This window comes from Faecalicatena orotica (assembly GCF_003149245.1).
GTDB lineage: Bacteria > Bacillota > Clostridia > Lachnospirales > Lachnospiraceae > Faecalicatena_A > Faecalicatena_A orotica.
In genome coordinates this window covers 213,089-328,431 of the sequence record NZ_QGDL01000001.1, presented here as the reverse complement: position 1 = coordinate 328,431, position 115,343 = coordinate 213,089, and the positions used below count along the sequence as shown (strand labels likewise).

Annotated in this window: 99 protein-coding genes (1 of these 99 cut by a window edge); 86 read left to right on the top strand and 13 right to left on the bottom strand. The window is 43.8% G+C overall.

The window, feature by feature from the left end:
• From secD to A8806_RS01320, 28 genes are all read left to right on the top strand, one after another.
• On the top strand, positions 1 to 183 hold the final stretch of the coding sequence (secD, locus tag A8806_RS01455) for a protein translocase subunit SecD (RefSeq protein WP_109729377.1). The gene continues 1,974 nt to the left of window position 1, outside the view; the window shows 183 of its 2,157 coding nt (coding positions 1,975-2,157); its start codon lies off the left edge, out of view; the stop codon is at positions 181 to 183.
• 215 nt (positions 184 to 398) lie between these two features.
• Complete coding sequence (locus A8806_RS01450) at positions 399 to 2,231, top strand: LCP family glycopolymer transferase (protein WP_242995917.1); 1,833 nt, start codon at positions 399 to 401, stop codon at positions 2,229 to 2,231.
• 45 nt (positions 2,232 to 2,276) lie between these two features.
• Positions 2,277 to 4,274 (top strand): polysaccharide biosynthesis protein, encoded by a 1,998-nt coding sequence (locus A8806_RS01445; RefSeq protein WP_347559296.1) that lies wholly within the window; start codon positions 2,277 to 2,279, stop codon positions 4,272 to 4,274.
• A gap of 17 nt (positions 4,275 to 4,291) precedes the next feature.
• Positions 4,292 to 5,500 (top strand): DegT/DnrJ/EryC1/StrS family aminotransferase, encoded by a 1,209-nt coding sequence (locus A8806_RS01440; RefSeq protein ID WP_109729375.1) that lies wholly within the window; start codon positions 4,292 to 4,294, stop codon positions 5,498 to 5,500.
• A gap of 68 nt (positions 5,501 to 5,568) precedes the next feature.
• Positions 5,569 to 6,267, top strand: a complete 699-nt coding sequence (locus tag A8806_RS01435; RefSeq protein ID WP_330405221.1) for a sugar transferase — start codon at positions 5,569 to 5,571, stop codon at positions 6,265 to 6,267.
• A gap of 17 nt (positions 6,268 to 6,284) precedes the next feature.
• Positions 6,285 to 7,505 (top strand): glycosyltransferase family 4 protein, encoded by a 1,221-nt coding sequence (locus tag A8806_RS01430; protein WP_109729374.1) that lies wholly within the window; start codon positions 6,285 to 6,287, stop codon positions 7,503 to 7,505.
• Positions 7,506 to 7,524: 19 nt separating this feature from the next.
• The gene (locus tag A8806_RS01425) at positions 7,525 to 8,610 is read left to right on the top strand and encodes a glycosyltransferase family 2 protein (RefSeq protein ID WP_109729373.1); all 1,086 of its coding nucleotides are present in this window, start codon (positions 7,525 to 7,527) and stop codon (positions 8,608 to 8,610) included.
• A 25-nt stretch (positions 8,611 to 8,635) separates the two neighbouring features.
• Positions 8,636 to 10,498 carry a hypothetical protein gene (locus A8806_RS01420; RefSeq protein WP_109729372.1) on the top strand — a complete coding sequence of 621 codons (1,863 nt, stop codon included), beginning with the start codon at positions 8,636 to 8,638 and terminating at the stop codon, positions 10,496 to 10,498.
• A gap of 87 nt (positions 10,499 to 10,585) precedes the next feature.
• Positions 10,586 to 11,902: a UDP-glucose dehydrogenase family protein gene (locus A8806_RS01415; RefSeq protein ID WP_109729832.1), complete on the top strand. Its 1,317-nt coding sequence runs from the start codon at positions 10,586 to 10,588 to the stop codon at positions 11,900 to 11,902.
• 21 nt (positions 11,903 to 11,923) lie between these two features.
• On the top strand, positions 11,924 to 12,919 hold the full coding sequence (locus A8806_RS01410; protein ID WP_109729371.1) for a glycosyltransferase family 2 protein: 996 nt from the start codon (positions 11,924 to 11,926) through the stop codon (positions 12,917 to 12,919).
• Positions 12,912 to 13,934, top strand: a complete 1,023-nt coding sequence (locus A8806_RS01405; RefSeq protein ID WP_181368542.1) for a glycosyltransferase family 2 protein — start codon at positions 12,912 to 12,914, stop codon at positions 13,932 to 13,934. The genes A8806_RS01410 and A8806_RS01405 overlap by 8 nt, the downstream gene beginning before the upstream one ends.
• Before the next feature lie 22 nt (positions 13,935 to 13,956).
• Positions 13,957 to 14,937 (top strand): glycosyltransferase family 2 protein, encoded by a 981-nt coding sequence (locus A8806_RS01400; protein WP_181368541.1) that lies wholly within the window; start codon positions 13,957 to 13,959, stop codon positions 14,935 to 14,937.
• A gap of 20 nt (positions 14,938 to 14,957) precedes the next feature.
• Positions 14,958 to 16,067 carry a glycosyltransferase family 2 protein gene (locus A8806_RS01395; protein WP_109729368.1) on the top strand — a complete coding sequence of 370 codons (1,110 nt, stop codon included), beginning with the start codon at positions 14,958 to 14,960 and terminating at the stop codon, positions 16,065 to 16,067.
• A gap of 40 nt (positions 16,068 to 16,107) precedes the next feature.
• Positions 16,108 to 17,040, top strand: a complete 933-nt coding sequence (locus A8806_RS01390; protein WP_109729367.1) for a glycosyltransferase family 2 protein — start codon at positions 16,108 to 16,110, stop codon at positions 17,038 to 17,040.
• Positions 17,041 to 17,083: 43 nt separating this feature from the next.
• Entirely contained in the window at positions 17,084 to 17,518 is a 435-nt protein-coding gene (locus A8806_RS01385; RefSeq protein WP_109729366.1) for a sugar 3,4-ketoisomerase, read from the top strand.
• Positions 17,496 to 20,654: a hypothetical protein gene (locus tag A8806_RS01380; protein WP_109729365.1), complete on the top strand. Its 3,159-nt coding sequence runs from the start codon at positions 17,496 to 17,498 to the stop codon at positions 20,652 to 20,654. The genes A8806_RS01385 and A8806_RS01380 overlap by 23 nt, the downstream gene beginning before the upstream one ends.
• A 32-nt stretch (positions 20,655 to 20,686) precedes the next feature.
• Complete coding sequence (locus tag A8806_RS01375; RefSeq protein ID WP_109729364.1) at positions 20,687 to 21,784, top strand: acyltransferase; 1,098 nt, start codon at positions 20,687 to 20,689, stop codon at positions 21,782 to 21,784.
• A 65-nt stretch (positions 21,785 to 21,849) separates the two neighbouring features.
• The gene (locus A8806_RS01370) at positions 21,850 to 22,947 is read left to right on the top strand and encodes a DegT/DnrJ/EryC1/StrS family aminotransferase (protein WP_109729363.1); all 1,098 of its coding nucleotides are present in this window, start codon (positions 21,850 to 21,852) and stop codon (positions 22,945 to 22,947) included.
• A gap of 11 nt (positions 22,948 to 22,958) precedes the next feature.
• Entirely contained in the window at positions 22,959 to 23,501 is a 543-nt protein-coding gene (locus A8806_RS01365; RefSeq protein ID WP_109729362.1) for a GNAT family N-acetyltransferase, read from the top strand.
• Entirely contained in the window at positions 23,494 to 24,918 is a 1,425-nt protein-coding gene (locus tag A8806_RS01360) for a lipopolysaccharide biosynthesis protein (RefSeq protein ID WP_181368540.1), read from the top strand. Before A8806_RS01365 ends, A8806_RS01360 begins: the two co-directional genes overlap by 8 nt.
• A 419-nt stretch (positions 24,919 to 25,337) precedes the next feature.
• On the top strand, positions 25,338 to 26,774 hold the full coding sequence (locus A8806_RS01355; RefSeq protein ID WP_109729361.1) for an O-antigen ligase family protein: 1,437 nt from the start codon (positions 25,338 to 25,340) through the stop codon (positions 26,772 to 26,774).
• Positions 26,774 to 27,880, top strand: coding sequence for a glycosyltransferase (locus tag A8806_RS01350; RefSeq protein ID WP_109729360.1), 1,107 nt, complete (start codon positions 26,774 to 26,776; stop codon positions 27,878 to 27,880). The genes A8806_RS01355 and A8806_RS01350 overlap by 1 nt, the downstream gene beginning before the upstream one ends.
• A gap of 10 nt (positions 27,881 to 27,890) precedes the next feature.
• Positions 27,891 to 28,895: a glycosyltransferase family 2 protein gene (locus A8806_RS01345; protein ID WP_109729359.1), complete on the top strand. Its 1,005-nt coding sequence runs from the start codon at positions 27,891 to 27,893 to the stop codon at positions 28,893 to 28,895.
• Between the two features lie 50 nt (positions 28,896 to 28,945).
• On the top strand, positions 28,946 to 29,953 hold the full coding sequence (locus tag A8806_RS01340) for a glycosyltransferase family 2 protein (RefSeq protein WP_109729358.1): 1,008 nt from the start codon (positions 28,946 to 28,948) through the stop codon (positions 29,951 to 29,953).
• Positions 29,954 to 29,955: 2 nt separating this feature from the next.
• Entirely contained in the window at positions 29,956 to 31,410 is a 1,455-nt protein-coding gene (locus A8806_RS01335) for a flippase (RefSeq protein WP_109729357.1), read from the top strand.
• Positions 31,411 to 31,464: 54 nt separating this feature from the next.
• A complete protein-coding gene (locus A8806_RS01330) occupies positions 31,465 to 32,418 on the top strand; it encodes a glycosyltransferase family 2 protein (protein WP_109729356.1) in 954 nt (317 codons plus the stop codon).
• A gap of 90 nt (positions 32,419 to 32,508) precedes the next feature.
• Complete coding sequence (locus A8806_RS01325) at positions 32,509 to 33,615, top strand: DUF3048 domain-containing protein (protein WP_109729355.1); 1,107 nt, start codon at positions 32,509 to 32,511, stop codon at positions 33,613 to 33,615.
• A gap of 105 nt (positions 33,616 to 33,720) precedes the next feature.
• Entirely contained in the window at positions 33,721 to 36,252 is a 2,532-nt protein-coding gene (locus tag A8806_RS01320; RefSeq protein ID WP_109729354.1) for a YfhO family protein, read from the top strand.
• Positions 36,253 to 36,370: 118 nt separating this feature from the next.
• Here the strand turns inward: A8806_RS01320 and A8806_RS01315 are convergent, their stop codons facing one another.
• A complete protein-coding gene (locus tag A8806_RS01315) occupies positions 36,371 to 37,573 on the bottom strand; it encodes an FprA family A-type flavoprotein (RefSeq protein WP_109729353.1) in 1,203 nt (400 codons plus the stop codon).
• Between the two features lie 349 nt (positions 37,574 to 37,922).
• On the opposite strand from A8806_RS01315, the gene A8806_RS01310 reads away from it, so the two are divergent.
• Both A8806_RS01310 and A8806_RS01305 read left to right on the top strand, forming a co-directional pair.
• Positions 37,923 to 39,422 carry a phage tail sheath family protein gene (locus A8806_RS01310; RefSeq protein ID WP_109729352.1) on the top strand — a complete coding sequence of 500 codons (1,500 nt, stop codon included), beginning with the start codon at positions 37,923 to 37,925 and terminating at the stop codon, positions 39,420 to 39,422.
• Positions 39,423 to 39,462: 40 nt separating this feature from the next.
• Positions 39,463 to 39,825 carry a hypothetical protein gene (locus A8806_RS01305; RefSeq protein WP_109729351.1) on the top strand — a complete coding sequence of 121 codons (363 nt, stop codon included), beginning with the start codon at positions 39,463 to 39,465 and terminating at the stop codon, positions 39,823 to 39,825.
• A gap of 189 nt (positions 39,826 to 40,014) precedes the next feature.
• Here the strand turns inward: A8806_RS01305 and A8806_RS26045 are convergent, their stop codons facing one another.
• Positions 40,015 to 40,200, bottom strand: coding sequence for a hypothetical protein (locus A8806_RS26045; RefSeq protein WP_181368539.1), 186 nt, complete (start codon positions 40,198 to 40,200; stop codon positions 40,015 to 40,017).
• A 73-nt stretch (positions 40,201 to 40,273) separates the two neighbouring features.
• Here A8806_RS26045 and A8806_RS01300 point away from each other — a divergent pair, with 73 nt between their 5' ends.
• Genes A8806_RS01300 through A8806_RS01275 form a run of 6 tightly spaced genes read left to right on the top strand, consistent with a single transcriptional unit; the run spans position 40,274 to position 44,964 of the window.
• Positions 40,274 to 40,981 carry a lantibiotic protection ABC transporter ATP-binding protein gene (locus tag A8806_RS01300; protein WP_109729350.1) on the top strand — a complete coding sequence of 236 codons (708 nt, stop codon included), beginning with the start codon at positions 40,274 to 40,276 and terminating at the stop codon, positions 40,979 to 40,981.
• Positions 40,978 to 41,754 (top strand): lantibiotic immunity ABC transporter MutE/EpiE family permease subunit, encoded by a 777-nt coding sequence (locus tag A8806_RS01295; RefSeq protein ID WP_109729349.1) that lies wholly within the window; start codon positions 40,978 to 40,980, stop codon positions 41,752 to 41,754. The genes A8806_RS01300 and A8806_RS01295 overlap by 4 nt, the downstream gene beginning before the upstream one ends.
• The gene (locus tag A8806_RS01290) at positions 41,742 to 42,530 is read left to right on the top strand and encodes a lantibiotic immunity ABC transporter MutG family permease subunit (protein WP_181368538.1); all 789 of its coding nucleotides are present in this window, start codon (positions 41,742 to 41,744) and stop codon (positions 42,528 to 42,530) included. Before A8806_RS01295 ends, A8806_RS01290 begins: the two co-directional genes overlap by 13 nt.
• A 27-nt stretch (positions 42,531 to 42,557) precedes the next feature.
• Positions 42,558 to 43,217, top strand: coding sequence for a response regulator transcription factor (locus tag A8806_RS01285; RefSeq protein ID WP_109729347.1), 660 nt, complete (start codon positions 42,558 to 42,560; stop codon positions 43,215 to 43,217).
• On the top strand, positions 43,208 to 44,581 hold the full coding sequence (locus A8806_RS01280; protein WP_109729346.1) for a sensor histidine kinase: 1,374 nt from the start codon (positions 43,208 to 43,210) through the stop codon (positions 44,579 to 44,581). Before A8806_RS01285 ends, A8806_RS01280 begins: the two co-directional genes overlap by 10 nt.
• A gap of 35 nt (positions 44,582 to 44,616) precedes the next feature.
• Positions 44,617 to 44,964 carry an arsenate reductase family protein gene (locus A8806_RS01275; protein ID WP_109729345.1) on the top strand — a complete coding sequence of 116 codons (348 nt, stop codon included), beginning with the start codon at positions 44,617 to 44,619 and terminating at the stop codon, positions 44,962 to 44,964.
• 71 nt (positions 44,965 to 45,035) lie between these two features.
• Here the strand turns inward: A8806_RS01275 and A8806_RS01270 are convergent, their stop codons facing one another.
• From A8806_RS01270 to A8806_RS01260, 3 genes are read right to left on the bottom strand one after another with little or no spacing between them, the layout of a single operon-like run.
• Positions 45,036 to 45,992, bottom strand: a complete 957-nt coding sequence (locus tag A8806_RS01270) for a DUF4097 family beta strand repeat-containing protein (protein ID WP_109729344.1) — start codon at positions 45,990 to 45,992, stop codon at positions 45,036 to 45,038.
• Entirely contained in the window at positions 45,976 to 46,572 is a 597-nt protein-coding gene (locus A8806_RS01265) for a DUF1700 domain-containing protein (protein WP_109729343.1), read from the bottom strand. Before A8806_RS01265 ends, A8806_RS01270 begins: the two co-directional genes overlap by 17 nt.
• On the bottom strand, positions 46,572 to 46,886 hold the full coding sequence (locus A8806_RS01260; protein ID WP_109729342.1) for a PadR family transcriptional regulator: 315 nt from the start codon (positions 46,884 to 46,886) through the stop codon (positions 46,572 to 46,574). The genes A8806_RS01265 and A8806_RS01260 overlap by 1 nt, the downstream gene beginning before the upstream one ends.
• Before the next feature lie 245 nt (positions 46,887 to 47,131).
• Between A8806_RS01260 and A8806_RS01255 the strand changes: the two genes are divergently transcribed.
• Together A8806_RS01255 and A8806_RS01250 are read left to right on the top strand one after the other, a co-directional pair.
• Positions 47,132 to 47,803 (top strand): response regulator transcription factor, encoded by a 672-nt coding sequence (locus A8806_RS01255; RefSeq protein WP_109729830.1) that lies wholly within the window; start codon positions 47,132 to 47,134, stop codon positions 47,801 to 47,803.
• Positions 47,800 to 48,819: a sensor histidine kinase gene (locus tag A8806_RS01250; protein WP_109729341.1), complete on the top strand. Its 1,020-nt coding sequence runs from the start codon at positions 47,800 to 47,802 to the stop codon at positions 48,817 to 48,819. Before A8806_RS01255 ends, A8806_RS01250 begins: the two co-directional genes overlap by 4 nt.
• Positions 48,820 to 48,953: 134 nt before the next feature.
• Here the strand turns inward: A8806_RS01250 and A8806_RS01245 are convergent, their stop codons facing one another.
• The 3 genes from A8806_RS01245 to A8806_RS01235 form a co-directional block, all read right to left on the bottom strand.
• A complete protein-coding gene (locus tag A8806_RS01245) occupies positions 48,954 to 49,493 on the bottom strand; it encodes a BMC domain-containing protein (protein WP_109729340.1) in 540 nt (179 codons plus the stop codon).
• 14 nt (positions 49,494 to 49,507) lie between these two features.
• Positions 49,508 to 50,857, bottom strand: coding sequence for a 4Fe-4S dicluster domain-containing protein (locus A8806_RS01240; protein ID WP_109729339.1), 1,350 nt, complete (start codon positions 50,855 to 50,857; stop codon positions 49,508 to 49,510).
• Between the two features lie 182 nt (positions 50,858 to 51,039).
• Positions 51,040 to 52,308 (bottom strand): dihydroorotase, encoded by a 1,269-nt coding sequence (locus A8806_RS01235; protein ID WP_109729338.1) that lies wholly within the window; start codon positions 52,306 to 52,308, stop codon positions 51,040 to 51,042.
• A 364-nt stretch (positions 52,309 to 52,672) separates the two neighbouring features.
• Here A8806_RS01235 and A8806_RS01230 point away from each other — a divergent pair, with 364 nt between their 5' ends.
• The 24 genes from A8806_RS01230 (at position 52,673) to A8806_RS26470 (ending at position 83,991) form a co-directional block, all read left to right on the top strand.
• On the top strand, positions 52,673 to 53,305 hold the full coding sequence (locus A8806_RS01230) for a GntR family transcriptional regulator (protein ID WP_181368537.1): 633 nt from the start codon (positions 52,673 to 52,675) through the stop codon (positions 53,303 to 53,305).
• Between the two features lie 118 nt (positions 53,306 to 53,423).
• Positions 53,424 to 54,332 (top strand): beta/alpha barrel domain-containing protein, encoded by a 909-nt coding sequence (locus A8806_RS01225; RefSeq protein ID WP_181368536.1) that lies wholly within the window; start codon positions 53,424 to 53,426, stop codon positions 54,330 to 54,332.
• A gap of 130 nt (positions 54,333 to 54,462) precedes the next feature.
• On the top strand, positions 54,463 to 55,425 hold the full coding sequence (iolN, locus tag A8806_RS01220) for a 3-dehydro-scyllo-inosose hydrolase (protein WP_109729335.1): 963 nt from the start codon (positions 54,463 to 54,465) through the stop codon (positions 55,423 to 55,425).
• 139 nt (positions 55,426 to 55,564) lie between these two features.
• A complete protein-coding gene (locus tag A8806_RS01215; protein WP_109729334.1) occupies positions 55,565 to 56,608 on the top strand; it encodes a zinc-dependent alcohol dehydrogenase in 1,044 nt (347 codons plus the stop codon).
• Positions 56,609 to 56,644: 36 nt separating this feature from the next.
• A complete protein-coding gene (locus A8806_RS01210; protein ID WP_181368535.1) occupies positions 56,645 to 57,691 on the top strand; it encodes a zinc-dependent alcohol dehydrogenase in 1,047 nt (348 codons plus the stop codon).
• Positions 57,692 to 57,701: 10 nt separating this feature from the next.
• Positions 57,702 to 58,526: a sugar phosphate isomerase/epimerase family protein gene (locus tag A8806_RS01205; protein ID WP_181368534.1), complete on the top strand. Its 825-nt coding sequence runs from the start codon at positions 57,702 to 57,704 to the stop codon at positions 58,524 to 58,526.
• A 14-nt stretch (positions 58,527 to 58,540) separates the two neighbouring features.
• Positions 58,541 to 60,556 (top strand): NAD(P)/FAD-dependent oxidoreductase, encoded by a 2,016-nt coding sequence (locus tag A8806_RS01200; RefSeq protein WP_109729331.1) that lies wholly within the window; start codon positions 58,541 to 58,543, stop codon positions 60,554 to 60,556.
• Positions 60,557 to 60,623: 67 nt separating this feature from the next.
• A complete protein-coding gene (aroD, locus tag A8806_RS01195; protein WP_109729330.1) occupies positions 60,624 to 61,388 on the top strand; it encodes a type I 3-dehydroquinate dehydratase in 765 nt (254 codons plus the stop codon).
• A 122-nt stretch (positions 61,389 to 61,510) separates the two neighbouring features.
• Entirely contained in the window at positions 61,511 to 62,758 is a 1,248-nt protein-coding gene (locus A8806_RS01190) for an MFS transporter (protein ID WP_109729329.1), read from the top strand.
• Positions 62,759 to 62,791: 33 nt separating this feature from the next.
• Entirely contained in the window at positions 62,792 to 63,292 is a 501-nt protein-coding gene (locus A8806_RS01185) for a TRAP transporter small permease (RefSeq protein WP_109729328.1), read from the top strand.
• Positions 63,280 to 64,566, top strand: coding sequence for a TRAP transporter large permease (locus A8806_RS01180; RefSeq protein ID WP_109729327.1), 1,287 nt, complete (start codon positions 63,280 to 63,282; stop codon positions 64,564 to 64,566). Before A8806_RS01185 ends, A8806_RS01180 begins: the two co-directional genes overlap by 13 nt.
• Before the next feature lie 6 nt (positions 64,567 to 64,572).
• Positions 64,573 to 65,598 (top strand): TRAP transporter substrate-binding protein, encoded by a 1,026-nt coding sequence (locus A8806_RS01175; RefSeq protein WP_416388167.1) that lies wholly within the window; start codon positions 64,573 to 64,575, stop codon positions 65,596 to 65,598.
• Between the two features lie 193 nt (positions 65,599 to 65,791).
• Positions 65,792 to 66,553 (top strand): ABC transporter ATP-binding protein, encoded by a 762-nt coding sequence (locus tag A8806_RS01165; RefSeq protein ID WP_109729325.1) that lies wholly within the window; start codon positions 65,792 to 65,794, stop codon positions 66,551 to 66,553.
• Complete coding sequence (locus A8806_RS01160; protein ID WP_109729324.1) at positions 66,553 to 68,526, top strand: FtsX-like permease family protein; 1,974 nt, start codon at positions 66,553 to 66,555, stop codon at positions 68,524 to 68,526. The genes A8806_RS01165 and A8806_RS01160 overlap by 1 nt, the downstream gene beginning before the upstream one ends.
• Before the next feature lie 208 nt (positions 68,527 to 68,734).
• On the top strand, positions 68,735 to 70,354 hold the full coding sequence (locus tag A8806_RS01155; protein WP_109729323.1) for a response regulator: 1,620 nt from the start codon (positions 68,735 to 68,737) through the stop codon (positions 70,352 to 70,354).
• On the top strand, positions 70,351 to 72,090 hold the full coding sequence (locus tag A8806_RS01150; protein ID WP_109729322.1) for a cache domain-containing sensor histidine kinase: 1,740 nt from the start codon (positions 70,351 to 70,353) through the stop codon (positions 72,088 to 72,090). Before A8806_RS01155 ends, A8806_RS01150 begins: the two co-directional genes overlap by 4 nt.
• 183 nt (positions 72,091 to 72,273) lie before the next feature.
• Positions 72,274 to 73,632 carry an ABC transporter substrate-binding protein gene (locus A8806_RS01145; protein ID WP_109729321.1) on the top strand — a complete coding sequence of 453 codons (1,359 nt, stop codon included), beginning with the start codon at positions 72,274 to 72,276 and terminating at the stop codon, positions 73,630 to 73,632.
• A 12-nt stretch (positions 73,633 to 73,644) separates the two neighbouring features.
• On the top strand, positions 73,645 to 74,613 hold the full coding sequence (locus A8806_RS01140; protein ID WP_207657838.1) for a carbohydrate ABC transporter permease: 969 nt from the start codon (positions 73,645 to 73,647) through the stop codon (positions 74,611 to 74,613).
• Positions 74,603 to 75,442 (top strand): carbohydrate ABC transporter permease, encoded by an 840-nt coding sequence (locus A8806_RS01135; RefSeq protein WP_109729320.1) that lies wholly within the window; start codon positions 74,603 to 74,605, stop codon positions 75,440 to 75,442. Before A8806_RS01140 ends, A8806_RS01135 begins: the two co-directional genes overlap by 11 nt.
• A gap of 83 nt (positions 75,443 to 75,525) precedes the next feature.
• Positions 75,526 to 77,568, top strand: coding sequence for an alpha-amylase family protein (locus A8806_RS01130; protein WP_109729319.1), 2,043 nt, complete (start codon positions 75,526 to 75,528; stop codon positions 77,566 to 77,568).
• Positions 77,569 to 77,584: 16 nt separating this feature from the next.
• On the top strand, positions 77,585 to 80,725 hold the full coding sequence (locus A8806_RS01125) for an alpha-mannosidase (protein ID WP_109729318.1): 3,141 nt from the start codon (positions 77,585 to 77,587) through the stop codon (positions 80,723 to 80,725).
• Positions 80,706 to 81,392, top strand: coding sequence for a D-lyxose/D-mannose family sugar isomerase (locus A8806_RS01120; protein WP_109729317.1), 687 nt, complete (start codon positions 80,706 to 80,708; stop codon positions 81,390 to 81,392). The genes A8806_RS01125 and A8806_RS01120 overlap by 20 nt, the downstream gene beginning before the upstream one ends.
• Positions 81,393 to 81,505: 113 nt before the next feature.
• Positions 81,506 to 81,895 (top strand): hypothetical protein, encoded by a 390-nt coding sequence (locus A8806_RS01115; protein WP_109729316.1) that lies wholly within the window; start codon positions 81,506 to 81,508, stop codon positions 81,893 to 81,895.
• Between the two features lie 14 nt (positions 81,896 to 81,909).
• Entirely contained in the window at positions 81,910 to 83,991 is a 2,082-nt protein-coding gene (locus tag A8806_RS26470) for a transglutaminase domain-containing protein (RefSeq protein WP_242995916.1), read from the top strand.
• A gap of 12 nt (positions 83,992 to 84,003) precedes the next feature.
• On the opposite strand, the gene A8806_RS01105 is transcribed toward A8806_RS26470, so the two are convergent.
• Both A8806_RS01105 and A8806_RS01100 read right to left on the bottom strand, forming a co-directional pair.
• Positions 84,004 to 85,617 (bottom strand): ABC1 kinase family protein, encoded by a 1,614-nt coding sequence (locus tag A8806_RS01105; protein ID WP_109729826.1) that lies wholly within the window; start codon positions 85,615 to 85,617, stop codon positions 84,004 to 84,006.
• Positions 85,618 to 85,631: 14 nt separating this feature from the next.
• Positions 85,632 to 86,063 (bottom strand): phasin family protein, encoded by a 432-nt coding sequence (locus A8806_RS01100; protein WP_109729315.1) that lies wholly within the window; start codon positions 86,061 to 86,063, stop codon positions 85,632 to 85,634.
• A 218-nt stretch (positions 86,064 to 86,281) separates the two neighbouring features.
• On the opposite strand from A8806_RS01100, the gene A8806_RS01095 reads away from it, so the two are divergent.
• Together A8806_RS01095 and A8806_RS01090 are read left to right on the top strand one after the other, a co-directional pair.
• Positions 86,282 to 86,728 carry a GNAT family N-acetyltransferase gene (locus A8806_RS01095; RefSeq protein WP_109729314.1) on the top strand — a complete coding sequence of 149 codons (447 nt, stop codon included), beginning with the start codon at positions 86,282 to 86,284 and terminating at the stop codon, positions 86,726 to 86,728.
• Between the two features lie 13 nt (positions 86,729 to 86,741).
• A complete protein-coding gene (locus A8806_RS01090) occupies positions 86,742 to 87,086 on the top strand; it encodes a cupin domain-containing protein (protein ID WP_109729313.1) in 345 nt (114 codons plus the stop codon).
• Between the two features lie 73 nt (positions 87,087 to 87,159).
• Here A8806_RS01090 and A8806_RS01085 read toward each other — a convergent pair whose 3' ends face one another.
• Complete coding sequence (locus A8806_RS01085) at positions 87,160 to 88,254, bottom strand: pyridoxal phosphate-dependent aminotransferase (protein WP_109729312.1); 1,095 nt, start codon at positions 88,252 to 88,254, stop codon at positions 87,160 to 87,162.
• 137 nt (positions 88,255 to 88,391) lie between these two features.
• Between A8806_RS01085 and A8806_RS01080 the strand changes: the two genes are divergently transcribed.
• From A8806_RS01080 to A8806_RS00995, 18 genes are all read left to right on the top strand, one after another.
• Positions 88,392 to 91,682: a DUF5717 family protein gene (locus tag A8806_RS01080; RefSeq protein WP_109729311.1), complete on the top strand. Its 3,291-nt coding sequence runs from the start codon at positions 88,392 to 88,394 to the stop codon at positions 91,680 to 91,682.
• A gap of 22 nt (positions 91,683 to 91,704) precedes the next feature.
• Positions 91,705 to 92,988, top strand: coding sequence for a DUF5716 family protein (locus tag A8806_RS01075; protein ID WP_109729310.1), 1,284 nt, complete (start codon positions 91,705 to 91,707; stop codon positions 92,986 to 92,988).
• On the top strand, positions 92,963 to 93,730 hold the full coding sequence (locus A8806_RS01070) for a hypothetical protein (RefSeq protein WP_109729309.1): 768 nt from the start codon (positions 92,963 to 92,965) through the stop codon (positions 93,728 to 93,730). The genes A8806_RS01075 and A8806_RS01070 overlap by 26 nt, the downstream gene beginning before the upstream one ends.
• Positions 93,731 to 93,902: 172 nt before the next feature.
• Positions 93,903 to 94,760: an amino acid ABC transporter substrate-binding protein gene (locus tag A8806_RS01065; RefSeq protein WP_109729308.1), complete on the top strand. Its 858-nt coding sequence runs from the start codon at positions 93,903 to 93,905 to the stop codon at positions 94,758 to 94,760.
• Between the two features lie 75 nt (positions 94,761 to 94,835).
• On the top strand, positions 94,836 to 95,492 hold the full coding sequence (locus A8806_RS01060; protein WP_109729307.1) for an amino acid ABC transporter permease: 657 nt from the start codon (positions 94,836 to 94,838) through the stop codon (positions 95,490 to 95,492).
• 11 nt (positions 95,493 to 95,503) lie between these two features.
• Positions 95,504 to 96,193, top strand: coding sequence for an amino acid ABC transporter ATP-binding protein (locus A8806_RS01055; RefSeq protein WP_109729306.1), 690 nt, complete (start codon positions 95,504 to 95,506; stop codon positions 96,191 to 96,193).
• A 200-nt stretch (positions 96,194 to 96,393) separates the two neighbouring features.
• Complete coding sequence (gene purC / locus A8806_RS01050) at positions 96,394 to 97,101, top strand: phosphoribosylaminoimidazolesuccinocarboxamide synthase (RefSeq protein ID WP_109729305.1); 708 nt, start codon at positions 96,394 to 96,396, stop codon at positions 97,099 to 97,101.
• 35 nt (positions 97,102 to 97,136) lie between these two features.
• Positions 97,137 to 98,570: an adenylosuccinate lyase gene (gene purB / locus A8806_RS01045; RefSeq protein ID WP_109729304.1), complete on the top strand. Its 1,434-nt coding sequence runs from the start codon at positions 97,137 to 97,139 to the stop codon at positions 98,568 to 98,570.
• Positions 98,571 to 98,748: 178 nt separating this feature from the next.
• Positions 98,749 to 98,994 (top strand): helix-turn-helix transcriptional regulator, encoded by a 246-nt coding sequence (locus A8806_RS01040; RefSeq protein WP_109729303.1) that lies wholly within the window; start codon positions 98,749 to 98,751, stop codon positions 98,992 to 98,994.
• Entirely contained in the window at positions 98,984 to 99,463 is a 480-nt protein-coding gene (gene def, locus A8806_RS01035; RefSeq protein WP_109729302.1) for a peptide deformylase, read from the top strand. The genes A8806_RS01040 and def overlap by 11 nt, the downstream gene beginning before the upstream one ends.
• Before the next feature lie 136 nt (positions 99,464 to 99,599).
• Complete coding sequence (locus A8806_RS01030) at positions 99,600 to 100,151, top strand: LemA family protein (RefSeq protein WP_181368533.1); 552 nt, start codon at positions 99,600 to 99,602, stop codon at positions 100,149 to 100,151.
• Between the two features lie 24 nt (positions 100,152 to 100,175).
• Positions 100,176 to 102,158, top strand: a complete 1,983-nt coding sequence (locus A8806_RS01025; protein ID WP_242995915.1) for a DUF2207 family protein — start codon at positions 100,176 to 100,178, stop codon at positions 102,156 to 102,158.
• Between the two features lie 241 nt (positions 102,159 to 102,399).
• On the top strand, positions 102,400 to 103,641 hold the full coding sequence (locus tag A8806_RS01020; RefSeq protein ID WP_109729300.1) for a leucine-rich repeat protein: 1,242 nt from the start codon (positions 102,400 to 102,402) through the stop codon (positions 103,639 to 103,641).
• Between the two features lie 166 nt (positions 103,642 to 103,807).
• Positions 103,808 to 104,581: a threonine/serine exporter family protein gene (locus A8806_RS01015; RefSeq protein WP_109729299.1), complete on the top strand. Its 774-nt coding sequence runs from the start codon at positions 103,808 to 103,810 to the stop codon at positions 104,579 to 104,581.
• Positions 104,578 to 105,024 carry a threonine/serine exporter family protein gene (locus A8806_RS01010; RefSeq protein ID WP_109729298.1) on the top strand — a complete coding sequence of 149 codons (447 nt, stop codon included), beginning with the start codon at positions 104,578 to 104,580 and terminating at the stop codon, positions 105,022 to 105,024. Before A8806_RS01015 ends, A8806_RS01010 begins: the two co-directional genes overlap by 4 nt.
• Positions 105,025 to 105,126: 102 nt before the next feature.
• Positions 105,127 to 105,876: an SIR2 family NAD-dependent protein deacylase gene (locus A8806_RS01005; protein WP_181368532.1), complete on the top strand. Its 750-nt coding sequence runs from the start codon at positions 105,127 to 105,129 to the stop codon at positions 105,874 to 105,876.
• A 24-nt stretch (positions 105,877 to 105,900) separates the two neighbouring features.
• Entirely contained in the window at positions 105,901 to 107,355 is a 1,455-nt protein-coding gene (gene gltX, locus A8806_RS01000) for a glutamate--tRNA ligase (RefSeq protein WP_109729297.1), read from the top strand.
• A 25-nt stretch (positions 107,356 to 107,380) separates the two neighbouring features.
• Positions 107,381 to 109,213 (top strand): ATP-dependent helicase, encoded by a 1,833-nt coding sequence (locus A8806_RS00995; RefSeq protein ID WP_109729296.1) that lies wholly within the window; start codon positions 107,381 to 107,383, stop codon positions 109,211 to 109,213.
• Here A8806_RS00995 and A8806_RS00990 read toward each other — a convergent pair.
• Positions 109,199 to 109,513 carry a DUF1292 domain-containing protein gene (locus A8806_RS00990; RefSeq protein ID WP_109729295.1) on the bottom strand — a complete coding sequence of 105 codons (315 nt, stop codon included), beginning with the start codon at positions 109,511 to 109,513 and terminating at the stop codon, positions 109,199 to 109,201. The two genes, A8806_RS00995 and A8806_RS00990, sit on opposite strands and share 15 nt — an antisense overlap.
• Positions 109,514 to 109,895: 382 nt before the next feature.
• Between A8806_RS00990 and A8806_RS00985 the strand changes: the two genes are divergently transcribed.
• Together A8806_RS00985 and A8806_RS00980 are read left to right on the top strand one after the other, a co-directional pair.
• Positions 109,896 to 110,903, top strand: coding sequence for a sugar ABC transporter substrate-binding protein (locus A8806_RS00985; RefSeq protein ID WP_109729294.1), 1,008 nt, complete (start codon positions 109,896 to 109,898; stop codon positions 110,901 to 110,903).
• 23 nt (positions 110,904 to 110,926) lie between these two features.
• Positions 110,927 to 112,627, top strand: a complete 1,701-nt coding sequence (locus A8806_RS00980) for a glycogen debranching protein (RefSeq protein ID WP_109729293.1) — start codon at positions 110,927 to 110,929, stop codon at positions 112,625 to 112,627.
• A 65-nt stretch (positions 112,628 to 112,692) separates the two neighbouring features.
• On the opposite strand, the gene A8806_RS00975 is transcribed toward A8806_RS00980, so the two are convergent.
• The gene (locus A8806_RS00975; protein WP_109729292.1) at positions 112,693 to 113,172 is read right to left on the bottom strand and encodes an S-ribosylhomocysteine lyase; all 480 of its coding nucleotides are present in this window, start codon (positions 113,170 to 113,172) and stop codon (positions 112,693 to 112,695) included.
• Between the two features lie 189 nt (positions 113,173 to 113,361).
• Here A8806_RS00975 and A8806_RS00970 point away from each other — a divergent pair, with 189 nt between their 5' ends.
• Together A8806_RS00970 and A8806_RS00965 are read left to right on the top strand one after the other, a co-directional pair.
• Entirely contained in the window at positions 113,362 to 113,976 is a 615-nt protein-coding gene (locus A8806_RS00970) for a histidine phosphatase family protein (RefSeq protein WP_109729291.1), read from the top strand.
• 367 nt (positions 113,977 to 114,343) lie between these two features.
• On the top strand, positions 114,344 to 114,943 hold the full coding sequence (locus A8806_RS00965) for a recombinase family protein (protein WP_109729290.1): 600 nt from the start codon (positions 114,344 to 114,346) through the stop codon (positions 114,941 to 114,943).
• Positions 114,944 to 115,343: the final 400 nt, after the last annotated feature.

Here is a 115,343-nt window from a genome sequence, read left to right as displayed (position 1 = left end):
AACACAGCATTCACGACAGTGCTCTGTGTGGCAATTGTGCTGGTATTTGCGGTCATCTATAATATAGAATCAATCAAAGTATTTGCACTGCCTATGCTGGTCGGGATGATCAGCGGATGCTATTCATCCATATGCATTGCAAGTGCAGTGTGGGTGACGTGGAAAAACAGGAAGAATCCTTAACTTTTTTTGAAGAAACATTCATAATGTTGCGAAAATTGCAGAAAAATGCTATTATGTCTGGGTACTCTTGTCGATTAAGGGTACGCAGACATTTTTAAACAGATTTCATTTAAAAAGTCTGCCTGTATTTTACACAGTCATATAGAAAGAAGCAGCCGGAAAAAGCGAACTATCGACTTTTCCGGAAACATAAAGACAGGGAAGGGGCGGAACCAATGGGCCAGAATAAAATGAGTGAGAGCGAACGGGAAGCATACAGGCGGGAGCAGGCAAGAAAGCGCCGCAGGATGGAAGAAAAGCAGAGTGCGGGCGGTGCCGACGGCACCCCAAAGAGAAATCCGAACCGGAGCGCCGGAGAAGGTGCAAAGAGAAATCCAAACAGGAGTACGGGCGAAGGCGCTAGGAAAAATCCGAACCGCAGCACCGCGGAAGGGGCAAAAAGGAAACCGAACCGCAGCAGTGCCGGAAGCGGAACAGGCAGGAGTGCGAACAGTGCGAAGAGCGGTCCGGGCAGAGGCGGGAATCCGGCTAAGGGTACACCGGCGGGAAGAAGCCGGAGTAATTCAGGAGGAAAGAAGAGAGCATCTAATAAGGTAAGTAAAGAAGTCGGGATCATTCTCTGTGGAATCCAGTTTGCGGTAACGCTTGTGTTCATCGCGGCCCTGTTTGTGCTGAATATGCTGCCGATGAAGTATCTGGGAATTATCATCGGTGTACTTGTATTTCTCTGGGTCATTCCGCTTGCAAGCCAGTTGATCTCGAAGAAGAAGGCAATTGCGGGTAAGGTTCTCAGTGTGCTGATGTCCATTGTCCTTGTAATGGGTTCCTACTATATATTTAAGACAAACGGAACCGTGAAAGCGATCAGCGGCGGTGACAAAAAGGTAGATAAGATGGTAGTAGCCGTGTTATCAACGGATGCAGCCGAGACAATCGAGGATGCCGCAGGCTATGACTTTGGTGTCCAGTATGCCATGAAGGGCGACGATGTAAAAGCCACGGTAGAAAGTATCGATAAGGAAGTCGGCAGCGACATTTCCACGACTGAGTACAAGAGTCTGAATGAGCAGGCGACTGCCCTGCATGACGGAAATGTGCAGGCAATTATCTATAATGATGCCTATACCGCGATTCTGGAAGAGGCGTTCGAAGGATACAGTGACAATGTGAAAATCATTTATTCACATGAGATTACGAGTAAGCTGGAGAATGCAGCGGCAAAAGTTGAAGTGGATAGTGACTGCTTTACCGTTTATATCAGCGGTATTGACGTGTATGGAGCGATTGAGACGAACAGCCGCAGCGACGTGAATATCATCGCAACTGTGAATCCGACAACGCACCAGATCCTTCTGGTTACGACGCCTCGTGACTATTATGTGGAGATTCCGGGAATATCGGGCGGACAGAAGGATAAACTAACTCATGCGGGGATTTATGGAGTGGATGCTTCTATGGCAACTCTGGCACAGCTTTATGACACAAAGATTGATTTTTATGCAAGGGTGAACTTCACATCTCTTGTCCAGATGGTCGATGCACTGGGTGGTGTCGATGTTGTGTCTGAACAGGGATTCACGACAAGTGAGGATTCAGGACTTGTCATGAATGTGGTACAGGGGGAGAATCACTTTAACGGGCAGCAGGCGCTTGCATTCTCAAGAGAAAGAATGAATGTGGACGGCGGTGACTTCCAGAGGGGAAGAAACCAGCAGGCTGTCATTACTGCAATGATTAAAAAGGCAATCTCACCGGCGATCCTTACCGGTGCAAACGGAATTTTAAGCAGTGTGAGCGGTAATGTGGATACGAATATGTCACAGGCACAGATACAGGAACTGATCAAAAGCCAGCTCTCTGACGGAGCGGCATGGAACATCAAGTCACTGGCCGCAGAGGGAACAGGGGACGATCAGGAATGTTATTCTTCACCGGGAAGTATCCTTTATGTCACACAGCCAAATCTCGATTCTATCAATACGATAAAACAGGCGATTGACGCTGTAGAGAAGGGAGAAATTCTTCCGGATTCAGAGGTTGCCCAGTAAACGGGCGGCCTTTGGAATCTGAAAGATACGGAATAATAAGATATGATGAAACTTTTAAGAAAGTGGGACCTGTCTGTTATATACAAAGTTTTTTTAGTGCTTCTGGATATTTTATTTATCAACGTAAGTTCTTTTCTTGCGTTATGGGTCCGCTTTAACATGCACATCACGGAGATACCGGGTGAATATTATACCTCTGTCTTAGAAGTGGCCGTCGTCAATACTATCGTCACGGTTATTATTTTTGCAATGTTCCGGCTTTATACCAGCCTCTGGAGATTTGCAAGCATCAAGGAACTGGTATATATCATCGAGGCGTGCATGGTGTCGGTACTTTTCAATCTTCTGGCTTATTTCCTGACATACCGGATGATTTACAGAAGTTATTTTCTGCTTTATGGTACGGCGCTGTTCCTGCTTACCTGTGTAAGCCGTTTTTCCTACAGGCTCATGCGCCTTTTGTACCGTGGGAATATCCACGGCAGACATGTGCGCAACACGATGATTATCGGTGCGGGAGAAGCCTGTAATGTAGTGATGAAGGAACTGGAACTGAGCACGGAACTGGATGCCAAGATCTGCTGCGTGATTGATGATAACCCGAGAAAGCAAGGAACATTTATCCACGGAGTAAAAGTAGTCGGCGGCAGAGATGTCATACTGAAGTATGCAGACAAATATGATATTAATGAGATCATCATTGCCATTCCGAGTGCGGACAAACGGGAACGCCAGAAGATTCTGGATATCTGCCAGAAGATACCGGCCTGTGACCTGAAGATCCTGCCCGGTGTTTACCAGCTTGTCAACGGCGAGGTGACGGTCTCAAAGCTTCGTAATGTAGAGATTGAGGACCTGCTCGGAAGAGACCCGATTCAGATAACGACAGAGAAGATTGGCCGTTACGTCTCCGACAAAGTAGTCCTGGTCACAGGCGGAGGCGGAAGCATCGGCAGCGAGCTCTGCCGCCAGATTGCGGCAAACGGGGTAAAACAGCTGATTATATTTGACATCTATGAGAATAATGCCTACGATATCCAGCAGGAACTGAAGTCAAAATATCCGAATCTGGACCTTGTCGTGCTGATCGGCTCTGTCAGAAACGGACGTAAGGTAAACAGCGTCTTTGAAAAATACCGCCCGGATATCGTCTACCATGCTGCGGCGCACAAACATGTGCCTCTGATGGAGGACAGCCCGAATGAAGCGATTAAGAATAATGTATTCGGCACCTATAAAGTAGCACTGGCATCCGACAGGTACGGAGTTGAGAAGTTCGTCCTGATCTCTACAGACAAAGCGGTCAATCCGACAAACATCATGGGAGCGTCCAAGAGAATGTGCGAGATGATCATACAGGTGTTTAACTCCCGTTCGAAAACAGAGTTCGTTGCAGTACGGTTTGGAAATGTTCTGGGAAGCAACGGCAGCGTGATTCCTCTGTTCAAGAAGCAGATTGAGGCGGGCGGCCCGGTCACAGTCACACATCCGGACATTATCCGGTACTTTATGACGATTCCGGAAGCCGTATCTCTGGTCCTGCAGGCAGGCGCGAGTGCAAAGGGTGGAGAAATCTTTGTGCTGGATATGGGGCAGCCAGTCAAGATCGTTGATCTGGCGAAAAACCTGATCCGTCTTTCGGGATACACTTTGGGGACGGATATTGAGATTAAATATACGGGTCTTCGTCCCGGCGAGAAACTTTATGAAGAACTGCTGATGGCAGAGGAAGGTCTGGAAAGCACAGAGAACGAGAAGATCCATATCGGGAAACCGATTGATTTTGACGAAGAGGAATTTCTCAGGGATCTTGAAGATCTTTACAGAGAAGCCTATGCGGAAACCGATCAGATGAAACGGATCGTGCATAAAATCGTTCCGACTTATCATTTACGGGAAGCAGATATCATCCGGGACCAACAGATACAGGCAGGCTGGAAAAAGGAATTTACAGATACGAGGTCAAAGCTTCCAAGTGCGTTTTTAAGCCGCAGCGCAGCTGACTCAGATGTGCAGCCGGAAGAAACGGAAACAGGGAATTAAGAAAGAAGGAAAAAACGATGAGGGTACCATTTTCACCACCGGATATTACAGAAGAGGAAATCGCAGAAGTGGCAGATACACTGAGGAGCGGCTGGATTACGACCGGCCCGAGGACAAAAGAGTTTGAACGGAAGATCGCGTCTTACTGCCGGACTCAGAGGGCAGTCTGCCTGAATTCTGCCACTGCGTGTCTGGAGATGACTCTCAGAGTGATGGGGATCGGACCCGGAGATGAGGTGATCACGACTGCATATACGTATTCAGCTACATGCAGCAGCATCTGCCACGCGGGGGCGACCCCCGTTCTGGTAGATACACTGCCGGGCAGATATGAGATGGACCCGCAGAAGGTGCGGGAGGCCGTAACAGAGCGCACAAAGGCAATCATCTGTGTCGATCTGGCAGGGATCATATATGACAGTTATGATGAAATCTTTCAGATTGTTGAAGAGAAAAAGGCATTGTTCCATCCTTCCTGCGAAAGACAGGAGGCGCTTGGCCGAATCCTTGTCATGTCAGATGCGGCCCACGCTTTCGGTGCGGAGGCGGACGGAAGAATGTGCGGCCAGATTGCAGATTTCACCTGCTTTTCTTTCCATGCAGTGAAGAACCTGACAACCGCGGAAGGCGGGGCAGTGACGTGGTCTGAGACAGTGACAGCTGCAGGAATAGACAGTGAGGAACTGTATCAGGAATATATGCTCTTATCCCTGCACGGCCAGTCGAAAGACGCACTTGCCAAGACACAGGCGGGGGCATGGGAGTACGATATTGTCGCTCCATACTTTAAATGCAATATGACGGATATCATGGCTGCCATAGGGCTTGTCCAGATTAAACGGTATCCGAATATACTGAAGCGAAGAAGAGAGCTGATCAGGCAGTATGACGAAGCTCTGAAAGGCTGCCCGGTCAGTCTCCTGAACCACTATGGGGAGTCCCATAAGTCCAGCGGACACCTATATCTGGTACGTGTGCTTGACAAATCACGTAAAGAATGTAACAATATGATTACAAAAATGGCTGAGGCGGAGATTGCGACGAATGTCCATTATAAGCCATTGCCATTACTGACGGCATATAAGAATATGGGATTTGATATCAAAGACTTCCCGAATGCATATGCCCAGTTTGAAAATGAAATCACACTGCCACTGCATACATGCCTCACAGATGAGCAGCTGCAGTTTACAGCGGAGACATTCCTCAGCCTTTTAAGGGAATAAAAGGTAATAAGGCGTAACTGGTTCGTACCATGAACAGTTACAATCAAGAATAACAGGAGTTAATTATTATGATGCCACAATGGAACCAGTTGCCGGAGTCCATGCGCAATGGACATGTGAGACCATATTATGAAAGATTAGTGAGAAAGAAGTCCAGCCTGCGTCTGAAACGCATGGTGGATTTCTTTCTTGCACTTGTTTTAACAGTTGTCTTGTCACCGGTCATGGCAGGACTTGCGGTATGGATAAAATTAGACAGCAGGGGACCTGTTTTTTACAGACAGGAAAGGATAACACGATATGGGAAACCATATCGTATTTTCAAGTTCAGGACTATGGTTACAGATGCCGATAAAAAGGGGCCATTAGTTACAAAAAAGCAGGATGACCGGATCACAAGGGCGGGAAAGATGCTGCGAAAGTGCCGGCTGGATGAGCTTCCTCAGCTTTTTAACGTGCTGGCCGGGGATATGTCATTTGTCGGGACCAGGCCGGAAGTGAAAAAGTATGTGGACCGGTACTCAGAGGAAATGATGGCGACACTGCTGCTTCCCGCCGGTATTACTTCAAGAACAAGCATTCTGTTCAAGGATGAAGATGAGAAGATGGAAAAATACCAGCTGGAGACCGGAAAAACAGTTGACGATGTTTATGTAGAACATATCCTGCCGGTGAAGATGAAGTATAATCTACAGTACCTGAAGAAATTCAGCGTCTGGGGAGATTTTAAGATTATGATAGATACGGTTCTGGCTGTGATTAGATAGAGAGGGGCAGATAAAGGATGAAAAAAATAGCAGTGATTACGATGGGGGTCAGACTAAACGGGGAAAAAGGGTATACACGATTCCGTTATCTCTGTGATTTCCTGACAGATGCAGGCTACCAGGTTGATTTGATAACGACGACTTTTCAGCACTGGGAGAAGGCACAGCGTGATATAGAGAAGATTAAGAATGAAGACTATAAATTCGGAATCAAGTTCATCTACGAACCCGGATATAAGAAAAATGTGGACTTAAAGCGGATACAAAGCCATAAGACTGCGGCAAAGAATCTGACGGAACTGCTCGAGAAGGAGGGCGGCTATGACCTGCTGTATGCAGAGATACCACCAAATGACGTGGCGCTTGCAGCGGCAGAATATGCAAAGAGAAAAGGGATTCCTTTTGTGGCTGACGTTAACGACCTGTGGCCGGAGGCGATGCGCATGGTGCTGGATATCCCGGTGATCAGCCCGATTCTGTTCTATCCACTCCAGAGAGATGCGGAAAAGGTGTATTCACTGGTATCCGGTGTGATTGGGACTTCAGACGAGTACAGAGACCGGCCGTTCCAGAATCAGAGCAGGTCCGTACCAAAGGCGACAGTATATGTAGGAAATGAAATTGCCGTATTTGACAAAGGTGCGCAGGACAATGATGAAGTCGTGGTAAAGCTGGATGGTGAGTTCTGGGTAACTTATGCGGGAACAATCGGGACAAGCTATGACATTCGAACGATGGTACTGGCTGGCGAAGAACTGGCGAAGAGAGGCCATAAAGATATCCACATTAAGATTCTGGGCGGCGGTCCCATGAAAGAGGAGCTGGAAATGCTGGCGAATGACAGGCAGATATATAACGTGGAATTTGTAGGGTACGCCCCATATGATAAGATGGCGGCATACCTTAAGAAGTCCGATATTCTGGTGAACTCATTTGTGCGCAAAGCACCCCAGAGTATTGTTACAAAAATAGGAGACTATCTGGCTGCGGGCAAAGCTATGATCAATACATGCATGAGTCCGGAATTCCGCAATAAGGTAGAAAAGGACGGATTTGGTATAAACATAGAGCCAGAGGATGTCAACATTCTGGCGGATGCCATTGAACAATTATATGAAAACGAAGACCAGCGCCTTGAGATGGGCAAAAAAGCCAGACAGATTGCGGAAGAGCAGTTTGACAGGCCTAAGGCATACCGGAAGATTGAAGAACTGATCAGGGGACTGGTTAAAAAATAGGATACAAAGAGGTACATCTATGGATAAAACAGAGGTAAAAAGCCCTTTTTTTACAATCGTCATGCCTGCTTATGGTGTGGAGAAATATATTGACCGTGCAATCACCAGTATACAGGAGCAGACATTCGGTGACTGGGAGATTCTGGTCGTGGATGACTGTACGAAGGATAAGAGTGGAGAGATCGCAGAAAGGTATGCATCTGAAGATTCGCGCATCCGGGTGATCCACCATGAAGTGAACCAGGGGTTAAGCCCGGCGCGGAATACAGGGACACAGGCCGCTTCCGGAAAATATATCTGGTATATGGACCCGGATGACTATGCAGACGCAGACCTGCTGGAACAGGTATATGCATCAATTGAGCGGAATCCCGCCCAGGCGGTGCTGTTTGGACATGTAGAAGAGTATTACGACAAAAAAGGTGTTCTGCAGTATACCCATTCTATCTGTCCGTCAGAGCATTACTATAAGACGGCCGCGGAGTTCAGGCCCCGTGTGATAGAACTGGAACAGCAGACTCTGTATGGGTATGCATGGAACAAATTTTATCTGCTTGATTATATCCGTGAGATGAAGCTGGAATTTGAAAATATAAAATTAATCGAGGATATCACGTTTAACGTCAAATATTTTATGGATGTGGAGACTGTAAACATACTGCCGGTGACACCATACCATTACGGAAAACGAATGGAAGCAAATCTGACGAATAAGTTTGTGCCGGATTACTTTAAACTGCACAGACAGCGGATCGAGATGTTGTTTGACCAGTTTTCCTACTGGGAGATCTGTACAGAGGAAATTCGTAGTATCCTTGGAAGCCTGTATGCAAGATATATCCTATCCGCCTTGGAAAGAAATTGCGATAAAAGGTCCGGCATGAATCACGCCCTGCGGTACAAGTGGTGCAGGGCCGTGTTTGCCCAGGGACTGTTTAATGAACTTATACCCGTGGCAAGGGCAAAAAAAAGCCTGGCACTTCGGATCGCTCTGGTATTATTCAGGTATAGAAGGGCAATGCTCTGTTTAATGATGGGACGGGGGATATATATTGTGCGGAAGTTTTTGCCTATGGTTTATTCGAGGGTGAAATCGGGGCGGTAAAATAAAACTATACAGGAGATAGAAAATGGAACAACGTAACAAAGGATGGTTTAAAGGAGCCATACAGTCGATATGTAGAAACAAATATATATGGCTTGCATTTGCTATAGCATTTTTGCCGAGACTTTTTTTTGCGCTTCAGTCTGACCCTGTATCAATTGGCGGGGATGAGATTTTTGCGATGGGACCTGCAGCGAAGCTGATGGGGTATGACTGGAGTGGAGTTATGCAGAACTACCGGTACTATGGGTATGGGTACACTATGCTGTTGATTCCTTTTTTTCAGTTGTTCCATAATCCGGTATTATTATATCGTATGATAGTCTTACTAATGGCTGTGGCACAGAGTGCTAGTGCGCCTATTGCATATCATTTGATGAAAAAATATCTGAATGTGGAGAATGAGAAGATATTGTGTGTTTCTTCTATATGTTGTTCTTATCTGGTAGCAGTAAGAGCGGTTTATACATACCCGGAATTTATATATGTTCTGGTTATGTGGCTGTTGGCTTGGGTATTGTTGCGATTGAATACCTGTGCAGATGACAGAAAGAAAAAGATTGCATACACGGTTCTCCTTGTTTTGGTACTGTTCTATGCATCAACGGTACATTCTCGTGCAACGGCTGTATGGATTGCAGTGGTATTTGGAATTGTTTATTATGGATGGGTGTATCGGAAATCTTTAGTATCGATTCCAGTTTGCCTTATTATGGGGGCTGTGGGATTTGTGGTAAGTCAAAAGGGAATAGAGGCAGTATTAGCATATTTTGTGAACGCATCCAGTTCCGATGTGTCTAACACAGGAGTTTCATTCTCAATGGGATATTTGTTGGAGGATGTAAAATCATGGCCTGCCTGGGTGAATATTATTATAGGGCAATTGAACGAAGCTATTATTGTAACCGGAGGATTGGCAGTGTTTGCAGTTGTTGCTATTCTGATTCTTTTATGGAAAGGTCTAAGAAGAGCAAATAATGAAATGGCAGTGGTTCAGAAAATGAGCCCATATGTTTTGATTGGAAGCGTATTCTTAGCTGCTGTACTTGTTACAATTGGCGGACAGTCGATCAGCTGGCTTGGCGGAGTGACAAATGCAATGTTTTATGGGGGCGATCCAGATGCATATCGGGCAGTGGCTTATTTTCGCTATTATGCCGCATATGTTGGTCCTTTGTTAATGATTGGAATATCCTTTTTTTATCATAAAAGAGAAACAATTGGTAAATTATATCCGGTTGTCTGCGTGATTACAGGCTTGCTTCAGGGATATTGGGTTCTGTGTATCTTACCTTATATTAGTGATTTTAATGGGAGCTGCTGGGATTTTGCACCATTTTCATTAACCAGAGGGTTTGTAGATGAGATTAGGCTTCGTACCTATCTGCCGGCTACATATTTAGTATTTCTGGTACTAATCATCAGTTATATACTATACAGAAAAAACAAAACACAGCTAATACTCGGAGTACTATGTGTTATATTGATCTATTCTTATTGCTATAACGCGGTGTATCATGAGGGATACCGCGGACAAAAAAATTATTCTTATGTAGACGACAGTGTGCAGCTTCTTAAAAACTTAGAAAAAGAAGGAATATTACCTGATAAAATATATGTTGAGGATGCGAGTGTGGATGGGACAGGACAGCAGACTAAATACCTTTACCAGTTTTGTATGCTGGAAAAACCAGTCGTTTCTGAAGCGCCGCCGGAAAAGAAAACGGAAGCTGTCTTTTTGTGCCAGAATCCAGAAGTGTGGTCAGAACTTATAGATGACGGATATGTATATGGTAAAATAGCAGAACATGAATACATTTATGTGATTGGAGAGCAGCTAAAGGAAAAGATAGAAGAAACTGGTATAACATTATCAGCTGTTTATTAAGGGTGGAAATTCATACGGAAGTATGTTATATTATTTAAGAGCATGTCGAATTTTGCAAAAAAACAAATGAAGAACGGAGAATTTGAAATGAAGATAGCAGTTGCTGGTACCGGGTATGTGGGTCTTGTTACAGGGGTATGTCTGGCTAGTAAAGGCCATGATGTTACATGTGTAGACATTGATAAAGATAAGGTAGAGATTATGCAAAAGGGAGTCTCTCCTATTTATGAACCCGGACTGTCAGAATTAATGACGGAGAGTTTAGCACATCTTACGTTTACGACAGATTATCAAGGGGCATATCGTGATGCCGAAGTGATTTTTATAGGAGTAGGTACTCCGGAAAAGCAGGACGGCTCAGCAAATCTCTCCTATGTATATAAAGTAGCTAAGCAGATCGCAGAAAGTGTGGAGCGGGACTGCGTAGTCGTTGTCAAGTCAACAGTGCCTATCGGTACGAATGATAAGATTGAGGCTTATATTCATGACAAGCAGAAAAATGATGTGAAGATTTATGTGGCATCTAATCCAGAATTCCTTTCTCAGGGAACTGCCGTTAAAGATACCCTGCACGCTTCCAGAATTGTGATTGGTGTAGAGGATAAAGTGCCCGGGGAAATTCTAAAAAATGTATACGATGGATTCGAGGCACCAAAGCTTGTTGTAAAGAGACGTAGTGCAGAGATGATAAAATATGCATCTAATGATTTTCTTGCGTTAAAGATATCTTATGTTAATGAGATTGCTAATTTGTGTGAGATTGTTGGTGCTGATATCGAAGAAGTAACAGATGGCATGGGATATGATGCCAGAATCGGCAATAAGTTTTTAAGTTCAGGTATTGGATATGGTGGTTCCTGTTTTCCAAAAGACACGAAGGCCTTGAACTGGCTGGCTAATTTTAACGATAATGAAATCAGGACAATCCGTGCAGCCATTGAGGTGAATGAAAATCAGAAGTTTAAATTGATAAAAAAGGCGAAAAAGTACTACGACGATTTTCTGTTTTTGAATGTTGCTGTGTTGGGATGTACATTCAAACCGGGAACAGATGATTTGAGGGAGGCAGCTTCACTGGTGAATGTTCCATTGTTAATGGAAGATGGTGCACATGTGCGTGTATGGGATCCGGTCGGTATGGAGAACTTTAAAAAGCACTTCCCGGAAAAAATCCAGTACTGCAAGACAATAGAAGAAGCTATAACAGGGGCTGATCTGTGTCTGATCCTGACAGAGTGGGATGAAGTGAAGCAGTTTGATGTACAGAAGTATGAAGAACTGATGAATAAAGCGATTGTACTGGATGGCAGAAACTGTTATACATTAGATCAGATGAAGAATACAAAAGTAATTTATGATTCCATAGGCAGAAGTGCTGTGAATCAGGACTTACTTAAAAAATAAAGGAAACACGAGGGAGAAACTATGAAACTTATTATTCAGATTCCATGTTATAATGAAGCGGCAACGTTAGAAGTTGCATTAAATGACCTGCCAAAGCATATTGACGGTGTTGATGTAATAGAATATCTGATTATTAATGATGGAAGTACAGATGATACTGTAGAGGTCGCTAAAAATTGGGGCGTGAACTATGTTGTTAATTTCAGGAATAATAAGGGACTTGCCAGAGGATTTATGGCAGGTCTCGATGCATGTTTAAGGAATGGTGCAGATATTATTGTTAATACGGATGCAGACAATCAGTATTGCGGTGCGGATATCGAAAAATTGATTCAGCCGATTCTGCGTGGGGAAGCAGGAATGGTAGTAGGGGAACGTCCTATTGATGAAACGGAACACTTTTCACCGCTTAAGAAACAGTTACAGCACTTAGGCAGCTGGGTTGTAAGAAAAGCATCAAAAACAGATATACCGGATGCTCCCAGTGGGTTTAGGGCGTATAGCAGGCATACAGCTATGAGGCTGAATGTCATTAATGAGTATACATATACATTAGAAACAATTGTACAGGCTGGAAGGCAAAAGATGGCAGTTACATCTGTGCCGATTCGGACGAATGCTGAACTGAGACCGTCAAGGCTTTTTAGCAGTATGTTCGGGTATGTGAAGAAGTCTATGCTTACAATTGGACGTGCCCTTATGATGTATAAGCCGTTGTATTGTTTTACGTGTATTGCGGCAGTGTTTGGAATTGCCGGGCTTGCGTTAGGAGTACGGTTTATTGTTTATCTATGTATGGGAGCTGGAGATGGACATGTTCAGTCCTTAATTTTGGCTAGTATGTTAATCATTATTGCTGTGCTCTGCGGAGTTATTGGTTTACTCGGAGATGTTATTTCAGCTAATAGAAAATTGTTAGAGGAAATACAATTTGAGCTGAGAAAGATGGATTATGGTTCAGGACATGAGGAAGTGTTAACAAAAACCAAAAAAAGTGAGGATGTTAAAAATGACTAGTATAAAGAAGATTTCTGTTATTATACCAGTTTATAATGTAGAAAAATATTTGTCGAAATGTATAGATAGTGTTTTAAATCAATCTTTCAAAGATTATGAAATTATAATAGTTAATGATGGGAGTACTGATGGAAGTGGAAATATAATAGCGGATTATAAGAAAAAACATCCGGATTTAATAAAAGCATATGATAAAGAAAATGGAGGCTTATCGAGTGCTCGCAATTTTGCTATCGATAAGGTTTTAAGTGAGTATATAACTTTTTTAGATAGTGATGACTATCTGGATAGTGATTATTTAGAAGTTTTATATAAAGTGGCTGAAGAAAACAGTAGCGATATGGTTTGCGGTGGACAAAAGAAAGTGGATAAAGATGGAAATATATTGGCACGCTTGCAATATCCATTGAATAAAAATCCTAATACAATATTAAGAAGACTAAATATTTCGGGGAAGTTATATAGAAAAGATTATGTTGAAAAATATCATATGCGTTTTGCTGAAGGTAAGACATATGAAGATGATCCATTTAATCTTTTTATGATATTTATGGCAAAAAATTTAAAATTAGTTTCGTATGAAGGGTACAATCAATTAGTAAGGGAAGGCAGTATAACTTCTAAAAAAATCCAATCTTCAAAAATACCATACGAGGCATTGGAATACACAATAAGATATGTAAGTAGTCATAAAGAAATATGTAATGACTATAATGTTTTTGAATATACAGTTATGAGCTTTTTTACATATTTTATATTTCAGGCGAATAAAAGTCATGCATATTTGGCACAGGGAAAAGAAAGGAAAAGTGATTGCTCAGCAGTATTAGAATTTTGTGATTTTACTTTAAAATTATTAAAAAAATATATGCCTTTATATTATAAAAATAAGAATTTACCAATTTGGAAAAATACAGATTTACAGTTTAAACAGCGAATAGGAACTCTAGGATATGCTATTATGTGTAAATTTAATATAATAAAGCCAATAGTAAAACTTTACTATAAATTATAAACTTTGGGAGGAGACTAAAACAGTGGGTTTTCCATTGATTTCAGTAATTATACCTGTATATAATGTTGATACATATTTAGAAACATGTGTAGATTCAGTATTAGGGCAATCATATAAGAATTTAGATGTGATATTAGTAGATGATGGCAGTACGGATTTAAGTAGTTCTATATGTGATGAATACAAAAAAAATGATAAAAGAGTACAAGTAATTCATAAGACAAATGGCGGTCTTTCTGATGCAAGAAATTATGGGATTGATATTGCAAAAGGAATATATATTACATTTGTAGATAGTGATGATTTTGTGTCTGTTGATTATATTGATACTTTATTCAAATTGATAAGTGAAAATAATGCGGATATATCTATATGTAAAAATATAAAATTTAGTGAAGATGAGGAAAATATTCAGTTAAAAGCTAAAAATAATAAAGAGATAATATGTTTTAATAACCTTATGGCTATGCAAGATTTATTTTATCAAAAACATATTGAAAATAGTGCATGGGGGAAATTATATAAGTCAGAGTTATTTACAAATGTAAGATATCCTATTGGAAAATTATACGAAGATATGGGAACTACGTATAAACTTTTATATAAAGCGCGAAAGGTTATTTGGAGTTCGGCGGAAAAGTACTACTACTTACAAAGAGAAAATAGTATAATGAATAGAAAATTTTCAATAAGAAATATGGATCGTGTTATTATATCCGAGGAGATTCTAGAATTTGTTAAACATAATGTTCCAAGTATTGAAAATGCAGCTATTTCTAGAGCTTTTATTTCTAATGTTCAAGTGTTACGAGAAATACCACTTACCGATAAGAACTATGTAAAAGAAATTAAGTCTATCAAAACTAACATTCAAGTTTATCGTAAAATAGTGTTAATGGATAAGAATGCTAAGAAAATTAATAGATTAATAGCACTATCAACATATTTACCAATGGATTTCATTCAAAGTTGGGGAAAGATTTATAAAAAAATATATAAATAATTTGGAGATGTTAAAGTGAAATGGGAATAGTCAGTATTATCGTACCAGTTTACAACGGAGGGGCATATTTAGATAAAACAATAAAACAATTGCTGAAATCTGAATATGAAGATATAGAAATAATTCTTTTAGATGATGGATCGAAGGATGACAGTCTATACATATGTGAAAAAAATTCTCGAAATGATAAACGCGTGAAAGTGTTTCATCATGATAACATAGGCATTGCACAAACAAGAAATAAAGGTATTAGTTTATCAACTGGAAAATATATTTGTTTTTGTGATCAAGACGATTTAATAGATACAAGTATGTATGAAAAGTTATATAAGAGAATAGAAAACGATAAGAGTGATATTGCTATTTGTGGAACTAAAAAGATAATTGGTGATGATTTACAGGAGTTTGAAAAATTTAATGATGCTATATTGGATAAAAAGGATATTAAAAATAAATTAGTATATTCAATACTTTTTGATGGATATAATGGATACGAAGGTCTGGATGAAGGGCGAATTGGAAATTCTATATGGAAATGCATGGTAAAAAGAGATTTACTTATAAAAAACGACATTGAATTTCGGAAATTTATTGATTATGAAGATGATAGGACATTTCTTTTGGAAATACTAAGTTGTGCATGCAGAGTGTCGTTATTATCAGAATGCCTTTATTTTTGGAGAATAAATTTAAAATCAGAAACTTATAGAAGAAAATATATTATAAACATGAAAGAAAAAATGCAGAAGTATAGCCTTTATGAACAAAAGATTCTTACAAGGTTAGATATTCCGCCTCATATATTAAATCAATATTTTAAAATAGAAAGATGCAATAATTTAGTTCAATTGGTTGACAATGAATTCGGTGATATGAATGGGAGAACATTAAAAGAGAAAAAACGATTCCTGAAGCAAGAAGTTTGCTCATGGATGATTAATGATTGTTCAATATTTAGGAAAAAATTAAAACACAAACTAATAAAAAAGAAAGTTATATTATTTCTGTTGGCACACAATTGGGGGCTTGGAGCATACTTATTTGATGTTTTTTATCAGAAGATAAGAAGAATCGGTTTAAGATGTACTGCATGGACAAAAATTGAGCAAAGAGCCAGTGTCAAAAAGTAGACTTAACAGTTTATAAGAAGATTGATAGGAGGTACTATAAATGAAATGTAGTATAGTTGTGCTTACGTACAATTCACAACTAGAGAAGTTATTTCAGACATTAAAATCTATCTTAAATCAACAAAATCTTCACGAAATTGAAATAGTAGTATCGGATGATGGTTCAAAGAATAACTATTTTAAAGAAATTATTACCTTTTTTAAAGAACATGAATTTGAAAATTATAAATTAATATCTAGTGAAATAAATAAAGGAACAGTAGAGAATTTTTATGCAGGGGTGGAGGCCGCAAAAGGAGAATATATAAAGGGACTTGGATGTGGTGATTTATTATTTGAAAGCAATACTGTAACTAAAGTTTGTACGTATATGGAAGAAAATGCTGAAAAAATAGTATTCGGCTTGTTGAAAGCCTTTAAAATAGTGGACAGAGAATTAAACTATTGGGATTGTACTATCCCGATGGATATTAAGGCTTTTAAGAAGGAAAATCAAAATCAAATTAAACGTAATATTGTGGCCTGGGGCAAATTAATATCAGGGGCAAGCATATTTTGGGAAAAAAATAGTTTGATGGAATTGTTAAATGAGATTAAAGGCAGGGTTAAATATTGTGAAGATTATATACAAATTATAGCACTAGTAAAAGGCATAAAAATCAGTTTTTATGATGAAAACGTTGTATGGTATGAAATGGGGGAGGGGATTTCTACTTCAAACAGTCCTATTTGGCAGAAAAGGATAAAAAATGACTATGATTCCTTATTTATGTATATGGAACAAAAGTATCCAGATAATGAATATGTTTTAAAAAGGGTTAGAAAGTTACGTATAGGGGGATATCCAAAATTAATACGAGGCATAATAAAATTTTTGATAGATCCAGGTATGTTTTTTATATCTGTAAGAACTAAATTGCAGCAGAAACGTGGATATTATTTTGGGAAAAATGTCAAAGGTTTTTTAAATTAGAGAATTTCTTAAGAATATTGTGTCGATAAAGTGAGGAGAAAGTATGCAAGTAATAAAATATGCATTTCAACAGCATGGTGATTCTAGAGGGCAGTTAGTAGCCTTAGAGGAAATGAAAGATATTCCATTTACAATTAAAAGAGTATACTATATGTATGATACAGGAGAAGGTGTGCGACGTGGTTATCATGCCCATAAATCTTTGGAACAAATTCTAATATGTATACATGGATCCTGTAAAATAATGTTAGATAGTGGCTTTGAAAAAAAAGTGGTATCTTTGGAAAAACCGTATGAGGGTTTATATATTTCTAATAATATGTGGCGAGAAATGTATGACTTTTCATCAGATGCCGTATTACTAGTTTTAGCATCAGAACTTTATGATGAGAGCGACTATATAAGAGATTATGAGGAATTTTTAAAAATGGTTGAAAGAGGAGAGTTAGATACAAATGAGAGCAATGAAAGCAGGTAAGAAAATACACAATATTCAAAGAATAGATATAATGTTGATTATTGCCTTAAATGCTATTTTGTTGTTTTTTTGTTTGATGCACATTAAAGAACTGAATCAGATAATCGTAATTAATGATGAATTTGGATATTGGTCTATTGCTTCATCTCTTGCTGGAAAGAATTGGTCAGAATTAATTTCTAATACTCCTTTTTATAGTTTTGGTTATAGTATTTTGTTAGTCCCCCTATACTATTTAGGTATTCCTTCATATACGATTTATAAAGCAGCTATTTTATTTAATGCTTTAATTGTAGTTTCGGGTTTTGCGATTTCAATTATATGTGGAAGAAGAATATTCCCTATGATTGATAAAAAGGTTATTTTTATAATTTGTTTTTTGATTAATTGTTATCCAAATGTATTAGTACAATCCCAAATAGCGTGGACAGAATCATTATTAAATTTTTTGTTTTGGTCTGCAGTTCTGATAGTTCTTTCAATTGCAGAGAATCCAAAGTTATGGAAAATTATAATGTTTTTTGTTGTTTTGGGGTATATGTATTATGTGCATCAAAGAACAATTGGAATTGTATTTTCCGGTGCTCTCATTATAATATTACTATTTATCTTGAAAAAAATTCCTATGAAAAAAATGCTTTGGGGAATTATTGTTTTGATAATCCTTTTTATGATTCATATATATGTTAAGGGTGAATTAAAATCCTGGTTATGGTCAAATTCAGGTTTAAGCAATATGAATGATTTTAGCAATCAAACATCTTTGTTAAGTGCAGTTTTTTCTAAAGTAGGTTTGTCGAGTATATTTTATGGTTTTTTTGGTAGAGTGTTCTATTTCTTGGTTACAGGTGGAATTCTTTGGTATTGTGGGATTTCTCACATTATTGTTGATGTTTTACATACTCTTAAAAGTAGTATAATTAAAATAGTTACTCCAGTAGTGATTATGGAGATTTTTGTTTTATTATCTTTTTTAGCTACAGTTGCTATAGGTCTTACTAGTGTAACACAGGGGTTTCCTAGGGCTGACGCAGTTGTCTATGGAAGGTATATTGAAAATACTATAGGTCCTATATTGCTAATAGGTTGTGGGGTAGTATATCAAAGAAGACCATCTATTAAACAAATATTGAGCTATGTATTGCTGATTTTTTTATCAAGTACTATAACAACCCATATTCTTCAGATAATGGGTGATAGTACATTTGTTGATTTAGGGAGCGTTGGTTTAGCTAGTTTTTTCGAAAGTGCGGGAGGAAAAGAAGCTGTAACAAAAGCATTGGAATATGCACTTATTTTAAATGGCTCAGTATGTATTCTTTTATATAGTAAGCGGGAAAAAATAGCATGTCTGAGTGTTGTGGCTTTATTCCTAGGAAGTTGGTTATATACTGGAAATTATACATATACTCATACTATCAAATATATGCAAACTATTAAGATAGAAGCGAATGAACCTATAGTTGATTTATTGAAAAAAGCAAATGTTACAGAAATTTACTACATAAAAGATGAAAATTTGGATCCTTATTGCTCAAACCCTAAATATCTTCAATATTGGATTCCTGATATTACGATACATGTTATAGATCCAATTGATATAGACTCTATTCCTGAAAATAGTGTTTGGTTATGTGAGAAAGGTAGCAAAAATGTCCAAGAGTGGATTAAAGGAGCAAAAATTTTAAAAGAGAGCAATGAGTTATTTGTTTGTACACAAATGGATTCACAAGTAATTTTAGTATTAAAAGAATTAGGAGAATCTTTTGAAAAATTTTTGGATTTAAGTATGGCTGAGAGTGAAATTTGGGATGCTAAAGAAGCGGACTTCTTGTCTAATGGAGAAAGTGGATTTTTAGTGGAGCCTTATAAAGTAAAATTAAGTGCTGGCACATACAGTGCAAAATTTAATATGGAATTGATTGATTCTAATGGAAAGAAAAACATGGGAAAGTGTTCGGTTACGAAGAATAACGGGAAAGAAACTATAGCTGAAATAAAAATTGATGACGAGTTTTTAATGGGAGAGAATAATCAAATTCAGTTTTCCTGTATGGATTCGGAAGATATAGAATTTAATGTTGAGCTTAAGAAAGGGGTTATATTAAAATTAAATTCAATTTCCTATGAGAAGATTGCTGATAATTATGCCGTTGGCAAAGATTCTGTGAAGGATATACAAGAAGTGATAAATAATATTCAGAATATAGATTCTAAGCAGATTAATTATATTTCTAATTCAAAAGATTTGGAATGTGATTTTTCCTATTTGAATGAATTATATTCAGACATAAATATAAAAGCAATAAGTAAAGAAGATTTGGAATTGGTTTCTAATGATGCTTATATTATACTTGAAAGAAAAAATGAGGATATTTTTGAGTATCTAGACAACTATGATTGTTTAATTTACAATGCATTTTATATTTTAATTACAGCTAAAGATAATGGTATAGCACAAGTATGGAAGGAAAGCAATCATGAGGTGTATACAGATGGCTTTATAGATATTAATATGCTAAAGATGAGGACAGATGGGACAATTTGTTCAGATAATATAGTTTCTTTAAATCAGGGTACGTATGAAATTGATTTAGATTCAACGAACGTTGAGGGAAATGCTGAGATTTATGCAGATGATAAAACAGCTAATATAGATTTGCATTTTAATAAAGATAAAGTTCAAATATCTATAAGAAATAACGACCAGACTATATCATGGAAAATTAATAGTATAGGAGGAAAACAACCAGAAATTAGAATTAAGAGAATCAACAAAAAGTATCAATTTGATTTAGCTAGTGATGAAGGAGTAATTATTGATTCAGGAGAAGAAATAGAAATTCCTTTGCTTGAGGGGATTGATATGGGGACATATGATTTTATATTTACAGTTTCAAATATTATCAGCATATCGGACTTAGAAATAGAGTTATACAAAAAAGTTGATACTATTAATGATAATTTAATGAATATGATTGATAAAAACCAAAAGAAAAATGAACAGGGAGAAGTTCAGTTAAAATACCGATATAGTGTTGAAAAAGGTGGGAACCGGCAAATTAAATGTATTATAAAAAATAAGAGTAAAAAGCAAATAACATTGGAGAATATTCAGTTAGTAAATATAGACTAAGGTTACTAAATTTTTGAAGGGAAAATTGAACAGTGAAACGAGAATCTAAATTTGAACTACTTAGAATTGTTTTGATTTGTATGGTTATAACATTACACTATTTGAATCCTGAAATAGGTGGAGCGTTAGAATACACTAAAGGGACTGAAATTAACCATGTATTTGCACTAGTGCTTGAAAGTATCTGTATAATTGCAGTCAATGTATTTGTGATTATAACAGGTTATTTTGGGCTTAAACGTATGAGTCAATCTTTAAGAAAACCTTTTGGTTTGATTTTGTTAGTTATTGGATACAATTTGATTTCTCGTTTTGTTGAAGTTGGTATGGGAGAAAAAGCATTATCTATTAATACGATTTTAGGTATTTTTATACCAGCAAATTGGTATATAATTATTTATGTTGCATTAATATTGATAGCGCCATATATTAATTTTTTAATCAATAGTATTACAAAACAGCAACTGGAAAAATTGATTTGTTTAATGTTTACGATATTTGTAGTATGGAATACGGTATTTGATATACTTTTTGATTTATTTAATATAAAAATGTTAGGGGTCAGCACCATTACTAATAATGGTTCACAATCGGGATATAATATTGTTAATTTTATATTACTGTATATTATAGGAAGCTATATAAAAAAGTATAATATAACTATAAAAATAAAGTATCTTTTAACTATATATATTAGTGCATTATTCTTAACAATATTGATGGGAAATTTTACTTCTACTAGTTGGAATTATGATAACATTTTTGTTATTATAATGAGTGTGAGTTTTTTTGTTTTATGGAATCAGACAGTTGAGATTGGTAACAAGCGAATCATAAATGTAATTGCAAAGGGTACATTAGGTATATATATTTTACATACTAAAAAAGTGATAACAGAGTTTTTATGGGGGATGTTTTCCATTGAGTTATATTCTCATGGTGGTATAGTACTTTTTATTATAAATCTATTGCTATGTGTAGTAATAACCTATATAATTTGTTACGTTTTTGATATGCTATGTAGAAGCATAGTTAGGCCTATTTCAATATTATTAGATAGAATCAAACTCTTAAATAGTAATATTGTACAATTAGGTATAAAATTTGATGAAGGTAAAAAATCAGAATAAAATTTTTGTGGAATTATATAGTTTATAGGTTTCTTATAGAAAAGAATAAAGGAAGAGTGATATTTATGGAAGTTTTATTTTCAACAGTAAAGAAAATGCATGAAGAAATAAAAGAAGAATTATTGAATGACTTTAGACGAGTTTTTGAAAGTAATTGGTTTATAACTGGAAAAGAGGATGCTAAATTTGAGCAAGCATTTGCTGAGTATCAAAATCGCAAATACTGTATAGGCTGTGGGAATGGACTAGATGCTATGATGCTTAGTTTAAAGGCGTTGGGGATTTCAACGGGGGATGAAGTAATAATCCCCTCTAATACGTTCATAGCAACAGCATTAGCAGTATCTTATACTGGTGCTACACCCATATTTGTGGAGCCAAGGATCGAAACTTATAATATAAATCCAGAGTTGATAGAAGAAAGAGTTACTTCTAAAACAAAAGCGGTTATAGCGGTTCATTTATATGGTCAGCCAGCAGAAATGGATAAAATTTGTAATATAGTCAAAAAGCATAACTTATTTTTAATAGAAGATTGTGCACAAGCTCATGGTGCAATATATAGGGGAACAAAAATAGGACGATTTGGAATTTCTGCTGCCTTTAGTTTTTATCCAGGAAAAAATTTGGGGGCACTGGGGGATGCAGGAGCTGTTGTTACTGATGATGAGAATCTTGCAGAAACAATAAGAGCATTATCTAATTATGGTTCTATTGAAAAATATAATCATATTTATCAAGGGAACAATTCAAGGTTAGATGAAGTTCAAGCGGCATTGCTATATATCAAATTAAAATATTTAGACAAATGGAATAAAGAAAGGCAAAGAATAGCACGCAGATACCTAACTGAAATAAAAAATTCTAAAGTACTATTACCTAAGATAATAGACGAGGTTGAACATGTATGGCATATTTTTGCAATTCGTTGTAGAGATAGAGATCGGCTAGAGCAATATTTGGAAGAAAGAGGGATTGGGACTAATAAGCATTATCCAATACCATTACATCTTCAAAAGGCATATCAGGATTTAAATATACCAAAGGGAACGTATCCAATTGCAGAGGAAATTTCAGCTACGGAACTAAGTATTCCTATGTATTATGGTATGACAGATGAAGAAATAAGATACGTGATTGATTCAATAAATGAATTTGAATAGAGGAAATTATTATGTATTTAAGAAGATTAAAGGAAAAAGATGCCTTTTGCATGTTAGAATGGATGCATGACCAGGAAGTTGTAGTGCATATGGCTGCAGATTTTATGCACATGACAATAGACGATTGTCTCCAATTTATTAATAAATCAAATGAAGACGAGAGTATTACATTAAATCGTGCAGTTTGTACAGATAGTGATGAATATTTGGGGACCATTAGCCTAAAAAATATTTCGAGTTTAGATAGCAATGCAGAGTATGCAATTGTCTTAAAGAGAGCTGCAATAGGAGGTGGAGCAGCAAAATTTGCAACAATGGAGATTTTAAAATTGGCTTTTGATGAATTGAATTTGCACAAGGTATATTTGTATGTTAGAAGTAGTAACATTCGAGCACAGAAATTTTATAATAAAATAGGATTTAGAAACGAAGGTGTTTTTCTGGATCATGTTAAAAACAAAAAGGGTGATTTTGAAAATCTAATTTGGCTGGCTTTATTGAAGGATGAATTTGAAGAACTGTCGAAAAAGAGATCGGAAGATAAGAATGAATAGATTTAAACTTTTTATAGAAAATTTTCTCGTGTATGGATTAGGCGGAATGATTAGTAAAATCGTTCCGTTTATTATGCTACCAATTGTTACCAGAATGATGCCTAATACCTTTTATTTTGGGTTAAATGATATATCCACAGTAGTAGTTTCTTTTGGTCAAGCGCTTGCAATAATGGGGATGTATGATGCTTTATTTCGTATGTTTTTTGAAAATAGCAGTCAAGAGTATAAAAAAGAAATCTGCTCAACTGCATTGACATTTACATTTATTACTTCAGTAATTATTTTTATAGCCATGATAATATTGAGAAAGCCACTGGCCGCTGTTTTTTTTAGCAATCGTAAATATGCGAATTTGTTGTGTCTTTCTGCAATGAGTATCCTTATTGGTGCTACTAATTCTATCGTTTCAGCACCGACACGTATGCGGAATCAGCGTAGAATTTATCTTATTACGAATTTTTTAAGTCCGGTAATATCTTATAGTATATCTATACCATTATTACTAAAGGGATACTATATTATCGCTCTGCCACTGGCTTCTATTCTGGCTGCATTATCTGTAGAAATTATTTTTATTGTTCTAAATCGAAAATGGTTCAGTTTTAAAATAAATAAAAGATATTTGAAAGATATGTTGATAATTGCATTGCCTTTAGTACCAAATTTTCTAGTTTACTGGATATTTAACTCATCAGACAGATTGATGATTTCTAAATTGATTGGTACAGAATGGAATGGTATTTATGCAGTAGGCGCTAAGATTGGACAGATTAGTCAACTCATTTATACGGCATTTGCAGGGGGGTGGCAATTTTTTGCATTTTCAACCATGAAAGATAATGATCAGGTTAAAATGACCTCTAATATTTTTGAGTATTTAGGAATAATTACATTTTCCACAGGAATGCTTATGGCATCCCTTAGTAAAGTTGTTTTTAAACTTTTGTTTTCGGAGGCGTATTTGGCAGGGTATATTGTTATGCCTTATTTATTTGTATCGCCGTTGTTACTAATGCTATATCAAGTGGTTGTAAATCAGTTTCTGGTAGTTAAAAAGACATGGCCGAGCGTTATTATTTTAGGAGTTGGAGCAATAACCAATGTTCTTATCAATGCGTTGCTTATTCCGGCAATTGGAATTGAAGGGGCTGCTATAGGAACATTTTTAGGGTATGTAGCAGCTATTACTGGAGTTATTATTGTACTAAGTAAAATGAAATTAGTAAGTATTTCAGGTAAATTCTATTTTTGTATAATATTATTTATAGGTTTTAGTTTGGCTTGGAGATTAGTATTCCTAAATAATTATGTTATCTGTTTATTACTGTCAGTAGTAGTGATTGGAATATATGTGGGTATGTATAGAAAAGATTTATTTAAAGTTCTAAAAAAAGATGAGGTGAATAGAAGGTAGTGTATAATGTTATGCAATATCGTGCCATTGTGAATTCCTCAATTATTTATGTTTGTCGATATTTATAAAGGAAATGTTAAATTTGGTAAAATTTTAGCCAGGATACTGGTGTGCCTACCTGCTGGTTGGGGATGAAGTCTTTGACCTCAAAAAGATGGAAGACGGGGGTCGGCAATGACATGAGGAGATGATAAAAAAATATTAACTTGATGAAATTGCCGTGGAAATCGCAGATACACTGGGCATCTTATGACAAAATACGAAAAATGAAAATTCAGGTCGAATCTGGATTCCTGACAAAAACTTGATTTTAGGATGAAAAAAGTATAAGATAGCATAGAGAGAAAGCAAGGGGGATAAAAATTAGCAGGATGATTCATGGGATGATCCAGATGCAAAGAAAAGGGGTTTAAGGATTATTGAGACTTATTAAAAAGGATTACGTTCGTATACTGGAGTGGAGCTTTAAAATCACATATTTACTACTGGGACTAGCTACTTTTAATGTATTTTTGTATTCATCTCCGATACAGCCATTGCTTGTGAAGCTTTGTCTGGTTCTTGGAATGCTGACTTTGTTGGGAAGGCTGATTTTTTTCAGGGACTATATAAAGACACCGGGCTGGATTGTGCTGGGCTTATTCTGCGCTAGTTTTCTTCTGTCCATAATCGTGAACCGGTCTTACGGGCAGGCGGCGTCGGATCTGAAGTGGCTGATATGGACGGGAATGTTGTTCTTCCTGCTTTACGCCTGTGATAGTTCAAGGTCTGTGCAGGCATATAAAAAAGAATTTACTGTTGTGGCCCATATTATCATGATATATGGTGCGCTTTCCGCGGCAGCGGGACTTATTATGATGAAGACTCTTTACTACAAGGCATGGTTTACAGGAGATGGTGAGACCATGTTTGCGGGATTCAGATGGGAGCGTCTCTGGGGAGTTTATACAGATCCAAATTACGGCGGTGTATTGAGCACAGCTGCTATTTTGATGTGTCTATATTTTTTACTGGAAAAGAAAGGGCTTTTAAAGAAAATCTTATACATCATCATGATAGTATTAAACTGCGGTTATTTGGTCTTTAGTGATTCCCGGACAGCGGAAGTTTGTTTGATCGCGGCAGTGGGGTTCTGGTTTATTTATTCGGCTGTTATGAAAAAGAGTAAAATTAAAGGGGTCTGCATTAGTCTTGTTGTGATGGCAGTGTTCGCGGCTGCATTTCTGGGGGGATCGTCTTACCTGAAGTCAGAGGTCAGCACGCAGGTGCAGAAGCAGATGGATATCAAATTGAAAAAGAACGCGGCAGGGAAACCAAAGCAAACGTTGAATGATCAGCAGACCAGACATGATAAGAGCAGGAAACAGGGGGTAAAGGATGATTTCAGCAGCGGCAGGATAGCACTCTGGACGGGGGGACTGGAAGTGTGGAAGACGAAGCCGGTTCTGGGAACTGGATACAATTCGTTTCTTCCATTTGTGAAAGACAGACTGCCGGACAGCTATCTGATTAATAATCCGCAGGGTGAGTACGTGAGCCTTCACAATACTTATCTGAACATCCTTGCTTATCAGGGGATCGTAGGATTTGTAATTTACGCTGCATTCATGATTCTGGTACTGATACGCTGGTGGCGCGGGCAGCGCTTTGTTAAGGCGGAAGACAGGAACTATATTGCCGTACTGAGTGCATGCGTTATAATAGCGGCAATATCAATGTTATTTTTATTAGACGGACTGTATACGAATTCACCGGGAAGCTTTGCACTTTGGACCTTCCTGGGATATCTGATGCATTATACAGTTAAGGAAGGCGGCAGTTTTGTACAGATACAGGAAAACATGGAGAAGCAGTGATGAAAAGAGTATTGGCAGGCTTTATCATGGATGGCAGGAGCGGTGGAATTGATAAATACCTTCTGAACTTTCTTGAAAATGTGCGGGGGGATGATGTAGGAATTGACTTTCTCACGAATGAAATCGACCCGGAATTGGAAAGTTATCTAAGAGAGCGGAAATCAAGAATTTTTGCAATAGCCAGTTTAAAGCATCCGGTGAAACAGTACAGACAGGTCTGTAAGATTATAGAACAGGGAAGATATGATATTGTATATCTGAACATATCCACTGCGATTGACTGTGCGGCGGCATGGGCCGCGAAGAAGATGCGTGTGAATCGCATCCTTCTGCACAGCCATTCAAGTGGGAACGACATTGAAAGCGCGTTGAAACGTAAAATATTTGATATTATCCATTATATTTGCCGGCTGACCCTGTACAGGACGGCCACTGATTATTATGGATGTTCTAAAAAGGCTGGGTTGTGGATGTTCCCGGCAAAGATTGTTGAGTCCCCTGATTTTTCTGTGATCTTTAACGCAGTGGATACGGGGAGATTTCAACACAATGTGGAAATAAGAGAAGAGATACGCGGTGAATTGAGGATAACTGACCAGTTTGTTGTGGGCCATGTGGGAAACTTCGTTTATCAGAAGAATCACTTCTTTTTAATTGACGTTTTTGAAGCACTGAAAAAAAGGTGCCCCGAAGCTGTACTTCTGCTTGTAGGCACGGGGGTCCGGTTTGAGCAGGTAAAAGAGACTGTAAGGGAAAAGGGGCTGGAAGACAGTGTAAAGCTTCTGGGATTTCGAAAGGATGCTGACAGGCTGTTTCAGGGAATGGATTTTTTTGTTCTCCCTTCTAATTTTGAGGGACTTCCGACTGTCGGTGTGGAGGCTCAGTGTGCAGGACTGCCCTGCCTGATGAGTGATACGATTACAGATGAGGCAAAAATAACTGGTCACTGCTGGTTTTTATCCCTGAAAAAGAGTCCGGAGGAGTGGGCTTCCTTCATTCTGTCTCACAGGCAGGAACAGGACAGAGAAGCAGTCCGTATCGGCGAGGGATCTGACTATAGTCTGGAACAGCTGAAAAAGCAGCAGAAATATTTATTATATCAATAAGGAGTATGCGATGGAGTTAGCCAGTATAATTGTTCCTGTTTATAATATTGAAAAGTATATAGAAGGATGCGTGGAAAGCCTTCTTGCACAGAACTATGCGAAGACAGAGATTATTCTGGTAGATGACGGCGGGACGGATAAAAGCGCCGGAATCTGTGATGAGTATGCCGAAAAATATTCCAGAGTGAAGGTTCTGCATAAGGAAAATGGAGGCCTGAGTGATGCAAGAAACAAGGGGGCAGAGCAGGCTCACGGGAAATATTTGTTTTTTGTAGACGGTGACGACACGGTATCACCCGATATGGTGGAAAAGGCTGTCTTCTGTGCAGAAGAACTGCATGCGGACATGGTGTTCTTTGATTTTGAATCCATCGAAGAGGATACTGGGCGCAGAGACCGGTACCACTATGGTTTTCCTCAGAATCAGTGTATGAATGCAAGATCGAATCCGGAACTTTTGATCAAGTCGCCTTCGGCATGCTGCTGCTTATACAGCAAGGCATTCTGGGATGAATCGGGAATCCGGTATCCGGAAGGGCTTCACTATGAAGATCTGGCGACAACTCCGAGATTTATTATAAAAGCCCAAAAGATCGGGTATGTGGGAGATTCGCCCAAGTACTATTATATGCTGCGGCAGGGTTCCATTATGCGGAGCAATAACTTCGAAAGGAGCTATAAGGACCGCACCTATGTGATGAATTTCCTGATGGATTACTTTAACGGGCAGCATCTGGAAGAGGAATTTAAAAAAGAACTGGAATATCTGGTTTTCCAGCACTGTTATTTTATTCCGTCAAAGGAGATTATTCTGGCAGATACAAAGAGCATATGGCTGGACAGATTTCGGAAATATGCAGTCTCAAAATATCCGGATATCATGAAGAATCCTTATATCAGCGAGCTGTCCGGAAAGGATAAGATTCTGCTCTTTTTTATGAAACGGAGGATGTACCGTGTGATGAATCTGCTTTCCGGTATGCGAAAAGCGAAAGACCGTATGAAAGGACAGTAGTTTCTGATTCTGAACGATTAGTATGATAAGGAAAAAATAGGAGATAAACTATGGAGAAAGTATTAACAGTTACGATCCCGTCTTATAACGTGGAGAAGTATCTGAACCAGACACTGGATTCATTTCTAGATGAGAGGATTTTAGAGGATATTGAAGTGCTGGTCGTGGATGACGGATCAAAGGATAATACCGCGCAGATCGGGAAGGAATACGAGGAAAAATATCCACAGACTTTCCGCGTAATCTCCAAGGAGAACGGCGGACATGGTTCCACCATTAACCGCGGAATTGAGGAAGCGCGCGGTGCCTATTTCAAGGTTGTTGACGGAGATGACTGGGTAAATACGGAAGATTTTGTCAGGATGGTACAGGCTTTAAAGTCATGCACAGCGGAATACGTGGTGACGAACTATAACGAGGTGAACGATACGACAGGTGAACTGACACCAGTAGAGTTCAGAGAATTTGCAGGAAGAGAGGTCTGGGATTTTGAAGAAGCATGTAAAATCAGACAGATGAGCATGCACGCACTCGTTATCAGGACTTCGGTATTAAAAGAGAATCATATCCGTTTGGATGAACATTGCTTCTATGTGGATGTGGAGTATATCCTGTTCCCAGTGCCTTATGTAAAGACCGTGCAATATCTGGACCTGACCGTATACATGTACCGGCTTGCCGTCATGACGCAGAGCGTCAGTATTCAGGGGTATCAGCGGCATATGCAGAACCATATCGATGTGATCATGCATCTGACAGAATTTTATGAGAGCATGAAACAGAGTTGTTCACCTGAGAAAGTTGAGTATATCGGAAAAAGGACTGCACAGATGATCGGCGATCAGATCACAATATTTATGAGTTTTCCGGAGGATGATATGGAGATCCGGAAAAAGTTTATCACTTTTGATAGAGAACTCAAGAATAAGAGTGCAGATATTTATGAGAGGGCGGGAATGGAAAGCGGCAGTCTGCGGATGTTTAGAAGACTGCATTTCAAAGGATATACCTGGGTTGCGAGATTCTGTAAGAAACGCAACCGCATAGGAGAAGACTAGACATGAAGATACATTCCATAAAGTTTAACTTTATTATGAATGCCCTGCTGACAGTTTCGGCAATCATTTTTCCTCTCATTACATTCCCGTATATTTCCAGGGTACTGTTGGTTGACGGGAGCGGTAAAGTAGCTTTTGCGATTTCTGTTGTCTCATACTTTACAATGTTTGCATCTCTGGGGGTGCCTACGTATGGGATTCGTGCGTGTGCAAAGGTCAGGGACGACAGGGAGAAGCTTTCGGCTACGGTACAAGAACTGCTGATTATCAATGGGATTACGACAGCGGCGATTTATGTGGCATTTTTCCTGAGTCTTGCCGTGATCCCGAAATTCAATGAGCAGAGAATCCTGCTGACTGTTGTCAGCTTTTCCATTGTGTTAAATACAATGGGGATTCAATGGCTTTACAGCGCCCTTGAACAGTATTCTTACATTACGTTCTGTGCGCTTGGATTTAAGGTAGTGGGCCTCGTCCTGATGTTTGCTTTTGTGCATTCACCGAAAGATTATATTATATACGGTGCAGTCAGTGCCTTTGCGAGTTATGGCTCCGGTATTTTGAATTTTATTAACATGAAGAAGTTTGTTTCCCTAAAGAAGACGGCGAGCTATGATTTCAAACGCCATATCAGGCCGATACTGACTTTTTTCTTTATGTCCGCGGCAGCGAGTATTTATTTGAATCTGGACATGGTAATGCTTGGCTTTATGAAGACAGATACGGATGTCGGATACTATAATGCAGCCATTAAGGTAAAAACCGTTCTGGTAAATGTGGTAACCTCTTTAGGAACGGTGCTTCTGCCAAGATTATCTTTCTATATCGAAAAGGGGGAGATGGAAGCATTCCGGAAAACGGTCGTGAAAGCGGTTAGATTTGTCGTGACTGCCGGAAGTGCACTCATGGTGTTCTTTATAATTTTTGCGAGGGAATCGATACTGATCCTGTCGAAAGAACCATTTTTGCCAGCCACGTTTCCCATGCAGCTGCTGATGCTTACTGTACTGCTGATCGGGTTGTCTAATATTACAGGAATCCAGATTCTGACGCCGATGGGCAGGGAGGATAAGGTGCTGATATCTGTCGTGGCAGGGGCAGTTGTGGATTTTGTGCTGAATCTTTTCCTAATTCCCCACTTTGCATCTGCGGGGGCGGCGTTTGCAACGGTTATGGCAGAGCTTGTGGTACTTATAATTCAGTGTGTGTACCTGAAAGATATGCTTAAGGGACTGCTGACAGATGTCAGGGTTGGAAAGGTAGCTTTCGCGCTGGCTGCTGCGAGTATCCTGTCTGTACTGCTTAAGACTTCCACGGATCTGGGACCGTTCGTAACCATGCTGATTGCTGCATTCTTATTTTTCGGGAGTTACGGCGGTCTGCTGCTGGCTATGAAGGAACCGCTTGTCACGGAGATTGCAGATATGGGAGTCAGGGCTGTCTTGAAAAGAAAATAGCCCTGTTTAAAGAAGAGATAGAGAAACTTTATTTACAGACTAAGGAAGAGTGAGATGAAGAGAGAAAAAGTAACGTTGATTGTTCCCTGCTATAATGAAGAGGAAGTGCTCCCGTATTTCTACGAGGAGTTTCAGAAGATATGTACCCAGCTTGAAACATATGAAATGGAAGTTCTTTTTATAGATGACGGTTCGAAGGACAATACATTGAAAATCGTGAAAGATCTGGCGAAGAAAGATGAGAGGGTGAAATATCTTTCTTTTTCCAGAAATTTTGGGAAGGAGGCTGCTATCTATGCCGGCCTGAAAAATTCTGACGGCGACTATGTTGCGTTGATGGATGCAGATCTTCAGGATCCCCCGTCGCTTTTGCCGGAGATGCTGAAGGCGGTGACAGAGGAAGGGTATGATTCAGCTGCCACCCGCAGGGTAACGAGAAAGGGAGAACCGCCGATAAGGTCGTTCTTTGCACGCAGGTTCTATGGACTGATGAATAAGATTTCTTCTGCGGAGATCATGGATGGGGCGAGGGATTACCGTCTGATGAACCGGAAGTTTAAGAATGCGATTCTTGAAATGAGTGAATATAACCGCTTTTCAAAAGGCATTTTCGGCTGGGTCGGATATAAAACGAAATGGATTGAGTTCGAGAATGTAGAGCGCAGGGCGGGAGAGACGAAATGGTCCTTTTTCAAGCTTTTCCGTTACAGTATGGAGGGGATCATCGGATTTTCCACGGCACCTCTTGCGATGGCATCAGTACTTGGCATCGTGTTTTGTGCAGTGGCGTTTCTGTTCATGGTTATTATACTGGTAAAGACACTCTGCTTTGGGGATCCAGTGGCAGGATGGCCGTCCATGACCTGCATTATCCTGTTGCTGGGAGGAATCCAGTTGCTCTGTATGGGGATTCTGGGTATGTATTTGTCCAAGACCTATCTGGAAACGAAGAACAGGCCGATATATTTATGCAGGGAGAGCAATCTGGAGGAAGCAATAGAAGATTAACGGGTTGCATTTCATGGTGTATCTGCTAAAATGTAAGAGGCAGCATACTTAATTAGAAATATTTCAATATTTTACCAAGGGGGTATGAATATGAAGAGGTTAAAAAGAGCAGGCGTTGTCCTTCTGGTTATGCTGATGATTTTCAGTATGGCAGGATGTAAGAAAAAAACAGAAGCGCCAAAAGAAGAAACGAAGAAAGAAAAAACAGAAGAATCGAAGAAAACAGAACCGGTTGAGACTAAAGAGCCGGAAGAAGCACCAGCGAATCAGAATCTTCTGACAGGGCTTGGCGACCTGACTGATGGGGCAATCGGCAAAAGACCCGTAGCAGTCATGGTTAACAATGTGCAGGACGCGCTCCCGCAGTATGGAACCGGAAAGGCTGACATTATCTATGAGATTCCGGTAGAAGGTGATGTGACACGTTTAATGGCAGTCTACGGGGACTATACAACCGTTCCGAAGATTTGTGCGATCAGAAGCTGCCGCTATTATTTCCCGGCGTTTTCAGAAACTTATGACGCATTCTATGTAAACTGGGGAATTGATGACAGCATTGCTGACTATCTGGAGGCATTGAATCTGGACCAGTATGACGGGATTAATAATGCAGGGGGATTGTTTGGGCGTGATCAGGACAGGCTGAATAAGGGCTATTCTCTGGAGCACACCGGATATTTTGACGGTACAAGGTTTGCAGAAGTGGTACAGTCCGAGGGAAGAAGAACAGATCTGGCAGACGATAAGAAGGGTACTGCATTCAATTTCAACGGGGTAAATGAACAGCTTAAGCCGGAAGGTTCTGACTGTAAGACAGTCAGCATTGATTTCGGAGCGGCATCAGCAACACTGACATATGATGAGGTATCTAAGACGTATCTGAAACAGATCAACGGCAATCCCCAGATGGACGAAAGCACCCAGACACAGCTGGCATTCACAAATGTGTTCGTACTGGAGACAGATATTTCTGTGAGAGACGATATCGGACATAAGCAGCTGAACTGGAATGGCGGAAATAATTATACCGGATACTATGTATCAAACGGGGCTGTCCAGAAAATACACTGGTACAAGGATGCTAATAATGAAAGGTCCGATTTGCACCTTGTGGATATGAATGGGAATGAAATAAAAGTAAACCGCGGGAAAAGCTATATAGCAGTAAACTATCCCGGACAGAGTCAGTTCCAGTAGGAATTGAAAGAAATGCGGCTGGGTTTTCCTCAGCCGTATTTCATTATACAGAGTTTTTCCTGTGTGGAGAGAAAGATATAAAAAGGAATAGGAGTTTAATCATCCATGTTGAAGAATAGGGAACTACATGAAAACAGAAAAAAGAATCTTGCAGTGATGGGAATTATCTTTATATGCATCACGGGCTTGTTTATGATCATACATGCAGTGAGCGGCATCTATCCTTTTGGGACGAAATCTAATATGTTGTGGGATCAGGACATTCAATATGTCGATTATTTTGCATTTTATCAGGACGTCCTTCTTGGGAAGGCACATCTCGGTTATTCCTTTTCAAAATCAATGGGTGGCTCTCTTATGGCGCTTTTCGGGTATTATCTGGGCTGCCCACTCAATTTGTTTGTTGTTTTCTTCCCGAAAGCTTTGATTCCCCTTTTCCTGTTTATTCTGAACACGGTGAAACTCGGACTTGCCGGAATTACGATGGACTTCTTCCTGTCAAGACGTTTCCCGGTGCTGTCCTTAAGGATTCGGATACTCTTGTCTGTGTCCTATGGGCTGATGCAGTATGTCATGATACAGTCTTCCAATATTATGTGGCTCGACGGAGTGATCTTACTGCCACTTCTTTTATGGAATGTATACCGGTTTGTTACGGATAAGAAAAAGACGGGCCTTTTTATCACAGTCCTGCTCAGCATTGCGATCAACTGGTATACAGGCTATATGACGGGGATTTTTGCAGGATGCTATTTCCTCTATGAGAGAATCTTGTCCATGCCGGAATCGGGAGAGAAAGGCGAATGGAAAAAGGTTATTGCAGATACCGTACGGGCCGGCCTTGTAATGCTGAGTGGTGTTCTGGGGAGCTGTTTTATTTTCTATCCGATCGTAAAAGGGCTGCAGAATGGGAAAGAAGTGTTCAGTCTGTCAATCTTTGCACCGGCTGTCAATGGATCCTTTTTAGACATATTCAGAGGCTTTGCACTGGGCAGTGTCGTGCCGACCGTTTCCTTGTATTGCGGCCTGCCTGCATTGGGACTGGTTCTGTACTATTTTATATCGGGCAGGATACCCGGTAAGGAAAAACTGTTATCAGGTATTGCAGTGATTTTCATGCTGGTGAGCTGTTGGTTTATCCCGTTAGAATGTGTGTGGAGCGGTTTCCGGTATGCAGGGAGCTATCGCTACAGGTTCAGCTTCGTTGCCGTATTCCTTCTGATATATCTGGCTGCCAGAGGTGCAGCTGAATTTGCGGAAGGGCAGGAGATGAAGAAGATGTCCGCGATTTATGGGGGATTGCTTCTGCTTTTTATCGGATTTTATTTCTACAATGTGTATGGACAGGGATATCTGAAAGTTACATTTGTTTTTCTGGCAATATACTGCCTGCTTTTCCTTCTGGCTGCATACCAGAAGTGGGTCAGGTACCTGTTACCGGTTGTTTTAGCCGTGGAATTTGTAATCAACGGTGCAATTACCTTCCAAATCAACTATCAGTGGAATCCGGAGAATGAGGCGTATCAGGACTATGTAAACCAGTCAGAGGCACAGATACGCTCAGTACAGGAGAGCGAAGATTCCGTCTTTTACAGGATGGATACACTTCAGAAGCGTTATCTTGAGCCAAACCGCTGCTCTGCATATTTGAATGAGGCAATGGTTTATGGATACCGGGGACTGAATCATTATTCTTCTACCTATGATTCAGCGGTCGGTGATATGCTTCTGGATATCGGATACTCGACAGAACGGGACCTGAGTATTGTGTCAGAATCCGTGCTGCCTGCCGATTCATTGTTCGGTGTAAAATACCTGCTGTCTGCGGAGAACGTGGCGGGTTATGAAAAAGTATCCTCTATTCCGGAGGCAAATCAGAAAGCGGTATACCGGAACCCGTATGTGCTGGGGGCAGGAATGCTGGCGGCCGGGTCCGTGTATGACAAGGTGGAATCGGAAGATCCGTTTATATACCAGAACGAATTGTTTTCCAATATTCTCGGAAGAAAAGTGGATCTCTATAAGAAAATAGAGCCGGAGGCCAGCCTGACAGACCAGTCTCTGAATTTCCATATCCCATCGGCCGGGACAGGGGATCTTCTGTATGGATATATTGACACAGAGATGCAGGATCTGGCACTCTCTATTGACGGGGAGTACCGCTGCGATTATTCTACATGGCTTAGTTACAAGATATTTAATGCAGGAAATGGGAATGAGGAACATACAATTACACTGGATCGTTACAGCGGGACAGAGCAGGATGCGACCTCTTATTTCTATCATCTGGATCAGTCCTTGTTTGAGGATGTGATACGTGAATTAAAGAGTAAAGAAATGACGACAGAGATTTTCGATGACGGCCATGTAAAAGGAAACTATACCGCAGATGAGGCCGGCATCATGCTTCTGACAATCCCGTACGATGACGGGTGGACTGCCCGTGTAAACGGGGAAGAGGTCGAAATAAAACAAGCGGCCAATGCCCTGATGGCGGTACCGGTAACAGAAGGGGCGAATGAAATCGAACTGAAATACCATGTGCCGGGGGTAAAAACGGGAATTCTGCTTACCATAGCTGGGGTTCTGCTGTTTCTGGGACTGGTGTGGTTTGACAGGAGAAAAAAGCAGGAGTGAGCGTTTTGCTATATAATTCGAAGCAAAAACAATATCAATAGTTGACGAAGTATATAAAAAGTCTGGCAGTTTTGGAGGCCAGACTTTTTATTATCTTCTTTACTTTTCTTTTCTAGAATTACAGTATACTCTCCACCAGTTTTTCCACCAGAGCATCGAGCTCTGACATCTGTGTACCCTTCAGTGCGGACTTTACTGCAAAATTATCGGTCAAAAGAGTCATGTTCTTCATCTCGCTGATCTTAGCCTCCATCTGCTTCGCAGACATCGGGGCCCAGCTTCCATTGCCGAGCACTGCAACTGTACGTCCCTGTACACTCAGTGCCTTCATATCGTCGAGATAATTCGCCATGACCGGATAAATGCCGCCGTTATATGTTGGAGCCGCAAGTACCAGATGGCTGTATTTGAAACTATCGGAGATCAGCTGAGATACATGTGTTCTGGAAATATCGTGCATTTTAATCTCTTTGACACCTGCGTCAGCAAGCTTGACAGCCAGAACATTTACCGCATTCTCTGTATTGCCGTACATGGATGCATAGGCGATCATAACGCCCTGCATTTCCGGTTTGTAGGTGCTCCATGTATTGTATTTTTCAAGCAGGTAGGCAAGATTGCTTCTCCAGACAGGACCGTGCAGAGGGCAAATGTACTGTATATCGAGAGCAGATGCTTTTTTCAGGACATTTTGTACCTGTACGCCGTACTTTCCAACGATATTGGTGTAATAACGGCGGGCATCATCCAGCCAGTCGCGGTCAAAATCAATCTCATCATTGAAGATTGTCCCGTTCATTGCACCAAAGGTTCCGAATGCATCGGCGGAGAAGAGTACTTTGTCAGTCTCGTCGTAAGTCATCATGACTTCCGGCCAGTGTACCATAGGGGCCATCACGAAGTGCAGAGTATGCTTTCCACTGGAGAAGGTCTCCCCCTCCTTGACCGTGACCGTCTTCCCTTCCAGATCCAGATCATAAAACTGGCCGATCATAGGGAATGTCTTGGCATTGCCGATGATCTTCATATCCGGGTGGCGTATCACAAGCTCATCAATGAGAGAGCAGTGATCCGGTTCCATGTGGTTGATTACCAGGTAATCAAGTGACCTGCCGTCCAGTACAGCCTCGATATTCTCCAGAAACTGTCTTCCGATAGATGTATCCACGGTATCAAAAAGCACGGTCTTTTCATCCATCAGCAGGTAAGAATTGTATGATACACCGTTTGGAATTGGAAAAAGATTCTCAAATAACTCCAGACGCCTGTCATTGCCACCAACCCAATATAAATCATCTGTTACTTTTCTAAAATAGTACATATGCGTTCCTCCTTGCTATTCTTATGCTTACTGTGCAGTGGCTGCCGGATGGTCGGGACAGTCAGGGCGGTATTTGTACTGCCGGTGCACAGGGTGTGAAATCTTATTACGTGAATATTTTACCATAAAAACAGGAATACGCAAGTTAAGTATCTATTTTCATACATTATTTTGCAAGTTTTTTTGTGGAAGCCTTCTTGTGGCAGATTTAAGAGATTTAGGACAAACAAAATAATATCAGTGAAATCCTCCTGATTTATGATAAGATAGATACAGATACAATTGGAAGGTACAAAAAGCGTGGGTCGGGCCTGCTTCAAAGTGCCTGCAGCAGGAAAGGAGAAAAGAAATGGCAGAATATTTATCGCCGGGAGTATATGTGGAGGAATATGAAAATTTGCCGCATTCAATGGAGGGCGTAGCAACAAGTGTGGCCGGATTTGTAGGTCTGGCAGAGAGGGGGACCGCTGCGGGAGCTCCGATTCTGATTCTGACTTATCCGGAATTCACACGTAAATTCGGAGGTTACTTAAATGAAGCTGCATTTGGAGAATACCGTTATCTGGCAGGCGCAGTAGAACAGTTTTTTCAAAACGGTGGAAGCCGCTGCTATGTTGCACGTGTACTGCCGTCTGATGCGAGGCCAGCCTCATATGATAATGGTCAGCTTTCCGTAACGGCGGCCAATGAGGGGAACTGGGGGAATCGGGTCGAATTACATTTTGTAGAAGATAGTAAGAAAGGACTTACCATCCGGGTAATGTATGATGATGAAGTAGAAGAGTTCGCGGAATTAAATCTTCACCCAGAATCGGCTAATTATATAGGCCGCAGACTGCAGGACAGCCGTTTGGTAAAGTTACAGTACAAAGGCCCAAATGAGGGGGAAGATATACCATTGCCGGGGAATCCGGTGGAGGCTCTTTTAGGAGAGGGAAATTGTTCAATCCGGCTGGAGGGCGGCGCTGACGGTACAAAAGAGAATATTACAGCATCCACTTTTACTGGTACAGATGAAGGGCCGGGAAAAAGAACCGGAATCCAGGCATTTCTTGAGAATAATACAGTGAGTATTATAGCGGTTCCGGGTGTCAATATCCCAGAGGTAATCAATTCTCTGGTTGCCCACTGTGAGAGCATACAGAGCAGGTTTGCAGTCCTCGATATGCCGAGGGATATCTCTGATGTTAGAAAACTGATTGAGTTCAGAGAGATGATAGACAGCACTTACGCAGCAATATATCATCCCTGGATACAGAATCTTGACCGCGCCAATAAGAAACCGGGATATTTTCCTCCGTCAGGGGCCGTTATGGGAGTCTATTCCCGTACCGATATGTGCAGGGGCGTACATAAGGCCCCGGCAAATGAGACGATAGCATGCACCGGCCTGAATATTAATTTTAACAAGGGGGAGCAGGATATCCTGAATCCGAAAGGAATCAACCTGATCCGTGCGCTGCCGGGACAGGGGATCCGCATCTGGGGAGCAAGGACGGCGAGTGCAAATACAACCTTTAAATACGTCAATATCAGACGTTTGTTTATTTACGTGGAGGAAAGCATTAAGGCAAATACTGGATGGGTGGCATTTGAACCGAATGATGCTAACCTTTGGAACCGAGTTCGCCTTTCGATTGACAGTTTTCTGAATACTTTGTTCCGTAACGGCATGTTTGCAGGAGCATCACCAAGTGAGAGCTACTTTATAGAGATCGGTCCGGCAACCATGTCACCGGATGATATCAAAAACGGCAGATTAATAATGAATATTGGAATCGCCCCGTCCAGACCCGCAGAATTTGTAATTTTCCGTATCACACAACATACCATAGAGTGCAGTTCATAAAGAAAAAACATACCGGTCAGAGAAAAGGAGTGTTGAATAAATGACAACAGTTTACGAATTTAAATTACCAAGAGGATATCTTGATGAAAACGGCGGTCTCCATATAAAAGGTGAAATGCGCCTTGCAACAGCAGGTGATGAAATCTCGGCAATGAGAGATCCCCGCGTCCTAAGCAATCAGGAGTATTTCACGATTGTGCTTTTGTCCAAAGTAGTTACAGAACTGGAAGGAATCGAAGTAATAAATGCAAACCTGATCGAAAGACTATACACCGCAGACTTTGCATATCTCCAGGATATGTATAACCGCATCAATGATATTGATCCCCCCGTCATACAAGCCATATGCCCCAGATGTGGAGAAATTTTTACCGTCCCTCTATATTCCAAACAAGAGACGTAGAACTTTATATTTCTGGAATTCGTTCCACGGGGACCATACTTTCTTCCAATCGGATGAACTAGCCTGCCAGACCCCACAGCAGGATGCCCGCAGGGCGGCTGCGCTGTTGCAAATGCATCGAGCGAGATTAGCAGCAGTTAGAGGATACACGCAGAGCCGAACGGATAAAAATTGCTTCCGAAGCAATTTTTAAAGCCGTCTGAGCCGCCTAATCACCAGATTAAGCGGCGAATGGCGGCTGGTTCCGTCCGGCTCTGCGCGTATCCTCTTACTGCTGCTTATCAAAGCGTTCTGCTTTACAACAGCGCAGCCGCCCTGCGGGCATCCTGCTGCGGGGTCTGGCGGGCGTCCCTCCAATTGAAAGAAAATCCCCACCCTTATAAATTCCTTATATTCTTTTTGTATGATTATTTTATCAAATACAGAATGTAATTAGGAGGACACTGATATGAGTGAATTTATATTAGAGACGAATGGAATCAGCAAGAGTTTTGCCCGGCAGAAGGTATTAAAGGGGATATCCCTGAAGGTGCCACAGGGCTGTGTATACGGCCTGCTTGGTCCAAACGGGGCCGGGAAATCGACGCTTATGAAGATGTTTTCGGGAATGATGCGGCCGGATGAAGGGGAGATTTATTTTCGGGGAAAGCGATGGACCAGGGACAGTCTTAAGGAAACGGGTGTTCTGATCGAACAGCCCCCTCTCTATGAAAATCTGACGGCGGAGGAAAATCTGGAGGTACGGACGCTTCTGCTGGGACTTCCGAAGAGGCGTATTCAGGAGGTACTAGAAATTGTGGACCTAAAAAATACTGGGAAGAAACGGGCCGGTCAGTTTTCGATGGGGATGAAGCAGAGGCTGGGAATTGCGGCTGCACTTCTGAATCACCCGTCCCTGCTGATCCTTGACGAGCCGACGAACGGGCTGGATCCTTTCGGTATACAGGAGTTGAGAGAACTGATCCGTGGATTTGCCCATGAAGGAATTACGGTCATCGTCTCAAGCCATATTTTAAGCGAGGTTGAGCAGGTGGCGGATTATGTGGGAATCATTTCGGACGGTGTGCTCGGATACCAGGGCGGGATGAAGCAGGGAAAAGATTTGGAAGTCTTGTTTACCGAAGTTGTGAGAAAGAACAGGGGGAGGGCGGCATGATGCAGGCATATATCAAAGCAGAAGGGCTGAAGAACAGACACACGGTGTCGGCAAAATTATTCTGGGCCGTGCCTCTCGTCAGTCTGTTGATTTCGTTCCTATTTTCAGGTCAGGATGCAGTTTATTATCAGACAAATCAGTATAACTGGTGGTATACCACATTCTTTCCCGTGCTGCTTCTGCTTAGCACGGCATTCACGGAACAGCGGGAAAAAAGAGTAAAAAACAGGATCATGGGAACACTTCCTCTTGATATGAAAAAGCTCTGGGCCGCAAAAGTAATCTACAGTTTAAAAACACTTCTGTATGCGGCACTGTTTTTGTACTGCACGCAGGAAATCGTCAGCAGGATTCTGGCAAAGGGAGCTCTCAGGAGTATTTCTGGTATGGCAGGTCTTGCAGCGGTATGTCTGTGGCTGGCCTTAAGTGCATGGCAGGTTCCACTCTGGCTGTTTATGAGCCGCACGTGTGGATATGCGGCAGGGCTTCTGCTCGGACTGGCAGGGAATATTGGTCTGGGGATCTTGGGAGCACTGTCAAAATGGTGGTTTCTGAATCCATTTTCTTATATCAGCCGCCTGATGTGCCCCGTCCTTAGGATACTGCCAAACGGACTTCCTGCGCAGCCGGGGAGCCAGACGTTTTCTCCGGAGGTTTTGGACTTATGGACCATACCAGTTGGAGTTTTGATTTCAGGTGTGTTATTTTTCATCTGTTTTTTGGTGACTGCGAATCTGTATCAAAGAAAGGGGCTGCGGGGATGGGAAGATTAGAAAATGGAAGAAAACATGTCACATTCCTTCATCTGCTCGGCGCTGAGATGCTGAAAATGCGCAGGACATGGATCCTCTGGCTGCATATTTTGATGCCGGTTCTTGGAATCGCCGTATTTCTCTGGTATTACAGCTTCTCCATGTGGAGTGCGTGGGGAAAAATATCCGGCTATATAGAGATTGTCTCAATTGTATGTCCGGTACTCGTAAGTTTTGTAAGTGCACTTGCGGCGGAGCAGGAAAAGCAGGCAGGGCATTTCCAGAATCTTTTCGGGACCGGCAGGCACAGGGAGTCAAATCTTGCGATAAAAATCTGTCTGCTCATGTTATGGAATCTGGCTGCCCTGCTCCTTGCGGTCGGAGGTTTTGGAGCAGGATTTTCACTGATGACAGATGTAAAGGTACCGGGGAAATTTTATCCCATTTTGATTTTAATCACATGGGTCTGCCAGATGTTCTGCTATTGCTTTCACCTTTTTCTCGGAATCCGTTTTTCACGAGGGATATCGATTGGTGCGGGAGTCGTGGAGAGTCTGGTGGCGGCCCTTATGATGACCGGTCTGGGGGACGGCATCTGGCAGTTCCTGCCCTGTGCCTGGGCAGGCCGTTTTACAGGCTATTATGTGCAGATGACGGCAAATGCAGATATAAATAAGGAATTCCTCCGGACTCAGATTGAAACGGGCGGTATTGTAATGCTTTTGATGACTCTGGCCGGGGCAGGACTGCTGTTTATGTGGTTTCACAATTACGAAGGCAGGAGAATGGAAGATTAGGGATTGAAATAAGGAGGGAGAAAAATCATGGCCAGAATTCTAGCGGTGGATGACGAACCGGCAATTCTTACATTAATAAGGCGTGCACTAGAGAAGGAAGGGCACAGGGTGACGGTTTGTCAGAATGCTGATGAGGTAAAGGAAGAATATCTCAACCAGTATGACCTGATCATACTGGATGTGATGATGCCGGGGACGGATGGAATCACATTCTGCCGGAATATCAGGAGCAAAGTGGACTGCCCGATCTTATTTCTGACGGCCAGGACGGATGAAACGAGCATTATGTACGGTCTCGGGTCCGGCGGCGATGATTATATTACAAAACCCTTTGGTATCGGCGAATTAAGGGCCCGTGTCCAGGCACATTTAAGGAGGGAAAACCGGGAAAAAAAGCATGCGGTCATGATAGCGGGGGTGCGCTTTGACCTGGCAGGAAAGCAGGCGGAAACGGACGGCATGCGCATCCCATTGACAAAAAGTGAGTATGAGATCAGTGAGTTTTTGGCTGTGAACCACGGACATGTTTTCTCAAAGGAGCAGATTTTTGAACGGGTGTTTGGCTATGACCGGGAGAGTGACGTGTCTGCGATCACAGAACATGTGAAGAATATCCGGGCGAAGTTTTCAAAGGCAGGGATAGAACCGATCGAAACGGTATGGGGGATAGGGTATAAATGGAAGTAAAACGAAAAGTGTCAGTACAGTCTGTGTTTTGGAGGTTCCTGCTCTGGTTCTGTGCTGTGACGGGCGGACTGCTCCTTCTGGCGGTTCTGTTATTTCTTATTGCAACTAGCACGGGGATGCTGCTGCCAGCCAATTACGGGGAGACTGTGCTTGAGGAGAACCGCACGGTCATTCAGGAAGCCGGGAGGGTAACGGAGGATATGATACCCGACACCTGCCGTTTCGGGGTCTATAGTGAGGATGGAACATTTCTTTACGGAAATCTGGCGGAAAAAGCGAGGACAGGTGTCTGGCAGAGATATGAGCAGGGCGGCAGCAGCTATGGAGGTGAATATTTCAAGGTATTCCCGCGCGAAAATGAAATCTGTATCGCCGTATACTATATCAAGGCAGAGTTTACGGACCCGGTGCTGAGGAAATATCTGCCGGGAGCCACGGAAAGCCTCCTGCTGCTATTTTTGTCTGCGTTTCTGATCGAATGTGTCATACTTGTCAGGAGATTCGGCAGGATATTCCGGGAGGAGCTGGAGTCGGTCAAACAGGTGACGGAAAAAGTACAGCTTAAGGACTTGGATTTTAGAAAGCCTGATACAAGGATTCGTGAGATTGACGAGGTGATGGACTCTCTTATTCAGATGAAGGACGCGCTGGAAATATCACTGAAACAACAGTGGAAACTGGAGGAGAACAGGCGGCAGCAGGTCAGGGCACTGGTGCATGACATCAAGACTCCGCTGACCGTGATACGCGGCAGCACACAGCTGCTGGATGAGGCAGAATCACGGGAAGAAAGCCGGGAGTACCAGGCTTACATTCTTCAGGAGACAGACCGGATTGAGCAGTATGTCCTGACGCTTCAGGAAATGCTGAAATCAGAGGGTGACTTCCAGCCGAAGGAGGAAAAGATCGAGATCCGGAATATGGCGGAATCCTTCCGGGAGTCTGCGAAAATGCTTACGGATGCAAAAAAACAGAGTCTGGAGGTTGTAATTTCACTTCAGTCGGACTATATTATTAGTGACAGGCAGTTTCTGGGCCGTGCATGGGAAAACCTTTTGAATAATGCAGTAGAATATACGCCTGAGGGCGGAATGATATGGATTCGTATAAAAGAAGAAGGGGACTGGCTGTGCTTACGGATAGAGGACAGTGGTCCCGGCTTTACGGAAGAAGACCTCCGGCACGCAGCAGAGCAGTTCTATCAGGGGGATAAGAGCCGGAATTCTGAGTATCACTACGGCATAGGCCTGTTTACGGTGCAGTCCTTCGCAAAACAACAGGGCGGCAGTCTTGTTTTATCCAATTCCGACGAAGACAGGGGCGCCTGTGTCTGTCTCTACATTCCAGTAAAGACGGGCAAATAAAGACAGACAAATCATGACGAAAGTGAGGCACAAATATGTTATTTGTATGTTATCCAAAATGTACCACCTGCCAGAAGGCCAGAAAATGGCTGGATGCACAGGGAATCTCTTATGAGGAGAGGGATATTAAGACAGAAAATCCAAGAAAAGAAGAACTGACCGAATGGTACCACAAAAGTGGCCTGCCGTTGAAGCGGTTCTTCAATACGAGCGGGAACCTCTACAAAGAATTAAAACTGAAGGATAAACTCCCGCAGATGAGTGAGGAAGAGCAGCTCGAGCTCCTCTCCACAGACGGGATGCTGGTAAAGCGTCCGATTATCGTTACAAAAGACACAGTCCTGACCGGTTTTAAAGAAAGCGAATGGGCGAAGAAGTTATAAGGAATTAGTCATTAAAAAAAGAGAAGTGCAGGGGTTCTGCACTTCTTAGTTTTTCTTAATATATGTGATTTTTATCGTTCTTTTATCTCAATGTCTCCGGAATCAGCCTGAATGGTTATCAGATTCTTCCCGTTTCCGTCGGTCTGATAATATTCTTCGCTTTCATCCCTGTCTGAATAATGTCCCCTCGGGGCATCACCCGGCAGTCTGATGGAACCATATTCCGTACTGACATCAAACGTGTATTTCTCCAGTTTTTCGGGGAGAAGCAGTGTGATATTCCCATATTCGGAATCACAGTTCAAGGATTCCAATTTAGCCGCATCCATGTAAAGGTCGCCAGAATCAAGTTCTATAGTTGCAGTTTTGCATGTGAAGTTCGTGAATGTATTATCATCGTATTCATTATGGAGATAAAACTGTCCGATTTCGCTGTCGGCAAGGTCAAAAGAACAATTTTCCAATGTGAGTGTCATGGAGTCAAACTTGCTGTCCTTTACCGTGATGTCTCCGTAGTCGGCTTCAATATTGGCGTCTTTGAACTGGACATGGTCCAGAGATAAATCACCGGAGTCATTGTTTATGTTCAGTGTGCCAAGTTCCTTGTCCTCCGGTACATACAGATTAATATATGTGTTAGGTACAAGGGCATCTGTGCCAAATCCAATATTGATAAAACCTACGTAAAAGTCTGTCTGCTGCATAGTAAATTGTCCGTTGCTGACATCGTATTCAGGATTACCGTCGCCTTTGTCTAATTTGTATTCCAGATAATAATTTCCGTCTTCTGATGCCATCACATTGATATCGGTATAAGAGTCAACTGTAAATGTAGCATCAGAGAAGGAATCTAATTTAGTTTTTTCTAACACTACCGCCTCTGATTTGGTATGAGAGGAATTGATCCCGTATTTGTTAATAGCCACACCGGGTCTGCCTCCCATGAAAAAACCGATTCCGCCAAGGATGGCACCTCCTGCCATAAGTCCGGCAGAAACAGTGAGAATTCTTTTAGTGATTGTTTTCATTCTTTTTTCCTCCCTTTGAAATATTGGCAAGTGATCTGGATGCCCTCTTTAAAAACCAGCGGCAGAAGATTACGGCCCCGTAAACAAGCAGAAGTCCGGCGCCTAATGCAAACAGGCCCATACCGACTGTTGCAAGTCCATCGGCAAATGTTGAGAACAGAAGGACTGCCCCGCCGAATACACCGACGATTCCACTGGCAGCCACGGCAACAGCCGCAAGGAATAAACATAAGATAAAAAGTAGCGCTACCATAATCATACAGATGATGACTGCCAGAAGGCAAAAGGCTAACGGCAGTGCGATTGGGGCGGCACATACACCAAGTATGCCGATCCAGATGGCGGACAGTCCGTGTTTTACTGTTTTCGGGGGTTCCTGTGCATTTTTAACGGCCAGGTTAATAATCAGTTCATTCGCTGCGTCTGCAGGGGAGCCTAAATCCTCGATGGCCTGCTGTTCATTTTCCGGCCCTGCATCCGCAAAGTATTCTTCAAAATAATCAATTGCTTTATCATAGTCTTCTTTTGGCAGGCGCCGCAGACTGTGGGCAAGCGTCTTCATGTATTCTGTTTTGTTCATTATGAAATCCCTCCCTTAACAATCTCATCGATCGTTGTTTTATAAGTGTCCCATTCCTTTAATAATTCCTGATGGTGCTCCCGGCCCGTATCCGTGATGGAATAGTACTTCCGGTTGCGTCCCTGGAACTGCTGGTCATAAGTCTCCACATACCGGTTATCCTGTAACCGTTTCAAGATAGGGTAGAGTGTGGAATCCTTCGTGTTTGCTGCTTTTTTGATGATCTGGCTGATCTGGTAGCCATAGGCATCACCGTTTGCAATGACCGACAGGACGACAAAATCGAACATCGGTGTATTCAGCGTAAAGGTCATGTTATCAGTCCTTTCTGTATATGTTTTATTTTTGTATATATATTTTATACACATATTATATGAAATATAATATATATTGTCAACATATATAATCTAAAGAATTTCGAAAGATCTTCTTTAGAACTTGTTAGCAGGGTGCAAGGCAGAGTATAATGGTTACAGTTCAGAACGTGCCGGGAACCTTGGGTGAACGGCACAGGGCCCCGGGAGTGCCGGCCGTATTAGAAGATAAGGAGAGAGCATCGATGTATAAAATACTGATCGTAGAAGACGACCTGACAATTGCAAAGACGATCCAGTCGCATCTGACAAGATGGGATTATGAAGTACACTGTGTCACAGATTTCAAGAATGTACAGGAGGAATTTATTTCATTCGGGCCCCACCTTGTCCTAATGGATATTCTTCTTCCCTTTTATAATGGGTTCCACTGGTGCAGCCAGATCAGAACGATATCTAAGGTGCCGATCATTTTTGTGTCTTCGGCGAATGACAATATGAACATCGTCATGGCGATGAATATGGGCGGGGACGATTTTATCGAGAAACCTTTCGATTTAAATGTCCTGACTGCGAAGATTCAGGCACTGCTTCGACGTACGTACTCATTTCAGGGACAACTGAGCGTACTGGAATATCAGGGCGTTATTTTGAACCTGAACGATGCCACCGTAATATATCAGGATCAGAAACTGGACCTGACAAAGAATGATTTTAAGATTCTCCAGATTTTGATGGAAAATGCGGGAAAGATTGTGAAGCGCGAAAGAATCATGGAAAGGCTCTGGGAGAGTGACGAGTTCATTGATGACAATACGCTGACGGTAAATATCACCAGACTGAGGAGAAAATTGGAGGGAATCGGCGTGGAGAACTTTATCGTGACAAAGAAAGGAATCGGGTACCTGATCGAATGAAAAAATTGATCTCTTATTTAAGAACAAGAAGCGGCCTGTTCGTTGTATATTTGTTGATATTGTTTATCTTTACATTTATTCTTTATCTGCATAATATAAGTAGTGATGCACTTGGATATGCAATACTGCTGTCAGCCGTCATATATGCCGCTGCATGTATCGCAGGATTTGTCAGATACTGCCGGCACACATCCCGGGTCAGGGAAGCACTCGAGGCCCTGCCTGATGAATTGAGAGAACTTCCGGGCTGCTGTGATATGGCAGAGGAGTTATATCAGGAAAAAATACGGCAGTTGTTCCAGTGTAAAACGGATATTGAGACGAACGGTCGGATCAGCAGGCAGGAAATGCTGGATTATTACAGTTTATGGGCCCACCAGATAAAGACACCAATCTCAGCGATGCGCCTGCTCTTACAATCCTTTGAAGAAGAGGAGATGGAAGAGCAGCAGACCGAATTTATCCCTTCCATGAAAATGGAGCTGTTTAAGACTGAGCAGTATGTTGAGATGGTCATGTCTTATCTGCGTATGGAGGATATGTCATCAGATTTGTCACTGAACTGGTATGAGACAGACCAGATTGTCCGTCAGGCCGTAAGAAAGTATTCCCAGCTTTTCATCCTGCAAAGAATCCGTCTGGACTACAGGGAATGCGAAGGCAGGGTGCTTACCGATGAAAAGTGGATGCTTTTTGTACTGGAACAGCTGCTTTCCAATGCCCTGAAGTATACGAATAAGGGATCTATCTCCATCTATATGGATCCCTTGAAGGAAGGTGTATTAATAATCGAAGATACGGGAATTGGGATTCAGGCAGAAGACCTCCCGAGGATTTTTGAGAAGGGCTTCACCGGATATAATGGCAGGAAGGACAAGAAGTCTACAGGAATAGGGCTGTATCTGTGCAAATCCATCTGCACAAAATTAAACCACGGCCTGACGGTAGAATCTGAAGTGGGTAAGGGGACAAAAGTAAAGCTGGACTTATACCGTAAGCCCCAGATTGTTGAGTAAGTCTGATGACAATGAGCAAGTCCTGTAATAATGAAAACAGCTGTTCCGGCTGCGTGTCATCCAATTCATGGACGCAGCCGGGACAGCTGTTTTATCGTGACTGTTTGGCGTTTTATATATTCGTGGTAAATCTGCTACATCAGAGCTTCGTAAAGCTTATCTGTAGGACGCGGGATTACAACGCTGTTAACCAGCAGGTCGCTGACTTCTTCCGCAGCCTTCACAGCAGCGGTTACTGCACTGACATCGCCGCACATGGTGATAAATCCTTTACCGCCCACGGCAAATCCTGTGCGGATCTCCATCAGGTGTACATCCGCAGCCTTTGCAGCCGTATCGGCCGCAACAATGGCAGAAGCGACAGAGTAAAATTCAAGGACTCCGACAGCCCCGCTTGTAGGTACCTGTGTTGTACTGCTGATTGCAGGCATCAGCTGATCACTGATATTTGCGATCAGAAGCTTGTCCACAAGGAAAGGTCCTGCGATCTCTTCGCCTACACTCATTGCCGCATTGACACTGCTTGTGTCACCGCCGATGATGATCATATATTTTCCCGGACATAAGGTGGAGGCCCTCAGTAATTCAACCTCAGCCGCCTTAAGTACGTGGTCACATGTTTCAATTCCTTTTGCTATACTGGATAATTCTAACATTCCAACTGAATTTCCCATTTTTGATTCCTCCATTAGTTTACATTAATTCTGATGCCGCCGGATGTTACTTCGGTTACGGTTCCGTCTACGCTTGCATGGATGTTGGCAGATAATCCAGCATCGTCAGCCTGTCCGATCAAGTCGCCTGTATGTACGGTGTCGCCCGCCTTTACAACGGGAGCGGCCGGTTTGCCGATGTGCTGGGACAGAGGGATAAAGACTTCCTTGGGAAGCAACTCTGTACAGCTGTGTGCATGCAGTCCGTTATACTGGGCAAGCCCCAGTCTTGAGATCAGACGGTCAGTCGGGATACGGTTCAGTTCAATAGTCGGTCTTGCTGTCGGATTCGGAGTCTTATCAATCATGATTCCTCTTTCACGAAGCTTTCCCTTCATGTAATCATTCACTTTTCTCGGAGAAAGACCCATCGGACATGAGAACATCTCACACACTCCGCAGCTGGAGCAGTTCACGGCATCGCCGAAGCTCTTTGCAAACTCCTCATTGGAATCAATGATATCCTCCCTCCAGATATTACGCATGACAAGATGAGGCTTGATACTGTGCCCTGTCTGGAAACGCGGACATAAATCCGTACACATGCGGCACTGGATACACGCGCTTCTTGCCTGGTGTTTCAGTCTTTCAATCGGGACCTGGGTTTTCTTGATCAGGTAATGATCTTTCGGAAGCACGATAATGTTACCTGTTGTCTTCGTTACAACCTGCTTGTCGATCATACTGTCATCTGCGAAAACTTTTCCCATCATAGGGCCGCCGAGAATGACTGCATAATCAGAAATCTTAAGTTCTGCGGCATCTATACATGTCCGGATCGGTGTCCCGATCGGCACTTTCAGCATAATCGGCTCTTTTACTTCCCCGACAACGGAAAGATACTTATCTGTTACCTTTGCTCCCTCAGTAACAGCACGGTAGATTCCCAGTACGGTTCCTACATTATCAACTACGGCGCCCACCTCGATCGGGATCCCGCGTTCAGGAACGGTCTTTCCTGTCACCTGCTGTACGATAATCTGCTCGTCTCCGGCCGGATAGTAAGTGCGCATCTCGAAAATCTCGATATCAGCGTGATTCTTATCAATCGCTTCCTTTAAAGCGGCAATCTCGGCTTTGTATTTTGCTTTCAGGGCTATGTAGCGCTTCTTTGCTTCCAGATGATCGGCAATATAAGTGATGCCCTTGATCAGTTCATCGGCAAAGGTCCTGCACAGATACTTGTCTGTCTCAATCAATGGTTCACATTCGGCAGCGTTAACGATAAAATACTCGGCCTTTGTGTTTAACTTCACATGTGTAGGAAATCCTGCCCCACCGGCTCCTACAATACCGGCATCTTTTACTGTTTCAATTAGACTCATAGCTTTCTTCTCCATTCATTGATTCTCGCTATTCATTACAATACGTTATAATAATAACATATTTCGGAGGAAAGAAACAGGGAATTTTGGATAAAAATATCGTAATATAGGGAATGATGGTTACTGTTTACAGGCTGCCTGTGAGTAAAAGATCTTGTGATTGTTATTTTAGTTGTTCTGGTTTAACAGATAACCCCTTCACAGATAGTAAACAGGACTTTTCCACGGACCTTCCGCCCATGAAATGGGGTATTGCGCCCCATGCTTGCAAAGGAATCCTTATCTATTACGAACTCTATATCAGGATGAATGACAGTGATATCGGCTATTTCTCCCACATTTAGGCCACGCGTCCCGAGCCCGAGTATTTTGGCTGGATTATAACTCATCTTTTCTGCCATCTGAAGAGGGGTAAGGTGTCCGGGGATAACAAGTTCGGTTATTGTCAGTGGAACAGAAGTTTCCAAACCTACGATGCCAAATGCGGCGGATGCGATGTCTTCGGTTTTTTCATACAGGGCATGTGGGGCGTGGTCGGAGGAAATTACGTCGATAGTCCCATTTTTTAATCCATCTATTAATGCATCAGCATCTTTCCGGGTGCGGAGAGGAGGGGCCATCTTATAATTAGAGTCTCCGGGAAGGATATCTTCGTCTGTAAGCGTGAAATGATGAGGACATACCTCAGCGGTTACGGAAATGCCGTCCTCTTTAGCAGCTTTTATTATTTTCATAGAATCTGCAGTGGAACAGTGGCAGATATGAAGACGTGCGTTTGTCTCTTTCGCAAGCAGGATGTCCCGTGCTATGATAGTGTCCTCAACGGCATTGGAAATCCCTTCTACTTTTAGTTTTTTTGCGATGGAACCACTGTTAAGTGCGCCATTTCCCTTTAAATGGATATCCTCGCAGTGATCTAAAACAGGAAGGTTCAGGGCAGCAGCGTTTAAAAGGGCTTCGCGGAACAGAGCTGCGTTCATGACCGTCTTTCCATCCTCACTTAATACAGGAGCCCCGGCATTTTTTAATGCCCGGGCATTGGTCAGCTCTAAACCGTTCATCCCCTTGGTAACAGAGCCGGCCTGAAGCACATGAATAGGAGAATACTGGCGGGCATGCTCATAGACTGCTTCCAGCTTGTGTGCATCATCAATAACTGGATTTGTATTGGCCATAGCAACAATTGTGGTGAATCCGCCTTTGGCAGCAGCAAGAGTCCCAGTCTCTATCGTCTCTTTATACAGGAATCCCGGGTCGCGCAAGTGAACATGCATGTCAATGAGCCCGGGCATGACATAACAGCCAGAGGCGTCAATTACCTTATCGGTATCCGTGGCGTCTATATGTGTCCCAATTTCTTTAATGCAGGCGTCTTCTGTTAAAAGATCAAGCACGGCATCCGTATTGGTTGCCGGATTCAAAACACGTCCATTTTTAATTAATATTTTCATTAGAATAATCTCCTTATTACCCCCAGCAACGGCCAAACATAGCCGGAAGCTGCCTGAACACTTGATGAGGTTCTTTCAAATCTAGTGTTCATGGTAACATAGGACTGAAACGGAATCAATTATTGTTATAAAAAAGACACATGTGTGGCAGACCACAGATAGCGATTCTATTAATTTAAGAATATTCTGAAAATGGAGAGCAAAAGGGTCTGACCCCTTTGAATAAATGTGAAATATGCACAAAAATTATTGGATATATTTGTCTGATTTGTGGGGTTTACAAATGTACTGACAAGTGATATGATTGATGCATCACAAGAAATCACAAGCAAACAGACAAGACAAAGGTAAAGGAAGTTTTTATATGCCAACATTGAAAGAACAGGCTTATGAGAGCCTGAAAGAACAGATTATGGAAGCGGAGCCGGGGACACTTTTCAGTGTCCGCAAGAGTGCTAAGGAATTGGGCTTAAGTTACACGCCTGTCAGGGAAGCACTGGTGAAGCTGCAGAATGAAGGGCTTTTGGAGGTTGATTCTAATGTAGGATTTTCTGTACTGCGGATTGATATGAAAGCAATTCAAAACATCTATCAGAGCCGTGAATGTGTGGAACACTATGTCCTGCCGAAGATTATTGATAAGATTGAGGAAGACGATATTTTAGTTCTGAAGGCTTTCATCGTAAGGCAGAAGAGGGCTATGGAGCAGAAAGATATTTCGGCATACACGGAAGTTGATGCAGAGTTCCATGTTTATCTGATTGACCTGCTGCAGAATAAGCAGCTGTCTGATTTTTACAGAGGCGTGCGCAGCCAGTATAGGATAGGCTCGAGAAAGATTGTGAGGAAGCATAGCTATCTTCCCATAGAGGAACATGAGAAGTTTTTGAAGCTGGTTGAGGCGAAGAAGTACGAAGAAGCGTTGGAATGTATGTACCAGCATACGAGTGCAGCTGTTGAGAGAATGAAGGAAGGGTATGTTCAGATTGGTTTATAACCATCTGGACATATTTTTGAAAGCCGGTGATGCATCACATAATATCACGAGACATCGATATGGATATATCACATTGAAGCATCTTATTAACAAAACAGTAAAGAGAGGAGAAAGAAAGATGAAGTTTCCCAAAAAAGTAATCCTTTGTGAGGTAGTTACAAGGGATGGTTTCCAGACAGCCCCGGAGATTTATCCGGTTGAGGAAAAAGTGAGGATTATCGAGGAGGTTGTTGATGCAGGCTGCCAAAGTATTGAAGTCGGTGCATTTTCCATGTATGAGACGATGTATAAGATGAAGGATACTGACAAGGTTTTTGAAAAGCTCCATATGAAGGAAGGCGTTGAGTACCGGGGACTTGTGTATCTGCCGGATGATGTGAGAAGGGCAGCGGACTGCGGATGTCAGAAGATTAAGCTGAACGTTTCGGCCAGCATGGAACATAACAAGGCAGGAGCAGGGCGTTCCCCGCTTGAGTCTATGAAGACATTTGCCAAATCCGGGCAAATAGCGAGGGATAACCATATGGGATTTGCAGGGTCCATTTCATTGCCATTTGCTTCACAGTGGGAAGGCGTGATTTCATTTGATTTTATTAAGGAGATTGTAAAGGCATTTCAGGATGCAGGGGCAGCCCAGATTTCCCTTTCCGATTCTGCAGGGCTTGGCACACCGAAGCTCGTTTATGAGAGGACGATGGCCCTCCGGGAAGCATTTCCCGATATGGACTGGATGCTGCATATGCATAATACAAGAGGAATGGGGCTGGCAAATGTAGTGGCTGCTATGGAAGCGGGGATTGATAAGATAGACACCTCACTGGCAGGATTAGGCGGATGCCCATATATCAAAGGGGCTACCGGTAATATTTCCACAGAAGACGTGCTGTTCATGCTGAATTCTATGGGAATCGAGACAGGAATGGATTTTGAAAAAATCATGGCAGCCGGCGGGAAAATCGTAAAACTCGTAAACGGTGTCGGAACAGACAGTTATCAGCAGAGACTTCGGGCATTATCAGCAAAGTGATTTTATGGTCACAGGCAGCAGAATTATTTTGAAAATAGTGGAGTAATCCATTATTCGCTTATTGAAAAGCAAGATGCAGTTCGATAAGTCATAAAAACTAATAAACAACTTATTCAAGGAGGAATTAATCATGGCAGAGTGGAGTTTTCCAAACGAAGGACAGATGGAGTCAGCAAAGAAGATGTATTATCAGACAATGACAAAAAAAGATGTTGAGGAGAGGCTGGAGAAAGACGATATCATCATTATCCCGGTAGGTTCCACAGAGAATCACGGGAATTCAGGTCCAATCGGTGAAGATACATTTATCGTATCAAGGATTGCAGAAATGGTGGCAGAGAAGGTTGGATGTACAGTGGCAGAGCCGGTATGGTATGGCTCACACCCCTTCCATCATATTGGGCAGCCTTGCACAATCCCGCTTCCGGACGATGTTTTTATGGCATATCTGCGTGCAATTATCACCGGTTTTTGGAATACTGGATTCCGTAAGATGATTTTCATCAGCATGCATGGCCAGGAATATTCCCTTCCGGTTGCAATTCAGGAGTGGGGGAAAAAATATCAGGTGCCTGCGATGATTTACTTTGTAGATTTGCCGCGTGTCATGGCCCAGACATTGATGGACAAAGAGCATGGCGGACCATTTAACAGACCGTTCCAGCATGCTTGTGAGGCAGAACAGAGTATCTCACTGGCACTGTTCCCGGAATACTGCGACATGGAACACGCTGAAGACACAGATGTACACGGAATCCTTCCGGCAGGGCATGTAGACCGGGGCGGTGATATCTATGGCAACCCAATCCCGGGACACTGTGTTGTGGGAAATGCAGGAATTGAGTGTGTGACAGCACCACAGGGGGTATTAGGACACGCGACAGAGGCAGACCCGGCTAAGGCAAAAGCATGTATCGAAAAGGTATGTGATTACCTTGTTACATTACATCATGACATTTTGGAAGCATGTCCGGTAGGAAAACTTCCTGATGCAAAATACATGAGCCAGAGAGATCCGGAAGAGATAGAAAAATTATTAAAAGGACCTACAAAAGGCGGAAAACATATCTATACAATCGCATGGCCGTGCTAATTTGATTCAATACACAATAATTATCTGACAATGGAGAGCAAAGGGGTCAGACCCCTATGCAAAAGGGTCAGACCCCTTTGCAGAACCCCTTTGCGATTCTCTTAATGGACGGGGGAGAAGGAAGAAGGAGATCAGGATAATGGGAAAGGCAATGAAAGCATTAGTTTATCATGGACCCGGTGTGCTGGAGGTTGAGGAAAGGGCAATTCCAATGCCGAAGGCAGATGAAGTACAGATTAAGATTAAGAAGGTATCTATCTGTGGTTCTGACTTAGGAGCATACAGGTTCGCATCGGACCGATTTGCACCGCCGCTTGTTTTGGGACATGAATTTTCGGGTGATATTACCATGGTAGGGGATGAGGTCAAAGATCTGAAAGCCGGGCAGAAGGTAACGGTGAATCCTATGGTGTTGTGTAATGACTGCTTTTTCTGTAAACGTGGGGAAGGTAATCTGTGCGGGAACAGGAAGAGTATGGGCACTGCAATCGGGGGCACACAGACTGATGGGGCGATGCGGGAATATGTGACCGTGCCGGCATGGATGGTTGTCCCTGTTGCGGATAATGTTTCTTATGAAGCAGCGGCAATGCTGGAGCCATGCGGAGTGACACTTGCCTGTGCGAAGACTGGGAGGACAGTAGATGAACAGAGTGTCGTGCTTATTGGTTCTGGTCCAATTGGACTGTTGATTGTAAAATTCCTGAAGGCTCTGGGAGTTCCGAAGGTGATTGTATCCGACATCCTTGACACAAGACTTGCGAAGGCAAAAGAATGTGGGGCAGATGAGGTCATTAATGCGAAGGATGAAGATGTTGCAGCAAGAGTAAAAGAACTTACAGATTCTTATGGCGCAGACAGAGTCATCATTGCTGCCGGGGTCGGTTCTTCTATCAATCAGTCCTTTGAGCTGGTAAGAAATGGCGGAACAATCGTACTTGTAGCACTGATGCATGAAAAGGTAGAGATTGACCCAATGGAGATTGTGGGAAGAGGGCTGAAGTTCCTGGGAAGCTATATGTTTACTTCGGAAATGAAGGAGGCGGCGCAGATGCTTGCTGAGGGACGCCTGAATGTAGAAGACCTGATTACCTCAACGTATCTTCTTGAGAGAGGACAGGAAGCGTTTGATATTCTGAATAACCCGCAGAATACGGAAATAAAGGTACAGATTGAAGTGTAATTGGAAATGTAGATTGATGAAATGGAGGAAAAATCTATGAAAGCATATTGTTATGTCTCACCATATAAAATCGAGGAACAGGAACGTGAAACTCCGGAACCGGGAAAAGGCCAGGTAAGGATTAAGGTCAAAGCCGTATCTATCTGCGGTTCAGATACGGGAGGGTTCAAAGGTACCAGCGCCATGCGGGTGGCACCACTTGTAATGGGACACGAATTCTCCGGTGTCGTTGATAAATATGGAGAAGGCGTGGAGAACCCATCCATACCGGTTGGCGGCAGGGTCGTAGTGTATCCAAACATCCAATGCGGCGAATGTCCGGACTGCAAGGCAGGGCTTCCAAATCTCTGTGAGGAACGTTTCATCCCGGGGACAACCATGCCGGCAGGCGGATATGACGGCGCAATGGCAGACTATGTGGTAGTCCCGGCAGAAAAGCTGATTCCTATCCCAGACAGCATAAGCTTTGAGGAAGGCTCCATGTTCGAACCTACTTCCGTTGCGCTCCGCGGCGTTAAGATGTTAAGTGATGTAAAAGATAAAGTCGTTACAGTTTTCGGCGCAGGCCCAATCGGTCTTTTGGCATTAGAATGCTTAAAATATCTGGGCGCAAAGGATGTAATCTGCATTGACCTGAACCAGCAGCGTCTGGAAAAAGCACTGGAATGCGGGGCATCCCATGTAATTAACTCCGGGCTGGAAGATCCTGTATTAAAGGTAATGGAAATCACGAACGGCAAGGGCGCAGATGCCGGAGCTGACTGTGTAGGCATTGCAGTCAGCCTGAACACCAGTATGAAGATGGTCAGAAACGGCGGTGAAATTGCGATGATTGGCATGGCAGCGGAGCATATGGATGGATTTGAGTATAAATATGCAGTGGCACATGAGATGAAATTAAAGGGCAGCTATTGTTATGTTGACGAATTATACGAGATTCCAAAGATGCTTACATCCGGCAAGATTAACCTGAAAAAGCTGATTACGACCGTTGCGCCGATGAATCAGGTACAGAAGAAGATGGAGGAGCTGGTATCGGGCAGGTCAACAGATGTAAAAGTTGTGCTAGTAAATGAGGATTAGGGGGCGGCTTATGAAAATGAAAACCAGCCATTTTGGCTTTGTAAATGAGGCGGATCAGATTGCGGCAGCCGGATATGATGCAGTTGAACTGCATATTAAGGAAATCATGTCATTTGATGATTTAGAATACCAGAAAGCAAGAAAACTGGTGAAAGACAGTGGGATTGCAAGTGAGGTCTTCGATAATCCCCTCCCACTCGATGTAGTGGTTGCGGATGACAGTTTCGACTTTGCGTATTATACAGAATACCTGAAGAAAGCCGTAGACAGGACTGCCAGGATGGGTGCAAGGTATTTTGTATATGGCAACGGGAAGACCAGAAGCCTTCCGGAAGGGGCAGGGCGTGAGGAGGCGTCCAAGAAGAATGAGCAGCTGATTGTCACGCTGTGCGATATCGCCAGAGCGTACAATATCACGATTATGATGGAGCCTCTTGCAGCGGCAATCTGCAATTCTGTCCTAAGCGTGCCCGAGGCCTACGACTATGCAAAAAAGCTGGGATGCGGGAACCTGAAGACACTGCTGGACTTCAGATGGTTCATCGCAGGCGGGCATCCTTATTCAGATATTGTAGAATATGCGGACTTTATCAAGCATGTCCATGTAGATAACCCACTTCTTCCGTTTCCCGAGAGGAGAGTTCCTATGGCGGGCGATGGATTCAATTACGGGACACTGTTTGAAATATTGAAGTCCATCTCCTATAAAGGATACATTTCTTATGAGGCGAATACATTCAACGACTATCAGCAGGACATCAGAAAAGGACTTGGCCTGCTCAAAGATTACGGCATCTATCCTTACCGGTATGATGCAGATATAAAAGAAGCATAAAAGGAGTAATCAATATGAAGAAACACGAAAAATATCCAAAATTATTTGAACCGTTCACAGTCAGGAGAATGACAGTGAAAAACAGAATATCAATGGCGCCTATGGGAACCAACTATGGGGAGCAGAATGGAGAAATGAGCTTTCTTCATATGGATTACTACGAGCAGCGGGCGCAGGGCGGGACAGGCCTGATTATTGTGGAAAATGCATGCGTGGACTTTCCGCTGGGGTCTAATGGGACTACACAGATCAGGATTGACCATGACAACTATATCCCAAGACTGTATAAGCTTTGCGAATCCGTACACCAGTATGGTACCTGCATTGCCATTCAGATTAACCATGCAGGGGCTTCGGCTCTGGATACACGTATCGGGATGCAGACGGTATCTTCCTCCGACATCCCGTCCAAACCGGGCGGGAGTATACCTAGACCGCTTGAAAAGGAAGAGATCCTTTCGATTGTGAAGCGGTATGGGGAGGCGGCAAAACGTGCACAGACAGCGGGATTTGACGCAGTGGAGATTCATGCCGGGCATGGATATCTAATCAGCCAGTTCCTTTCCCCTACCATGAATAAGAGAACCGATGAATTCGGAGGCTGTGCCGAGAACCGGGCACGGCTGGCAAAGCTGGTGGTGGAAGAGGTCCGCAGACAGGTGGGGCCATTTTTCCCGATTTTCTGCAGAATCAGTGCAGATGAACTGGCAGAAGGCGGGAATACATTGGGAGATACAAAAGAGCTTCTCACCTACTTTCAGGAGGAAGTGGATGTCATAGATGTGTCAGCAGGGCTGAACAGTTCACTGCAGTACCAGATTGACAGCTGCCAGCTGGAGGACGGATGGCGCTCTTATATGTCGAGGGCAATCCGGGAAACATTCCAAAAGCCTACGATTACAACTGGTAATATCCGATCTCCAAAGCGTGCGGAGGAGATTCTGGAAAATGGGGATGCTGACTTTATCGGGATGGGAAGAGGTCTGATTGCCGATCCCGAATGGGTGAATAAGGTAGAATTCGGCGGGGAAGACCGCATCAGAAAATGTATTTCCTGCAATATCGGCTGTGCCGGACACAGGCTGGCACAGAATACGCCAATCCGCTGTACAGTGAATCCTTTGGTGAACCGTTGGGAAGACAAGACACAAAAGGTTGTGAAGCCATGTAATGTGGTTGTCATAGGCGGCGGAACTGCCGGGCTGGAAGCCGCATGTACGGCAGCAGAGACTGGCTGCCAGACTTTCCTTCTGGAACGCAAAGAGACTCTGGGTGGTCTGGCGGCGGAAATCAGCAAGATACCGGATAAACGCAGAATCCATGATTTTGTGGAATATCTCACTAACCGTGCCCAAAGCCTTCCAAATCTGTATACATTTACTGGAATGGAAGCAACGGCAAAGTTCGTACGCAGCCTAAAGCCCAACATCATCGTGAATGCCACCGGTTCTAAGCCTCTGCTTCCGCCGATTGAAGGGCTGCATGACTGGATTGACAAGGAAGGCAGCCGGGTATATTCCATCCTGCGCATGATTGATAATGTGGACTCCTTCCCACAGAATATGGAAGGGAAAAGTGTGGCAGTCATAGGCGGCGGCGCCGTCGGACTGGATGTGGTGGAGTTTTTCGCCCCAAGAGGCGCAAAGGTGACGATTGTTGAGATGCTCGACCAAATTGGGCGCGACTTAGACCCTGTCAGTAAGCTGCGCATGCGGGAAATCAGTGAAAAATATGGTGTCAGAGAACTTACAAAAACAGCGCTTACCAAAGTAGAAAATACGCAGTTTCAGGTGAAGACGCCAGAAGGCAGGACAGAGGTGATCACATTCGACTATGGGTTTGTCTGTCTTGGCATGAAGTCCCAAAGTCCGATACTGGAAAAGATTGAAGAGGTATGCGGCGGGGAACAGAAGGCGGAGATGATTAACATCGGAGACAGCGTACGTGCCAGAAGGATTATCGAAGGTGTGTCAGAAGGGCATAATATCCTGAATTCACTCAGGAAGCATGGGTATCTGGCGAATAAGTAGGGCAGAAAGCGGCCGCAGCGGATATCCAAAGATTAAGCAGCAGTAGGAATAAGTGGAGGAGTAAGGCATGGAAAAGACTTTGAAAATCAGAGATATGGAGTTAGGCACAGGAATGCCGAAAGTCTGTGTTCCGATTACAGGGAAGGATAAAGCGGGGATTCTGCAAGAGACAGAACTTGCACTGCAGGCAGGGGCTGACCTGATTGAATGGCGGGCGGATTATTATGTGGATGTGGATGATGTTCAAAAGACTGCCGGACTGGGCAGGGAACTCCGCAAGAAGATGGGCAATAAGCCAATCCTGTTTACTTACCGTACCGAAGGGACCAACCACTCGATAGAATTAGAAAAATACATAAGACTGAATCAGTCTATGGTGGATGCAGGCGACGTGGATCTGCTGGATATTGAGTTGTTCATGGGTGATGAGGTCTGTCAGGACTTCTGCGGATATGCACATGGAAAAGGGAAAGCAGTGATTATCTCCAGCCATGATTTTGAAAAAACGCCGAATGAACAGGAAATTGTGGGACGGCTGTGCAAGATGAGGACGCTTGGGGCGGATGTGCCTAAGGTGGCGGTTATGCCTAAAAATGCGGGAGATGTCCTCACGCTTCTGTCAGCGACGAATCAGTATGCCAATGCACATGCGGATGGCCCTCTGATTACGATGTCGATGAAATGGCTGGGTGGAATCAGCAGGATCAGTGGTGAAATCTTCGGCTCGGCGCTGACCTTCGGAAGCACCATGCGGGTATCAGCGCCCGGGCAGCTTGCGATAGAAGATCTGAAGTATATCCTGAATGTGCTGCATCATTCGGAGAATCAATAGACTGTCCCGTGGCAGAGCGCGTGGGAGAAGTTCCCGGGCGGGGAAGTGGACGGGATAAAGGAGACCGTAACCAAAGCCGTAAGGTGTAATGAAAAAGGCGCGGTGATTGAAGGAGTAGAAAAATGAGTGAAATTGTGAGTGGAAATACAAGAAAAGAGTCCGGCCCAAATGGAAAATATCTGGGCAGCGCATTTATTCTGTATCTGAATTATTTTATACATGGGATTGGCTGTTCTCTGCTTGGGCAGCAGGTGATTAAGGAGTTCCTTGCTGGGCAGTGGGGAACAGGCGTGGAGAAAGTAACGATGGTTGCGGCAGCTTTGGGACTTGGACGTCTGATTACCCTGCCATTTTCGGGTCCGATTTCAGACAGGATGGGGCGCAGGCCCTGTGCACTGCTCGGAATTGCTTCTTATGCATTGTTCTTTGTGGGGATTGCGTTTTCTCCGAATATGCAGGTGGCGTACATTGCAGCAATTCTGGGCGGGGCTGCCAATTCTTTTCTGGATACAGGGGTCATTCCCGCATGTGTCGAACTTATGGAGCCAAAATCAGGACTTGCTACGATGCTGACGAAGCTGTTTATTTCTATGGCACAGCTTCTGCTTCCGTTCATGATGGGGGCTTTGGCCGTGGCAAATCTTCCGTACTCTGTACTGATGTATGTATGTGCGGCGGTGATTCTGGTGATAGGGGTACTCGTGCTTAAGATTCCGCTGCCTGAAAAGAAAGCAGCGGGAGCGGCAGAAGGGAAGACGGGAGACAAAGCGGATTCTTTTCTTGGCAGCCTAAAGAAAGCAAAATTTACGGTGGAAAGTGTTGCACTGATTGCAATTGGATTCACCTGTACGGCTACCTTCCAGCTCTGGCTGAACTGTGCGCAGACATTTGGAAAAGAAGTGGCACATATGACAGACCCGGGCATGATGCAGACTTATTATTCAGCAGGCACCATTGTGGCGATTTTTGTTACATCTGTGCTGGTTAACAAGTTCCTTCCGGTACGGTTTTTGGCTATTTATCCGGCTATCGCAACGGTCATGCTGGTTCTGGTCTATATGATTAAGACGCCTGCTATCTGTATGGCGGGGGCTTTTGTAATCGGTTATTCGGCGGCAGGCGGTGTGCTGCAGCTTGCAACAGCTACGGTGAATGACCTGTTTCCTACGATTAAGGGGACTATTACAAGTATTATCATGATTGCATCGAGTCTTTCTAACTATACAATCCTGTCGCTGGCTGGTTCTCTGGGGGCAGCAAAAGGAGCTGGTTCTGTTATCATACTGAATATCGTGATTACGGCAATTGGCGTCATGTTGGCATTATTTGTGAACCTGCGGTATGGCAGGCTGGCCGGAAAAGAAAAATAGAGATTTTTCCGTTGTGGAGATGGGAGGCGTTTTATGAAAGCTTTGGGATGGCTGAATAAGCATTTTGAAGAAATGTTATTGATTGTGCTGCTGATGGTGATGACGCTGATTATGGGAGTACAGGTCTGCGCCAGATATATATTTAATTTCTCTCTGTCCTGGACAGAGGAACTGACACGCTATCTTTTTGTTTGGAGCGGATTCCTAAGCATCGGTTTTGCCACACAGAAAGCGATTGCAATCCGCTTGGAGCAGCTTACGGATAAGCTCAAAGGCCTTGCGAAGTCAGCTGTTTTTATTTTGGATTATGTATTAGAGTTTGTGTTTTTGGCTTATATGATTCCGGCGGCATGGAGATATCTTATGACTGCAATTGAAAGCGGGCAGGTTAGCACTGCCTGTGAGATGCCGATGTGGATGCTGCAGGCAGCACCGTTTGCAGGATTCCTTTTAGCAGAAGTCAGATTGGCGCAGAAATTTTACTTGGAAATAAAAAAATGCCGCAAGAAAGGAGGAGAAGCATGTCAGCAGTAAGCGTATTTCTGATATTTATTATTTTGCTGGTGTTATCATTCCCTATCGCCTCATCTTTAGGAGTCGCGTCCTTATTGCCGGGAGCGTTTGACTCCAGTTTTACGGCAAGTGTCTCCTATGTCATCCGCTCCATGCTGGGCGGTGTGGACAGCTTCCCGCTGCTTGCTATTCCGATGTTCGTGCTTTCCGGGATTATTATGGCAAGGGGCGGCGTATCCAGAAAATTATTTGACATTTTTACATTTTTTATCGGGAAAAGAAGGGCAGGCGTACCCTGTGCGGTCATTATTACCTGTCTTTTCTATGGGGCAATCTCAGGTTCTGCACCTGCAACAGTGGCGGCAGTAGGGAGCATGACAATTCCTATCTTGATTAATCTGGGGTATGATAAGACATTTTCCACTGCTATCGTAGCTGTAGCCGGCGGGCTGGGGGTTATCATCCCTCCGAGCATCCCTTATATCCTGTTTTCTATGGCGTCCGGTGAGTCAGTCGGGGATCTGTTTAAGGCGGGAATTATCCCCGGTATCCTCATTGCTGTGCTTTTGATGGCGTATGCGTCTTTTTACTGCCAGCGCTATGGAGAAGATACGGAGAAAATTAAGGAAGTTGTGGATATCCTCCGCGGGAGAGGTTTTCCTCATCTAATGAAGGAAGGTATCTGGGCATTGCTGACTCCGGTTATCATTCTGGGATGTATTTACGGAGGGATTGCGTCTCCGACAGAGGCGGCGGTTATCTCGGTATTTTACGCGCTGTTTGTCAGTATTGTAATTTATAAGACACTGAAAATGAAGGATATCGTCGCAATTTGTTCTGAGGCGGTGCGTACTTATGGGCCGTTGATGTTTATTCTCATTGCATCGACTGCATTTTCAAGAGTGTTGACCCTGATGCAGGTGCCGCAGACAATCAGTGGATGGATTCTGGATACATTTTCAGGGGCAGTGGTCATCATGATTGTGATCAATGTGTTCCTTCTGATTGTGGGAATGGTGATGGACACCAGCCCGGCAATCCTGATTACGACGCCCATTCTGCTGCCAATTGTACTGGAAATCGGGATGGATCCTATACAATTCGGTATTGTCATGGTTATCAATCTGGCGATTGGGTTTGTGACGCCGCCGATAGGGGTGAATCTATTTGTGGCAAGCTCTCTTTCTGATATTCCGGTGATGGAAATTGCGAAAAAAGCGTTCCCATTAATAATGATTTTTCTGGCTGCATTGCTGCTCATTACATTTATTCCGGCAATCAGCCTGACACTGTAAGGAGGGATGGATGTGAGAAAATTAAGAGCAGGGCTGACAGCGGCAGCCTGTATGATTGTCCTGACGCTCAGTCTGTGTGCATGCAGCTCAGAGGGTGGGAAAAAGGAAAGCGTGCAGAATTACGCATGGCCTTTGGGGACAAGCAGCCCGGAGGATACGGTCACGCAAGTATTTGCTGAAAAATTCGTAGAAGAAGTAAGCAGATTAAGCGATGGCAAGATGCAGATCAGCATCTATCCCAACTCTACGATAGGCAATGACAGAGAATTGCTGGAAAGCTGTAAGGAAGGGGATATTCCGTTTGTTGTTCAGAACACGGCGCCTCAGGTCAGTTTCATGCCGGAGATGGCTGTATTCGACGTGCCGGCAGCATTTAAGACAATAGAAGAAGCCCGTAAGGCAGTGGATAACCCGGAATTCTACGAAAAGATTGAGGGAATCTATGAAGAAAACGGCTATCATCTGTTAGGCATGGCGGATCAGGGATTCCGGGTAATGACGACGAATAAGAAAATCACAGCAATAGCTGACTTTAAAGGCCAGAAAATCCGGACTATGGAAAACGCCAACCATTTGGCATTCTGGCAGCTTTTGGGGGCAAACCCCACACCTATGGCATTCAGTGAGGTATACATAGGGCTTCAGCAGAACACAATAGATGCAGCAGAGAATCCCGTCGAAGTCATCGTATCCGGCAAGCTGTATGAACAGCAGGATTACGTCGTGGATACAAACCATCTGCCACACTACATCAGCTTATTCATCAGTGAGGAGTTTTTTGGTGAAATGAGTGCGAAGCAGCAGAAAGTCATCACTCAGGCAGCAGCCACGGCCACTTCATATGCAAGAGAGCAGGCAGACATCCGGGTAGAAGACAGGATGGACATCATGGAAGAGTCCGGCACAGAAGTTATAGAATTGTCAGACGATTTGTATGAAAAAATGAGAGAATTATGCGAGCCACTATATCAGGACATACGTGAGCAGGTGGGTGACGAGTTGGTGGATTTGTATACAACAAATAAACAATGAGAATATTCAGAAAATGGAGTGCAAAGGGGTCTGACCCCTTTGCACTCCATTTTCTGTCAGTCCACCCCAGCTTACAATTTTGTAAGGTTTTCTTTGTATTTTGCAAGCTAAAGTTATGGATTGTGAATGTCAAGTCGGTTTATAATAAGTTCGTAAACAAGAGAATGAGGAAGATGAAAGGCAGGAAATAGATATGTCATTGCTGGATGTTAAAAATGTTAAGAAGATTTATACGACAAGGTTTGGAGGCAGTCAGGTGCAGGCGCTTTCGGATGTGACGTTTTCCATAGAATCAGGTGAGTTTGTTGCGATTATGGGGGAATCCGGTTCCGGAAAGACGACCTTATTAAATATACTCGCTTCTCTCGATAAACCGACGGGTGGTAAGGTGTACCTGAAGGGGCGGGACCTGGGGTCGATCAGAGACCGGGAGATGGCGGCATTCCGGCGTCAGAATCTGGGCTTTGTTTTTCAGGATTTTAATCTGTTAGATACGTTTTCTCTGGAGGATAATATCTATCTTCCGCTTGTGCTGGCAGGGAAAAAATATGAAGAGATGAACCGGAAGCTGGAGCCTATTGCACAGAAGCTAGGTATTACAGAACTGCTTAAAAAATTTCCCTATGAAGTGTCAGGCGGACAGAAACAGAGGGCGGCAGTAGCACGTGCCCTGATTACAAAGCCTCAGCTGATTCTTGCGGATGAGCCGACAGGGGCTCTGGATTCAAGAGCTTCGGATGACCTGATGGAGCTGTTTACACAGATCAATCAGGACGGGCAGACGATCCTCATGGTGACGCACAGTGTGAAGGCTGCCAGTAATGCAAACAGGGTACTCTTTATTAAGGACGGAGAGGTGTTCCACCAGATTTACAGGGGGAATCTTACGAATGAGGAGATGTACCAGAAAATTGCGGCTTCGCTGACAGTTCTGACCACAGGGGGTGACCGGTAATGTTTTATCCGAAACTTGCATGGACCAATATCAAGAAGAATGGGAAGACTTATATTCCGTATATCTTGACCGGTATACTGACCATCATGATGCTGTATGTAATGATTGCAATCAGCCTGAATACAGGGCTGGACCAGATGGAGGGCTCAAATGTCCTGAAGCTGATCCTGCGCTGGGCCGCGACGATCACCGGTATTTTTTCGGCAATCTTTCTTTTTTATACAAACAGTTTCCTTGTAAAGCAGCGGAAAAAGGAATTCGGACTCTACCAGGTGCTGGGAATGGACAAAGGCAATCTGGCGAAAATGATGGTGTGGGAGACGGTCCTTACTACGGTGATCAGCCTCTTAATGGGCCTGGGACTCGGCATGCTGCTCGGGAAGCTGATGTTTTTAATCTTATTAAAAATGCTGCGTTTTGAAGTCCCGCTGAAATTTGCGGTGGAACCTCAGGCAATGCTGGCGACGATGATCGTATTCCTTGCCGTTTTTACGGTTACACTGTTATTCAATCTTTTGCAGGTGCAGACGGCAAAGCCGGTGGAACTTCTGCACGGCGGCAGTCAGGGGGAAAAAGAACCTAAGACAAAGCGGCTTCTCACCCTCATTGGTGTGCTTACTCTGGGGGCAGGCTACTATATCGCCCAGACAACAGTATCCCCGTTAGAAGCGATTGGAAAATTTTTCATGGCAGTCATACTGGTCATTATCGGCACATACTGCCTGTTCACGGCAGGAAGTATCGCGCTTTTGAAGATTTTAAAGAAAAACAAAAAGTTTTACTACAAGACCAGCCACTTCACTTCAGTATCGGGCCTGATTTACCGGATGAAACAAAATGCGGTGGGATTGGCTAATATCTGCATCATGAGTACAGTTGTACTGGTTTTGATATCCGTAACCTTTTCCCTGTATGCAGGAATGGAAGACATTCTTTCATTACGTTTCCCGTCAGATGTTCATGTAACGATCCAGGGAAGTTCACAGGAAAAAATAGATACCGAAAATCAGGTTATAGAAGAAGAGGCCGAAAAGGCCGGTGTTGAGATAGAAAACCGCAGTTCTTACCGTTCGGGAACATTTACGGCTATATACAAGGAAAAGGAAGCAAAGCTGCTTCTGGAGGAGGATTCAGATATCTCAAATGAAACTGCAAATTTCAGGACACTGGTCATCATTCCGCTGTCAGACTATAACCGGCTGGAAGGAAAAAAGGAATCACTTGACAAAGACCAGGTACTGGTTATCGTGCAGGGGGATGAGTTTGATTCGGATACAATCTATCTGCAGGATGAAGGCTTTGCAGTGAAAAAAGTAATGAAGGATACGAGAAAAACAAAAGATGAACTCTCATATGTTGTAAAAAGCATCATTCTGGTAATGCCGGATGCAGATAAGATTGCAGAGCTGAAGAAGACCTACGGTTATGAAGGCTCGGATCAAATCATATACACTGATTATTTTGACTTAAGTGGCAGCGGGGACGCAAAAGAATCTGTCATGGCCTCCATACAGAAGCGTCTGACAGCTGAGATACCGGAATCGTTTACAGAATATAAGGGGGCATTCAGGCAGGATTTTTATGCACTCTACGGCGGCTTTCTGTTCCTTGGTGTATTTGTCGGGGCGCTGTTTATCATGGCAACCGTGCTGATTATCTATTATAAACAGATTTCAGAAGGGTATGATGACAGGAACCGGTACCAGATCATGCAGAAGGTGGGGATGAGCAAGAAAGAAGTACAGCGTTCGATCAAGAGCCAGGTACTATTGGTATTTTTCCTGCCATTGCTGGTTGCGATCGTACATGTGGCATTTGCCTTTAAAACAATCACAAAACTGCTGGCAATTATGAATCTCGTCAATATACACCTGTTTTTGATGTGTACTATAGCAACGGTGCTTATATTCGCGGTATTCTACGGAGTAGTATTCCTGATTACATCGAGAGAATATTACAGGATTGTCCAGTAAATCATGAAAGTGCCTCGGGGCAGTCGGTTAATGGAAAAATTTAACCGGCTGCCCCTTTTTCAGAACAGTTATATTCTGTTATCTATGTTTCTATTCTACGGGAAAAAGGAAATTATTCTGTTATATTTACCGGAATATGATAGAATGAAACTGATTCTGAAAACTTCCGAAAGGTAATCAGGTATTAGGGAGAGGAGAGGCAGAGAGTATGAGGGTGCTTGTGGTAGAAGATGATTTTATTGTACGGAAAGGAATCATTCTATCGTTGGAATGGGAAAAAGAAGGATTCGAAATCTGCGGGGAAGCGGCAAATGGTATACAGGGATTTCAGAAAGTAAAGGAGACTCATCCTGATATTATTCTGACTGATATCCGTATGCCGGGGGAAGATGGTCTGGCTTTTTCACAAAAAGTAAGGGATGCATACCCTGCTATTAAGATTGTTATACTAAGCGGGTATGATGATTTTGCTTATGCAAAGCAAGCTTTGAAAATAGGAGTGTTCGAGTATCTTTTGAAACCTGTAGATGCAGATGAACTGTTGTCTGTAGTAGTACGTTTACGGAAAGAGATTGAGAAAGAACAAAGGAAATACAAAAAAGAAGTTTTCCAACAGAGCTTTGTTGAGGAAAATTACGAATATGTCAAGGAAAGATTTTTAAATATATTGTTGGAAGAAGATTCGTCAGGGGATGAAGAGATCACTCATACTATAGAGAAAGGGCGGCGCCTGGGTCTGAATTTTGATGGTCCAGTCTTTCAGGTGGTATTAGTTTCCGTTGATGATTTCCTGCTTTTAACCCAGAATTCCAAAGAAGAGCGAAAAGAACTTCAGGTGCAGATAAAAGAAACTATTCGGGAGGTGCTGCATTTATCAGAAAAAGACATGGTTTTTCTGGATAAGAGGGCACATTTTATAGTACTTCTTCAGTACGAGCGTGCAAATGCAACGAATATTATACCATTGTACCAGAAGATAAAAGAGAAACATGGTTTCTATGTCACTATCTCAATAGGACGTGTAAAAGAACATGTATATGAAATTCAAAGCTCTTACAGGGAGGCTCTGCAGGCGTTACGCAGCCGTCCTTATCTGTCAGGGGAGCATGTGATACAGTATACGGATGGGATGAAGCCGGGAAAAGGAATGTTTCTCAATATTCAGAAAAGAGAAAACGAATTAATCCAGAAATTACTGCGTTATGATGGAGATGGGGTCTTGTCAGTTATACAGGGGATTTTTGATGAGGCATTAGAAAAGCATACAGATTTAGAAAAATTAAAAACAGCATGTATCAGGGTATGGATGATTGCGGTTTCAAACCTTGAAGAAATGTCTATTAATCCAGAAATTCTCCCGGAAGGGAATTATGACTATTTACAAGAAATTGATAAATACGAGAGCTTTGAAACATTAAGGAGGCAGATGCTGAGGTTTGGCCGTCAGATTTCCGAATTACTGGCATCGACAGAGGGGCACAAGTATAATGCCATTATCCAGAAATCGATACAATATATAGAAAATCATTTTTCGGAAGAAATCAGAGTGGAACAGATTGTTTCCAGGCTTTATATCACGCCGAATTATTTTAGCCAGGTATTCAAGTCACAGACGGGTATGAATTTCAGTGATTATCTGAATCAATACCGGGTGGAGCGTGCAAAGGAATATCTTAACAATCTGGATTTAAAGATTTATCAGGTTGCTGAAAAATGTGGTTACCAGAATTATAAATATTTTAATACGGTTTTTAAAAAGTATGCCGGATGCTCTCCAAAGGAGTATCGGAACAGGTTATCATGGAAGAATGACGGAGGGAATAAGTGAAAAAGAAGAAACAAATGTTTGTTAGCCTGAATGTGAAAGTTTTTATTTTGGGAATCGTAATCTCTATGATACCAATTGCAATTATAGGCACTGTCCTATATAGAAAATCTCTGGAAATAGTAGAACAGAAGCAGGAGGCAGCATCCGAAAATGCACTTGACAGTATTGCAGACAGTATTCAGGTGACAACGGATTATGTAGGAAACCTGTCACTGTACATTATTCAGAATTCCGATGTGAAAGAAACGCTTTTGGCAGAATCTATGAATGGGAGTGAACTACTGCGGCGTCAGAATGAGGTGGCAAAAAGCCTGATGTTCTATACAGGCCAGAATCAGTTCGTAAATTCTATTTATATTGAGGGCGAAAACGGCCTTGTCTTACATGCCGGTGATGTCCGGGATGTTAAAAGGGAGGAAGAATTGGCCGGTCGTGCAAAAAAGTTGATGGGGAAGTCCTTCTGGACGGGTACTTCAGCGAAAAATGATGACAGCCCTGTGGTTTATCTGACGCTGACACGCAGTATCCGGGACACTGAAAATTTGCAGAATACCCTTGGGACTCTCTGGATTAATGTACCGCTGTCTAAAATGAAAGAGCAGTTTTCAAATTACATAGAAACATATCCGGGATATATAGCACTGGTGGATGATGACGGAAATGTCCTGCTGAGCGCGGGTAAATCAGAGACGGTTATTTCAGATTTAGAAAAACTTAAGGAAAGCAGGATAACAACTATTTCAGACAAGAAGAGTAATACTCTGGTATATGGTAATAAACTTCCTGACACGGGGTGGACGATTGTCAGTGGTCTGGAACGTTCAAAGCTTTTGGAAGAAAACCGGACGATACGCGATTTGCTGATATATGGGATTGTGGCAAGTATGCTTTTATGTCTTCTGACATCGGTGCTTTTTTCCCGTGCCATTCTTCACCCGCTGAGACTGCTTACGGGAAAAATCCGGGAAGTAAAGGAAGACAACTATGATGTCCAGCTCCAGTTTGAAAGTAATGATGAAATAGGCATTTTAAGCACACAGTTTAATGCTATGACAAGACGTATGAATGAATTGGTCAATGAAGTGCTGACAGGGAAAGTGCTTCAGACTGAGGCGGAACTGAAAGCGCTTCAGGCACAAATTAACCCTCATTTTTTATATAATAATCTGGACACTGCATATTGGATGAGCAGGCTGGAACATGCGGACAAAACCGGACGTGTTGTTCTTGCAATAGCGGATCTTTACAGGCTTACGATGAACTCCGGACAGAAATTTATTTCCGTAGAGACAGAAATACGTTATGTAGAAAATTACATCGTAATACAAGAATTGCGTACGGCTGACCAGATTCAGTTCCACATTGAGGCAGACGGAGAACTGTTTCAATGGGCCACGATGCGTTTTGTGATACAGCCATTAGTGGAAAATAGTGTGGAACATGGAATTCTTCCAAGTGGAAGAGAAGGTGATATCTGGATCAGGGGATTTAAAGATGAGGAGAACTTATATTTTGAAGTGGAGGATAACGGAGATTCCATAGATATCAGTGAGATTGAAGAATTGCTTATGGACGTCAAAAGTGAGGAAAAGAGAGGTATGGCAATCCGCAATATCGACCAGCGTATAAAACTGCAGTTTGGAAAGAACTATGGTCTTTTTTTCCGTGCCGGCAGGGAAAACGGAACAGTAGTGCGGATTGTACAGCCGTTGCTGGCTTACACAAAACATATGTAGACAGGTATAATGAAACAGCTAAAAAGGATACAAAGTAATCGTGATAAGAGTCTGTCAGATCAGGCTCTTTTTGCATATTGAATAGAAAAGTGGATATTTTTATAGTTTACATGGTTTTTTGCAGGAACAGTATACGATATGCTAATTATATAAATACACCGAAACAAAAAGGAGGACAAAAAAATGAGGAAAAGAACACAGATTCTTTCTGTTGTATTGGCAGCGGCAATGGTCGGCGGAATGCTGGCAGGCTGTTCAGGGACAGAAAAGGATGCAAAGGAAAGTGGAGCAGGAGGTGATTCATCTAAGACTACTTTGACTATTATGCATATGGGGACGGATGAAGCCATTAAAAACGGGGATATTGAATCAATTATGATGGACAAGGCTGTGGACAATTTTAAAAGTAAGTATCCGGATGTGGAACTGGTGGAGGAAATTGTCAGTCAGGAAGCCGGGTATGAGACGAAATTAAAAACACTGGCTGCGGCTAATGAGCTTCCGGACCTGATTATGGCACTTCCATCTATGATGGGATCATTTTACGAGAACGGACAGATACAGGATTTGACGCCGGTTCTGGAAGCAAATCAGGAATGGGCGGATACATTTGCTGATGGTATGTTCGGCGATTATACTTTTGGAGATCATATCCTCGGAGTTCCCCGATGCAGTATCGTAAATCATGTTATATATTATAACAAAGATATTTTTGCAAAATGCGGTATGGACAGCTTTCCTGCAAATGAACAGGAATTTAAAGAGGCGGTGAAGACATTAAAAGAGAACGGATATATTCCTCTTGCAACCGGAAATAAGGGGAAATATGCCATTGCTTCGCAGGTTATGCCCGGTATCCTTATGAAATTCAACAGTAACGAATGGTATGAAGATGTGAAAAACTATAACGGTGCATCATTTGAAGATGAAAGTTCGGTAGAAGCAATTACATATCTTAAAGAACTGATGGATCTGGGATTATTTAATGAAGATGTAAACAGCCTTGATCCTGTACAGGTACGCCAGATGTATTATGATGGTAAAGCAGCAATGTATATTGAAGGATCCTGGTCAGTTTCTAATTTAATTAATGAAGCATCACAGGAAATCCTTGACAATACAGAGATTACGGTTTTTCCACCGGTAAAAGGAAAAGAAGAACTTAAAGGCCAGATTGTAGGCGGCCAGGGGTGGGGAATCAGCTTAAGAGAAGGACTGGCCGATGACCAGCAGGAGGCAGCGGTGAACTTCTTAAAAGAAATGTCGGCACCGGAAATCCAGACATTGCTGATTGAAGGTGGTTCTTTGGCTACAGCAAAAGAGGTTGATTATGATGAAAGCAAATTGGATCCTTTATTCGTAAAATTCCTTGATATGTACAATTCTTATGACAAGATCGTGGGGTGTCCGGAAGTACAGCTTTCTACTGCATACATGGATGCAAGCTATGTAGGTTATCAGGAGATGTCCATTGGCTCGCTTACACCGGAAGAACTGGCGGCAAAGCTTCAGGAAGCACATGAAAGCGCAAAAAAACAATAAGGGGATGATGAAATGAGAAAAGATAGACAGACCCAGGGGGCATATGACAGGATATGCCCCGCAGGGGGACTTGCGTCAAAGGGCAGGCCAAAGTATAAAAATCCTCTTATGCCGCCCGGAAGAAGAATATTTGGATATCTGAGTATTCCAGTGGGCGTTTATCTGTTCATAGTAGTGGTCCCGACTTTATTTGCATTTGGATATAGCTTTTTTGAGTGGTCAGGCGGCCCGGGGAAAAAATTTATTGGTTTAGACAATTATATACAGCTTTTGCATGATAAGACTTTCTGGCTGTCCTTTAAAAACACTATGCTGTTTACTGTGCTGATGGTTGCAGGACAGGTGGGGATTGCATTTATTTTCACATTGTTTTTTACAATGAAATGGGTAAAATTTGTAGAACTTCATCGGAGGGTGATGTATTTCCCAAGTATTATAGCGGCCGTCGTTATCGGTCTGATGTGGCAGCTGATTTATAACAACGATTTTGGTATACTGAACCATTTCCTGCGTGCGTCAGGATTGGACGGCTGGATTAAACCGTGGCTGGATGATCCGAAGATAGCCATGCTGTCAGTAGCGGTTCCGGTAATCTGGCAGTTCATAGGATATTATCTGGTATTACTTATGGGGGCCGTGGCAACTATCCCGAAAGATATTCTCGAGGTTGCGGAGATAGACGGGGCGACTGGATTTAAAAGAAGTCTGTATATTACAATTCCACTGATTTGGGATATTTTAAAGATATGTCTTATGATTTGCTTTGCAGGTTCTTTTAAAGCATTTGACCACATTATGGTTATGACAGGAGGAGGACCGGGAAGGGCAACCAGTGTGCTGTCACTTTATAACTATGATACTTCTTTTGTCCAGATGAAGATGGGTTATGCGTCTGCAATGGCAGTGGTAATCCTGGTGGTATCTATGACGCTGACGATAGGAATCCAGAGGCTGATGGAGGGAAAAGCAAATGACCATTAAGAATACTTTACAGGGGATGTTTAAATTCGTTGTGAATGCAGTTCTCCTTTTGTTTTCTGCATCCTGCATATTTCCGATACTGTGGATGGTGAATTCGGCGCTGAAAACGAGCAACGAGTTTATGCAGAATAGTATGAGCCTTACAACACATCCTTATTTTCAAAATTTCATAGATGCGGTACAATCCAGCGGGTTTTTAGAATGCTTCTTGAATTCTGCAATTCTTGGATTCATTAATGTGGTTTTAACAGTGATATGCGCGCTGGTTGCAGGTTTCTTTATATCAAGATATAATTTCAGGTTTAAAAAGGCCGTGTATTTATTGTTTGTTTCGGGCATGGTTATTCCGATGCTGTCACTATTGATTCCGGTGTTCCTGCAGTTTAAGGCTTTGGGGATGCTGGACCACAGATGGACATTGATTCTGCCATATCTGGCATTCTCACTGCCATTTGCAGTGATGCTTACAGAAAACTATATCAGGACGATACCGGTAGAACTGGACGAGGCGGCATATATGGAGGGATGCAGCACCTTTAAGCTGCTAACGAAAATTATTTTTCCAATGTGTTCACCGATAACGGCAATTATTGTTATAACGTCCTTTATGAATGCATGGAATGAGTTTCCCTTCTCTCTTGTTTTAATTAATGATAAAAGCCTGAGGACAATATCTATTGCGATCAGAATGTTCAATTCAGAGCATGCAATTAACTATCCCCTTTATATGGCAGCACTATTAGTATCTATCCTGCCTATTTTGATTATTTATCTTATATTTTCAAAACAGATCATGAAAGGGATGACGGTAGGGGCAGTCAAGGGCTAGCAGCAGGCCGGCGGGTTATAGCGGGATGAGGGAGAAATTATTTGGTAAAACAAACTATTTAAGAATGAAGGAGAACATAATATATGTGGATTGAAGGCAACTACAGGCGGAGTTTTTTAGATATGCATATTGATGACTGGAATGAAGAGTTTTTATCCAGGGTAGATCCTGAGGGACTTGTGAAATTATTGAAAGATGCAGGCATGCAGCAGATTGTTGTAAAGTGCAGACCGCATACAGGGCTGGCATTTTATCCTACCAAAACCGGACGCATGCACAAGGGGCTGCAAGGAAGAGACTATGTCGGTGAGATGATTCAATTATGCCATAGTAACGGCATTGCAGTTATGGCGTATTTTTCGCAGATATTTGATAATTGGGCATATGAGAAACACCCGGAATGGCGCATGATTAATGGATATGGAAAGACATCCCGAGAAGAGATGGTACCGGACAGCGATTTCATGAGCAGAAAGGGACGTTACGGGATAGTTTGTCCGAATAATGAAGAATATAGGCAGTATGTAAAAGAATGTTTGACAGAAATAACCGAAAACTATCAATTTGAGACTATTTTCCTTGATATGCCGTTTTTCCCGGAAGTATGCTATTGTCCGAGCTGCCGGAAAAAATATTTTGAGAGGACCGGAAGGGAAATGCCAAGAACGATAGATTGGGGGGATAAAAATTTCAGGGAGTTCCAGAGCATTCGTGAGGAATGGATGGGAGAGTTTGCGGCATTTTCTGCGGGCGTGGTAAAGTCAATCCATCCAGAAGTGACAATTGAACATAATCTATCCATGATGGCAGACCCCTGGCAGTATGCACATTCAGATTTGGTAGCCGAGGCATGCGATTATGCAGGCGGGGACCTGTATGGCGGATTCTTACAGCAGACGTATATGTGTAAATATTACAGGAATCTAAGTAAAGCGCTGCCCTTTGTGTTCATATCTTCACGCTGTGATCCCGGGCTGTCTTACCATACGACGACAAAGACAGAGGAAGAATTCGCCCTGCATGCCATGATTGCATTAGTACATAATGGTGCATTTTCCATTTGTGACGGGGCAAACCCGGATGGCACACTATGTGAGGAAGTGTATCAGGGGCCGGTAAAAAGGGCATTTGCCAGGACAATGAACTATGAAAAGTATGTAAGCGGGGATATGCTTACCAATATAAGTGTCTGGTTCCCGAGCCGCTCAAAATGCCATTGGAGTGAGAATGGCAGTCCGGTGACAGATGATAAATATAGCCGGAAGTTCATGGAAACGCAGATTAATATGGGCAAAATTCTCAGAGAAGAAAACCTGCCGTTTGATGTGATCCCAAGCAAGAAACTGAATGGACTGAAAAGTGATGTACTCATTATCTGTGATACTGCAGTCATCCATGATGATGAAATGGATGCGATAGAGTCGTATATAAGGGAGGGCGGAAAGCTTTATGTGAGCGGCCATATCGGACATGGGAGACTTTTAGAACTTCTGGAGGCGGAAAGTATAGGTGAGACGGAGCATGAAGTTACTTATATGAGTGCTGCTGACAAAGGAATGGAAATATTCAGTGATTTTACAGCAAAATCCCCAATGAATGTACAAGGGAAAATGGAACTGCTTAAATTTTCAGGGGAGTATGATATATTAGCGACAATCACTCTGCCTTATACAATGACCGGGAAATGTGAATTTTCGGCAATTCATTCGAATCCTCCAGGTGTCTTTACTGACAGACCGGCAGCCATTGTGAAAAAAATTGGCAAGGGTGAGATTCTCTGGGTAGCAGCGCCGATAGAAAACAGCAGGCCTTATACAAGCAGGCGTGTTGTTGGAAAAATAATCAGAGGGCTGTGTAAAACGTTGGAGTTTGAATCAAATGCCCCTGCTTTTGCGGAAGTCGTTGGATGGAGAAAAGATAGTAAAAAATATTTTGCTGTAATAAACGAGCAGGAGAATTCACCAGTAGCCCCCATTTATGAGATCGAGATAAAAATACCGGGAGCAATCAGCAGCGTGAAGACAGTGGAAGAAGAAATGAAAGTGAAGGCCCGCTATGAGAATGGGATGACGACCATCCTGATTCCGAAGGTAGAGCTATTTACAGTAATAGAAATAGTAGATTAATTTAATCGGAGGATGTATGTTTTTTACAATTGAGAAGTTTCAGAAAAGAGTGGAGGAACTGGGAATAAAAAGGTATGTGGGGTGCAGAAGTATAGCCCCTTTCATATCGATGCCCGACCATGCTTTGGATGATGAGGTGCATCTTGTCCCGCCGGAGCGGATAGAGGGCAGGCCTTTAGAATTAAATGATATTTTTAAAGGAAGGGATTCTTATCTGTGGCTGGAAAAAAAGGTGCAGATACCGGAAACAAAAGAAGGCTGTAAGGCAGTTGGGCTGTTTGATTTTGGAAAAACGGGGGACTGTTATAACAGCGGGTTTGAATCATTGCTCTATATAGACGGGATCCCCTATCAGGGAGTAGATACGAACCATAGGGAAGTCCTGTTTGATAAATTGGAGGGCAGGATGGTAAAATTGACTTTTATGCTCTGGAGCGGTCTGGAAGGTGGTGGGATTCATAGGGATTTCTACCACAGGGTAAAAGAAGCAAGTCTGGGCTACCTGCATGAAAAGACAGATGAACTATATTATTATGGAAAAGCAATTACGGAGACACTGCTTTTATTATCGCCGGATGATGAAGAGTACATTGAACTAAAAAACCTGTTTGAAAATGTGCTGAGTTGTATCGAATGGGATGAAGAATTTTTTTATGGAACTATAGAGACAGCACACAGTGTTTTAGCGGGGGGTCTGAAACAATTAGAGAAACATAGCAAAGTGAATATAAATGTAGTGGGACATACTCATATTGATGTCGCATGGCTGTGGCGGACGAAGCATACGAGGGAGAAGGTCATCCGCTCTTTTACGACGGCACTCCGCATGATGGAGCAGTATGAAGAATTTACGTTTCTCCAGACACAGCCTCAGCTTTACAATTACATCAAGCAGGACCGGCCGGATTTATATGAAATAATAAAAGAAAAGATAGAAGAAGGCAGATGGGAACCGGATGGGGGGATGTGGGTGGAGGCAGACTGCAATCTCCCATCAGGAGAATCGCTTGTAAGGCAGTTTTTATATGGGATCCGGTTTATAAAACAGGAGTTTGGAAAAGAATGTAAATACCTCTGGCTGCCGGATGTGTTTGGCTATAGCTGGGCCTTGCCCCAGATATTGAAACAGTGCAGGATAGATACATTTATGACTACGAAAATCAGCTGGAATCAATTCAATACCATGCCTGATGATGTATTCTGGTGGAGGGGGATTGATGGCAGTGAAATACTCACTTATTTTGTGAACACGCCGGAGGAGGGGCGGGAGCTGGATACCAGATATTCAACTTATAGTGGAATGATGGATCCACGTACCGTGGCAGGAAGCTGGAAGAAGTTCAGGAATAAGAATCTAAGTAAAAACACGCTTATATCGTACGGTTATGGAGATGGAGGGGGAGGGGTGACCCGTGATATGCTTGAAATGCGCCGGGCAATGGACAAACTGCCCGGGCTCCCAGGGGTAAAGCCAGTCAGGGCGTTAGATTTTTTCAACCAACTTCATGAGGATATCGAAAATAGTGATGAATATGTACACACCTGGGACGGGGAATTATACTTAGAATATCATCGTGGAACATATACATCACAGGCATATAATAAAAAAGTTAACCGGTATATGGAACAAAGGCTTACACAGGCGGAATGGCTTGCATCCGTCTGCTATGCAGGGGGTGGGGAATACCCGCGCCAGGAAATCGAGGACTGTTGGAGAGAAGTTCTGTTACAGCAATTCCATGATATCATTCCGGGTTCTTCAATACGGGAAGTATATGAAGATTCAAGGATTTCCTATGAAAGGGCAGAAAAATTAGCAGATGGAATTATAGAGAATGCATTTAAGAAGCTAATAGTTCCGAAGGAGAATTGTTTCGGTATTTATACGGTGAACAGTTTTGGCGGGAAAGAACTGGTTCATGTGCCGGTTATACAGGACGGGGATTTCATTGATGCAGCAGGAAAAAAACTGGAAGCACAGCGTACAGCTAAAGGCTATGAAGTACTTATGGAAATTCAGCCCTTTTCCATGTGCAATATAACCTTCAGGCTGGGGAAAGACAAAACACAGGAACAGAAATCAGCATTTAAGTTAAATAGGAATTCTATAGAAACCCCATATTATGTTATCGAATGGAATGAGGCTGGCCAGTTAGTAAAGATATTCGACAAAGAAGCAGACAGGATGGTTATAAGGGAAGGCGAAAAAGGTAATGTTCTGGAGATTTATGAGGACAAGCCGCTGAAATATGATGCCTGGGATATTGATATTTTTCATGTGAAGAAAAAGGAGATTATTGAACAGTGTAAAGGAGGCCAGGTTGTGGAAGAGGGGCCATTGAAGGCAGTAATCCGCTTTGAATACAGCTTCCACAAATCCCAAATTGTACAGGATATGGCAGTATACCGTGATTCCAGAAGGATTGATTTTACCACACATGTGGATTGGCAGGAAGATCACAAGCTGTTAAAAACAGCATTCTATACGGATATCAGGGTCGTGAAAGCAACATATGATATACAATTTGGGCATGTCGAACGCCCTACACACTGGAATACGAGTTGGGATTGGGCACGATTTGAGGTCTGCGGACATAAGTGGGCAGATATTTCAGAAGAGGATTATGGCGTGGCCCTTCTCAATGACAGCAAATATGGCTATAGCATCAAAGACCATGTTATGCGCCTGAGTCTTTTGAAAAGTGCTAAATTTCCGGACACATCTGCTGATATGGGTGAGCATGATTTTGTATATTCTTTCCTTCCGCATACGGGCAGGGCACAGGAGGGCGGCGTAATTGAGGCAGCTAATAATTTGAACCTGCCTGCGCAGGCCGTATCAGGCGAATTCAAAGATAAAAACCAGCTTGTCAAAGTGTCAGATGATGGTGTACAGATTGATGCAGTCAAGAAAGCAGAAGATGAGGAATGTCTAATTGTCAGACTGCATGAATGCCGGGGGGGAAGGCATAAAGTACAACTGTCTTCTGGTTATAATATTCAGAAAATAGTTCCCTGCAATCTTCTGGAAGAAAGTAATGGGGAAGAAGAGGGAAACGGTGAGCTGGAATTTGTAATTAAACCGTTTGAAATTATGAGTTTGAAACTATATTTAGATTTAGAAAGAGGTTACCCATATGAAACGTTCCCGAATTAACAAGGTCATCAAGGATATGGAAAGTCTGATAAAAGCGCATGGTTTTGAGATGCCGCCCTTTGCTTACTGGACGCCTGAGGACTGGCTCCATACTGGTCATGAATATGATGAGATCCGAGACAACAAATTAGGGTGGGATATTACGGATTTCGGTCTCGGCAGATTTGACGAAATTGGTTTTTCACTTTTTACGATACGCAATGGCAATCTAAAAGAACCTCAGAAATATAAAAAAACATATGCTGAAAAGCTTTTGATGTTATATGAAGGCCAGACAGCAGCCATGCATTTTCATGTGAGTAAGATGGAGGATATTATCAACAGAGGCGGCAATGATGTGTTCATAACAGTATATAACGGTACACCGGAAGAGAAAATGCTGGATACAGATGTTGCCGTATGTTCAGATGGGAAGAGAGAATACGTGCCTGCCGGAACCAAAGTCTGCCTGCATCCGGGGCAGAGCATCACGATCACCCCGTATATGTACCATGATTTTATTGTACCAGAGACAGGCGGTCCGGTGCTTCTGGGCGAGGTTTCTATGTGCAATGATGACGATAACGATAACTTCTTTTATAACAAAGAGATTGGACGTTTCCCGGAGATCGAGGAGGATGAAGTGGCCTGCCGTCTGCTCTGTAACGAATATCCTGATGCGGATTAAGAAGATATAAAGGCCCGCCTGTGTTTTAGCAGCACAGGCGGGCCTTTATGATCTCAATTATTCCATTTCGTGCAGAGTTATGATACAATTTGACGGCAAAGGAAGGGGAACTCATGGTCAAAGAACATGGCTGTCCTCTGGGGTGTGTCGTTCTGTTATGGGTGGATTTTGCAGAAAAAGGGGCGAGTGCCGCAGGGATAGACCGTATGCTGGAACGCACGGCATCTTTGAGTATGACTCTGGCAGGAGAAAAATGCATTCATATGGCTGCATGGTTTGAAGAAAAGAATGCAAGAGTCGTCAAATATAAAGTAAACAGTGCGGAATCGGCGTATGAGCTTGTCTGGAGGCTACTTGACATTGAGCCGTATGAAGACAGGGAGATGGCCGGGATTGCCTATGAAGATGCTTTTCTGGGTGAACATTTCAGCAGCATTGTTGTGATTGACGGACAGGGTAACATGAAGATAAACGGGGAAACACAGGAATTGCTGCAGCTGTAAGGAGGGACCAGGCAATGAGCAGAAGGAAAAAAGGAGAATCCGGTATCCGCCTGTATGAGGCGGAAAAGAAAAACGGATTTGACAGGCCGTATGGGACGGGGGCTGTGCTGATTTTCGCACGGGGTGCGGCCGTCTGTTTCCTTGCGGTTTCCTGGTGGAGGATATTCTTCAACGTCTTTCCGGCTGATATCAATATCGTATGGCTGGCAGTCTTTCTGTTTCCTCTGGCAGTGCTGGGGGTAATGTGGGCCTCGCTGAAAGTATGGCAGAAGGGCCTCTCAGTGATACTCTGTGTCCTGCCGGCTGCATTTATATTTTGGCGGAGACAGACACTTGCGGCCGCGGCCGTTAATTATCTGGCAAATGCGTATCTGCGAGTCCATTATGAAGGGACAGAACCTCTGCTGCTCTACAGTGAGCCAGAAGCCGCGGCGTGGACGCTTGGTCTTTTAACGGCTATGGCAACCGTGCCGGTGCTTCTTTTGTGGTCCTGGGTACTCGTGAAGAACCGGGGAAAACTTCTGACGGTACTATTAATCTTATGTCCGGCGGCGCTGGCGGCCGTGGAAGGATACTTCCCGTCGGCAGGCGCATGCTGGGTGCTGATATTCGCGGCAGGTGTTTATTTTGCCGTCTGCGGGGGAAACTCAGGAAAATCGGTGATACTCGGCGCTTCATCGGCGCTTGTCTGTATTATGGTGCTTTTTCTGGCCTCGAATGTGGCTGCAAAGCCGGTGGAAGCCATGAAAACTGTTGAAAACGGTGTGTATCGGCAGGCGAGGACGGCTGTGAAGGAAGGCGTTGTACAAAAGTTTACAGATTTGACAGGAATTTCTGAAAAGAAAAAAGAGGACGAAGAGAAGCCACAGCAGGAAAAGGAGAGACAGGAAGGACAGAAAGAGGAAGAAAAGACAGACCCGGAAGCAAAAGAAGCCGAACAAGCTGAAACACAGGTGCTAGATGAGCCCCCCGGTTTGCCCGAAGAGTCGGGAACCGGTGTATTTAAAGATGGAATCCCGCAGGATTTAAAAGCGATCGCTTCGTTTTCTCCGGGAGACGGTAAGGGAATTGTTGTACATACAGATGAACGTCCCCGGGGAACATTTTACTATCCGGAAGCGTATGGCAGTGTTTATTCCGGCAGCTTCTGGAGGATGGAAGCTTTGTCAGATGCAGTACTCGACGAATACTACCAGTATCCCCCGGATCTGGAACGGCTGAGGGCGCTGTGCAGTGAACAGGATATCGGAAGTATTGAGGATGCAGCCCGGTTTATTCAGAAGGAGTTCAAAGAGAATACCGTTTATGACTATAATCCGGGAGCAACACCGGCAGATCAGGACTTTGCAGAATATTTTCTGTTTGAAAATAAGAAAGGTTTCTGCGTGCACTTTGCGACAACGGCTGTACTCATGTACCGTATCCTTCACTATCCGGCAAGATATGCAGAGGGGTATGCGATTCCTGCGTCCGCGTTTCAGGAACAGGAGGACGGGACATATGCAGCTGAAGTGACGGGGCAGATGGGACATGCGTGGTGTGAAACCTATGAGGACGGCTGGCAGGTCAGGGAACATACACTTCCTTATACAGGGACAGATACGCTGGCGGTTCCCCCTGCTTCGGACAGCCGGCAGAAGGCACCGGCAGAAGTGAAGAAGAGCACCAGAATCCTTCTGGGGAGCCTTACGATCGCTGGAATGATTCTGCTGTTGACTGCTGTTTTTCTGATTCAGGGAGTAGTGCGCAGAAAGCAGAGAATGATGCAGTGCCGCAGATACCGGAATGGACGGGGAGTACTGGCCCTGTACCGGACCCTATATGATACGGCAGTCTTTTTAGGCATGAAGGAGGCGGCGGATCCGTTGGCTTCAGAGGCTTTTGAGTCCCTGAAAAACTACATTTCTGAGATATCTGTCGGGGATTGGCAGTGGATTCAGGATGAAGTATGGCAGTCGATGTTTGCACAAAACCCGCCTTCCGAAGAAGAACACGAAAAATTGTATCAGCTTGTTACCGATGCAACAAAAAAGGTACGGCATGACCTGACCGGATGGAAGAAAATAAAATACCACCAGATCCGCTGTCTGGGCTGATAAATAGAAAGGCTACTTTTTGCGGAATAAGATGCGGAAAATGAGTACAAGTATCAGGATGAATGAGATGAAATACCCGATAAAACTCAGCCACGGGATTCCGAACCACCTTGGCATAGACATTGTATTGAGGATCAGCCCGGAACCTATAAACAGTCCGACCGCAAGAATACTCAAGATAAACCGGTTGGCCGTCCTCTGGATATCTTCCCGGATTTCTTCGGAATCAGCGACCTGCAGATTAAGCTGTGCCTGCCCATTCTTTGTGATATTCAATAGGTCAGACAGCTGTGCGGGGATATCCAGTGATTTATCCATAGAGGTGTACAGCTGGCGGCCCTTGTGGCGCAGCAGCTTCTTAGCATCTAGTTCCTTTATGAGAAGGGTGGACATATGGACTGACAGAATCTGGATGATATTTACATCCGGGGCACATGCAGTCAGTGTCCCCTCCATCGTAATCATGCTGCGTCCGAGCAGGGTGACGTCGGGGGTGATAGCGAGCCTGTGGTCTTTCACAAGTTCCAGCATCCGTTCAATCAGTGTGCCCAGCTTCATAGTTCCAAAATCCATAGAAAGATATTTGCTTAGAATATCGTCAATGTCGGTGTACAGACGGGCATGGTTAACACGCTCCTGAGGTTCGCCGAAGGCCAGAAGCACGTTTTTAAGGGCATAGATATCATTTTCCAGAATTGCGGTGATAGCCTTTTTTAAGAGCTGTTTATTATGCTGTGTCAGTCTTCCGGTCATGCCAAGGTCCAGCCATGCAATCTGCCCGCTGGCTACCCAGAGATTGCCCGGGTGCGGGTCTGCATGGAAAAAACCATCTTCCAGTATCTGCTTGCAGTAGTTTTCGGCCGCCTTCTGGCCAATCTCGGTCATATTGTAGCCGAGGTCTTCCAGCTGTGCTGTCTCATCTATCTGGATTCCGTTAATATATTCCATGACAAGCAGCCGCGGTGTAGTCAGCTCGTGGAAAACTTTCGGGCATGTGACATAGGCGATCTCTTTCTGGTTTTCATAAAACAGGTCCAGATTAGCAGCCTCCTGTACAAAGTCCATTTCCTCCTGTGTTGTCTTCCACAGTTCATCCAGAATTGTTTTAAAATCAATGAGATCCTCGGTGCCAATGGCAATCTTTAAAATGCCGGCAGCCTTTTTCATAAGGCGGATGTCATTCTGCATCGTCTGTTTGATAGCCGGCCGCTGTATTTTAATGACAACTTTTGTGCCGTCTTTCAAAGCAGCAGGGTGTACCTGGGCGATAGAAGCAGAGCCAAGGGGTGTCTCTTCTATCTCTGAAAAAATATCAGAAACAGGCCTGTTCAGCTCTGTTTCAATCACGCCGTAAATTATATGAAACGGCAGGGGTCTTACTTCCGTCCGCAGTTTCGTCAATTCCTCACAGTAAGATTCCGGCAGCATATCTGAGCGCATTGACATAATCTGTCCCAGCTTGACATAGGTGGGCCCCAGATCTTCTAAAATCTCCCGCAGCTTGACAGGAGACAGGCCGTGCGTGACCTGGTGGCGCCTAAGCACCGCCAGGATCTCGCGCAGCCTCTTGTCAGAAGCGGGAGATTCCGTATTATTCTGTTCCTGTGTTACAAATGTCTCGTCCATAATCAGCTCCGTGGTCAGTCTTCCTGTGTATCCATCTTTTCTTCCTGATCCCCGCTGCATGGGATATCAGTTTCGTCTGTCTCTTCATTACAAGGGGTATCGGCTTTCTCCTCCGTCTCATCCTCGCATTCGGCGGCAGCCTTTTCCTCATTGGCTTTCTCAGCCTCTGCTATCTTAGCCTTTAAGGCGGCAAGCTCGTCCGGGTCCATATGGCTGACAGCATCCATTGCGTCCTTGTATTCCTTAACAACGGTGACAGAAACATGTTCTTTGACTTTTTCTTTTGCGTTCTGTTTAAGCTCTTCGTTGAGGACCTTGCCCTGTTCTACAGTAAGTTCCCCCTTTTTAACAAGATTATCCACAACATCCTTTGCAGTCTCAGCCGTAACGGCAACTGCGCCGACACCTGCCAGTAATATTTTCTTCAAACCTTCATTCAGTTCCATAGTGCACCATCCTTCCTTAGTAAGACAAATAAAATTTATATATATTATTATACCACAAAGCCGTCTCCCCATTTCTTAAATTTTTGGAAATAGGGGACAAATTAAGAGTTGATTGACGACTGTCCATTCCCTGTTTCCTTTGCTTGACCCTTCTGTAGGAGTGTGGTAGGATGAAAACATAATTGACATTATAAAACGTTATTAAGCAGGAGGTTTTTATGATTCGTAAAATGAAACTGGAAGACAGAGATGTGTATTTAAAGATGGCGCATGATTTTTATCACTCACCGGCAGTGCTCTATCCGGTTCCGGATTCTTATATTGAAAGGACATTTGAGGAATGTATGAACGGGGGGACTTATGCATTGGGCTATATTCTGGAGTCTGAGGGGCAGACGGCCGGGTATGGTCTGGTTGCAAAGACATTTTCCCAGGAGGCCGGGGGATATGTGTACTGGCTCGAGGAGCTTTATATTCTGGAGGAATTCCGCTCAAAGGGACTTGGAAGCGAGTTCTTTGCCTATGTGGAAGAACATAAGGAAGAAGGGGTTACCCGGTTCCGGCTGGAAGTGGAAGATGATAACGTGAGGGCAGCGGCCCTTTATGAGAGACTTGGATACAAGCCTCTTGCATATAACCAGATGGTAAAAGAATTTCATGATTAAGGAGGCTGACGTGATGACGAAAGCAGGAGAGAGAAAGGTAGAAACGGTTGAGAAAGTAAACGGAGGAGCCGGATTTATAATGAAGGAGGCGCTTCTGATGACGGAACAGCTCGGCGAACACTGCAAGATGTTTTCCAAAGTTACGCTTAAGCCGAACTGTGAGCTGGGACACCATGAGCACCACGGGGAGACGGAGGCCTACTATATCCTTTCCGGAACAGGAATGTATGATGACGACGGGAAAGCGGTGCCGATAGAGGCGGGGGATGTTACGTTCTGCGAGGACGGCAAAGGACACGGGGTGAAGAATACAGGAAGTGAAGATCTGGAATTTATTGCATTGATATTGAAGAAGTAGCAGTAAATGGTGATTGAAAGGAAGAACAGGCGGATGACAGATGGCTGTATCATTCGCCTGTTCTTTTTGTACCTTATTTTAAAAATTCTTTCAATGTGTCCAGCAGACGTGTATTATCCTCTGGCAACATCATGCAGAAACGTACATATTCCCCTTCCAGACACTGGAAGGAAGAGCAGTCACGGATCATAAGGCCCCGTCTGATGCAGGCCTCAAAAAGACCGGATGCAGTCAGTCCTTCCTTTAGGATCTGGATCAGGATAAAGTTTGCATATGCATCGAAGACTTTTATGAGCCTGATTTTACGGAGCTCCTCCAGCATACGGGTACGCTCACCCAGAATCAGCGTGCGCGTATGCTGTATATAGCGGCTGTCCTGAAGCATGCGTTCTCCGGCAAATGCCCCGATGCTGTTTAATGCCCAGGGAATCTGGTGCTCCCGGACTCTCTTTAAGAACGCTTCATTGCCGGTGACACCGTAACCAAGTCTGAGGCCGGGGGCGGCGAAGAATTTGGAAACCCCGCGCAGCACCATAAAGTTACTGAATTCTCCAATGAGGGACACTGCACTGACTGCCCCGATATCTGGTGCGAATTCCACATAGGTTTCGTCAATCATGACAAAGGTATCTGCTTCATGGCAGGCAGTTAAGATCCGGCGCATATCTTCCGTCCTAATGACGGAGGAGGTCGGGTTATTGGGATTACATATAATAAGGAGGTCAAATCCTTCTTCCAGTTTTTCTAAAAAGTCAGGGACATTCAGACGGAACCCATCATTCGGATTTAGGTGGTAATATTCCTGTATACTGTCTGAAAAGGAAAGCTCTCTGGCATACTCTGAATAGGTCGGACCGAGGATGAGTGTCTTTTTCGGACATCTCTGTTCGATCAGGAGGGAGATCAGTTCGGTTGAGCCGTTCCCTACGACAACGGAAGAAGGGGGGACCTTGCAGTACTGCCCGATGGCATTTCGAAGTGAAGTATACTCCCTGTCCGGATAGGTAGAAATGATATCCAGATTTGCCGCGATTTCCTGTCTGACTTTTTCGGAAAGGCCGAGAGGGTTGACATTGGCCCCGAAACAAACGATGGATTCCTTTGGAATGCCGTAATATTCCTCTATTTTCTCAAGATCACTGCCATGAAACTCTGGTTTTGTATTCATGTATACAATCTCCTTTCAAATTCTTTCATTCACCCGTTGCAAGAAATACTACATTGATGATATAATTCATTATAGCGTGCTTATGAAAAAATGCAACGTCAGGAAAAGTAACATTAGAAAATGAGTAGGTGACGAACTTGAAGAATAAGATTAAACGTCTTTCCAAAGGAGATTTTCACATTCCGCAGCCAGAGATTATTTTCCCGGAGACCCGGATCATCATGCGTGTCGGTGAGGGAGAAATGTATAAGGGGAGTTTCTCTTTGCAGAACCAGGGCGAGGGGACTATCAGGGGGCTTGTATATCCCTCTTCTTATCGTGTCCATTGTGAAGAACAGGGCTTCGATGGGAATCCGGTTAATATCTATTATACATATGATGGTTCCGGGCTGGTGCCGGGACATGTCGAGCATGGTAAGTTTACGATTGTATGCAACGGGGGCGAATATGACGTTGCATTTACAGCGATCATCGAAAAGCCATTTGTTATGACAAGCTATGGCAAGGTACAGAGCCTCGAGGATTTTAAGAAGCTTTCTTTCCGCGATCCGGCTGAGGCAGAGAAGCTGTTCCGTTCCAGAGATTTTTACGAGATATTAAAATATGAAGACAAGCGTATTCAGGCATTGTACGACAACATGCGCAAGTGGGAGCTGGATCAGCAGGCGCTGGAAGAATTCCTTGTCGGCTGCAAGCAGAAAGAGAAGATATTCCTGACGCTTGAGGAGGAGAGCCGTGCCTTCATGGAAGTGGAGGAGGCTCGTAAAGAGACACTGACTGTCAAGAAGAATACATGGGGCTATCTGACGATCGATGTCCGCACGGAAGGCGATTTTCTGACAGTCGAACATGCCAAGGTTACGACAGAGGAGTTTATCGGGAATTCCTACCGCCTGGAGTATATCATTACGACAGAGCAGCTGCACAGGGGAAGCAACTTCGGACAGATCATACTGGAGACTCCGTACGAGTCACTCGTCTATGAGATCGTGGTCGAGAAGGACGTGAAGCGGGAGGAGGACTACCGCAGTGCAGACATAGAGTTTGCAAGCATTGTGAAGCGGTATCTGACATATGAGGCCGGCAGGATAGACCTTAACACATGGACAGAGGAGTCGGTGAAGAAGCTGGAACATCTGCGTGAAGCAGATAGTAAGAACGAGATATATCTGCTGGTACATGCCCATGTCTGCCTTCTGGGGCAGCGCTTCGAAGAGGCAAAGTGGATTCTAGAATCTTATAATTATAATAGATTTGCAATTGGGAAAAATGTGGAGATGAGTTCCTATTACCTGTATCTTACCACCCTGCTGAGCAATGATTCCATCGGGCAGCGCAGGGTTGCAGAGGAGCTTTCCAAGTCTTACATGAAGCATCCGGAGAGCTGGATGATTCTTTGCATGCTTGTAAATGTGGATTCGGAATATAAGATCTACAGTGAACGGCTGCGTGTGCTGGAACAGCATTTTTATGAGGAAAAGAACCACAGTATCTGGTTTTATATGGAAGCGTTCAAGTGTTTCAGGGATAAGAGTTCTTCTCTGAAGAAGCTGGGGACATTTGAAGTGCGGGTATTGTATTTTGCAGCAAAGTATAAGCTGATGACAAAGGAACTGGCACTGTATACGGCCAATCTGGCGAGCCAGCTGAAAGGGTTCGACAGACACCTGTATGAGACACTTGTGCTTGCCTATAAGATGTATGAAGAGTCCATGATCCTGACGGCAATCTGTACACTGCTGATCAAAGGCAACTGTGTGGACAACCTTTACTTTAAGTGGTACGAAAAGGCCGTGGAGTCAGAACTGAAGATCGCCCAGCTGTATGAATACTATATGGCCTCCATCAGGGTGCAGCATTTCCACAAGGCACTGCCGCGGTCTGTATACCTGTATTTTATGCATGGGAACAATCTTGATTACCACAAGTGTGCGCTGCTGTATTCGAACCTGATTACCTATGAGGACGAATCCAACGAAATCTATGCACACTACAGGGATGAGATGGAAGCCTTTGCATGGAACCAGCTGGAACGCCGGCACATAGACGAGCAGCTGAGGATTATTTATAAGCGGTTCATCGTAGAACGTTCTATGAATCCGGAGCGGATTAAGGCGCTTTACGATATCTGCCATGCGTATGAGATCACGACGAAAGTGCCGAATATGAAGTTTATCCACATTATCTCGGATAACGGGACCATTACCCAGAAGGTTCCCTACAGCGACAGGGGTACACAGGTGTTCTTATATGCGAAGACGGACAGGCTCGTGTGGGAGGCAAAGGACGGCAGGCATTACACAGACTCTATTCCCTATGAGAGCAGACGTTTATTCTATGAACTCCGTTACATGGATATGTGTAAGAAGTTCCTTAACAGTATGCGCCTGAACCGTCTCGAGGAAGAGGATGAGCCGCTGACGCTGGAGGTGGTCAGGGAACGCGGTGTGGAGGCTTACAGCGAGGAGGAATTGTTTGCGCTTTGCAGCAAGACGATCCGGGAGAATAATTATGAAAATGACGATTTCCTGACATATATCTGTTTTGAGCTATTTAAGCAGGGACAGTATGATAAAGTGATCCTGACCTATCTGTCCAACTATTACTGCGGGGCAACTTCGGAGATGAAACAGCTTTGGAGAGAGGCGCGGGAATATGAGGTACACAGCCACAAACTGGGCGAACGTATTCTGACACAGATGCTGTTTTCAGAAGAACTCTTTGCAGAAGTACAGGTGTTTGAGGAATATTATGCGGAAGGTGCTTATTTCAGGCTCCAGCAGGCTTATCTGGCCTATATGTCCAGAGGGTATGTGGTGGAGGACAGGAAGATCAGTAAGAGCGTGATCGACATCATCTGCCGGGAGTATGAGAAAGGCGAAGATACGATAGATATCTGCAGAATCGCTGTTTTAAAATATTACTCGGCAAGAGAATATAATTCCATGATACGTAAGACGCTGAAGAAGTTTTTGCAGGAATTATGTGGAAAGCAGATTTATTTTCCATTTTTCCTGTCTTATGAGAAGGAATGGCTGATCGAGCTTCAGCTCTGGGACAAGACTCTGATTGAGTACAAGGGGCAGAAGGGCAGCAGGGTTATGCTTTACTACCAGCTTCAGAAAGGGGATACGGAAGCGGTTGATTACTCGACGGAGGTTCTGACACCGATGTATGAGAATCTGTATGTAAAGAAGTTTGTGCTTTTCTCAAACGAAACCCTGAAGTACTATTTCAAAGAAACGATTGACGGCAATACATACCGCAGTGATAAGGAAAGCTGCGTGAAGGAAGTGAAGCCGGGCGAATCCGGCAGGTATGGACGGCTGAATGATATTCTGCTTTGTGAAGGCCGGGAGAAGGAAATGAAGATGAAGGCTTATGCGGCCGAGGATGCGATAGCGGCGCACATGTTTGAACAGTATTGATGCCGCGGGGAGGTGGTCTGTGATGGGACAAGGGAATATAATTGGATATGAGATAAATGACAAGACCTGCCAGATCAGTTTCTATAATGAGCAGCAGCTCGAACCGGAGACTATGGAGGTGGATGCGGATAACTATCAGATTCCGCTGATCATCGGAAAGCTGAGGGATACGTGGGCCTACGGCAAGGAGGCCAAGCGTCTGGTGACGGTCAAAGAAGGTTTTACAGTCACAAGACTTCTTGATAAGAGCCTGGCAGGGGAGAAGATTGAATTTGGGGAGGAAACGTATGATGCAGTATGGCTTCTGTCCAAGTTCGTGCAGATGTCACTGCAGTCTTTTCCGCAGATTGACGGGATTGTTTTCAGCGTGCCGGAACTGAACGAGGAACTGGCGCAGCTCCTGCGCGGGATTGCGGTGCGGATGAACATAGATAAGCGGCATATTTTTATTCAGGATTATAAGGAAAGTTTCTGCAACTACCTGTTTTACCAGCCGAAGGAACTGTGGCAGTATGAGGCTGCACTGTTCTGCTGTGACAGGAATGAAATCAAGGCATATATGCTGCGCCGCCTGAAGCCCGGACTGGGCGGGGGAAAGACGACGTTTGTCACGGTCGACGAGGTGGCCAGTGCGCATATGAAGGAACTGGCGGCGGTATATCCGGTATTGAATGAGGATAAGGCAAAAGAGGCCGATATGCGGTTCCGGAAGTTTATTGAAGGCGTATTTGACAAAAGGATTGTTTCTTCTGTATTCCTGACAGGGGAAGGGTTTGAGAATAACTGGTACCCCACATCCCTGCGTGTGCTCTGCAACGGCAGAAGGGCCTTTATCGGCAATAACCTTTACAGCAAGGGCGCCTGCTACACAGCCTACCGCAAGATGTACATGCATATTGAGGACCCGGTCTATCTGTCGGATACGAAGCTGACGGACCAGATCACAGTCAATATGAGGGTGGACGGGCAGGAGATGTGGTATCCGATCGTATCGTGGGGGGCCCACTGGTATGAATCGAATAATCAGTGGGAGGTTCTTTTGGAGGACGTGGAAGACATCGAACTTCATGTGGAATCACTGATACAGGGAACCTTGAAGACGGAAGTGATCCCGCTTGAGAATTTCCCGAAACGCGGGGAATACTCTATGCGATTGCAGCTGGAAACACTGTTTCTCGATGAAAAGACATGCAAAATCACGGCAAGGGACGTAGGATTCGGGGAGTTTTTCCTGCCTACGGATTTTCAGGAAGAGAAGATAATTCACTTAGGAGGCAATGATGGGAAGTTTAATTCTTTGTCATGACAGACACGCAACGCATCCTTATGAGATCACGAGGATTCACTGCAAGATATATACAATTGAAGAATTATGCTATTATCTGTGCAATAATCTCTACCTGATTGATTACACGATTATGAATGAGCAGCTCTGCAACTGGCTGGAAGAGGAAGTAGGTCTGACCGTACTTGCAGGAAGCCTGCGGGACGTCATCCGCCTGAACGGCTCAGTTGAGAAGTTTGTACTGACGATTCTAAAAAGCTCCAAGATATTCCGTGAGCCGGAGATGATCCGTATCCAGAATGTACTGGAACGCCTGAAGAACCAGAAGGATATCGAACGCCAGAAGTATAAGGGTGACAACCTGCTGGAGAGCGGTGAGATAGAAGAGGCAATTCTGGTATATCAGGCGATCCTCAACGAAGATCCGGATGAGAGCGTAGATCCCAAATTTTACGGGAAAATATATGCGGGCCTGGGGGCGGCCTATGGAAGGCTGTTCCTATATCAGGAATCTGCAAAAATGTATGACAGGGCATATCAGATCTGCGAAGATAAGGCACTTCTGAAGCCGTATCTGTATGCATCATACAGATATATGTCTTTGGAGGAATATCACATCCTCCTGACAAAACACGACGATTATGTAGAAATCAATGCCCAGATGCGCCAGGAAATGGAGGACATCAAAAGCCATCTCCAGATGGAGCCAAGCGCGGTGATGCTTGAAAAATGGAAACAGCAGTACAGAAGAAGCCATATATAAAATGAAATGCGGCCAGGGGGAAGTTCTTCCCCTTAGCCGCTGTTTTTAGCTGTTTTCACGGCACAGAATCTTGACTTTTGTCTGGATGTATGATATGCTGTCTAAGCGATTTAGCGTGGTAAAGTAATCAATTGATAAAAGAATAAAGCACTGCGCAAGGGAGGACGAACTTATGAAAAGAAAATTAGCATTGGCTCTGGCTGCGACACTTATGCTGTCAACGGCTCTTACAGGGTGCGGAAGTAAAGAAGATACAGCGAAGGATTCCGGCAGTTCAGAAAAGAAAGAGACAAAGAGTAAGACAGAAGTGGTCAATGAAGAAAAGGCGGAGGGTGATAAGTTTACACTTGGATTCGATGCAAGTTTCCCGCCTTATGGGTATAAGGATGACGATGGTGAATATGTCGGATTTGACCTGGACCTGGCCCAGGAAGTGTGTGACAGGAATGGATGGGAGCTTGTAAAGCAGCCGATCGACTGGGATGCAAAGGATATGGAATTAAGCTCAGGTACGATCGACTGTATCTGGAATGGATTTACGATGAATGGCCGCGAGGATGATTACACATGGTCTGATCCATATGTGGACAACAGCCAGGTGGTTGTCGTGGCAGAGGATTCCGGTATCAAATCACTGGAAGACCTGGCAGGCAGGATTGTTGAGGTGCAGGCGGACTCTTCGGCGCTGGCAGCACTGGAAGGCGACCAGAAGGAACTTGCGGATACATTCGGACAACTGACACAGGTGCCGGATTATAATACCGCATTCATGGATCTGGAGGCCGGAGCGGCAGAGGCGGTTGCGATGGATGTCGGTGTTGCAAAATATCAGATCGCTTCCAGAAACGGCGGCTACATAACACTTGACGAAACAATATCTTCAGAGCAGTATGCGGTTGGCTTCAACAAAGGCAATGAAAAGTTAAGAGACCAGGTTCAGAAGACGTTAAATGAGATGGCAGATGACGGCACATTCATGACGATTGCAAAAAAATGGGGTGTTGAGGACTCTGTTACTTTAGGCAAATAAAATAAGAAAAGATGGAAAAAAGGTCAGGAACTGTATCTGGCCTTTTTATCCAGTTAAGACCCGGAGGACGATGAAATGAAGATTAGTATTATGGCGATGATAGGGCAGCTGTCAGGCGGAATGCTGGTTACGATTGAAATATTTGTGGCTACGCTTTTGTTTTCCCTGCCGTTGGGATTGATTGTTGCATTTGGAAGGATGTCAAGAATTAAGGTCATACAGTGGATCACGAAGGCGTACATATCTATTATGCGCGGAACACCGCTTATGCTGCAGCTGATGGTTGTTTACTTCGGGCCGTTTTACATATTCGGAATCCGGATCTCCACTTCCTACAGGCTCACTGCGACATTGATTGCGTTTGCGATCAATTATGCCGCGTATTTTGCCGAGATATACCGGGGCGGGATCGAATCCATGCCGGTAGGACAGTATGAAGCGGCGAGACTCCTGGGGTACAGCAGGGTGCAGACCTTCTTCCGCATTATTTTCCCGCAGGTAATCAAGCGGATTATGCCGTCTGTAACCAATGAGGTAATCACACTTGTAAAGGATACTTCTCTGGCATTTGCGATTGCAGTTGCCGAAATGTTTACGACGGCCAAGATGATTGCGTCATCACAGACTTCTGTAATCCCTCTTGTTGCGGCAGGGATATTCTACTATATCTTCAATCTTGTCGTGGCTGTTATCATGGAGGGGATTGAAAAGAAGCTGAATTACTACCAATAGGAGGAAATGTCATGAGTTTGCTGGAAATGAAACATATAAAAAAGAGCTTTGACGGCTTTGGAGTGCTTGAGGATATTTCCCTGACGGTAGAGGAGGGCGAAGTCCTTGCGATCATCGGGCCTTCCGGTTCAGGAAAGTCTACACTTCTGCGCTGTGCAACGAATCTTGAGGCACCGGATGAGGGGGAGATTCATTATGAGGGAGAGTACGGACTCGTATTTCAGAACTTCAACCTGTTTCCCCATTTTTCTGTGATAAGGAATATTACCGATGCACCAATCAAGGTGCAGAAAAGAAATAAAGACGAGGTATTTGCCGAGGCAAGGGCACTGCTTCAGAAAATGGGACTTCAGGATAAGGAGAACGCTTATCCTTACCAGCTGTCAGGCGGACAGCAGCAGAGGGTTTCCATTGCAAGGGCACTTGCGATGAACCCGAAAATTTTATTCTTCGATGAACCGACATCGGCCCTCGACCCGGAACTGACAGGTGAGATACTGAAGGTCATTAAAGATCTGGCTGCAGAGCATATGACGATGGTGATTGTGACACATGAGATGAATTTTGCCAGAAATGTGGCTGACCATATTATATTCATGGACAAGGGAGTCATAGCCGAACAGGGGACTCCGGATGAAGTATTCGGCTCTGACAACACGAGGATGAAGGAGTTTCTGGGGAAACTTTCAGAAGAATATTGATAAATACAATATGATATATAAGCATTACTTATATATTCACGCGAAAATAAATAATGAACATTATTTTATACAAGGCAGAGGGTATATTGATTTTCCCTCTGCCTTGTATTATAATTAGCCTGCGAGACTTTGTTTTTCACGATTTGAAAGACAGTCGTACCATTTAACGAGGAAAAAACAAAAAGGACAGGTGTGAATGTATGAAAAAATTAGAGCAGTTATACGAAGGAAAAGCAAAGAAAGTATTTTCAACAGAGGATCCGGATATTGTAATTGTAGATTATAAAGATGATGCCACTGCATTCAATGGCGAGAAAAAAGGAACAATCGTAGGAAAAGGCGTAATCAATAACCGAATGACCAACTATATTTTCCAGGTACTGGAAAAAGAAGGCGTTCCGACTCACTATGTAGAGGAATTAAGCGACCGTGAGACGGCAGTGAAGAAAGTCGAGATCGTCCCGCTGGAAGTCATCGTGCGTAACGTGGCAGCAGGAAGTTTTTCCAAGAAGCTGGGCATCGAAGAAGGAAGAAAATTATTAGCACCGACACTGGAATTCAGCTACAAAGATGATGATCTTGGCGACCCGATGATCAACGACTACTTTGCAATCGCAATCGGGGCTGCTACAAGAGAAGAGATCGACAAGATCACAGAATATACATTCAAGGTGAATGATGTCCTGAAAAAGTTTTTCGATGAAGCAGGTATCGAACTGATTGATTTCAAGATCGAATTCGGAAGATTCCACGGTGATATCATCCTTGCCGACGAGATTTCACCGGATACATGCAGACTGTGGGACAAAGAGACTCATGAGAAACTAGACAAGGACCGTTTCCGCAGGGACATGGGCAATGTAGAAGATGCCTATCAGGAAGTCTTTAAACGTATCGGCATCAAATAGGATAAAATTTGAAACAGAATAGGAGATAACATTTTATGAGTACGGACCGTTATGTCAGCCCTCTTTCCGAGCGTTATGCCAGTAAAGAGATGCAGTATATATTTTCACCGGATAAGAAGTTCAGGACGTGGAGGAGGCTCTGGATCGCCCTTGCCGAGACGGAGAAGGAACTGGGACTGAATATTACCGATGAACAGATTGAGGAATTAAAGGCCCATGCGGACGATATCAATTATGATGTGGCGAAAGAACGTGAGAAAGTCGTGCGCCATGACGTGATGTCACATGTGTACGCTTATGGTGTGCAGTGCCCGAAAGCAAAGGGGATCATCCATCTGGGGGCAACTTCATGTTATGTAGGGGATAACACGGATATGATCGTGATGTCCGAGGCACTGAAGCTGGTCCGCACAAAGCTTATCAATGTCATTGCCGAGCTGGCGAAGTTTGCCGGTGAATATAAGGCACAGCCGACACTCGCTTTCACACATTTCCAGCCGGCACAGCCGACAACGGTCGGAAAGCGTGCAACGCTCTGGATGCAGGAATTTGAGATGGATCTGGAAGATCTGGACTATGTTCTGGGAAGCCTGAAGCTTCTTGGGTCTAAAGGGACGACAGGGACACAGGCAAGCTTTCTGGAACTGTTTGACGGGGATCAGGAAACAATCGACAAGATCGATCCGATGATCGCTGAAAAGATGGGATTCAAAGCATGCTACCCGGTTTCCGGACAGACATATTCCAGAAAAGTGGACACAAGGGTGCTGAACGTGCTTGCAGGTATCGCGGCCAGTGCACACAAGTTTTCCAACGATATCCGTCTGCTCCAGCATCTGAAAGAAGTCGAGGAGCCGTTTGAAAAGACACAGATTGGTTCTTCCGCTATGGCATATAAGAGAAACCCGATGAGAAGTGAGAGAATTGCATCTCTGTCCAGATATGTGATGATCGACGCCCTGAATCCGGCAGTTACATCGGCTACCCAGTGGTTTGAAAGAACACTGGATGATTCCGCCAACAAGCGCTTAAGCGTGCCGGAAGGCTTTCTGGCTATCGATGGTATCCTGGATCTTTGCTTAAATGTAGTGGACGGGCTCGTTGTGTATCCGAAAGTCATTGAAAAGCGTCTGATGTCAGAGCTTCCGTTCATGGCAACGGAGAACATCATGATGGATGCCGTAAAAGCCGGCGGGGACAGACAGGAACTTCATGAGAGAATCCGTGAGCTTTCTATGGAAGCGGGACGCAATGTGAAGGAGAAGGGACTGGATAATAACCTTCTCGAACTGATTGCCGCAGACGATGCATTCAACATGAGTCTGGAAGACCTGAAGAAGACGATGGACCCATCCAAATATGTGGGACGTGCAAAAGAGCAGGTTGAGGCATATTTAGGCCGTGTGATCAATCCTTTGCTTGAGGAGAATCATGACGTGCTGGGAGTAAAAGCCGAAATTAATGTATAGGCTTCTGCAGTCAGGAAAAATTTTTTTAAAGAGTATATTCAGTGAAGAAGGCATTGAAAAGCAGACGGTAACAGGCTTTTCAGTGCCTTTACTGTAACTGCGGATGTAAGGTTGACATTACTCTGGGGAAGACATATAATTACAGGAGAAGATGATAAAGTATAGAGGTGTAAAGTAAATGAAAAACAGAATCCGGGAATTTCGTGAACAAAGAGGCATGACACAGGAACAGCTTGGAGAACTCGTGGGGACATCCAGACAGGCAGTCAATGCAATAGAAACGGAGAAATTTGAACCATCTATCTGGCTGGCACATGATATCGCACAAGTATTCGGGTGCACCATTGAGGAAATCTTTTTATTTCAGGAAAGTGTCAGAAAATCAAGAGCTGACAGCAGCAGAGGAGGAAAAAATGGCAGTTAGAAACATACGGTATCAGGGTGATCCTTTATTGAGAAAAAAGTGTAAAGAAGTGAAATGCATAGATGACAGGATCAGGCAGATACTCGGGGACATGATGGAGACACTGCACCAGACCGGGAATGGTGCGGCGCTGGCGGCGAACCAGGTGGGAATTTTGAAAAGACTGGTCGTAATCGATTATTGCGGCCATACCCTGAAACTGGTGAATCCTGAGATAATTGGAAGAAGTGGTGTTCAGGAATGTGTGGAGGGCTGTTTAAGCTTTCCAAATCGTTTTGTAAAGACCATCCGTCCAGAGCAAGTTACGATTCAGGCACTGGATGAAAATGGCGGGGAGCTGATTCTGACCGGCGAGGGGGAGATGGCAAAATGTTTTTGCCATGAACTTGAACATTTAGACGGGGAAATCTTTTTGGATAAAGCAATTGCAGAAATTGACATGTCTAAAGAAACGTCTGATTGTGAATAATGGTGAATAATATGTAGAGTATGGAAATATTAATGATTGCATCGGTGTATGGATTGCGATACAATGACAGAAAGAAATAACAAGCGTATATGCAGACAGATGATGTATTGGGGAAGACCCGAAGGAGGCAGTAATTATGGCATTATGGATTATTCTCGCAGTTGTAGTGATTCTTGTGATCTGGCTTATCAGTTCCTATAACGGTTTTGTCAAATTGAGGAACAAAGCGGAAGAGGCATTTTCGGCAATGGACGTATCTTTGAAAAAAAGGTATGACCTGATCCCTAATTATGTGGAGACTGTCAAAGGTTATGCAAAGCATGAGTCTGAGACTCTGGAGAAGGTCATTTCCGCGCGGAATGCAGCGATGAATGCATCGACTGCCAAGGAGCGGATTGAAAATGATAATATTCTGAGTAATACATTGAAGTCTCTATTTGCGTTATCGGAAGCTTACCCGGACCTGAAGGCAAACCAGAACTTCATCCAGCTTCAGGACCAGCTTTCACGCATTGAAGAAGAGATTGCGGGATCCAGAAGATACTACAACGGTGTTATAAACCGTTTTAATACGAAGATCGAGATGTTCCCGGGCAATATTCTGGCAGGTATTTTCGGATTCAGGAGAAAACCGCTGTACGAAGTGGAAACGGCTGACCAGAGAGAAAATGTAAAGGTATCATTTTAACGGCGCTGTCAGGGGGATATGCATATGAAGAGGATGAGCGGGAGAGCGGTTTCATTTCTGGTCTGGGGCGGGATCTGGCTGCTTTTGACATTCGGCTCCGGGGCTGTGGAGAAGAGGACAACGACAACGGCAGGGGTAGAACAGGATACGGCCATGAATACCCGGTATTTTAATACAGACGTTGTTGTCAGGGAAGACCGGTCCTATGAGGTGACGGAACATATCGGCGTGGATTTTCTGGATGCAAGGCATGGGATTTACCGCCATATCCCGTACAAGGGAGTTATCTATTCCCTTGATGAGAATGCAAAGCTAAGGCCGGTTCCGTATCATGCGAAAATTACGGACATTCATTCAGACTCCGGTCTGGATGTGACATCAGAAAATGGCAGCAAGGTCCTGCGTCTCGGGGATGCGGATGCCTTTGCGGGGGCTCAGGAAGAGTATCAGATTTCGTACACAGTCATCCCGAGGGTACAGGCAGAGGACTATTATGAGACAACATACAATGTCATGCCTGCCCAGTGGCAGAACAGAATTCCGGCGGGGAGTCGATTTAGTATCACATTTCCGAAGGAAATAGATCATAGCAAGCTTCGCTTTTACTATGGTAGTTACGGGGGAATCGAGAATGCAAAGGAGATTCTGAAATTAACCTGGGATGGCAATACGGTAACCGGTATATTAAAGACGGACCTGAGAATTGGGGAAGGAATTACTTTTTATGCTCCCGTGGAAAAAGGCTATTTTACAGGGACGAACAGTCTGTCATTTTTAAGATGGCTTTTATTCCTGCCGGGGATGGCAGTATTCCTGCTGATACTGATCCTGTTTTTAAAATTTGGAAAAGACGAACCGATTATTACATCGATCCAGTACCAGCCCCCGGAAGGGCTGGACAGTGCCGCGGTCGGATATATTATTGACGGGAGCGTGGAGGACAAGGATGTTCTTTCCCTGATTATCTACTGGGCGGATAAAGGGTATGTGCGGATCGAAGAAATGGCGGACCATGAACTGTGTCTGTATAAGCTCTCAGAGCTTCCGGCAGATGCACCGAATTACCAGCATACGGTCTTCCGAAAACTATTTGAGCGGGGGGCGGAACGTAAAATCTCAGAACTTCAGTACAAGTTCAGGGGAACTTTGGACATGGCAAAGACACAACTGAAGAATTACTTCAAGAGCGGTGGAAATGATATGCTGTATACCCGCGGGTCAAAGATTTCCCGCGTGGTTTCGAAGGTTTTATGTACGCTGCCACTTGCATGGTTTATGGCGGTTACCAGTATTTATTCTTATACAAGTATAGGCAGGGGGATCCTGCAGGTGGTCCTGTGGGCCGTGCTGCTGGCCGGCATGCTGATCTTCTGTTCCAATATTGATGACTGGTATGCAAAAGCGAATGTGTCACGAAAAGGGACGGCTGCTGTTACACTCGGAATCTGTTTTCTCTCTACGGCAGTCTATACAGGCAGTTATATCATGCGGGTGATCCAGAGAGAGGTGTTTGATTATATCTGGGTCCTGATTCCATTGCTTGTCATGACTGGCGCATCGATCGGCATGACAGGTTTTATGAAGAGCAGGACTCCCAAGTGTGCCGAGTGGATGGGACGCATTGCAGGTCTGAGAGATTTCATAGAGACGGCAGAACTGGACCGGATGAATGAACTGGCAAAGACCGATCCTCAATGGTTTTACCACGTGATACCGTATGCATATGTGTTCGGTCTCTCGGACGTGTTTGCAAAAAAGCTGAAGAATTTGTCTCTGGCTGCACCACAGTGGTATACACCATATCACAGCTATACATTCTTCGACTATTATATGTTTAACAGGCTGATGATAAGCGGCCTGAACAAAACAGCGTCGACCCTGACCGTGCCTCAGCCTTCTGTGACCTCGGGAACAGGTCACGGAGGCGGAGGTTTTACGGGAGGCGGCTTCTCAGGGGGCGGATTTTCCGGAGGCGGTTTCGGCGGCGGAGGCGGCGGGAGCTGGTAACAGGAGTGCCCGGGGGATATTAAAAAAGCGTAAAGGAATGCTGTAAAAGCTTGCAGCATTCCTTTTTCTTGTGTAAAATCGTGATGTTTCAGCTGCTGTGCACACCAGAATGGTATGTACAGCAGCATGTTTCTGCAAAAAAGCAAAGAAATGTTGCATAATAGTTGCAGCGCTGCCGTTTCTTTTGTAAAATCAGTAATTGTGGTGTTTGGAAAATTATAGAAGGTACAGGTGAGGGATTATGGAATATTGCGGTAAAATTACAAGAAACATGTTAAGTAAAAGAAGAATGCTTTCGGCGTTGGGTGCCACGCTGGCGATGATAATTCTGACGGGGACGGCATATGAACTGCCGGAGTTGAATTATGCAGAAATTGCGTCAGCAGATACAAAGATGATGGAAGAAATGACAAAGAATCCATACCAGCCGATAGCAGGAAACATTAATGGATGGGATCCGGCAAAGATTCTGACACAGTGGCCGGATAGTGTTAAATTCCCGTGGAAAAATATGGAGGCCGGTGCTGTAAGGCTAAAGAATGCGAATATGTATATCGGGCCGGCAGTCGTTCTGCCGGATGAAAGTGGTATGAATCTGACGGGAAATTTGTATTCCGGACCGGATATAGCGATGGATCACCATGCAGCAGGTGAAAATACATATGGAAAGTACCCTTTCACTCCGGACCCGCCGGAGATTGTGATACCCGGCACACCGGAGAATGTGGTACCCGGTACACCAGAGAATGTGGTACCCGGTACACCAGAAACAGTACTGCCTGACACACCGGAGAATGTGGTGCCTGATATACCGGAAACGGTTCTGCCCGACACGCCGGAAATTGTGCCGCCCGATGTACCGGACGAAGGCACTGGCACGGATGTGCCGAATGATGGAACTGCACCGGACACTCCTTCAGACGGAACTGTGAATGCAGCGGCAGGATTCGAAATTAATGAGGAGGGACTGCTCTGCCGCTTTATACCGGAGGAGGCCCAGATTGATGACGGTTACTTAGTCCTTCCTGCTGAAGGCTGTACGGGGATAGTGAGTGGTGCATTTGATAACGCCGGGGAGGGAATCACTGATATTGAGATTCCGGATAATATAACTTATATTGAAGACGGTGCACTGAGCGGACTACCGGAGCTGTTCTGTATATGGACGGGAGATGGAAACCCGGTTTATACGCAAGTAGACGGGGTGCTGTTTGATAAGGGTATGACAACAATCGTTTCATTTCCAAGCGGCAGAATCGGGACCTATGAACTTCCATCCTCTGTAACGCGTATTGCTGATTACGCTTTTGCTAATACGAATCTGTCAAAGCTGGTCATGATCAAAAGTCTGCCGCCGGAAGTGGGCAGCATGGCATTTGGTGAAAGTGGAGGCAGTGGTTTAGTGATTTCTGCTCCTCCAGATTATTTCGAAGAGTTTCAGGAAATCTTCTCCGGTTTTCAGGTAACTGTACAGTTAAAGTAATCGGGGGTTTCACAAGTAATGTATTTGTGTTAAAATGTTTAAGTATTTATACAGCCGGGGATTAGAGCGTGTTTGATAAATCAGCTGTATACATGATTTATCAAACACGCTCTGGGGAATACCAGATTCCCGGCATAAGTGGATTGAAAAGGCAGGACATATAAATATGGATTATAAACTTGTTATGAATACAGCGGTCCTGGCGGGGGAACTGATGTTGTGCAGCGGAGCCGAGACGTACCGTGTGGAAGATACGATGAACCATATCCTTCGTACCGCGGGCACACAGACGGTGGAGGCTACTGTGATGATGACAGGTCTTGTGGCGACATTAGGGGGCCCGGACATGGAGCCGATCACTGCCACGAAGCGTGTGCAGGAACGCGGGACGAACCTGAACTGCATCATGGAAGTAAATGATATATCCAGAAAGTACTGTTCCGGCGGGCTGACGCTGGAAGAATCCTATGAGAGACTGAAAAAGGCCGGCGGGAAACAGCACCGCACATGGATCTATAATCTGGCAACAATCCTTGCAGCCACCGGATTTGCACCATTGTTTGGCGGAGGGATTACCGAAGTAGGGGCGGCAGTCCTGACCGGTACGGTGCTTGCCCTGACGCATACCATTGGAAAACGGCTGGGGATCAATGGTTTCATTCTGGACATGCTGTCTTCCTTTGCGATAGCACTGGCTGCTATTTCACTGAAACAGGTCATACCGTCTGTGAATGATAATATTATCATTATGAGTTCGATCATGCCCCTGGTTCCCGGTGTGGCAATTACGAATGCGGTGCGGGATACACTTCAGGGGGATTATATTTCCGGAGGGGCCAGAATACTGGAGGCATTCCTGATTGCGGCCTCAGTTGCACTTGGCGTCGGTGCGGGCATTGCACTGGCAGGCGTATTCTTCCGGGGAGGTGGGCTGATATGATGCTGGTATTCGGGGTGGCGGGATGTTTTGTGGCCGTGGCTGCATTCGCGGTATTGCTGGAGACACCGAAGAAGTACATGCTGCACGATGGGATCGTAGGTGCGATCGGCGGTTTTGTCTATCTGTTCAGTGTGCAGTGCCACGTGGATGCCGTACTGGCATCTTTCTTTTCGGCACTTGCAATCGCACTGACCTCGCACATCTTTGCCAGAGTATTTAAAGCCCCGGTGACCATATTTTTGATAGCGGGTATTCTGCCGACCGTTCCCGGTGCCGGTATGTACCGGATTGTTTATTATCTGATAGCCAATGACAGTGCACAGTGCAGTTATTACCTGACACAGACACTGGAAATTGCGGGGGTTATCTCACTTGCCGTATTTATTATGGACACCTTGTTTAAGGTGCACTTAAAAAAAACGGTTCCGAAAGATACACATTAGGAATGTGAATTGAAATGTTGAACAATCGTGGGACTTGATTTATAATGATTTTAACAATGAAACCTGCGGCAAATGTGTAAGGAATAGGAAGGCGGGATGAGTATGCCGGGCGCTAATATTTTACAAATGCTGAAAGAGAGTCAGTATACTGTTGCGATGAGCGGGATTGAGATGCTTTTGGAGAATGGATATCCCGGATTGAGGGACGGGGCTGTGTCATATGATATCGAGCAGAAGTACGGTTATTCTGTGGAGGAGATCATGAGCAGTGCCTTTTATGCAACCAGGAAGGAACTTTTTTTTGAATTTTACAAAAATGAGGTTCTTGCGCAGACAGAGATACCGCCGGGAAAGGGATTTATGAACCTCCAGAAACTGGAAGGGTACGGCCTGATACAATGTTCAATTACCAAACGCATATTTGGACTTTTAGAGAGGGCGGGCTGTAAAAACGTGGTCAACCTGCACGGTTCCGTGTATGATAACTTCTGCCCCCACTGCAGGAAGGAATATCCGATAGAGTACATGAAGAATGCAAAGGGGATTCCCCTTTGTGAAAAATGTGAGAATACAATCCGCCCGAAGATCACATTGTTCGGGGAGATGGTAGATAATGGCATTGTGACGAAAGCTGCCGAAGAGATTCAGAAGGCAGATGTGCTGCTTGTTCTGGGAACGAGCCTGCACGCAGCACTGTGCCATCAGCTGATTCAGTATTACAATGGGGAGAAGCTGATCCTTATTACAAATCAGGAGCATTATTCAGATAAGCTGGCAGATGTAGTGATATACAGCAGAGTCGATGATGCACTTGAAAAACTGGTAAAGACATACCAGATAAATTCAAAATAAGAAACAGAAAATGGAGAAAATGACATGAGTAAAGTAAGAACAAGGTTCGCACCAAGTCCGACAGGGAGGATGCATGTAGGAAATTTAAGGACGGCGTTATACGCATATCTGATTGCAAAGCATGAGGGGGGCGATTTTATCCTCCGTGTGGAAGATACAGATCAGGAGCGCTTTGTGGAAGGGGCTCTCGAGATTATATACCGGACACTGGAAAAAACAGGCCTGATTCATGATGAGGGCCCCGACAAAGACCGCGGGTACGGCCCATATGTGCAGAGTGAGAGAAATGCTTCCGGATTATACCTGAAGTATGCAAAACAACTTGTGGAACAGGGCGATGCTTACTATTGCTTTTGTGATAAAGAAAGACTGGAGTCTTTAAAGACTTCTGTATCTGAAGACGGGACAGATATTGTTGTATACGACAAGCACTGCCTCGGGCTTTCCAAAGAAGAGGTGGAGGCAAAGCTGGCAGAAGGGACACCGTGGGTCATCCGTCTGAACGTACCGAATGAAGGCACGACAACTTTCCAGGATGAGATATACGGGGATATTACAGTCCCGAATGCAGAACTCGATGATATGATCCTGATCAAATCAGACGGGTTCCCGACCTATAATTTTGCAAATGTAATCGATGACCATTTGATGGAGATCACCCATGTAGTAAGGGGAAATGAATATCTTTCCTCTGCACCGAAGTACAACCGCCTGTATGAGGCATTCGGATGGGAAGTCCCTGTTTATGTACACTGTCCCCTGATTACAGATGAGAACCATAAGAAGCTGAGCAAACGATGCGGGCATTCTTCTTATGAGGACCTGATCGAGCAGGGATTTGTTTCGGAAGCCGTTGTAAACTTCGTAGCACTTTTAGGCTGGAGCCCGGCGGATACGAGGGAGATTTTCACCCTGCAGGAGCTGGTGGAAGCTTTTGACTACCGCCATATGAACAAGTCACCGGCGGTATTTGACACTGTAAAGTTAAAGTGGATGAACGGGGAGTATATAAAGGCAATGGACTTTGACCGGTTCTATGAGATGGCCGAGCCATATATAAAAGAAGTCATCAAAAAGGACTATGACCTAAAGAAGATTGCCGGACTTGTAAAGTCAAGGATCGAGGTATTCCCGGACATTACAGGGCAGATTGATTTCTTTGAAGAACTTCCGGAGTATGATACGGCAATGTACACCCATAAGAAAATGAAGACGAATGAGGAGACATCATTAGAAGTACTGAAAGAACTGCTTCCGCTTCTGGAGGCCCAGGAAGATTACAGTAATGATGCCCTGTTCGAAACGCTGAAAGGGTACGTGGCAGAGAAGGGCTGTAAGAACGGTTATGTTATGTGGCCGGTCAGAACCGCTGTTTCAGGAAAACAGAACACACCCGGAGGTGCCACGGAGATCATGGAGATTCTCGGAAAAGAAGAATCTATAAGCAGGATTAAAACTGCGATTGAGAAGTTAAGCTGAACAAATGACTGGGAAAGAGGTATATATGAGTTTCAGTAAGGCTCAAACAGAGGCAGTCACTCATGGGAAAGGCCCATGTCTCGTACTGGCGGGTCCCGGTTCCGGGAAAACCCTGACAATTGTGAACCGAATGAAATATCTGATTGAAGAACAAAAAGTAAGGCCAGAAGAAATTCTGGTCATTACTTTTACTAAGTATGCGGCCACGGAGATGAAGAACCGCTTTATAAATCTGATGGGAAGTAAGAAACTTCCTGTCACTGTTGGCACGTTCCACGGAATATACTATGGGATTCTGAAATGGGCCTACAGGTTTGGGCCTCAGAATATTTTATCAGAGGAAGAAAAATACCAGCTGATCCGACATGTCGTGAACCAGCAGGAGAATATAGAGATTTTTGATGAAGAAGATTTCCTGCAGGAGATTGCAACGGAAATCGGGAAGATAAAGAATAACAGGCTAGATATAGAGACCTATAAATCAACAAAATGTAATGCCGGTGCATTCCGGGATATCTACCGGCAGTACGAAGAGGAGCGTAAAAAAGAAAGAAAAATCGATTTTGACGATATGCTTGTTCTCTGCTATGAATTATTCAGTGCCAGGGCGGATATCCTGAAAATGTGGCAGGAAAAGTTTCAGTATATTCTAATAGATGAATTCCAGGATATTAACCAGGTACAGTATGACGTGATTAAAATGCTTTCAGCCCCTCAAAATAATCTGTTTGCGGTCGGAGACGACGATCAGTCCATTTACGGATTCCGGGGTGCGGATGCAAAGCTGATGTTCCAGTTTAAGAAAGATTTTCCGGGTGCAAAGCAGATCCTTCTGGATATCAATTACCGTTCCACATCGAATATTGTGGAAAATGCCCTGAAGGTGATCGGACATAACGAAGTACGTTTTGACAAGGCAATCCGGGCGGATAAACAGGCAGGGGCGAGTCTCCATGTACAGGAGGTGCGGGATCCGGTTGAGGAAGGCTCATATATTCTGGATGAAATACAGGAACGAATCAGGTCAGGGGTAAAACCGGAGGAGATTGCAGTTTTGTTCCGCATCCATACAGATGCAAGGCCGCTTGTGGAAGGCCTCTTAGAGCGGCAGATCCCGTTTCAAATGAGGGAGCATATGCCGAACATTTATAATCATTTTATTGCAAAGGATATCCGGACACATTTTAAAATGGCGCTCGGAAGCCGTGAAAGACAGGATTTCCTGCAGATCATGAACCGGCCGAAGCGGTATATTGGCAGGGACAGCCTGTCCGGGAGGAATGTTTCTTTCGAAGATTTAAGAAGATTCTACTGTGATAAAGAATGGATGCAGGACAGGGTAGACCAATTTGAGTGGGACTTGAAAATGCTTGTGAAAATGGCTCCCTACGCGGCTATCCAATATCTGAGGAAACGGATTGGATATGACGATTTTCTGAGAGAATATGCAAAGGAAAGAAAAATCAATGCAGGCGACCTGTTCGAGGTAATGGCGGAGCTGGAAGAGGCTGCCCGCCCATATGCGACGCTGGAAGAGTGGTTTACGCATGTTGAGGAGTATACCAATACTCTGAAGCTCAGGGAGAAGAAAAAAGAACTGAATCATGAAGGCGTCCGCCTGATGACGATGCACGCGGCAAAGGGGCTGGAATTCGACACGGTTTACATTATCGAGGCCAACGAGGGTCAGGTACCCTATAAAAAGGCGCTGAAAGAACAGGGGATTGAGGAGGAAAGACGGCTTTTTTATGTAGCAATGACCAGAGCAAAGGAACTGCTTAAAATCGTGTATGTTAAAACAAAAAACGGAAAGGAGACATCCCCTTCCCGTTTTGTTGATGAGTTATTCCTCGTCTGAGTCGTCATCCAGATCCAGGTCTTCAAATTCCTGAGTATCCAGCCACTCATCGAACTTATCAGCAGCACGTTCGTATTCATCATCATCTTCGATGTTCTCGAGCTCCGGTTCACCCGGTGTCTTTTCAGAGAAGCGGTAAAGGAAGACTTGTCCTTCCTCATTGCTGCCTTCCTCATCCAGGGGGAGCAGGGCAATATATTCCTGTCCGTCCACTTCATAGATTGTGAGTACAGCGCACTCAAGTTCTTCATTGTTGTCGAGTGTTAATGTTACGGTGAGTGATTCGTTTTCTTCGTTCATAGATGATCTCCTTTATTGGTTGGCTTATTCTGCAGTTTTATCGGCAGATCCTTCCGCGGGTGCAGATTGATGCGGCCCTTGGATATACCTTAACTCTAACAAAAAGAAGAGTAAAAAGCAAGGGGAAACATACACGGGATGGCAGTTGTTGCTATTGACAGTTACTGCTCACTCCCCAGCCTATCACTACGCTGATAGGCTGGGAGGAAGAACGTAAAGTAGCCAATAAGCCTGCTCCTCGCTGCAGGCGACTTTAAATGAGCAGGCGCTTTACTGTTTACAGGCTTGCCTGTGAACAGTAACTATTGACATTGGGGAGAAAAACGGTAGAATGGAAGAAGCAGGTGATTGACAGATTCAGAAACATGTAGGAGGTTAACAGATGAAAAAGAAAATACTGAGCGTACTCCTTGTAGTTCTGACAGCATCCATGATGCTCGCGGGCTGCAAGAAAAATGTAGGTACGCCTGAAGATAATGCAGTACAGGAAACAGAGAATGAGGATGGCGGCGAGGAAGAAGAGGAAGTGTACGACGGCTATACCTTCGGCTATAGCTGTATAGATATGGGCAATCCTTATTTCGATACCCTTAAGAAGTCTATAGAGACATCTCTGAATGAAAAGGAATACCATTTGGTTACAAAGGACCCGGGTTCAGATGTGGAGCTTCAGATACAGCAGATTCAGGAAATGATAGAAGAAGGCGTGGATGCCGTGTTTTTATGCCCGGTTGACTGGGAGAAGATCACACCGGCTCTGGAGGCGTTGAAAGAAGCGGATATCCCGGTAATCAATATCGATACACAGGTAAAGGAAACCGGCCTGATTACGGCCTATGTAGGTTCGGACAATAAGAACGCAGGTTATCTGTGCGGGGAGGATCTTGTAAAACACCGTCCTGACGGAGGAAAGATTGTCATACTGGAATGCCCTTCCATGAATTCTATCAATGAGAGAATTACGGGATTTGAGAGTGCGATTACGAATGCGGGCTTTGAAGTGCTTGCGAGAGCAGATGTAAAAGGGAAAAAAGATACGGCAAAGGAAGAGATGAAGAGAATTCTGACCGACAATCCGAAGATTGATGCTGTTATGTGCGGGAATGACCAGGTGGCGCTTGGGGCAGTCGAGGCGCTTGAAGAGGCCGGCAGGAAAGATGTTCTCGTATACGGCGTGGATGGTTCACCCGGAGTGAAAAGTGAGTTATCGAAACCGGGGACTTTAATGGAAGGGACAGGGGCCCAGTCACCGATCAATATAGGGAAGAAAGCTGTCGAGGTAGGAATTGCAATTCTGGACGACGATGATTACGAGAGAGAGACATATGAAGAGACGTTCTTTATCAATAAGGAAAATGTAGAGATGTACGGCACCGACGGCTGGCAGTAAAAGGAAGAGAGGACCTAGAGAATATGAGAGAAGTGCAGGGAGTTCCATATCCACTGGGAGTAAGAATCGTAAAAGACAGGGTGAATTTTGCAGTGGCGGTACCCGCGGGAGCCGCTTGTGAACTTATGTTGTACGAAAAGGGCGGACAGGTCCCCGGGCAGGTATTCTCCATGCCAGAAGAAAAGGCTGTGGGTGAGGTCCGGTTTCTGGCAGTAGAAGGGCTGGAGCCGGATAAGTATGAATATAATTACAGAATTGGCGGACGGGTGAGTATAGACCCGTTCGTCAGGGAAATCACGGGACAGCATGCATTTGGAGAGAAGGCAGACCTCGAGTCCCACCAGATACGCGGGAAGATCAGCACGGGTTCCTTTGACTGGGAGGGAGACTCCCAGTTGAAGATCCCTTACCATGAAGTGATTGCGTATAGTCTGCATGTCAGGGGCTTCACGATGCACAGTTCCTCCCATGTAAAACATAAAGGAACTTTTCTGGGCGCTGCCGGGAAGATTCCCTATCTGAAAGAACTGGGGATCAACCAGATCCAGTGTATGCCTGTTTATGAGTTCGAGGAGTACACGGGAAAATACCAGAATTACTGGGGATACGGACCCGGATATTACTTCGCCCCTAAGGCGGCCTACAGTGCATCAGGGAACCCCTGTCTTGAACTGAAGGAGATGGTAAAGCAATATCACAAAGCCGGCATAGAAGTCGTTCTGGAGATGCCTTTTGCGGCCGGGATTCTTCCGCAGACAGCATGGGAGTGCCTCAGATACTATACTCTGGAATATCATGTTGATGGTTTTGTAGTGAATCCATATACCGTACCGTGGGATATGCTTGTCGGCGACCCTCTTTTAAAGGGCGTCAAAATCATGAAAAAAGAGGATACCTTCCAGAACATCATGCGCCGTTTCCTGAAGGGGGACGAAGGCATGGTAAATGACGTTATTTGGGCGCTGCGCCATAACACAAAAGAAGATGGCTGCTGCAATTACATCACGACACATACAGGGTTTACCATGTTTGACCTCGTATCCTATGACGGAAAACATAATGAGGCTAACGGGGAACGCAATCAGGACGGCCCGGATTACAATTACAGCTGGAACTGCGGAGTGGAAGGCCCGAGCCGCAAAAAAGCAGTGGTGGAACTTAGAAGGAACCAGATACGGAACGCATTTTTCCTGCTGCTGATGGCTCAGGGAACGCCGTGCCTGCTGGCGGGAGATGAATTTGGGAATACACAGAAAGGGAACAATAATGTGTATTGTCAGGACAATGAATTGTCCTGGCTCAACTGGAGTAAGAAAAAGACCAGCGATGACTTGTTCCAGTATGTGAAGGAACTGATTGCATTGAGAAAATCACATCCTGTGCTCCATCGTGCGGACCTTCTTCTGGGGCTGGACCAGACCGCATGCGGAACGCCGGACGTATCTTACCACGGAGAGAATGCATGGCAGATTCCGGCGGAGATTGCAAGCCGCCAGCTCGGAATTCTATACAGTGGCAGCGGACTAAAAGACAATGACTGCTTCATTGCATACAATATGCACTGGGAAAAGCATTCCTTTGCCCTGCCGACGCTGGGAAAGAAGAAAAAGTGGTATCGGGTGACAGAGACAAGGCTGGGAGTAGAAAAGAGCAGTATTCCGCTTGAAAATCAGAAGATGATTGAGCTAAAGGAAAGAAGCATCGTACTGCTGATCGGGAAATAAGAAGTATGACAGCATATAACAGAAAAAGGAACTGCGGCTGGCAGTTCCCTTTTTTGTTTTCATAGTTATCCGGGATAGTACATCTGTGTATCCTGTATGTCTATGAGTACTTCATTCAGATATTTTTTTGCCAGGTATCTGGCCATCGGCAGATTCATATCGAGGTAATTCCCGCAGTCTTTCGCAGAAGCCCCGGGGACTTCTCCTTCAAAAGTGGATATAAAGCTGAACATTTCCTGCATAAGGGGAACGATATCGGCTGAGTCATAACTGCCTGCCAGAAGCAGATAGAATCCGGTACGGCAGCCCATTGGGCCGAAATAGAGGACCTTGTTCCCGTATGCAGGATGGTTCCTTAAAAAAGTAGCACCGAGGTGTTCAATCGTGTGTACTTCGGCTGTATTCATGACGGGTTCCTCATTTGGATTCGTCATACGTATGTCGAAGGTGGTGACAGGATGCTCGTTTATGAAATCCTTTCGTGAAACATAGAGTCCGGGAATTAATTTTAAATGATCTATGGTGAAGCTTGTTATCTTTTCCATGATAGTTCCTCCTTGAAATTATATGAAATCCAGTATGGCTTCAATATCTTAAAAATTATTATAGCGGGTGTAGAGGAAGAAGACAAGCACAAATTAGGGGCAGGGTACAGCCTGCGCAGTAACTTGACGGCAGGAACAGGAATGTTTATACTATACAGATACATATAGACATAAATCAGGAGGTATGGCATGAGATTATATTTAGTTCGTCATGGTGAGACGGCGTGGAATAAATTAGGAAAAGTACAGGGACATTCGGACATCCCCCTGAACGACTATGGCAGGCATCTGGCAAAACAGACGGCAGAGGGACTGAAGGATGTAACCTTCGATGCAGCCTACACAAGCCCTCTGGCCCGTGCCCGTGAGACTGCCCGGATCATACTTTCAGGCAGGACAGTTCCTCTATATGACGAACCAAGGATTCAGGAAATGGGGTTCGGAGTCTGTGAGGGGATGCGCTGCAGAGGGGAAAACCGGGATCCGGACAGTGATGAATTCAATAAATTCTTTACGGACACGGCCGGTTATAAAGTACCAAAAGGCGGAGAGTCCATACCCGAAGTGGAAAAAAGGGTTCAGGAATTTCTGGAGGAATTATACAATAGGGAAGAATTTACAGACAAAACAATCCTTATCTCGACTCATGGTGCGTCTCTGACGGCCATGTTAAACTGCATCAAAGGGGAAACCGATATATCCAGATTCTGGATAAATGGCGTTCCGAAGAACTGTGCTGTTACCATTGTAGAAGTAAGGGACGGTAAGCCGGAAATTCTGGAAGAAGGCAAAGTATTTTATTAGAGCTTGTTTGAGCTGCACAGTGAGTGCATATATAGATGATAGAACTGTTTTTGTCAGGAGAAGTGTTCAGAAGAGGTGAAAATTGATAGTTATGGAATCAGTTTTCATGCCGGTATACTGCGAAAAGATTCAGGCTTTTCGCAGTATACCGGCAGTACCTCTTAAGGGCACTTCTTTTTTGTCTGGTATTTTATGAATCTTTTCGATTATGAGATTATGGATGATTACGAAAAATGTTTCTATGTATTATATATAATATTATAGTTACTTTTGTTTTACTTTTTAGTTCGAAAACTGGTAAAATATACCAGCGGGTACTGCCGCATAAATGTGCGATAATAGTTGTGTCGTAAAAGGAGGGAAAGGAATGCACAAATGCTTTGGTTATGTGAGGGTATCTTCTAAAGACCAGAATGTAGAACGACAGTTGGTTGCAATGGAGCATCTGAAGATACCGGAAAAAAATCTTTACGTGGAAAAGATATCCGGAAAAGATTTCGACAGACCCGAATATAAAAGACTTCTCAGAAATATCAGACGGGACGATGTCCTGTACGTAAAATCCATCGACCGCCTGGGAAGAAATTATGAGGATATAATAGAGCAGTGGAGGTACATAACGAAGGAAATAGGAGCAGACATTGTAGTAATTGATATGCCGCTTCTGGACACAAGGAAGGGGAAAGATCTGGTAGGTACACTGATTGCTGATATTGTACTGCAGCTTTTGTCTTTTGTAGCGCAGAGCGAACGCGAGAGCATCAGACAGAGACAGGCGGAGGGAATTGCAGTGGCAAAAGCAAGGGGCGTACATTTTGGGAGAGAGTCCCTTAAGATTCCCAAAACATTCGAAAATGTATACTGGGAGTGGAAACGGCAGGAAATCAGCGCAAGAGAGGCATCCAGAAGGCTGAATGTAGATTTTAAAACTTTTAAAAAATGGTGCAGCCAAAAAGAAGAGATGTAAAAATATGGTAAAAATAATGCAGAAAAAGGTAGACTTTATTCTGCATTGTTGATAATATAATAATAGTTGGTATGCATCTGGTGATGAAAAAGGTAGACTTTATTCTGCATTATTGTTAAGATTAATTTATATATGGCAGATTATAATTTTTTATGGAAATGTTATTTATTTCCTATCTAAGGACTATCTTTTTTTAGCTAAAAAGTACAGGAATGTATTTGTTGACCAAAGTCTACCTTTTTCATCACCAGATGCATACCAACTATTATTATATTATCAACAATGCAGAATAAAGTCTGCTTTAATCCGCAGTACCATAAGGAGGAATAAGTTATGTCAAGAGAAGAGGGACTGTTAGAGGTTCTGACACATCGGGTAGGTGCGAATTATATATCTGATT

Excerpts from the sequence above, each read along its gene's own strand:
- A8806_RS01165 (WP_109729325.1), top strand. The coding sequence starts at position 65,792 with ATGTCATTGCTGGATGTTAAAAATGTTAAGAAGATTTATACGACAAGG.
- A8806_RS01370 (WP_109729363.1), top strand. The coding sequence starts at position 21,850 with ATGGAAGTTTTATTTTCAACAGTAAAGAAAATGCATGAAGAAATAAAA.
- A8806_RS01230 (WP_181368537.1), top strand. The coding sequence starts at position 52,673 with ATGCCAACATTGAAAGAACAGGCTTATGAGAGCCTGAAAGAACAGATT.
- A8806_RS01405 (WP_181368542.1), top strand. The coding sequence starts at position 12,912 with ATGACTAGTATAAAGAAGATTTCTGTTATTATACCAGTTTATAATGTA.
- iolN (WP_109729335.1), top strand. The coding sequence starts at position 54,463 with ATGGCAGAGTGGAGTTTTCCAAACGAAGGACAGATGGAGTCAGCAAAG.
- A8806_RS01270 (WP_109729344.1), bottom strand. The coding sequence starts at position 45,992 with ATGAAAACAATCACTAAAAGAATTCTCACTGTTTCTGCCGGACTTATG.
- A8806_RS01075 (WP_109729310.1), top strand. The coding sequence starts at position 91,705 with ATGGGACAAGGGAATATAATTGGATATGAGATAAATGACAAGACCTGC.
- A8806_RS01310 (WP_109729352.1), top strand. The coding sequence starts at position 37,923 with ATGGCAGAATATTTATCGCCGGGAGTATATGTGGAGGAATATGAAAAT.
- A8806_RS01070 (WP_109729309.1), top strand. The coding sequence starts at position 92,963 with ATGGGAAGTTTAATTCTTTGTCATGACAGACACGCAACGCATCCTTAT.
- A8806_RS00990 (WP_109729295.1), bottom strand. The coding sequence starts at position 109,513 with ATGAACGAAGAAAACGAATCACTCACCGTAACATTAACACTCGACAAC.
- A8806_RS01160 (WP_109729324.1), top strand. The coding sequence starts at position 66,553 with ATGTTTTATCCGAAACTTGCATGGACCAATATCAAGAAGAATGGGAAG.
- A8806_RS01385 (WP_109729366.1), top strand. The coding sequence starts at position 17,084 with ATGCAAGTAATAAAATATGCATTTCAACAGCATGGTGATTCTAGAGGG.
- A8806_RS01015 (WP_109729299.1), top strand. The coding sequence starts at position 103,808 with ATGGATTATAAACTTGTTATGAATACAGCGGTCCTGGCGGGGGAACTG.
- A8806_RS01255 (WP_109729830.1), top strand. The coding sequence starts at position 47,132 with ATGTATAAAATACTGATCGTAGAAGACGACCTGACAATTGCAAAGACG.
- A8806_RS01330 (WP_109729356.1), top strand. The coding sequence starts at position 31,465 with ATGAAGAGAGAAAAAGTAACGTTGATTGTTCCCTGCTATAATGAAGAG.
- A8806_RS01250 (WP_109729341.1), top strand. The coding sequence starts at position 47,800 with ATGAAAAAATTGATCTCTTATTTAAGAACAAGAAGCGGCCTGTTCGTT.
- A8806_RS01225 (WP_181368536.1), top strand. The coding sequence starts at position 53,424 with ATGAAGTTTCCCAAAAAAGTAATCCTTTGTGAGGTAGTTACAAGGGAT.
- A8806_RS01095 (WP_109729314.1), top strand. The coding sequence starts at position 86,282 with ATGATTCGTAAAATGAAACTGGAAGACAGAGATGTGTATTTAAAGATG.
- A8806_RS01325 (WP_109729355.1), top strand. The coding sequence starts at position 32,509 with ATGAAGAGGTTAAAAAGAGCAGGCGTTGTCCTTCTGGTTATGCTGATG.
- A8806_RS01030 (WP_181368533.1), top strand. The coding sequence starts at position 99,600 with ATGGCATTATGGATTATTCTCGCAGTTGTAGTGATTCTTGTGATCTGG.
- A8806_RS01300 (WP_109729350.1), top strand. The coding sequence starts at position 40,274 with ATGAGTGAATTTATATTAGAGACGAATGGAATCAGCAAGAGTTTTGCC.
- A8806_RS01190 (WP_109729329.1), top strand. The coding sequence starts at position 61,511 with ATGAGTGAAATTGTGAGTGGAAATACAAGAAAAGAGTCCGGCCCAAAT.
- A8806_RS01340 (WP_109729358.1), top strand. The coding sequence starts at position 28,946 with ATGGAGAAAGTATTAACAGTTACGATCCCGTCTTATAACGTGGAGAAG.
- A8806_RS01105 (WP_109729826.1), bottom strand. The coding sequence starts at position 85,617 with ATGGACGAGACATTTGTAACACAGGAACAGAATAATACGGAATCTCCC.
- A8806_RS01320 (WP_109729354.1), top strand. The coding sequence starts at position 33,721 with ATGTTGAAGAATAGGGAACTACATGAAAACAGAAAAAAGAATCTTGCA.
- A8806_RS00985 (WP_109729294.1), top strand. The coding sequence starts at position 109,896 with ATGAAAAAGAAAATACTGAGCGTACTCCTTGTAGTTCTGACAGCATCC.
- A8806_RS01125 (WP_109729318.1), top strand. The coding sequence starts at position 77,585 with ATGTTTTTTACAATTGAGAAGTTTCAGAAAAGAGTGGAGGAACTGGGA.
- A8806_RS01365 (WP_109729362.1), top strand. The coding sequence starts at position 22,959 with ATGTATTTAAGAAGATTAAAGGAAAAAGATGCCTTTTGCATGTTAGAA.
- A8806_RS01445 (WP_347559296.1), top strand. The coding sequence starts at position 2,277 with ATGAAACTTTTAAGAAAGTGGGACCTGTCTGTTATATACAAAGTTTTT.
- A8806_RS01420 (WP_109729372.1), top strand. The coding sequence starts at position 8,636 with ATGGAACAACGTAACAAAGGATGGTTTAAAGGAGCCATACAGTCGATA.
- A8806_RS01020 (WP_109729300.1), top strand. The coding sequence starts at position 102,400 with ATGGAATATTGCGGTAAAATTACAAGAAACATGTTAAGTAAAAGAAGA.
- A8806_RS01390 (WP_109729367.1), top strand. The coding sequence starts at position 16,108 with ATGAAATGTAGTATAGTTGTGCTTACGTACAATTCACAACTAGAGAAG.
- A8806_RS01235 (WP_109729338.1), bottom strand. The coding sequence starts at position 52,308 with ATGAAAATATTAATTAAAAATGGACGTGTTTTGAATCCGGCAACCAAT.
- A8806_RS01175 (WP_416388167.1), top strand. The coding sequence starts at position 64,573 with ATGGATGTGAGAAAATTAAGAGCAGGGCTGACAGCGGCAGCCTGTATG.
- A8806_RS00995 (WP_109729296.1), top strand. The coding sequence starts at position 107,381 with ATGAGTTTCAGTAAGGCTCAAACAGAGGCAGTCACTCATGGGAAAGGC.
- A8806_RS01275 (WP_109729345.1), top strand. The coding sequence starts at position 44,617 with ATGTTATTTGTATGTTATCCAAAATGTACCACCTGCCAGAAGGCCAGA.
- A8806_RS01205 (WP_181368534.1), top strand. The coding sequence starts at position 57,702 with ATGAAAATGAAAACCAGCCATTTTGGCTTTGTAAATGAGGCGGATCAG.
- A8806_RS01245 (WP_109729340.1), bottom strand. The coding sequence starts at position 49,493 with ATGGGAAATTCAGTTGGAATGTTAGAATTATCCAGTATAGCAAAAGGA.
- A8806_RS01180 (WP_109729327.1), top strand. The coding sequence starts at position 63,280 with ATGTCAGCAGTAAGCGTATTTCTGATATTTATTATTTTGCTGGTGTTA.
- A8806_RS01440 (WP_109729375.1), top strand. The coding sequence starts at position 4,292 with ATGAGGGTACCATTTTCACCACCGGATATTACAGAAGAGGAAATCGCA.
- A8806_RS01335 (WP_109729357.1), top strand. The coding sequence starts at position 29,956 with ATGAAGATACATTCCATAAAGTTTAACTTTATTATGAATGCCCTGCTG.
- A8806_RS01135 (WP_109729320.1), top strand. The coding sequence starts at position 74,603 with ATGACCATTAAGAATACTTTACAGGGGATGTTTAAATTCGTTGTGAAT.
- A8806_RS01210 (WP_181368535.1), top strand. The coding sequence starts at position 56,645 with ATGAAAGCATATTGTTATGTCTCACCATATAAAATCGAGGAACAGGAA.
- A8806_RS01450 (WP_242995917.1), top strand. The coding sequence starts at position 399 with ATGGGCCAGAATAAAATGAGTGAGAGCGAACGGGAAGCATACAGGCGG.
- A8806_RS01240 (WP_109729339.1), bottom strand. The coding sequence starts at position 50,857 with ATGAGTCTAATTGAAACAGTAAAAGATGCCGGTATTGTAGGAGCCGGT.
- A8806_RS01410 (WP_109729371.1), top strand. The coding sequence starts at position 11,924 with ATGAAACTTATTATTCAGATTCCATGTTATAATGAAGCGGCAACGTTA.
- A8806_RS01380 (WP_109729365.1), top strand. The coding sequence starts at position 17,496 with ATGAGAGCAATGAAAGCAGGTAAGAAAATACACAATATTCAAAGAATA.
- A8806_RS01435 (WP_330405221.1), top strand. The coding sequence starts at position 5,569 with ATGATGCCACAATGGAACCAGTTGCCGGAGTCCATGCGCAATGGACAT.
- A8806_RS01025 (WP_242995915.1), top strand. The coding sequence starts at position 100,176 with ATGAAGAGGATGAGCGGGAGAGCGGTTTCATTTCTGGTCTGGGGCGGG.
- A8806_RS01140 (WP_207657838.1), top strand. The coding sequence starts at position 73,645 with ATGAGAAAAGATAGACAGACCCAGGGGGCATATGACAGGATATGCCCC.
- A8806_RS01345 (WP_109729359.1), top strand. The coding sequence starts at position 27,891 with ATGGAGTTAGCCAGTATAATTGTTCCTGTTTATAATATTGAAAAGTAT.
- A8806_RS01350 (WP_109729360.1), top strand. The coding sequence starts at position 26,774 with ATGAAAAGAGTATTGGCAGGCTTTATCATGGATGGCAGGAGCGGTGGA.
- A8806_RS01010 (WP_109729298.1), top strand. The coding sequence starts at position 104,578 with ATGATGCTGGTATTCGGGGTGGCGGGATGTTTTGTGGCCGTGGCTGCA.
- A8806_RS01040 (WP_109729303.1), top strand. The coding sequence starts at position 98,749 with ATGAAAAACAGAATCCGGGAATTTCGTGAACAAAGAGGCATGACACAG.
- A8806_RS01215 (WP_109729334.1), top strand. The coding sequence starts at position 55,565 with ATGGGAAAGGCAATGAAAGCATTAGTTTATCATGGACCCGGTGTGCTG.
- A8806_RS01285 (WP_109729347.1), top strand. The coding sequence starts at position 42,558 with ATGGCCAGAATTCTAGCGGTGGATGACGAACCGGCAATTCTTACATTA.
- A8806_RS01290 (WP_181368538.1), top strand. The coding sequence starts at position 41,742 with ATGGGAAGATTAGAAAATGGAAGAAAACATGTCACATTCCTTCATCTG.
- purC (WP_109729305.1), top strand. The coding sequence starts at position 96,394 with ATGAAAAAATTAGAGCAGTTATACGAAGGAAAAGCAAAGAAAGTATTT.
- A8806_RS01260 (WP_109729342.1), bottom strand. The coding sequence starts at position 46,886 with ATGACCTTTACGCTGAATACACCGATGTTCGATTTTGTCGTCCTGTCG.
- A8806_RS01085 (WP_109729312.1), bottom strand. The coding sequence starts at position 88,254 with ATGAATACAAAACCAGAGTTTCATGGCAGTGATCTTGAGAAAATAGAG.
- A8806_RS01100 (WP_109729315.1), bottom strand. The coding sequence starts at position 86,063 with ATGGAACTGAATGAAGGTTTGAAGAAAATATTACTGGCAGGTGTCGGC.
- A8806_RS01415 (WP_109729832.1), top strand. The coding sequence starts at position 10,586 with ATGAAGATAGCAGTTGCTGGTACCGGGTATGTGGGTCTTGTTACAGGG.
- A8806_RS01430 (WP_109729374.1), top strand. The coding sequence starts at position 6,285 with ATGAAAAAAATAGCAGTGATTACGATGGGGGTCAGACTAAACGGGGAA.
- A8806_RS01130 (WP_109729319.1), top strand. The coding sequence starts at position 75,526 with ATGTGGATTGAAGGCAACTACAGGCGGAGTTTTTTAGATATGCATATT.
- A8806_RS01280 (WP_109729346.1), top strand. The coding sequence starts at position 43,208 with ATGGAAGTAAAACGAAAAGTGTCAGTACAGTCTGTGTTTTGGAGGTTC.
- purB (WP_109729304.1), top strand. The coding sequence starts at position 97,137 with ATGAGTACGGACCGTTATGTCAGCCCTCTTTCCGAGCGTTATGCCAGT.
- A8806_RS01315 (WP_109729353.1), bottom strand. The coding sequence starts at position 37,573 with ATGTACTATTTTAGAAAAGTAACAGATGATTTATATTGGGTTGGTGGC.
- A8806_RS01120 (WP_109729317.1), top strand. The coding sequence starts at position 80,706 with ATGAAACGTTCCCGAATTAACAAGGTCATCAAGGATATGGAAAGTCTG.
- A8806_RS01115 (WP_109729316.1), top strand. The coding sequence starts at position 81,506 with ATGGTCAAAGAACATGGCTGTCCTCTGGGGTGTGTCGTTCTGTTATGG.
- A8806_RS01200 (WP_109729331.1), top strand. The coding sequence starts at position 58,541 with ATGAAGAAACACGAAAAATATCCAAAATTATTTGAACCGTTCACAGTC.
- aroD (WP_109729330.1), top strand. The coding sequence starts at position 60,624 with ATGGAAAAGACTTTGAAAATCAGAGATATGGAGTTAGGCACAGGAATG.
- A8806_RS01005 (WP_181368532.1), top strand. The coding sequence starts at position 105,127 with ATGCCGGGCGCTAATATTTTACAAATGCTGAAAGAGAGTCAGTATACT.
- A8806_RS01395 (WP_109729368.1), top strand. The coding sequence starts at position 14,958 with ATGGGAATAGTCAGTATTATCGTACCAGTTTACAACGGAGGGGCATAT.
- A8806_RS01185 (WP_109729328.1), top strand. The coding sequence starts at position 62,792 with ATGAAAGCTTTGGGATGGCTGAATAAGCATTTTGAAGAAATGTTATTG.
- A8806_RS01305 (WP_109729351.1), top strand. The coding sequence starts at position 39,463 with ATGACAACAGTTTACGAATTTAAATTACCAAGAGGATATCTTGATGAA.
- A8806_RS00970 (WP_109729291.1), top strand. The coding sequence starts at position 113,362 with ATGAGATTATATTTAGTTCGTCATGGTGAGACGGCGTGGAATAAATTA.
- gltX (WP_109729297.1), top strand. The coding sequence starts at position 105,901 with ATGAGTAAAGTAAGAACAAGGTTCGCACCAAGTCCGACAGGGAGGATG.
- A8806_RS01425 (WP_109729373.1), top strand. The coding sequence starts at position 7,525 with ATGGATAAAACAGAGGTAAAAAGCCCTTTTTTTACAATCGTCATGCCT.
- A8806_RS01265 (WP_109729343.1), bottom strand. The coding sequence starts at position 46,572 with ATGAACAAAACAGAATACATGAAGACGCTTGCCCACAGTCTGCGGCGC.
- A8806_RS01145 (WP_109729321.1), top strand. The coding sequence starts at position 72,274 with ATGAGGAAAAGAACACAGATTCTTTCTGTTGTATTGGCAGCGGCAATG.
- A8806_RS01155 (WP_109729323.1), top strand. The coding sequence starts at position 68,735 with ATGAGGGTGCTTGTGGTAGAAGATGATTTTATTGTACGGAAAGGAATC.
- A8806_RS00975 (WP_109729292.1), bottom strand. The coding sequence starts at position 113,172 with ATGGAAAAGATAACAAGCTTCACCATAGATCATTTAAAATTAATTCCC.
- A8806_RS26470 (WP_242995916.1), top strand. The coding sequence starts at position 81,910 with ATGAGCAGAAGGAAAAAAGGAGAATCCGGTATCCGCCTGTATGAGGCG.
- A8806_RS01065 (WP_109729308.1), top strand. The coding sequence starts at position 93,903 with ATGAAAAGAAAATTAGCATTGGCTCTGGCTGCGACACTTATGCTGTCA.
- def (WP_109729302.1), top strand. The coding sequence starts at position 98,984 with ATGGCAGTTAGAAACATACGGTATCAGGGTGATCCTTTATTGAGAAAA.
- A8806_RS01295 (WP_109729349.1), top strand. The coding sequence starts at position 40,978 with ATGATGCAGGCATATATCAAAGCAGAAGGGCTGAAGAACAGACACACG.
- A8806_RS01360 (WP_181368540.1), top strand. The coding sequence starts at position 23,494 with ATGAATAGATTTAAACTTTTTATAGAAAATTTTCTCGTGTATGGATTA.
- A8806_RS01060 (WP_109729307.1), top strand. The coding sequence starts at position 94,836 with ATGAAGATTAGTATTATGGCGATGATAGGGCAGCTGTCAGGCGGAATG.
- A8806_RS00980 (WP_109729293.1), top strand. The coding sequence starts at position 110,927 with ATGAGAGAAGTGCAGGGAGTTCCATATCCACTGGGAGTAAGAATCGTA.
- A8806_RS00965 (WP_109729290.1), top strand. The coding sequence starts at position 114,344 with ATGCACAAATGCTTTGGTTATGTGAGGGTATCTTCTAAAGACCAGAAT.
- A8806_RS01090 (WP_109729313.1), top strand. The coding sequence starts at position 86,742 with ATGACGAAAGCAGGAGAGAGAAAGGTAGAAACGGTTGAGAAAGTAAAC.
- A8806_RS01055 (WP_109729306.1), top strand. The coding sequence starts at position 95,504 with ATGAGTTTGCTGGAAATGAAACATATAAAAAAGAGCTTTGACGGCTTT.